Source organism: Pseudomonas sp. AF32 (genome assembly GCF_022342325.2).
GTDB classification, from domain to species: Bacteria; Pseudomonadota; Gammaproteobacteria; order Pseudomonadales; family Pseudomonadaceae; genus Aquipseudomonas; species Aquipseudomonas uvaldensis.
In genome coordinates this window covers 115,343-208,757 of the sequence record NZ_RQJK02000009.1, presented here as the reverse complement: position 1 = coordinate 208,757, position 93,415 = coordinate 115,343, and the positions used below count along the sequence as shown (strand labels likewise).

Sequence of the window (93,415 nt, the reverse complement as noted above, 5' to 3'; positions counted from 1 at the left end):
CGCACCGCGACATTAGTCATTACCTGATGCATCGGTACAACTGGATCAGACCGCACCAATTCAACAATGGACTGGCCCCAGCTCAGGCCGAGAAAAAACTTAACATCGTGTTCGGGATTAGTTGACCACTACAAACCGGCGCGGATGCCGGCCGGAGCGTGAACCTGACAAAACCTGACACCACGCTTGCCTGCAGAACCTTAAAGCAGTATTGCTGGAGGCATGTCCTTGTCGATTGCAGGGTGTTCTCTTTGCCTGAACCGAAGTCAAGGTATGCGCGTTGGTAAAACTGCACAGCGCTGCCCTATGCGGTCTTACTGATAGCCAGAATTTCATTGGTATTACATGTCGTTGCCACTGGTGAGTCTATAACCCGGCCAGCATCGCGCCATGATTGCAGCCTAGCTGCTTGCTCGCTAATCTTCAGCAGTCGCTGCGAATTCAGCGGCCGGGCGTAGGAACCCGAAGTAATCAAGGCGCAGCAGATGCGCCCCGCTTATTATTGCAGGCGCTTTTTTTGTGTTTGCGATAATGCTTTATGGCGGCTGTGCGCGGGACACCTTCGGGTGTGCCGGGTACCTTGATTCCCGGTTTTCCTACCCCGTGCATGGCCGCCACCCAATCCCGTAGGAAAGGACGGTTGCGGCTCTCACAGTCAAGGAGCCAGACAATGCCAAATCCGCAAGACTTCAAAACCATAGGCCTAACCCCCTTCTCCTACCATTCCGACCGTCCACTCTTTCGCGTCAACGCCGGTGTGCCCATTGGCGAAGCCCTATCCCACGCTTCCGATCTACTGCACGTCGCCAAGCTTTTGGCCGAAGACGCCGCGATGATCCGCGGCACGGATCGCTATGCCTGGGCGTCGTGCTATTTGCAGGATATGAGCAAGGCCGTTATCGATGATGTGGTGAAGGTGCTGGAGGCGCCGGGGAGTTATTCCGCCTAGGTGCGAGGTAGCACGACGCTGCTCGATTGGATGGGCAGCGTTGTGTCTGGAAGTTGAGCTTTGGCGTGGGGAGGCCAATTGCTGGTCGGATACGGCCTCATCGGTGCTGAAGGGCAGCCAACACATTTTTGGGGTCGTTGTGGATAGCCCGCAATAGTGCACGCGCTGGTCCTTCTGGCTCACGTCGACCTTGCTCCCAGTTTTGGAGGGTTCCCAGGGCGACATCTATCGCTTTCGCGAAGCGGGCTTGGGAAAGGCCGGTGGCTTGTCGAATCACTTTGACTTGCAAGGCGTCGACGTGGAACTCACGAGACGGTGGGCGCTCGCCACGCTCGATTTCGTCCATCTGGGTCATGCTCTCGACCAGACGGTTGAATAGATCTTTTTCCATCATTTCCACCCTTTGTTTAATGCGCTCAATATTTTCTTTTCACCGGGGGATAGATCATCCTTGATGCCTTTGCGATAAATCAGAATCAGGCGGATCTGACAGGCCGCACAAATGTGGTAGTAAATTACCCTGACTCCACCGCTCTTACCTTTACCTTTCGCGGCCCACCGAATCTTCCTTAGCCCATTGGTCCCTTGGATTACGTCACCTGCCGTAGGGTGCTCGGCCAGGTACGCTTGAAATTCGAGGTAGGTCTCATCGTCCAGAAGGTCGTTTAGGTCTTCTGTGAAAATAGGGGACTCAATGAATATCATCCTGAAACATATCCGTCAATGGCGTACAACCACCATAGCCGTCCCCCTTATATCCGTGCAACGCCGCCTCAGCCGTTTTGAGCTCTGATCGCCATCGGCTACATCACCCGCTGAAAAAACTCACAGCTAATCTCCGATGGTCCAGACTCCGAATATTAGGTTGAGTCTGTGAGCGTCAGAGGAGAAGGACTGCTTCGCCCCCCAGCGGGAGCAAGCCCCCTCGCCACAGGGGGTTTCACCGCATTCATTTAATTATCTCCCCCGCCGATACCCCAAATAACAGCACAGCCCAATCACGAGGCCGCGCTGACGCTCAACTACACTTGCCCAAAATCCTCGCCCAAGGAGCATTCGGCGATGAAAATCCGCACCAAGGTCATCGGCTCGGGGTTGGTCAGTCTGTTTTTTGCGCTGTTGCTCGGTGGCATCGGGTTGTGGGGATATCACTCCATGACCGAAGCCCTGGTGCAGAACGAGACCAGTATCTCGGCCATGCGCAAGCACATGGAGGCGGACATGATGCACGACGCCATTCGTGCCGACGTACTGGCGGCGTTGCTGGTGGCGCCGGGTGATGCCCAGGCCGCGAAAGAGGTGCTGGAAGGTTTCGATGAGCACGCCCAACGTATGCGCAGGGTCATTGCCGAGAATGGCGAGGCCCGGTTGCCAGCCGCTGCTGCTCAAGCGATAGCCGAGTTGAAACCTCAAGTCGAAACTTACATCGGCCAAGCAAAGCAGGTGATTGCCAAGGCGCTGAGTGGCGCTCAGGACGGGCATGCATTGCGATCAGAATTCGACCAGGCCTTTTCAGCACTGGAGGAGCGCAACGAGGCGGTCAGTGAGTTGATCGAACATCAGGCTCAATCGTCTCGCGAACATCAGGACGAAAGCATTCAGGCCTCCCGGAATGGGTTGGTCGTGACCTTGCTGGCCACCTGCGTGGCGCTGGTGCTCTTGTCATGGAGTCTGCTCAAGGCTGTGCTTACGCCATTGAACAAGATCATTCTCAACACCCAGGCGATTTCTCAAGGGGATCTACAGCGGTCGATGGGCGCGCATGGCAAGGACGAGCTGGGCCAATTGCAGGGCGTGATCGAGCAGATGCAGACCAATCTGCGCCAGATGATCGCCACGATCCGCAGCCAGAGCGATGAACTGCATGGCACGTCCCGGACCTTGGGCGATACCGCGCGGCAGATTGTATCCAGCGCAGACAACCAGGCCCAGAGTGCCACCAGCATGGCGGCGAGCATGGAACAGATGATGGCAAATATCAGCCAGATCCATGAACACGCCGACAACGCACGAACGATTTCCGCCCAATCCGAACACCTTGCCAGCAGCGGCGGGCAGGTGATTCTCGGGGTCGTGGAGGGTATGAGCCGCATTGCCGAGGTGGTGAACCAGTCCTCCGTCAAGATCACTGCGCTGGATGCTTCGTCCGAAGATATTCATTCCATCATCCAGGTGATCAAGGGCATCGCCGAGCAAACCAACCTGCTGGCATTGAACGCCGCCATTGAGGCCGCCCGCGCAGGCGAAGCCGGTCGCGGTTTCGCGGTGGTGGCCGATGAAGTACGAAATCTGGCGGCGCGCACCACCCAATCCACTCAGGAAATCACCGCGATGATTGAACGCATCCAGGCCAACGCGCGGGATGCGGTAGCGAATATGCAGGCTTGCGTCAGCAGCGTCGATGAAGGCGTGAACCTGGCCCAGCAGGCCGGCGTGTCCATCAGCGAAATACGCACCGGCGCCCGGCATGCCGCTGAAGTGGTGGAAGAAATATCCCTGACCATTGCCGAACAATCGAAAGCCAGTGATGAGATGGCGCAGCGGGTGGAATCGATTGCCGAACAGTCACGGGAAAATACCCGTTCGATTCACAACCTGACGCAAACGGCGGACCAGCTCAACGATGCGGCTGGATCGATGCAAGCCTCGGTGCAGCAGTTCAAGATCTGACACTGCCCGGTTCTGATTCGTGTGGCGCCGGCATTCGCGCCACGCCACCGCGCAGGATCCCGGTGGGCGGTGATTCAGACCTGGTTCACCTCAAACACAAACGAAATCTCGCGCTTCTGGGCACTCCAGACATACCGGATATGTTTACCCTGGACCGGAATCGAAACCGCGGGCGGGCGAAACGCGGCCACGCACTCATGGCCAGGCAGACGAACGCTGTTATAGAGCAAGCCCCAGGACAGGCTTTCACGCAGTTGCCGGGCGAATACCTGGGACGGGCCGTAGGCATCGGGGTCCGAGTTGTGCAGGTGCGGGTAATCATGGCGGATATCGTGGAGCGGCTTGATGACCTGGTTCACGTAGGTACGCATGGTCAATTCCAGGTCCGGTTCGTTGGTCGCCCCCAGAAATCGCGCCTGGTGATAGCAGGTTTCGGCAATGGCGGCTTCCTGGCTGCTGGCGGCGTAATAGACGCCGAAAGTGCCATCACTGAAGCGGCTGCTCTTGCCGATGTGGGTAAACGCCGCCATGACCGGCGAGGAGCCCGGTCCGGAAACGCGATCTTCGGGACGTACACGGGACAGCACCCCCGCTTCCTCCATCAACCGGTCATTGGTCAATGCTTCCAAGGCGTAGGCCGTTGGCAAGTCGTCCGGGTCCAGCACGTCTTCGAACAGCGTGATCGGTGGAAAGCAGCTGTTGACGATGCGATAGGCGCGCGTCCATTGCGGGTCCGCCAGTGGAGGCGTCATCAACCGCGCACTCCATCGAGGTATCGCCGCACGTCTGCAATGTCTACCACCCGCCCGGCCAACATATAGGACAGCGCCGACTGGCCATTGAATGGCGCGGCAGTGTTGGGCGTGCTGACCCATTGGTATGCACGGTCCCGGCTGTTGCTGAAGATGATACTCAATGCCTTGTGAATACCCATGAGGTAGGAGATGCGCTCCAGAGTGTCACGCGGCAAGCGTATGTTGGCCGGCAGTTGCTTGTACTTGTAGAAGGTCGTGTTTCCTACCTTGCCCAGCAACGTGCGCTGTTGCTCGACACTACAGCCCCACCGCTCCATGAGATTGAAGAAAAACTTCAAGGCGACCCGACCGGCATCCGCAGACTCCAGCTGTTGCTGTGCGTTGAGAGTGATGGAGGACGTTGCCATGGGATGAGACTCCGTTGTTACCGTGATGCCTCAAGAGTAGTACATATATGGACATAATTTAAGATTTAATTCGCAAACGGATAGCCAAGGCACCAAACCGGCAAAAAAAATGAATTGAGCATAAGCTCCAACCATCGCCTGCCGAGGCTTTTCGCCACAAAATCGCGACAACCGCGGCGAGGTGCATGATGATAGCCACCTGTACAGCCTGTACCCGGGCCAGGTACATAACAACAGCGAGCCCACTTACGCAGAGGGCATTACCTCATGGATAGCAGAACCTTACGCAACCTTATGCGCATCGTGCAGACCGGCTCTTTGTCGGCGGCAGCGGAGCATTCGTGCCTCACGGTGCAAGCATTGGCGGCGCAATTGAACAAGGTAGAGGAACAGTTCGGTTTCCGATTGTTCCGACGTTCGAACAAGGGGTTGACGTTGACGAGCCAAGGCTTGGAACTGACCCCCTTCATGGATCAGGTACTGGTGGCCACACGACAGTTGGAAGAGAAGGTCGCAGCACTCAAGAAGCCTCGGCAACGCACACTTAAAGTGGCGCTGAATACCACGCTCGCGGCGGAATTCAATCGACGACTGATAGATCGGTTGATCGCCGTTTTTCCTCAATTCCAGCTGGAGTTCAGTTACGCCGAGTCAATGGAGAACCTGAGCAAGCTCAAGAACGAAGGTTTTGACCTGGCGATCCTGATCGGGCCGCAGCAGAGTGGCTTCTCCAGCATCACGATGCCGGATGTGCAAGTGCGAGTGGTAGGCGCTCATTGCGGCGGCGAGGACGATTCACTGGGGTCGATTGGCGACAGGTTTCAGGTACGTCCGGCCCAGGAATGTCCGTACTCCCACAGCTTCCTCCGTTTCCTCGATGCCGGCCTGGGCGACTATGGCTCGAGCCAGCGAATGGTGTATTCCTGCAGTGAAACGCTGACCTTGTCCTTGATTACGCAGCTCGATGGGCTGGGACTGGTCTCCAGAGAGGCGGCGTTGCATAACGGCTTGGCAATTTTCCCGGACTTCGAGGACTTTCTCGAGGTCCGCCTGGCAGTGAACAATCCGGAGCTGTCCAGCCAGGCGCTACACGACGTTGTGGACCTGAAGCTACAGGAACGAACCGAGCGCGATATACGCCGCCGTGCCCACCGCCACACTGAGAAACAAGTTGCGGCTGAAATACGCACATAACAGCGTCGGAATCGCGGCATAGAACTCCGGGCGGTCCAGCTGTATCTGCTGATCCTTGATCAGCAGCGGGGTGATGCTGATGGCAGCGACGATCGCCACCGGCAGGTACTCCAGCGCACGGGCGACGAAGGGCGGCCAGTGTTCCGTATTGACCTGCAACGGCAAGGCACGGGGCAGGAAGGTCACGGCCATCATCAGGGCCACCACCAGGATCAGGAACGTTTGGTCAGGCATACGCCCACCCCGCAGCCAACGAAAGTGGCAATAAAGACGTTGAACGGTGAACTGCCCAACAGGCTCAACACGCCCATGCACACGACGGCTGCCAGGGCCGCGATCAGTTTGTTGCGGGTGTCACACAACGAAACCAGCACATAGAGCATCATCGCCGTCAGCGCATAGTCGAGCTGATACTTGATCAGATGGGCGGCGTACTGTGCACAAACGGCGCCCAACAGGCCCCCGAGCACCCATGAGGTGTGGCAGAAGAGGTTGAAGCCGATGAGGTATCGCACACTCACGGGTGCCCCGCTACCGAGCTTGACGCTGTGGAAGGCAAACGATTCGTCCGTGAGACCGGACGCATAGCACCAGCGCTCGAAACGACTCAGGCCCAGCGCACGCAGGGCCTTGGCCATGTAGACCGACATCAGCATGTGCCGCGCATTGATCAGGAATGTAGTGAGCACGATGGTGGTCAGCGACGCCCCGCTGGAAATCAACGCCAGCGCGGCGAACTGCGAAGCCCCCGCATAGACGAAGAGGCACATCGCGACTGGCAGCCACAAAGGCAACCCGGCGTTGACCGCCATCAGACCGAACACGAACGACACCGTAAAATAACCCGCTACCACCGGACTGGCTTCAGCGAAGGTGCGCGAGGCTTGTGGTTCGACCGCCAGCGGCTGGCTGGAAGTCTTGCTCATAAATCCCTCTCGAAAGTAATTTCACCCCGGGGCTCGTAGAACCCCTGGGCCGCCCAGAAACGCTTGCCGGCCAGGTTAGCATCATCGACGAACAGGAACATGCGTAGCACGCCCACCCGTTTCATGTCGGCCGATGCCGCCTCCACCAGGCGCTGACCCAGGCCTCGGGTGCGATAGCCTGGACTGACCGCCAGGTGGTTGATGGTGCCGCGGGTACCCAGCCTGCCGCCAATCACCGCGCCAACCACTTCACCGCGGGCATCGATGGCCAGGTAGGCCGAGGTGGTCTCCTGGAGAAGTACTCCACGCAAGAATCGGGCATCCTGCCATTCGCAGAACGACACTTCGTCGAAACCGCGAAAGAACTGCTCCATTCGTTCGGCGTCCCTGACCATCGCCCGGCGCAGCAGGACCTGCTGCACCGGATCGTCCATGGTTTCCAGCTGTTCAGCGAACAATGTCGAAAGCGGTCCCGGGCCGCGAGAAGGAGATCGCCAGAATCTGCCTGAACGCCATTTCATGGCTGTGGACGTTGCGAGCCGGGGTGACATAGTGGCGCATGTCGCGATCCAGGAAGAACGTCGTGTCGAGAATATCTTCGTAGGTAATCGCGGCCAGTTGCTCTTCCTGGGCGGTATACAACCGGCTCTCTGCGCCCGCCACGTTATGACGACCCCAGAAGTGCACGCCACTGAACGGGTAGCCGTCGCAGTGGATCCCTTCGGGAGTAATCTCCAATTGCTTGCCCGGTTTGATCTCGATGCGGATCTGATGGATCTGGCACTGCCAGATTTCATCATGCAGTTCCTGCGGCAGGACGTTCTTGTAGACCTCGAAGTCCGTGTCGATCAGGCTGCGCATCACCGGCGAGTTGATGACCTCGTCGGAAAAGTCCTGGAAGTGCCGCTCCAACCCACCGACATAACTGTTGTTGGCCTTGGACTGGATGTAGGCCCGGTGTTCGAGTTGCTTGAGCTCACGGGTCTTCGGGTTGTATTCGAAGTCGCTGTAACGACGAAAACGCATGCCTGATTCGGCCTGGCCGTAATAGCTGTCAGGCTCCATGTTTTCCCAGCTTTTGGTCAGCCGGACAAAATCGCCGAAATGACCGTAGAGATTGAAGTCTCCACCGCGGACGTTAACGTATTTGTCACGTCGAAGCGCTTCGCCCACTTCCCTGTTCAGAACGATCATTTTTTATCAGGTCTCCACTGCATTGAGCGGCCTAATCTAGTAGGTGCAGGATTTACGTCCATGAGAAAGAATTTGAGGCATTTCAAGCCTTGCTTGAAACGTTGGTTGAAGACCCGTGGAAACGAATTTTTATCGGGAAAATGGTCGTTTTCAGTAATGTTTCTGGCGCCAAAAGACAAAAGACCCCCGAATCAGCTTCGGGGGTCTTTTCAATCCAACTGAAGCGACCTGCTATCAGAAGACGTTGATCGGATAATCCACAAACACTCGCAGCTCGTTACCACTGACGTTGTATTCACTGGATTTCTGCGAAACACGCAGCACCGAACTGCGCAACCTGACGCTCAGATCCTTGGCCGGGCCGTTCTGGACCACATACTTGAACTGGTTGAAGATTTCGCGCTCAGTCCCGCCTTCGCTGGTGGACGTGGTGATGTTGTCGCCGCGTACGTAGGCAACGTTGTAGGTCAGGCCCGGTATGCCGAAGGTGGTGAAATCCAGTCCATAGCCCAACTGCCAACTACGCTCGTCCTCGGCATTGAAGTCCGACCAGTAGGAGTTGGCCAGGTAGATGGTATTGCCGCCATCGCCTACACGGTTCTGTCCACGCTGATAGCCGCCATAGGCGTAGCCCAGGTTACTGTCGCCCGTACTGCGCTGATGGGCGAGGGTGAAACTGTGTGGCCCCGTGGCGAATGTCGCAGCCAGACTCCAGATTTTGTTGTCATCGCCGGTGACGTTGTTTTCGCGAACGTAGCTGTTATCCAACTGGGTGCGATAGGCGTTGAAGTCCAGAGTCAGGGACTGATCCTTGGCCAGCGGGAACACGTAGTTGGCGTTCACGTACTGTTTTTTCAACACGTCTTCGACGTCCGACGCATACAGCGACGCCTTGAACTGCTCGGTGAACTGATAGCTGCCGCCCAACACGTTGATCGACTTCAGCCCACCGCTGTCACGGCCTTCGGCGCTCTTGCGCGATTCGGCGGTGAAACGTCCGGCATTCAGCTCCAGGCCCTTGATCTCCTTGGAAGTGATCAGCGTACCGGTATAGCTTTCCGGCAGCAGGCGTGAGTTGTCGTAGCTCAACACCGGGAGGGCCGGCATCTGGTCGCCATAGGCCAGCACCGTATTGGAGACGCGGAATTTCACCGCAGCACCGAACTTGGACAGGTCATCCGCCGCGTTGCCGCTGTCACCCTGTTTGAAGAAATCGATGCCTTGCGCACCGCTGCGACCTTTGCCGCCGTCCAGGCGCAGCGCATAAAGGCCGAAGGCATCCACGCCCACCCCCACGGTGCCTTGGGTGAAACCAGACGAGAATGTACCGATTACACCCTGCCCCCATTCGGCCTTGTCCCGGTTGCCGTCCTTGTAGTCGCGATTGATGTAGGCGTTGCGCAACAGCACTTTCAGACTGCTGTCCTCAACGAAACCCTTGGACTCTGCCTGGTCGTTGGCCATGGCGTGAGTGGCGCTCAAAATCCCCAGTGCGATCAAACTGATGCGCTTCTTCAACATATTTATTTTCCTTGTGCGGGTTGATGCGCACTGCAACCGACAACCGAAACGGCGCTTGTTGCGCTCTTTTTTCGGACTCTTGCTCCTGGAAAATAATGAAAAGGCCCGCCCACGAGTGACCGTGTCGGGCCTTTTTATTATTTAAGAGTCATGGCTGTTAGCCACAGGCGTGGGCGAATCCTATTCGCGCGCCCAACAGTGTGTCAATTTCGTTAATCGTCTTTAATCAGGCGAAAAAAGTATAAAAATCCGTTAAAAGGAGTAGCCGAACTCGGTGGATCAGACACAAAAAAAGCGCTGCCATGCCGGCCAGCGCTTCTTATCAATCCGTCGAATTCTTATCCTTGCATCACATCCCACAACGCCTCCAGCTCCGCCTCGCTGAACAGGCCAGCGGGGTAGCGCTCCATGATCATCCGACGCGGATCAGGCTCTCTGATCTGACGCGTTCCATTGGACTTCAACCACTGCGCCAAGGCTTGAAGCGACTCACCATTAACGGCCAAGGGATGGCATGCGCTCTCGCCTATCATATTCATTCCAGCGCCCTCTCCTGGTTGATGAGCGGCTAATCTATCCAAGGTTTATGACAAAACAACTCAGCTCCGCTCCCCAGAACTGCCGGTGTGCAGATACAAGAGCTATGCCAATCTATCGGCGCCCGCGACACCAGGACACAAAAAAGCCCGCGCCCCCAATCGGGACGCGGGCTCGCTGGAATGGATCCAAAAACCTCGGCGCAGCGCCACCGAGGTGAATATCACCAAGCTGTTACATCGCCACTCATTTTGTGCGCGGCGCGGGTTGCTGTTGAGTAAGGCAATGGATATTCCCCCCCCCCAGTAACAACTCCCGACCCGGAACCATGACCACTTCGTGCTCTGTAAACAGATTCTGCAAGATCTCTTTTGCCGTAGCGTCCATCGGGTCGTCAAAGCTCGGCGCGATGATGCCGCCGTTGGCGATCAGGAAGTTCACGTAGGAACCGGCCAGTCGCACCGTCGGATTGCGTTCCTGTGAGCCTTCTGCCGCATCCACGCCGGCGCACTCTTCTTCGGTGGCATAGAGCGGCCCCGGAATCGGCATCTTGTGCACTATGAACGGGCGCCCCTTGGCATCGGTGCTGCTTTCGAGCACCTTCATGGCGGCATGGCAACGGGCATGGTTCGGATCCTGCTCGTCATCGGTCCAGGCGAGCAAGACTTCACCCGGGCGCACGTAGCAACAGAAGTTATCCACATGACCGTCGGTTTCGTCGTTGAACAGGCCGTCGGGCAACCAGATGATCTTATCCACTGCCAGTTGCGCACTGAGTACCGCCTCGATTTCCTCGCGGCTCAAGTGCGGGTTGCGATTGCGATTGAGCAGGCACTCTTCGGTGGTGATCAGGGTGCCTTCGCCATCAACATGGATCGAACCGCCTTCCAGCACGAAACCCTCGGTGCGATAACGCGGGCTGCGCTCGATCTCCAGGATCTTGCTGGCCACTTGCGAGTCCCGGTTCCACGGCGAATACAGACCACCGTCGAAACCACCCCAAGCGTTGAAGTCCCAGTCGACGCCACGTACTTCGCCGTTGTCATTGATGACGAACGTCGGGCCGGTGTCCCGGACCCAGGCGTCGTCGCTGGACATTTCCACCACACGGATATTCGGCACGTCGAGGCGCGCCCGGGCATTTTCGTACTGAGCCGCAGACACCGCCACGGTGACCGGTTCGAAACGAGCGATAGCCTTGGCGACCGCGACGTGAGCGGCCTGCGCAGGCTTGCCACCCAGGCGCCAATTGTCCGGACGTTCGGGCCAGATCATCCAGACTTGTGTCTGGGTCGCCCATTCGGCGGGCATATGGAAACCATCCGCGCGGGGCGTGCTGTGCAAAGTTGTCATCAATCAGGACTCCAGTGAGCCGTCGAGGGTTTTGATCGGACCGTACAGGTTCGGCCGGCGATCCCGGAAAGTGCCCCAGGCACTGCGAATGTGTTCCAGCTCGTCGAGGTCAAAGCTGTGCACCCGCACGCCCTCCTCGGTTTCGCTCAGTTCCTGAACCTTTTCACCGAACTGATTGGCGATGAATGACGAGCCGTAAAAGGTGATGTCATAGCCATCCTGCTCTTCGTTGCCGATACGGTTGCTGGCCACCAGCGGCATCAGGTTGGCACCGGCATGGCCTTGTTGCACCCGCTGCCAATGGTCGCGGGACGAGATGGTCGCATCGTGGGGCTCACTGCCGATGGCCGTCGGATAAAACAGGATTTGCGCACCCAGCAGCGCCATGCTGCGGGCGCACTCGGGGAACCATTGGTCCCAGCAGATCCCCACGCCGATCCTGGCGTAACGGGTGTTCCACACTTTGAAGCCGGTATCGCCTGGGTTGAAATAATACTTCTCATGATACCCAGGGCCGTCCGGGATGTGGCTCTTGCGGTAGATACCCAGGTTCCGGCCGTCAGCATCGATGATCGCGATGCTGTTGAAGCGTGCCCGTCCGGCCAGCTCGAAAAAGCTGATGGGCAGTACGACCTGCAACTCCTTCGCGACCTTCTGGAAATGCCTGATGGCGACGTTCTCTTCCACCGTGGTCGCCAGTTGCAAATAGTCCGGGTTCGGCTTCTGGCAAAAATATGGGGTCTCGAACAGTTCCTGGATCAGAATGATCTGGGCACCTTTGGTCGCAGCTTCACGAACCAGCCTCTCGGCGTTTTCGATATTGGCTTCGAGGTCCCAGGAACAGGCCATCTGCGTGGCGGCAACGGTAACGATACGACTCATGAATCATCTCCTGGTGGCAGGCAGGGCCGAGTCTGGCTTCGATCGATGACAGAGGGTAACAGCGAGCGCGAACAGATCGCGTCGTAATGGCGGTGACTTTATAACCGATAAAAATCGGTTTTAGAAGCCAAAAATTCAGGAATAAAAGGGCCTAATCGCAATTAGGCCGATAAATATCCAGATTAACCAGAAGCGTTATTTGTGAGCGCGGGCTTGCTCGCGAAGACGGTTCCCCAGTCGACATGGATGGCGACTGACATAGCGTCTTCGCGAGCAAGCCCGCGCCCACAGCGGAAAAGCTCAGCCTTGCAGATCAATCAAAGCCCTTCGTCCAACACCTTCGACAGCATGTCGACGAAGAAATCCACGCTCTGGCGCGTCGTAACCATGGGCGGCTTGATCTTGAGGATGTTCAGGTAGTCGCCGGTCGGCTGCATGAAAATGCCCAGCTCTCGAAGGCGATTGCACAGGGTCGCGGTTTCTTCGGTTGCCGGCTCCAGGGTCTCTCGGTTGCGGATCAGCTCCACACCCAGGTAGAACCCCGAGCCATGCACAGCGCCCACCAACGGATGCCGGTCGATCAAGGCTTGCAGCCGTGCCTTGAAATGGCGGCCCACCATCCGGGCGTTTTCCCAGAGCTTTTCTTCCTCCATGACGTCCAGCACGGCGATGCCTATCTGGCAACTCACCGGGCTGCCACCGGCCGACGAGAAGAAATAGCCCTCGGCTTCCAGCGCCTCGGCGATTTCCCGGCGGGTGATGACGGCTCCCAGTGGCTGGCCGTTGCCCATGCCCTTGGCCATGGTGATGATGTCCGGCACTACGCCTTGCTCTTCGAAGCCCCAGAAAAACTCACCCATGCGCCCGTAACCGACCTGCACCTCGTCGGCGATGCACACGCCACCCCGTTCGCGTACCAGGGCGTAGACCTGTTTCAGATAGCCGGGGGGCAGCGCGATGCCGCCGGCATTGCCATACACCGGCTCGCAGATGAACCCCGCCAATTGACGCTTCTGCTCGGCGATCCGGGCCAGGTTGTGCTCGACGCTGCGCACGTAGTCCGGTGCGCTGTCGGGGCCGCGGAACTCACCGCGATAGGTGTTGGGCGCGGTGACCGGGTGCACCCAGTCCGGACGGCTGCTCAGCGCCTTGGGGTTGTCGGCGATGGATGTCGACACCGCATCGGCCGCCACCGACCAGCCATGGTAGGCCTCCAACACACTGAGCATGTCCCGACCACCGCTGTAGGCCCAGGCCAGGCGGATCGCCAGGTCATTGGCCTCGGTGCCGCTGTTGACCAGGAACACCCGGTCCATGCCGGACGGCGCCAACGCCAGCAGGCGCTCGGAAAATTCCGTTACCGCCGCATAGTGGAAGCGCGAGTTGGTGTTGAGCAGCGACCATTGCCGGGCCGCTACCGCTGCCATGCGCGGGTGGCCGTGCCCCAGCACCGCGACATTGTTGAGCATGTCGAGATAGGAACGCCCCTGCATGTCGATCAGGTGGTTACGCCAACCACGCTCGATGCGCGGCGGATCGACGTAGTAATGCTTCTGGGTGCGGGCGAAGCTCGCATCACGACGGGCCAACAGCGTCCTGGCGTCCACTTCTTCCTCGGCATCGCACGCCAGCCCCAGCAACACCGAAGGCGACGGGCACAATGCCTGCCAGGCCGAGGCCCGGAATGGCGTGCAAAAAAGCGGCGGATTGAGTTGCGCCCCTCGGCACAGCTGGACCAGCAACGGACCGGTCGCTTCACCCAGCACCTGCCCCTTGACCAGGGCGGCGCCCGAATGCAACGGCGACGACACGCCCCAGAGCCGCACGCTCAATTGGGCACTGTCCAGTTGCAACATGCCGTCGGCGGTCTTGTGAACCACCCCGGCGAACGGCGATTCCAGCGGCGTGCCCTGGGGTATATGCAGTTCCACATGCAATGCAAAGGTATCCGGCTCCACGGCACTGTCCGGCCGAGTGCGGGACAACCGGTATTGTCCGTAACGGCTGGCGGCCAGCCCATGGACTGCGGCGGCCTCGCTCAGCAGGCGTCGGTCGATACCTGGAGCCTCCCAGTTCCCGGCCTCGAAGTGCGGGCTCAGTACACCCAGGTCGATCAAGGCAAACTCGCGGCCCACCAGGGTTGGCAACAGCGGCGCGAAGCCCTCGCTGGCAACCGGAGGCAGACTGTGGCCAACGGCAGCCAGGATCGCCGCCTCCATCAGCTCGAACGGCACCGAATGAGCGACCCGGAATATCTCCCATTCATGTTCCAGGTTATCGCGACTGTAGACATTATCCGGATCGATGGAGGCCTGTTGCTCTCCACTGAGCACCAATACAGCCGCACGCGCCACGATCAAAGGCCAAAGTGCCAACAGCTCCTCATGCTGCAGGGGATTGGCCGCGTGATAGGCCTGGACCGCCGGCAGAATGAAGAACGGATCGCCGTCAGCGTGATGCAGCAACGCCGCGCAAGTCACGGACAAGTCAGTGATGCGCCAGGTACGGACCAGATCGCCGAAATCGATGACCCCCTGAACCTGCCATTGGCGCTGGGCATCACGTTGCCAGACCACGTTGTCATCGGTGAGGTCCATGTGTATCGCCTGTACCGGCAGGCGGGCCTTGAGCGGATGCAAGCGGCGCTCGGCCTGTTGCGCGGCGTCGGCGACGAGACTGCGCCGTTGTTCATCCGGGATGACGGGTAACAAGTGCTCAATCAAGGCGCTGGCATGGCGAGGGTCCCATTGCAGGGTACGCTCCAGGCCGGGATGGTCGAACGAGGCCAGGGCCAGGTCGATTTGCGCGCACAAGCGCCCCAGGCCGCTCACCAACTCAGGTCCAAGATGTTTGAGCCGGGTCAGCGGTTGACCGTCAATGTATTCCAGCAACCGGACATGCACGGCCTGCCCGTCCACATCGAGCGTCAACAGATCCTGACCATTGCTGGCGGCAATGACCTGCGGCACCTTCACGGCACCGTGTCCGGCCAGTTGCTTGAGGGCAGCATGCTGGGCCTGCAACTCCTCAATGGCATAGTCGCCATGACAAATCTTCAGTACAAATCGCCCGCGTTCGCTGTCGACGCGGAAATTGAGGTCCTGCTGGCTGCCAAGGGGTCGCAGGTCACCGCTGAGTCCGTAATTCGAGCGCAGCAGCACCACCGCCTGATCGGCGCTGAGCTGTGGGCTTGGCAAACTGGCACGGTGAACCAACGTGGCGAGTGGCATAGAACGACCCCTGGGGTGGTTTGTTGAATGCCTATCTCGCCATTGAGTCAGGGGATAAGCAACCCCTGTGCGCAAACAACATACCCGCACCGGCTGGCTCCAGAGAATTCCTCTGCTCAAGGAAACCACTCAAATCATCCGGTTGGCATCGCCTACGTCACCTCGACAAGCTATGCTCCATGCTTTGTCGCCTCATGGAAAAGGCTTAACCGGATGCGCATTCTCATCACTGGCGGTGCCGGCTTCATCGGCTCGGCCCTCATACGGCATTTGATCCACGATACGGGACACCACGTCCTGAACCTCGACAAGCTGACGTACGCTGGCAACCTCGAATCGCTGAGCAGTATCGATCATGACAGTCGCTATGAATTCGTACAGGCCGATATCGTCGACCAGCCGACAGTCAGCGCAGTGCTTGAGCGGTTCAAGCCTGACGCAATCATGCACCTGGCGGCCGAATCCCACGTGGATCGCTCCATCGATGGCCCGGCGGACTTCATCCAGACCAACATCGTAGGCACCTACAGCCTGCTGGAAGCGACCCGCGCCTATTGGCAGGCCCTCCCCGAACCCCGCAAGCGCACGTTTCGGTTCCATCATGTTTCTACTGACGAAGTCTATGGCGACCTGCATGGCGTGGACGACCTGTTCACCGAAACCACTGCCTATGCCCCCAGCTCGCCCTATTCGGCCAGCAAAGCGGCGTCCGACCATTTGGTCCGGGCGTGGCAGCGCACCTACGGTTTGCCTGTGCTGCTGACCAATTGCTCGAACAACTATGGCCCGTTTCACTTCCCCGAAAAGCTGATCCCGCTGGTGATCCTCAACGCGCTGTCGGGCAAACCCCTGCCGGTGTATGGCGATGGACAACAGGTACGGGACTGGTTGTACGTCGAAGACCATGCCAGGGCGCTGCTGAAGGTCGTGACCGAAGGAAGCGTCGGTGAGACCTACAACATCGGCGGCCACAACGAGCAGAAGAACATCGATGTGGTACGCAACATCTGCGCGCTGCTGGAAGAACTCGCGCCGCACAAGCCCGAAGGCGTCGAGCGCTATGCCGATCTCATCACCTTCGTCAAGGATCGCCCCGGTCACGACCTGCGCTACGCAATCGATGCCGGCAAGATCGAACGGGAACTGGGCTGGACACCACAGGAAACCTTCGCCACCGGCCTGCGTAAAACCGTGCAGTGGTACCTTGAAAACCTTATGTGGTGCCGACGTGTCCAGGACGGCAGCTACCAGGGCGAGCGCCTGGGCTCGCTCGACGGCAAGGAGTCGATTGCATGATGAAGGGCATTATTTTGGCAGGCGGCTCCGGCACACGACTGCACCCCATCACCCTGGGCGTTTCCAAGCAGCTCTTGCCGATCTATGACAAACCGATGATCTACTATCCGATCTCGGTGCTGATGCTGGCCGGCATAAAAGAGATCCTGGTGATTTCCACTCCGCAGGACCTGCCGCAATACCGAAACCTGCTCGGCGACGGCAGCCAGTTCGGCGTGCAGTTCAGTTACGCCGAGCAACCTTCGCCGGACGGGCTGGCCCAGGCGTTCCTGATCGGTGAACAATTCATCGGCAGCGACCCGGTGTGCCTGATCCTGGGCGACAACATCTTTCACGGCCAGCGTTTCAGCGAACAGTTGCAAACCGCCGTCAACCGACCACGTGGCGCGACCGTATTCGGCTATTGGGTCAAGGACCCCGAGCGCTTTGGCGTGATCGACTTCGACACCGAAGGCCATGCCATTTCCATCGAAGAAAAACCGACCACGCCTAAATCCAGCTACGCGGTGACCGGCCTGTATTTCTACGACAACGACGTCATCCGGATCGCCAAGGGCATCAAACCCTCCAAACGAGGCGAGCTTGAAATCACCGACGTCAACAACGCCTATCTGCAACGTGGTGACCTGCACGTCGAGCGTTTCGGCCGGGGTTTCGCCTGGCTGGATACCGGCACCCACGACAGCTTGTTGGAAGCCTCGCAGTACGTACAGACCATCGAGCACCGTCAGGGCCTGAAGGTAGCGTGTCTGGAAGAGATTGCCTATCAACAGGGCTGGATCAGCCGTGAGCATATCCTTGAGCGCGCCGAATATTTCGGCAAGACCGGCTATGGCCAATATCTGTTCAAGATCGCCGGAGAGTCACGTTGAACGTCATCGCCACGCGATTATCGCAAGTGCTGATCATCGAGCCGAAAGTCTTCGGTGACGACCGCGGCTTCTTTTACGAGAGCTTCAATGCCCGCGCGTTTGCCGATGCCACAGGCTGCACCCTGCAGTTCGTCCAGGATAACCATTCGCGATCAAGCCGGGGCGTGTTGCGCGGCCTGCATTACCAAATCGAACAGCCCCAGGGAAAACTCGTGCGGGTCACCGCAGGTGAGGTGCTGGACGTCGCGGTGGACATCCGGCGCCATTCGCCCACTTTCGGCCAATGGGCCAGTGTACGTCTGTCAGCGCTGAACCAACGGCAGTTGTGGATTCCGCCGGGGTTTGCCCACGGTTTCGTCGTACTGAGCGAATCGGCGGATTTCCTCTACAAGACCACTGACTACTACGCCCCTTCGGCCGAACGCTGTATTCGCTGGGACGACCCGCAACTGGCCATCGACTGGGAACTGCAGAGCCCCCCGATCCTGTCGCCCAAGGACCAGAACGGCAAATGCCTGAACGAGGCCGATCTGTTCCCATGAAAGCCTCCCTGCGCATCTTGATCATTGGCCAGAACGGCCAGCTGGCCCAGGCGCTTCAATCGCGCCTGGCGGGCACCGCAGAGCTGATCGTGCGCGGCAGTGGCCAGCTCGACCTCACGCGCCCGGATGGCCTGCGCTCAGCCATCCTCTCCCTGGGACCGGACCTGATCATCAATGCCGCGGCCCATACGGCCGTCGACCAGGCCGAGCGCGAGCCGGAGCTGGCGTTTGCCATCAACGCCATCGCCCCTGGGATCCTGGCTGAAACAGCGATCACCCTGGGCGTCCCGTTGATCCATTACTCCACCGATTATGTCTTCGATGGTCACAAGTGCGAGCCATACACCGAGGAGGACACCCCCAATCCCTTGAGTGTCTATGGACGCAGCAAGCTGGCCGGTGAAGAAGCCATCCGTCGAGCAGGAGGCCAGCACCTGATACTGCGTACCAGCTGGGTGTATTCCACCCACGGCCGCAACTTTCTGTTGACCATGCAACGCTTGCTTCAGGAAAAACCAAATCTGCGGGTGGTGGCCGACCAGGTCGGCGCACCGACCTGGGCCGCCACCATCGCCGAAAGCACTGCAAAGCTCATCGAACGCTGGCGGGCCGGGCAGCCTGGGGCCTGGGGCACCTATCACCTGACGGCCAGGGGCGAAACCTCCTGGTACGGCTTCGCCCAAGCCATCGGCGAACATCTGGTCGAGCAGCAAAAGCCTTGTGCCGTGATCGAACCCATCCCCTCCAGTGCCTATCCGACGCCGGCCCATCGTCCGCTGCACTCACGGCTCGATTGCACGCGCCTGCTCCAGGAGTGGAAAGTGAGTCAACCGGACTGGCGAATCGCATTGCAACAGTGCCTCGCCGGACAAACCTAGGCTCTGTACGTCGCTATGCGGGTATTTTTCGTACAAGCACGGGCATAATGCGCCTGTTCCTACAGGCGCACGCTTATGAATTCCACTCTTCCCCGCAGACCCCGTTGGCGCAGCCTGGCCCTGTTGGCGCTGTGCCTGGCACCCTTGCTATGGCCATTGGAACATCTGGCCGAACGGTATTACCGCAGCGAACTGGCCGGGCAGAACCGCCAGACCCTGGATCTCTATGTGGCCAACCTGCTGGGTACCCTGCATCGCTATGAAGTGCTGCCGCAGATTCTCGGTGATCTACCCGCCCTGCGCGCGGCGTTATCGACTCCCGACGATAGCGTGACCCAAAGCAACGCCAATCGGTTGCTCAAGAACATCACTGGCCAGAGCGGCGCAGAAGTGATGTATCTGATGGACCCTACCGGCAAGACCCTGGCGGCATCGAACTGGGACAAGCACGACAGCTTCGTCGGACGCAATTTCTCTTTCCGGCCGTATTTCATCGAAGCCATGGCCGGCCGCCTGGGGCGCTTCTTCGGCCTGGGCACCACGTCGGGCAAGCGTGGTTACTTTTTTGCCGCCGCGGTGCGCGACCATGAAAAAGTCATCGGCGTACTGGTGGTCAAAGTCGATCTGGACCACACCGAAAGCCTGTGGGGCAAGACGCCGGAGCAACTGTTGGTCACCGACCACAACGGCGTGGTCATCCTGACTTCGCGACAGGAATGGCGATTCCGCTCGACCCGCCCCTTGAGCGATCAGGAGCGCGTAGCTATCAGCGCCGTGCAGCCTTACCCGACCCGAGATCCCCAGCCACTGAACCTGGATGCCAACGCCTGGCTGACACAAACCCAGTCTATCGAGGAGACAGGCTGGAGCGTGAGCATTCTGGCGCCGCGCACACTGATCGACCGCCCGGTGCGCACCGTGGTCGCCACCGGCGGCGCAGCGCTTTTGGTGCTGATGTCGTTGCTCGGGTTGATGATGCAGCGCAGGCGTCATTACCTGGATCGGATCGCGTTCGAAGCCAAGGCACGTCATGAGCTGGAAGGCCGCGTGGCCGAACGCACCAGCGACCTGGAAGGACTGAACCGGCGGCTGAGACAGGAAGTGCTGGAGCGCGAGCACGCCCAGCAGGAACTGGTCCGTGCCCAGGACGACCTGGTACAGGCCGGCAAACTTTCTGCCCTGGGCACCATGTCGGCCAGCATCAGCCATGAACTCAACCAACCGCTGGCAGCGATTCGAAGCTATGCCGAAAACGCTGAGATCCTCCTAGACCACCAGCGTACCGAGGATGCCCGCGGCAATCTCAAGCAGATCAGCGAGCTGACCGGGCGCATGGCCTCGATCATCGCCCACCTGCGTGCCTTTGCCCGCCGCGACCGCCATGCCCCGGAAAGCGTCGCCCTGCAACCGGCGCTCGACGACGCCCTGGCGCTGCTTGCCAAACGCCGGCGCAGCATGGAGGTAGAGCTGATCCGCGACCTTCCGGCCGCTACGCTGTGGGTGGAAGCCGGTGAAACCCGCTTACGCCAGGTACTGGGCAACCTGCTGGCCAACGCGCTCGACGCCCTGACCGAAAAAGGTCCGCCGCGTAAGCTCTGGCTCAGTGCCCAGGCCACCGAAACCGGCGTCACCCTGTACATCCGCGATAACGGTCCCGGTTTTTGTATGGAAGCCCTGGGCCGCGCCAGCGAACCCTTCTACACCACCAAGACCCGTACCCAGGGGCTTGGCCTGGGTCTGGCAATCTGCGAAACCTTGATGCGCGCCTTCGGCGGCGAACTGTCGTTCGCCAACCATAAGGAGGGCGGCGCCCTGATTACCCTCAAGCTGCGCGCCGGCGCGCCCGGAGTGAGCCTGCAACCGTCCGAGGACCGTAGCGTATGACCATCGATAACCGGATTGAGGTGGTGCTGATCGATGACGATCCCCATCTGCGCCAGGCGCTGAGCCAGACTCTCGACCTGGCCGGCCTGAAAGTCCTGCCTCTGGCCGAGGCCAAGAATCTTGCGCAACAGCTGCCACGTGACTGGCCGGGCGTGGTGGTCAGCGACATCCGCATGCCGGGCATCGACGGCCTCGAACTGCTGAGCCAGCTCCACGCCCAGGATTCGGAGCTGCCGGTACTGTTGATTACCGGCCACGGCGATGTGCCGCTAGCGGTCCAGGCCATGCGCGCCGGTGCCTACGATTTTCTGGAAAAACCCTTCGCCAGCGATCACCTGCTCGACAGCGTGCGCCGGGCCCTGGCCCTGCGTCGGCTGGTACTGGACAACCGCAGCCTGCGCCTGGCCCTCAGCGACCGTCAGGAGCTCAGCGCCCGGCTGGTCGGCCAGTCGGTGCCGATGCTGCGCCTTCGCGAGCAGATCGGCGCGCTGGCGGCGACCCGCGCCGACGTTTTGATCCTGGGTGAAACCGGGGCCGGCAAGGAAGTGGTCGCCCGTGCGCTGCATGACCTCTCGAGTCGACGCAATGGCCCGTTCGTGGCGATCAACGCCGGGGCCCTGGCCGAATCGGTGGTGGAAAGCGAGCTGTTCGGCCACGAACCGGGCGCTTTCACCGGTGCGCAAAAACGCCGCATCGGCAAGTTCGAGTTCGCCAATGGCGGCACGCTGTTTCTCGATGAAATCGAAAGCATGAGCCTGGATGTACAGGTCAAGCTGCTGCGCCTGTTGCAGGAACGGGTGGTGGAACGATTGGGAGGCAATCAACAGATCCCGCTGGATATACGCGTCATTGCCGCCACCAAGGAAGACCTGCGTCAGTCCGCCGATCAAGGCCGCTTTCGTGCTGACCTGTATTACCGCCTGAATGTCGCGCCGCTGCGCATACCGCCGTTGCGCGAGCGAGGCGAGGATGCATTGATGCTGTTCCAGCACTTCGCCGACGAAGCCAGTGCCCGCCACGGCCTGTCACCTCATGAACTGCAACCGGCGCAACGGGCACTGCTGCTGCGCCACAGTTGGCCGGGCAACGTTCGGGAATTGCAGAACGCCGCCGAGCGCTTTGCCCTGGGCCTGGAACTGGCTCTGGACGACAACGCGCCGGACGGCGCCCCGGGCGCGCCCGTGGCGATCGTCAACGGCGGCCTGAGCGAGCAGGTGGAAAACTTCGAGAAAACCCTGATCGCCGCCGAACTGGCTCGTCCCCACGGCTCGGTGCGCAGCCTCGCCGAAGCCTTGGGCATTCCGCGCAAGACCCTGCACGACAAGTTGCGCAAACATGGCCTGACCTTCGGCGACAGCAGTCAGGGCGCGGCCGATGAGTCCGATTGAGTCATCGTCCCCCTTCTTTCACGCAAGAGGCCTGCAATGAACCGCGACAGCCGTTACCTGGAATCGATTCTGCACCACGACATCCCACTGACCCGGGAGATGGGTCTCAAGGTGCTCGATTGGCACGCCCGGCAACTTCGCCTGTTTCTGCCACTCGCGGCCAACGTCAACCACAAGAGCACCATGTTCGGCGGCAGCCTGTATTGCGGCGCGGTACTGGGCGGCTGGGGCTGGTTGCACCTGGCCCTGCGCGAAGACGGCATCGAGGACGGACATATCGTGATTCAGGAAGGACAGATCAGCTATCCGCTGCCGGTCACCGGCGACGCGACCGTCGTCTGCGACGCGCCTGATGAGAAGGTCTGGAAACGCTTCCTGGCGACTTACCGGCGTTACGGACGGGCGCGGCTGAGTTTGCAGACACAGGTGTTGAATGACACAAGCGACGAAGCGGCTGTGCGGTTCGAGGGGCAGTACGTGCTGCACCGCTAAAACCACCGCAGCCCCCTGTGGCGAGGGGATTTATCCCCGTTGGGCTGCGCAGCAGCCCCAAACAGCAGGGCCGCTACGCGCCCCAACGGGGATAAAATCCCCTCGCCACAAAGAAACGGGCACGCATCAAGAACGCGCCAATTCCAACAGCTTCCCACGCCATGCGGCCTGCGTCGGCAACGCCAGGAACGATTCATTCAACAGCGATTCACGGGCTGGATAACAGAACGGCTCACCACTCAGATCCAGCACCTCGCCACCGGCGCCCTCAAGCACACCTTGGGCGGCGGCCGTATCCCACTGGGAAGTGGGCGCCAATCGTGGATAACAATCCGCCGCGCCCTCTGCCACCAGGCAGAATTTCAACGAACTGCCGATATTGGTCAGTTGCAATTGCCCCAGGCTCTCGCTCAAGCCGTTCAACAGACGCTCCTGTTCCGCACTGGTGTGTCGACGGCTGGCGACCACAGTGAACGTCTCGCCTGGCGCCAGCGCAGTACGCACATTTATCGGCAACGGCTCGCCTCCCTTGTCGCCACGCCATGCTCCAAGTCCGGCGCCGCCAACATAGAAACGGCCAGTGGTGGGCATGGACACCACGCCAAACACCACGCGCCCCTGATCGATCAGGGCAATATTGACGGTGAATTCCTCGCTGCCGGAAATGAACTCCTTGGTTCCGTCCAACGGGTCCACCAGCCACCAGCGTTGCCAACCGGCGCGAAGGCCCTGGGCAATATCGGCATCCTCTTCGGAGAGGATCGGGACGTCAGGAGCCAACGCCTTCAGCCCGGCTACGATGACATCGTGAGCGGCCATGTCCGCCGCGGTCACCGGCGATTCGTCGGCCTTGTGATCGACCTGCACGTTGGCTCGCCAGAACGGCAGGATCGCCTCGCCGGCCTTGAGCGCCAGTCGGACTACAGGGGCCATCAGAGGGTGGGGGTAATTCATGCCAGGAATGCTCCACGCTGGGTCAGCAGGTCACGGGCCAGGTACAGTGCCGCCAGGGCGCGGCCCTCCGTGAATTGCGGATTTTGCGCCAGGGCCGACAGTTCGCGCAGATTGACTTTGTCTACGCGCATCGGCTCGGGCTCGTCGCCCTCCAGCCGCTCTTCGTACAGATCGGTGGCGAGCACGACCTGGATTTTCTGACTCATGTAGCCGGGCGAGAGGGACAGCTCGGTCAGGTGCTCCAATTGTCGTGCACCGAACCCGGCCTCCTCCTTGAGCTCCCGCTCGGCTGCCGCCAGCACGTCTTCGCCGGGTTCGATAAGCCCTTTTGGCAGGGACAATTCATAGGCATCGGTACCGCCGCAATATTCTTCCACCAACACCGCATGCTCGGCATCGAGCATCGCCACGATCATTACCGCCCCATATCCCGTGCCCTTGCCCGCCAAACGCTCATAGGTGCGTTCCACACCATTGGAAAAACGCAGTTTCAATTCTTCCACGCAAAACAGGCGGCTGGTGGCGACGATCCGTCGATCGAGTATGGTGGGCTTCTGGCGCATAAACGGCTCCCTGGGCGATAGCGAGCTACTATACCCGGCCTATTCTGATTGTTTGTGTCGGATATCCGATTACCGCTGGAGAAGTTTTATGGCCTTGTTGCCCTGGCACGAGATCGATACGGTGCTGCTGGACATGGACGGCACCCTGCTGGACCTGCATTACGACAATCATTTCTGGATGGAACACCTGCCTCAGCGCTACGCCGAGCTGCACGGTGTGAGCCGGGCCATGGCCGAAATGGAGTTGCAACCCCTGTTCGAGCGCAACGCCGGGCAACTGCAATGGTACTGCCTGGATTTCTGGAGCACCGAGCTGAAGCTGCCGGTGCGCGAGCTGAAACTGGAAACCGCGCACCTGATCGCCTTGCGCCCGGATGCCGATACATTTCTGGCGGCGATCCAGCGAGCCGGTAAACGTGTGGTGATGATTACCAATGCCCACCGCGATTCGCTGTCCCTGAAGCTGGAACGCATCGAACTGGCGCCTTATTTCGAGCGTTTGATCAGTCCCCACGATTACGGTTTCCCCAAGGAGAATCCGCAGTTCTGGGACGCGTTGCAAGCCGATCTGAACTTCGACCCGACCCGCTGTCTGTTTATCGACGACACCTTGCCGGTGCTGCGCAGCGCCAGGGATTTCGGTGTGGCGCATTTGCTGGCGGTCAGTGAACCGGACAGTCGCAAGGGGCCGAAAGATACGGGGGAATTCGAGGCGCTGGGGAACTACCGGGATTTGATCGCAGGGCTTTAGAACGATGTCGCTCCTATCGCGAGCAGGCTCGCTCCCACATGGACTCCTGAAACCCTGTGGGAGTGAGCCTGCTCGCGATGAAGGCCAAGCGGTCCTGCCTGCTGGATGTCATTCAGGAATACGCAGCACCTGCCCCGGGTAGATCCTGTCCGGGTGCTTGAGCATCGGTTTGTTGGCCTCGAAGATTTTCTGGTACTTGTTCGCGTCGCCGTATTCGGCCTTGGAGATGGCGCTGAGTGTGTCGCCCTTCTTCACGGTGACGAAACGTGCCGCTTTTGCCACCGGACCGGTCACCGTGATCTGATCGTCAACACTGCCGACACCTGCGATGTTACCCACAGCCAACAGGATCTTTTCCTTCTCTTCCTGGCTGCCTACTTCACCGGTAACCGTGACTTTGTCGCCCTCGATGGTCGCATGAACATTCGGATTACCCAGCCCGACCCTATTGATGTGTTCTTTCAACTGCTCGCTGGCATTGGCGTTGCCAGGGGTCAGCAGGTCGATCAATTTTTCGCCTGCTTCCTTCACAAAGTTAAAAAGACTCATGGTGCACGCTCCTTGGGTTCAGGTGTCCAAACACAAAAGACTAGACCAACCCGAACGAACCCGGCCCCCAGCCGACCAATGACCTCGTGCCCCGCAAGCGCTAGAATCCGAACCTTCCTGCGCCCTGGAGCGAAGATGGACATCAAGCAGCTGAAATTTCTCATCGCACTGGACGAAACCCGCCACTTCGGCCAAGCCGCCGCCCGCTGCCACATCACCCAACCCACCCTGTCGATGCGTCTGCGAAGCCTTGAGGAAGAGCTGGGTCTGCCGCTGGTCAATCGAGGCCAGCGCTTCGAAGGTTTTACTGCTCCCGGGGAACGAGTGCTGGCCTGGGCGCGCACGGTGCTTGCGGCCTATGACGGCCTTCAGGCCGAAGCGGCGGCCTGTCGCGGCAACCTGGTGGGCACGCTGCGCCTGGGCGTCGTACCGTTGTCGGACTTCAGCCCGTTGACGATGATGCAGCGCTTGCACGCCGAACACCCAAATCTGCGCTTTGAACTGTCATCCTTGAGCTCCGAGCAGATCCTCGAACAACTGGCGAATAACCGCATCGACCTGGGCATTTCCTACCTCGAGCGTTTGGATAACGAGCGTTTCGAGGCGCTGGCTTTCAGCCACACCCGCATGGGACTGATTTATGACCAACGTTATTTCTTTTTCGGGGACCAGCCGCTGAGCTGGCAGGCGCTGATGGAGTTGCCCTTGGGAATGCTCACCAGCGGCATGCACTTTCGTCAGTCCATCGACTACAACTTCCACAGCCGAGGCCTGACACCTCAACCATTGCTGCAAACCGACGCCGTGCATCAATTGCTGCAGGCGGTTCACGGTGGACTGTGCTGCGCGGTGATGCCTTTGGACAGCGGCCTGAACGTGCTGACCGAAGATCTGCGCATCCAGCCCATCGAAAGCGCGCAAACGCTGGTCCCGCTGGGGCTCATCATGCGTCGCGGCGCGCCACGCTCGGCGCTGGCGGAAGCTTGTTTTGCCCTCTACCAGAAATCAATGACAACAACTTGATCGACGTCATCTATTGAAAGATCAGTAATAGCGATTAGACGTGGCAGATTGCCGCATTTAGTCTTGGCACTATTCCTACTCTCAGTGATGCCCATGAACGACAAGCCTCCTGTCTGCCCGGCACCCTCGGTCGATGCACCCGGACCAGCCGCCAGCCAGAGCTATCGCTACTGCAACCTGGACCACTCCCAATCGGACAGCACCGCGCTGGCTGAAGAAGTGGCGTTGGCGATTGCCTACAACGGCATCAGCCAGGCCGTCATGCTGGTGACACCTACCGACCTGGAAGACTTCATCGTCGGCTTCAGCCTGGGCAGCGGCATCATCGAAGACGCGTCGGACATCTATGACCTGCAACTGACAGGTGCGGGGTCGGCGCATCACGCCCAAGTGACCATCGCCAACCGTGCGTTCTGGAACCTCAAGCAACAACGCCGCCAACTGGCCGGCACCAGCGGCTGCGGCTTGTGCGGCGTAGAAGCGGTGGAACAGGCGCTGCCCAACCTCAAGGCATTGCCCGGCGCCCCGCTGCCACCGGCGCAATGGCTCGATGGCTTGCGTCAACGTATTGGCCAGTTCCAACCCCTGGGCCAGCATTGTGGCGCAGTCCACGCGGCGTTGTTCATGGACGCTGGGGGACAATTGCTGCTCGGGCGTGAAGACATCGGCCGGCATAACGCCCTCGACAAGCTGATCGGTGCGCTGGTCCGGCAACGGATTCCGGTTGCCGGTGGCCTGGCAATCGTCACCAGTCGTTGCAGTCTCGAACTGATCCAGAAGGTGCTACGCGCCGGCGTCCAGACCCTGGTCAGCCTGTCCTCGCCCACGGGCCTTGCCGTGCAGTGGGCTCGCCAACACAACCTCAACCTCATCCACCTGCCGCAAAAAAGTGCGCCGCGGGTCTACAGCCCTGCGATGGAGAAACAAGCGTGAGCAATCATCAACAAGCCGACCAGAAACCCGTACCACGCTACAAGCCCTACAAGGGACCGGCCGGTGGTTGGGGCGCGCTGATCAGCGTCGCTCAGGCCTGGCTGACCAGCGACAATGCGCTGAAAAACATCCGCATGATGCTCAAGACCAATCAGAACGGCGGCTTCGACTGCCCGGGCTGCGCCTGGGGCGACTCGCCGGAAAGTGGCGTGGTCAAGTTTTGCGAAAACGGCGCCAAGGCCGTGAACTGGGAAGCGACCAAACGCCGTGTCGACGGCGCATTCTTTGCCCGGCACAGCGTGAGTTCGCTGCTGGAGCAGAGCGATTACTGGCTCGAATACCAGGGACGACTGACCGAACCGATGAGCTACGACGCCGAAACCGATCGCTATAAACCCATTAGTTGGGATGCAGCGTTTGCCCTGATCGGCAAACACCTGCAAGGGCTGTCCAGTCCGAACGAGGCCGAGTTCTACACCTCGGGCCGGGCCAGCAACGAAGCGGCCTACCTGTATCAACTGTTCGTGCGCGCCTATGGCACCAACAACTTTCCCGACTGCTCGAACATGTGCCACGAGGCCAGCGGTGTGGCGCTGTCCCAGAGTGTCGGCGTGGGCAAGGGCACGGTGACGTTCGACGATTTCGAACACGCCGACGCGATTTTCGTCTGGGGCCAGAACCCCGGCACCAACCACCCACGGATGCTTGAACCGCTGCGCGAAGCCGTAAAGCGCGGGGCACAGGTGGTATGCATCAACCCGCTGAAAGAACGGGGCCTGGAACGCTTCCAGCATCCGCAACACCCGCTGGAAATGCTGACCAACGGCGACAAACCGACCAACACCGCCTTTTTCCGCCCGGCACTCGGTGGCGACATGGCGATATTGCGCGGCATGGCAAAATTCCTACTGCAATGGGAGCGTGAAGCGCAGAACACTGGCGCTCCCGCGGTGTTCGACCACGTTTTCCTCAATGAGCACAGCACCAACGCGCTGGATTACCTGGCCGTGGTCGACGACACCCCATGGGAGCAGATCGTCGAGCAATCGGGCCTGACCCTGGCCGAGATCGAGCAAGCGGCCCGCATGTACGCCAGGAGCAAGAGCGTAATCATGTGCTGGGCCATGGGGATCACCCAGCACCGTCATTCGGTGGCCACCATTCAGGAAATCGCCAACCTGATGATGCTGCGCGGCAACATTGGCCGGCCGGGTGCGGGCCTGTGCCCGGTTCGTGGCCACAGCAACGTTCAGGGCGACCGGACCATGGGCATCAACGAACGCCCACCGGTAGCGCTCCTGGATTCGCTTGAACGTCGCTTCCAGTTCAAGGTACCGCGCGAGAACGGCCACAACGTGGTCGAGGCGATCCACGCCATGGCCGCCGGTCGGGCGAAGGTATTCATCGGCCTGGGGGGCAACTTCGCCCAGGCTACGCCGGACAGTCACCGCACCTTCCAGGCCTTGAGCAATTGCGACCTGACGGTACAGATCAGTACCAAGCTCAACCGCAGTCATCTGGCCCATGGCAAAGAGGCATTGATACTGCCGTGCCTGGGCCGTACCGACATCGACCGGCAGGCCGAAGGTGCGCAGGCGGTGACCGTGGAAGACTCTTTCAGCATGGTCCATGCGTCCATGGGCCAATTGGAACCGCTGTCGAACCAGATGCGCTCCGAGCCCTGGATCATCGCCGGTATCGCCGCCGCCACGCTGGGCAATCGCCCCGTGGATTGGAGCTGGCTGGTGGCCGACTACAGCCGCATCCGCGACCTGATCGCCGACACCATCCCTGGTTTCAAGGATTTCAACGAGAAGGTACGCAACCCCGGTGGTTTCTATCTGGGCAACAGCGCCGGTGCGCGTCGCTGGAATACCGCTTCGGGCCGCGCCAATTTCAAGCCCAACAAACTACCGGTAGACCTGGTGCATGAGCGCACCCGCTCCACCGGACAGCTACCGGACCTGATCCTGCAATCCATGCGCTCCCACGACCAGTACAACACCACTATCTACGGCCTGAACGACCGCTATCGTGGCGTGAAAGGCCAACGTGACGTGTTGTTCGTCAATGAAGCCGATATCGTTCGCCTGGGCTTCAAGCCCGGCCAGAAAGTTGACATCGTTTCACTCTGGGATGACGGCCACGAGCGTAGGGTCAAGGGCTTTACCCTGCTGGCGTTCGATATTCCCGCCGGACAGGCTGCTGCCTACTACCCTGAGGTGAATCCGCTGGTGCCACTGGAGAGCACCGGCGATGGCAGCCACACACCAACGTCGAAATTCGTCGCGATCCGCCTGGAAGCGGCGAGCGAAGATGGAGTGATCCTGGCCAGGTCGGCCTGAGCACAAAAAAGGGCCGCTTTACCTGTAAAGCGGCCCTTCCGAAGTAGCTAAAGACCGACTAAAAACGCTTAAGTTCCACCTAAAAAACAATAAGTTAGAGAATTGTGCACAAGTCGTGTTACTCGTCGGATTTCGATTGTAACCAAGCGAAGCCAGCCTCAGGATCGCGCCGTCATCCCTTTGAGGCTCCTCTATGAAGTTCTCCTCCATTCTCTTGTTGTCCCTTGGCCTGGTCAGTGGCATCGCCTCCGCTGGCGGTACTGCCGAAGCAGGCGTGGGCGGCGCATTGGGCGGGGTATTGGGTTCGGTTGTCGGCCAATCCCTGGGCGGCAGCACCGGCTCGACCATTGGCGCGGCCATTGGCGGCGCGGGTGGCAGCGCGGTGGGTGCGGACAGACACAGCCGCGGCGAAGCAGCCATCGGCGGTGCGCTGGGCGCAGCCGGCGGTAACGTGGTCGGTCGCAATCTGGGCGGCACCACCGGCAGCCTGATCGGCGCCGCTGCGGGCGGCGGTGCCGGCGGCGCGCTGGGCAACTACATGGGCAAGGACGATGATGACGACCGTCGTTATGATGGTCGACGCGGTGATCGCCGCTACTACCGTGACGGCCACCCAGGTCGTGGCCATGCCTACGGGCATCGCAAGCACCACCATCGTTACTACCGCGACTGACGGCGGATCAAGACCAGCCGTTGAAGATCGCGGCCTCCAGCAGCGCCTGGCGCTGCCGGAGGCCGCGATCTTTCGTTTCAGGCAACCAATCGCTCCAAAGCAGCACGCAACCGTTCCGGTATCGCCACCGGCCTGTTCGACGTCCGTTCCACGAACACATGCACGAAGCGCCCCGCTGCACAGGCTTCCTCTTCACCCTCCTTGAAAACAGCCAGTTCATATTGCACGGAACTGCTGCCCAGCTTTCCTACTCGCAAACCGACTTCAATCCGCTCGGGAAACGCGACAGACGCAAAGTAATCGCAGGCTGAACTCACCACGAACCCCACCACCTCGCCATCATGGATGTCCAGGCCACCCACCTCGATCAGATAGGTGTTCACCGCCGTATCGAAAAAGCTGTAGTAAGTGACGTTGTTGACGTGGCCATACACATCGTTGTCATGCCAGCGCGTCGTGATGGGTTGAAAATGCGGGTACTCGGTGCGCTGGGGCATCAGGTGTCCTTAACGGTTGTTCAATGGTGTTTATGTTGCGCCGGACAGCAGTTTACCGCTGCGTGAATCCCTTGCCCTGGGCCGCCAGTTCCCCGATCAGGCGCGCAGGCTTCCACTGGTCGCCCTGCTTCGTCTCGAGTTCCAGCAATCGTGCGTGAATGGCCCCCAGTCCCTGCTGGTCTGCCCAGGCCATCGGGCCGCCCTTGTCCGCCGGGAAACCGTAGCCGTTGAGGTACACCAGATCCACGTCGTGGGCCGACCCGGCAATCCCTTCCTGCAGGATCTTCGCGCCTTCGTTGACCAGCGCCAGCAGACAACGCTCGAGAATTTCCTCCGTACTGATTTCGCGTCGCTGGAAACCCAGCTCTTCGCTCACTCGCTGCACCAGCGCATCCACCTCCACATCATGCTCGGCCTGTCGGCTGCCCGGTTCGTAGTGATAGTACCCGTTGCCGCTTTTCTGCCCGAACCTCCCCAGTTCACACAGGCGGTTATCCACCTGGACCTCGGGCGCATCCTGGCCCTTGCCCGCCAGTTCGCGAGCACGCCATTCCAGATCGATTCCGACCACGTCGTACATGCGGAACGGCCCCATGGCAAAGCCGAAGCCCTGGAGCGCCGCATCGACCTGATGAGGAAACGCGCCTTCCAGCAGCATCTTGCGCGCTTCCAGCACGTAAGGATGAAGCATGCGGTTGCCGATGAACCCATGGCAATTGCCGGCTATGACGCTGACTTTGCCCATGCGATTGCCCAGCGCAACGGCGGCGTCCAGTACCGCTTTGGACGTCTTCGCGCCGCGGACGATCTCCAGGAGCTTCATAATGTGTGCCGGACTGAAGAAGTGGAGACCCAGGACCTGATCAGGCCGTCGAGTAGCGGCAGCGATCGCGTCGATGTCCAGCGCCGATGTGTTGCTCGCCAGAATGGCCTCGGGCTTCAGCAAGCGGTCCAGCTCGCGAAAGATCGCTTGCTTGAGTTCGAGATTCTCATAAACCGCCTCGATCACCAGATCCACATCGCGGATCGCCGCATAGCCATCGGCCTGCGTCACGCGGGCGATCCGGGCATCGGCTTCGCCCTGGTCGATGCGGCCTTGGCGAACGCCATGGGCATAGGTGTCGGCCACCGCAGCCAGCGCTTGCTCAAGCATCTGCGGGTTATTGTCGACCCACTGTACCGCCACGCCAGCATTGGCCAGGCACATCGCGATGCCCCGCCCCATGGTGCCTGCCCCAACCACGGCGGCGCGCTGAATATCGAAGGGTGTCTGGCTCATGTCAGCTCTCTTGTTGGCGACCAAAGACAGCCTTCACCTTAGTCAGCCACTGTCGCTTTTTGAAATTTATTCGTGTGATGGCGAGCATTCAGCGGATGGATGCAGCGCGAGAGGCCTGCCCTTGGGTTGCCATGAAGAGATACAAACCCGGGCATTTTGATGTCTCGTCCCCGCCCGGCTCGCGCGCTAAGGTGCGCCTTCAATTTCACGCATCGCGTCATGGCAGGAAGTCAGTGGATCTGGAGGCTGCCTCGCGACGCACTCCAGCATCGATAGCTGACCGACCATTCCAGTGAGGAACAACCATGCCGCGCTCTCTAATCCAATCTCTTGCTGTGGTCGTATGCCTGTTACCAGGCGGATGCATGAAGCTTCCCGAAGAACCGCCATTGCTCGCTACGCTCTATACCCCGACTGCGGCTTTCCAGGCTTCTTCATCCTCTGGTTAGCCATGTGTTTCAACGCGCTTTTTCCTGAAGGCCCTCTGCCTATTACAAATTCGTCGGAAGCGGCCTACCGACTCTGAAGCCATCCCTACAGAAGCCACGTAGGACCTGGCTGATTGTCGGGCAGAGGAAAGGGACAACTAATAGAAACCGAAAGAAAGGTGCTTTTTCGTCCGTAGGACGCCGGTAAACGCCCTACACAATCCGTCCCCCCAAGCCATCTTGCGATGTTCGGACAGAGCTCTCTATAGTCCTCGGCGCGATTCGAAATCGTACTGAAGAGGTCCTCATGCACACATCCATTCCGTCTTGCGAGCGATACCAGTCGCTACGAAGCACACCTGCCCTGGCTATCGACACCGAGGCCGACGTCCACCACCTTTGCGACGCCGCCGCCCAACGAATCCGAGCATCCAGCGATCTGCTCGAAACCCTGCATTGCCTATGCTTCAAACACGCTGATGTGAAGGATATTCCCAGCATCGTGCATGCGCTGTATCTGCTGGTTCAGGACGGAAGCGAGCTGCTGGAGGTGATGCGCCAGCGGCTACGTTGAGACACGCCCATGAAAAAGCCGCCCCGGGAGGCGGCTTTTTCATTCGCAAACCAAGCCTTACAACTGTGGCCCTGCAGCCTTGATCGCGTCGCTCACTTCAAACTTCTTGAAGTTTTCGATGAACAGGCCGGCCAGCGCCTTGGCGGCTTCGTCGTACGCAGCCTTGTCGGCCCAAGTGTTGCGTGGGTTCAACAGGCCGGTTTCGACGCCTGGGACAGCCAGCGGCACGTCCAGGTTGATGATGTCCAGGTGCTCGGTTTCAGCACCGACCAACGCGCCGCTCTGGATCGCAGCGATAACTGCGCGGGTGGTCGGGATGTTGAAGCGCTTGCCGACGCCGTAGCCGCCACCGGTCCAGCCAGTATTGACCAGATAGACCTTGGAACCGAAGCCACGGATACGCTTGATCAACAACTCAGCGTATTCGCCAGCCGGACGCGGGAAGAACGGTGCGCCGAAGCAGGTGGAAAAGGTCGACTTGATGCCGCTGCCCGACCCCATTTCGGTCGAGCCTATCAACGCGGTGTAGCCGGACAGGAAGTGGTAGGCAGCTTGCTCTTCGCTGAGGATCGAGACAGGCGGCAGTACGCCAGTCAGGTCGCAAGTCAGGAAGATCACCGCGTTTGGCTCGCCACCGAGGTTTTTCGCCGAACGCTTTTCGACGTGCTCCAGCGGGTAGGCGGCGCGGCTGTTCTGGGTCAGGCTGCCGTCGGCGTAGTCCGCTTTCTTGGCGCTATCCAGCACGACGTTTTCCAGCACGGCGCCGTGCTTGATGGCTTTCCAGATAACCGGTTCGTTCTTCTCCGACAGGTCGATGCACTTGGCATAGCAACCGCCTTCGATATTGAACACCACGCCCTCGCCCCAACCGTGCTCGTCGTCACCGATCAGGTAACGGCTTTCGTCGGCGGACAGGGTGGTCTTGCCGGTGCCGGACAAGCCGAAGAACAGGGTCACGTCGCCCTCTTCGCCAATGTTGGCGGCGCAGTGCATCGGCAGCACGTCAGCGGCCGGCAGCAGGAAGTTCTGCACCGAGAACATGGCCTTTTTCATTTCGCCGGCGTAGCGCATGCCTGCGATCAATACTTTTTTCTGAGCGAAGTTGAGGATCACGCAACCGTCGGAGTTGGTACCGTCGCGCTCAGGAACGCATTCGAAGTTGGCGACGTTGAGGATCTGCCATTCCTGGCGACCAGCGGGATTGTACTGGGCCGGATTGATGAACAGGCAACGACCGAACAGGTTTTGCCAGGCAGTTTGGGTGGTCATCTTCACGGCCAGGTAGTGGTCGTCGGACGCACCTACATGGACGTGGGAGACAAAATGCTCTTGAGCGTTGTTGAACGCTTCGACGCGAGCCCACAGGGCATCGAATTTGTCGGCCGGGAACTTGCGGTTGATCGGGCCCCAGGCAATGGCGTCCTGGGTGCTCGGCTCTTCCACGATGAAACGGTCGGCTGGCGAGCGGCCGGTACGATGACCGGTACGGACAACCAGCGCGCCAGTATCGGCAAGCTCGCCTTCACCGCGATTCAAGGCTTCTTTGACCAGATCATCGACACTCAGATCGGTGTACACGGTGTTATTGGCTTGCGTCATGAGATTCCCCATCGGCCCGTGGCCGAGTGCTCCAAACGTTTTGTAGTAGGAAGTCGCGCACTACTACCCGAAAAAAGTGCGCCGGATTATGCCAGAAAAGCCCAAAAAAAGTAGGGCCCTCCCGTCAGTACGGCGTAAAACCGGCGTTTGCCAGGAGATTTACCTGAGCTGAACCGGTTCAGTGACGAGTATCTGACGGTGATTCAACGCCCGCTCCGGCGAACAATTGCGCAACGTCAGCCGCATCGAACAGATAACGTTCATTGCAGAACTGGCAATCGATCTCGACGGCGCCGCCATGCTCGACCACCAGTTGCTGCGCATCTTGCAGACCCAGACTGACCAGCGCATTGCCGGATCGTTCACGAGAGCAACTGCATCGGAAGCGCAACGGTAGACTGTCGAACAGCCGTACGGCTTCCTCGTGGTAGAGGCGATGCAGGACCGTTTCGTTGTCCAGCCCCAGAAGCTCATCGGCGTTCAGGGTGCTGGCCAGCGTAGTAAGGTGCTGCCAGTTGGCGTCACGTTCTTCCGGATCGCGAATGCGGTCGGCGGGCAGTTGTTGCAGCAGCAGGCCCCGCGCGCGCCGCCCGTCGGCGTACAGCCAGAAGCGTGTATTGGTCTGCTGGGACATGACGAAGTAGTTGGTGAAGCATTCGGCCAGGGAGGCACCGTCGAGGTCGACAATGCCCTGGTAACGTTTGCCGTGGGTCGGGTCGACCGTCAGCGCCAGGACGCCGTTGGGCATCAGGTCGACCAGGGTCGCGTCGGGTGCGATCTGCTCGGCATGATAGCGGGCCAGGCCACGGATCTCGCGCTCGCTGGAACACTCGATCATCAGCATCGGCACCGGGCCTTCGGAACGGGCCTGGAGAATCAACAAGCCATCGAACTTCAGGGTGCCAACCAACAGCGCCGCTGCCGCCATCAGTTCGCCGAGCAGTTGCGCGACCGGCTCCGGATAGGGGTGCTTGGCAAGCACTTCGGCGTAGCTGCGCTCCAGCGCCACCATCTCGCCCCGGACATCGCTGTCGTCGAAAATGAAACGTTGGGTGCAGTCGTTATCCGGAAAATCAGTCATAAGGTGCGTATCTGGATGATGGTAAAGAATGCCGGGCATTTTATGGGCATTCGAGGGTGGTTCCAAGCAAGGTGAGGAGTTGCCTGACGGGATGGGACTTAAACATCACGCGTTCAACTGAGCCGGACAGGCTTTGTGACGAGGGGATTTATCCCCGTTGGGGCGCGTAGCGTCCGGTTTTGTAGGGGCCGCTACGCAGCCCAACGGGGATAAATCCCCTCGCCACAGTCTGCATTCCACTTCGAAAGCACTTTTATTCGCTGGTGCTGCCGCGAAACTTGAACAGATCCCGGCGCTGTTTTTTGCTCGGTTTGCCATCAGTGCTGACGCCCAGTGCGCCGGCTTTGCGCTGGGCCGCAGCGGCTTCGCGCCTGGCGATACTGGCTTCGGTTTCGCGATAGAGCGTCTGCGCCTCAGGCGCCCCGCGCCGGACAATCGACAATGCCTCGACCACCACGGTTTTCTCATCGAAGCCGGCGCGTATGACGTACTCGTCACCGATGCGCGGCTCCTTGCCCGGCTTGCAGCGCTCGCCTCGGTGATGGACTTTGCCACTTTCGATAGCGGCCTTGGCAAGCGCACGGGTTTTGTAGAATCGCGCCGCCCACAACCATTTATCGAGACGGACTTTGTCGTCCTCTTCCTGTTTTTGTATCACTGCAATTCCTCTCTCTACCAATAGTCAGAACTGTACTACCGTTTTTGTCGAGCGCACGAATCCGGTCTGACAGATAGAATGCGCGCCACGCCGGTTTTGCCGGCGAAAGTTACAAGCGCAAACAGGTGCGTAGATATCTGTCGCCATTTTGTGATTATCCTGTGCGATACCGCGACTCGCGGACTCCCACGATCCGACGTACTGATCAGGTTGTTTTTATTGAAGACATTTGACCATTTGACCGTTGTCGGTCTTCGCGAGTGGGTGGCGCTTCCGGACCTGGGAGTGGCGGGCCTGCGGGCAAAAATCGACACCGGTGCCAGCACTTCCAGCCTGCACGCCACCGATATCGAGCCGTTCGAGCGTGACGGTGAAAAATGGGTGCGTTTCACCGCGCACCTGGGCACGGTGGTGCAACTGCGTCATCGCCGTTGCGAAGCCCCACTGGTAGCGCGCAAGACGATAAAAAGTTCCAACGGTCACGCCCAGGTGCGCTACGTGATCAGCACCACGCTGGCGCTGGGTGATCGGATCTGGCGGGTCGAATTCACCCTTGCCTGCCGCAAATCCATGCGATATCGCCTGTTGCTGGGCTCCAAGGCCTTGGTCGACGGCCAGTTGGTCGTCAATCCAGGCATCAAATACGTTCAAGACAAGCCGGTATTCCCGGTGTCCACTACCTCTGCCACAGGTGTTGCATGAAGATCGCTGTGCTGTCGCGTAACCCGCGTCTGTATTCCACTCGCCGCCTGGTCGAAGCCGGGATCGAACGTGGCCATGAAATGGTGGTGATCGACACCTTGCGCGCCTACATGAACATTGCCAGCCACAAGCCGCAAATCCATTACCGGGGCCAGCCCCTGGAAGGGTTCGACGCAGTGATCCCGCGAATTGGCGCATCGGTCACATTCTATGGCTGCGCGGTATTGCGGCAATTCGAAATGATGGGCGTGTTTCCCCTCAACGAATCCGTAGCGATCGCCCGCGCCCGAGACAAGCTGCGCTCCCTGCAATTGCTGTCGCGACGTGGTATCGGCTTGCCGGTAACCGGCTTTGCCCACTCCCCCGACGATATTCCCGACCTGATCGCGATGGTCAACGGCGCGCCGCTGGTCATCAAAGTGCTGGAAGGTACCCAGGGTATCGGAGTGGTATTGTGCGAAACCGCGACAGCGGCAGAGTCAGTGATCGAGGCGTTCATGGGCCTGAAACAGAACATCATGGTCCAGGAATACATCAAGGAAGCCGGCGGCGCGGACATTCGTTGCTTTGTGGTGGGAGACAAAGTCATCGCTTCGATGAAGCGTCAGGCCCGCCCCGGGGAGTTTCGCTCCAACCTGCACCGTGGCGGCAGCGCCAGCCTGATCAAGATCACCCCGGAAGAACGCATGACCGCCTTGCGCGCGGCGAAAGTCATGGGCTTGTCCGTCGCCGGCGTGGACATCCTGCGCTCCAATCATGGCCCCCTGGTCATGGAGGTCAACTCCTCACCCGGCCTGGAAGGCATCGAGACCACCACCGGCAAAAACGTGGCCGGGATCATCATCGAGCACCTGGAAAAGAACGGCGGGCCGAACATGACCCGGACCAAAGGGAAAGGCTAATGCAGCTGCAAGCTGCAAGCTGCAAGCTGCAAGCTGCAAGCAAGTCATTTTCCACACTTGTAGCTTGTAGCTTGTAGCTTGTAGCTTGTAGCTTGTAGCTTGTAGCTGCCTCTAAACCGCATCCCGCGGTAGCATCAACCCCAACGGTAACCGCACCCGCGCTTCAAGCCCACCACCCACGCGGTTGCGCAACTCTACATTGCCACCGTGCATCGAGGCGATGCGCTTGACGATTGCCAGGCCCAGCCCCGTACCCTTCCCACCACGGGCACGGTCACCGCGAGTGAAGGGGTTGAAAATGGCTTCCAGCTCGGACGGATCGATGCCGCCCCCCCGGTCCATGACGCTCAGCACCACATAAGGCGCGCTGGTGTCACCGGACACATAGGCCGCCACCTCGACGCCCGAGCCTGCGTGGTTCAAGGCATTACCGATCAGGTTGTTCAGTAATCGCTTCATGGACACCCGACGGAGCGGGAACGGCTGGATCGGCTCCAGCCGCAGGTGCACTTTTTCGTCGTTCTGGTTATAGGGCGCGACCACCTCCCGGACCAGCTCGCTGAGGTCCACTTCCTCCACCGACTCGTCACGCCCATCGCGAATGAACGCCAGGAACTGATCGAGGATCGCGTCCATGTCCTCGATGTCACGGATCATTTCATTGGTGAGGTCGGTGTGTTCGCCCATCAGCTCCAACGACAGGCGAAGCCGGGTCAGTGGCGTGCGCAGATCATGGGAAACGCCGGCGAGCATCAATTCACGTTCGCGTCCGGCCTGCTCGACGTCTTCGGCCATCTGGTTGAAGGCACGGTAGACCTCGGTCATTTCACTCGGGGTGTCACTGATGGGCAGCCGCACGCTGCGCCCCTGGCCCAGTTGGCGAGCTGCGTAGACCAGGCGCTTCAATGGTTGGTTGAGCTGGCTGACGAAGATCCACGCCGATGCTGTCGACAAAAGCCCAATGGCGAGGAACCAGCCGAGTACGTTCCAGATTTTCTGGCCCCGCAGAGGATGCGGGTACAGCGGAACCTTCAGCCAACCATCCCCCAGGCTCGGCGCACGCACCCACAGCGCGGGAGGCGAATGCATGCGCAATCGGACCTCGGTGTCGGCACCCAGCTCGGCCTGCATCTGTCGTTGGTAGATCTCGCTGTAGGGCCAGTGTTGCTCCCCTTCCGGCACACCGGCACCGACTACCCGGATCAGCGTCGCCGCCTCGGCGATCTTCGCCCGGTTGTTTTCATCGGCAGCCCAATAGGCCCGCAGGGTCAGGGCGACACCGTGGCTGTATTGGCGATCCACCAGCACGTCTTCGTTCATCAGCAGGTAGACCAGCGTCAGCGCCTTGGAAAAGAGCACGACGATCAGCACCAGCCAGAGGGTGCGGGAGAAGAAACTCTGGGGGAACCAAACAGGGGTTTTCATGGATAACCGCTACACACTTGCAGGAGCGAGCGATGCTCGCACACTGACGGACTGCGAGTCGCCTGGAAGAACCCTTCAACCAGCCAACCCGCTCCTACAAATCGCCATTACTTACTGGCAGCACCATCCGGCACGAAGACATACCCCACACCCCAGACGGTCTGGATATAACGCGGCTTGGAAGGATCGGGCTCGATCATCCGGCGCAGGCGGGATATCTGAACGTCGATGGAGCGCTCCAGCGCATCCCACTCACGGCCACGGGCCAGGTTCATCAGCTTGTCACGGGTCAACGGCTGACGGGCATTCATCACCAGGGCCTTGAGCACGGCGAACTCGCCGGTGGTGAGCATGTGGACTTCATCGCCGCGCTTGAGCTCGCGGGTGGCCAGGGACAGTTCATAGTCACCGAAGGTCACGCTTTCATCTTCGCTGCCCGGCGCGCCAGGAACCGGGGCCGACTGGCGACGCAGGACCGCCTTGACCCGTGCCATCAGTTCGTCCGGGTTGAACGGCTTGGCCAGGTAATCGTCGGCCCCCAGCTCCAGCCCCTTGATACGGCTCAGCTCGTCACCCTTGGCGGTGAGCATGATGATCGGGATCTGGTTGTTGGCGCCACGCAGGCGGCGGCAGGCGGTCAGGCCGTCTTCACCGGGCAGCATCAGGTCGAGGACCACAAGGTTGAAAACCTCGCGGGCCAGCAACCGATCCATCTGTTCGGTGTTCGGTACGGTGCGGGCGCGGTAGCCCTTGCTGACGAAAAAACGCTCCAGCAGGCTGCTCAGCCCAGGATCGTCGTCAACGATCAGAATTTTTTCGCCTTCAGCAGTTTGTGCAGTGCTGCTCATAGGAAGCTCCTTTGATCTCGGCGCGCATTATGGCCTAGCTGACGTTATACGCACCGTGTGCATTGTTAGCAGATTTTTCCTCTATCTCCACTGATACGGGTATCGAGCCTACAGACCACGGCGCCCCCGAAAGATGGAACGCCGGTTATAATGCGCGGCCTTTTGTGCCAGGAAATGTCGAATCGTATTTGCGGCGTGCTTTTCCCAGGCCAGGCAGCACTTTTTGAATTTCGCGGGTCAACTGACAGCCTTTTGACCCAGGCAGCGGCGCATGCCAGGCCGCTCAACCAGTCTCGCCAAGCCCCGTTCAAGTGGTGGCGAGCCTGATTTCACATTTTGTCAGGTGGTTTTATGGACAGCATCAACAGCCGCATCGCCGAGGAGCTCGGTGTACGCCCACAACAGGTCGAAGCGGCCGTCGCGCTACTCGATGAAGGCTCCACGGTGCCTTTCATCGCCCGTTACCGGAAAGAAGTGACCGGCAGCCTCGATGACACCCAATTGCGTCATCTGGAGGAGCGCCTGCGCTACCTGCGCGAACTCGACGAACGGCGCATCAGCATCCTGGCCAGCATCCAGGAACAGGGCAAGCTGACCCCGGCACTGGAACACGACATCAAGCTGGCGGACACCAAGACCCGTCTCGAAGATCTGTATCTGCCCTACAAGCAAAAGCGCCGCACCAAGGGCCAGATCGCGCTTGAAGCCGGTCTCGGCGAATTGGCCGACGGGCTGTTCAACGACCCGACCCTGACACCGGAAATCGAAGCCGCTCGCTTCGTGGACGCCGAAAAAGGCGTGGCCGACGTGAAGGCCGCCCTGGAAGGGGCCAAGTACATCCTGATGGAGCGTTTCGCCGAAGACGCCAATCTGTTGGAGAAGCTGCGCAATTTCCTTAAACAGGAAGCCATCCTCAGCGCCCGCGTGATTGCCGGCAAAGAAGAGGAAGGCGCGAAGTTCCGTGACTATTTCGAACACGACGAACCCCTCAAGAGCGTGCCGTCCCACCGGGCCCTGGCCATTTTCCGTGGCCGCAACGAAGGTATCCTCAGTTCTGCGCTGAAGGTCGGTGATGAATTGCCGGGCACCATGCACCCTTGCGAAGGCATGATCGGCCAACAGTTCGGCATTCAGAACCAGAACCGTCCCGCCGACAAATGGTTGGCCGAGGTGGTGCGCTGGACCTGGAAGGTCAAGCTCTACACACACCTGGAAACCGATCTTTTGGGCGAACTGCGGGACAATGCCGAGACCGAAGCGATCAACGTCTTCGCCCACAACCTGCACGATCTGCTGCTGGCCGCCCCGGCCGGCCCGCGTGCCACCCTGGGCCTGGACCCGGGCCTGCGTACCGGTTGCAAGGTGGCGGTGGTGGACTCCACCGGCAAGTTGCTGGACCACACCACGGTCTACCCCCACGTGCCGCATAACAAGTGGGACCAGACCCTCGCGGTGCTCGCCGCCTTGTGCGCCAAGCATTCGGTGGACCTGATCGCCATCGGCAACGGCACTGCCAGCCGGGAAACCGACAAACTGGCCGCCGAGCTGATCAAGAAATACCCGGCCATGAAACTGACCAAGGTCATGGTTTCCGAGGCCGGCGCTTCCGTTTACTCGGCCTCGGAGCTGGCCGCCAAGGAATTCCCGGACCTGGACGTGTCGATCCGTGGCGCGGTATCCATTGCCCGTCGCTTGCAGGATCCGTTGGCGGAACTGGTGAAGATCGATCCGAAATCCATCGGTGTGGGTCAATACCAGCACGACGTGTCCCAGTTGAAACTGGCCCGTGGCCTGGACGCCGTAGTGGAGGATTGCGTAAACGCCGTGGGCGTGGACGTGAACACGGCATCGGTGGCGCTGCTGGCACGGATTTCCGGCCTGAACACCACACTGGCGCAGAACATCGTGACCCACCGCGATGAGCATGGCGCCTTCAAAACCCGCGCTGCGTTGAAGAAGGTCCCGCGCCTGGGTGAAAAAACCTTCGAACAGGCCGCCGGGTTCCTGCGCGTCATGAACGGCGATAACCCGCTGGACTCCTCTGCCGTCCACCCCGAGGCCTACCCGCTGGTGCAACGCATCGCTGCCCAGACCGACCGCGACATCCGCTCGCTGATCGGCGATGCGGCGTTTCTCAAGCGCCTGGATCCGAAGAAATTCACCGATGAAACCTTCGGCCTGCCCACCGTGACCGACATTCTCCAGGAACTGGAAAAACCGGGCCGCGACCCGCGTCCCGAGTTCAAAACCGCCGAGTTCCAGGAAGGCGTCGAGGATCTCAAGGACCTGCAGCCCGGCATGATCCTCGAGGGAGTGGTGACCAACGTCACCAATTTCGGTGCGTTCGTCGACATCGGCGTGCATCAGGATGGCCTGGTGCATATCTCGGCGCTGTCGGAGAAGTTCATCAAGGATCCACGCGAAGCCGTGAAGGCCGGCGATGTGGTGAAAGTGAAGGTCATGGAAGTCGATATCCCGCGCAAACGCGTCGGCCTGTCGATGCGCATGAGCGACACGCCAGGCGAAAAAGTCGACGGCGCCCGTGGTGCCCGTCCGGGCTCGACGCCACGTCCGCAGAACACCGCACCACGCAAGGAAACCGCCACGGCGGCCCCGACGAACAATGCCATGGCCTCGCTGTTCGCCAACGCCAAGCAGTTGAAGAAACGCTGATGGACGTGCCGGCCGGGTTGGTGGAGAGCGCGTTTTTCAAGCTGCTCGGCTGCCGTCTGCACAGCCTTGAGGAAGGGGTGGCACAAGTCGCCCTGGGCCTTGAGGCGCCGCTGCGCAATCGGGGCGGCAAGCTGCATGGCGGCGCGCTGTTCAGCCTGGTGGACATCGCCATGGGCCTGGCCTGCTCCAGCGTCCATGGCTTTGACCAGCAGAGCGCGACCATCGAATGCAAGATCAACTACATTCGCGCCGTGTCCGACGGCGAAGTGTTGTGCACGGCCCGGGTGATTCATCCAGGCCGGCGCACGCTGGTGGTCGAGGCCGAGGTGATGCAAGGCGACAAGCTGGTCGCAAAAGCGCAAGGCACGTTCGCTGCCCTATAGCTCCCTGTCGTCGATTTGGGGTAATTTCGGCGCTGCGTATGCGGTGTCGAAACTCGCCATGACTCTCTGTGGGAGCGAGCCTGCTCGCGATGGCGGCGTGCCAGTTGACATCACTGTTGCTGAACCACCGCTATCGCGAGCAGGCTCGCTCCCACAGAAAGGCCAGCGGCGACTGATTCCCGGGCCGCACAAAACCAGGCGAAAACGCCAGTTTTAACTTCACCCTTGTAGAGCGCCTTGCCCACCCCCATATTGGGGCGACTGACGCGTGAAGGAATTCAACTTGAGCGACCTCTTAAACCGCCGCCTGGCCCTGCTCGGCGAGCGCGCCAACCTCTCCCTGCTCGAGCAGTGCCTGCACGGTATCGAACGCGAATGCCTGCGTGTCACGGACACCGGGCGACTGGCGTTGACCCCGCATCCCGAGGCCCTGGGCTCGGCGCTGACCAACGAACAGATCACCACCGACTATTCCGAGTCGCTGCTGGAGTTCATCACACCCGCCCTGTCGGACCCTGCCGACACCCTGGCCAGCCTCGACAGCATCCATCGGTTCGTCTACAGCAAGCTCGGTGACGAATACCTGTGGAGTCCATCGATGCCGTGCCCGCTGCCGGCGGAAGAAGAGATTCCGATCGCGTATTACGGCACCTCGAACATCGGTCGGCTCAAGTACGTCTACCGTCAGGGCCTGGCGCTGCGCTACGGCAAGACCATGCAATGCATCGCAGGGATCCACTACAACTTCTCCCTGCCCGAAAAACTCTGGCCGCTGCTTCGGCAAGCGGAAGCCGCCGAAATGAGCGACCGTGACTTCCAGTCGTCGGCCTACATCGCACTGATCCGCAATTTCCGTCGCTACAGCTGGCTGCTGATGTATCTGTTCGGCGCCTCCCCTGCCCTGGACGCTGGCTTCCTGCGCGGTCGCCCCCACCAGTTGGAGCAACTGGACCCGGACACGCTGTACCTGCCCTACGCCACCAGCCTGCGCATGAGCGACCTGGGTTACCAGAGCAACGCTCAGGCCGGCCTGACACCGTGCTACAACGACTTGGCAAGTTATACCGACAGTCTGCGCAAAGCGGTGGCAACGCCCTATGCGCCCTATGTTGAAATCGGCACTCATCGCGACGGCGAATGGATCCAGCTCAACACCAACATCCTGCAGATCGAAAACGAGTACTACTCCAACATCCGCCCCAAACGCGTGACTTATACCGGCGAGCGCCCGATCCAGGCCTTGATGGCCCGGGGCATCCAGTATGTCGAAGTGCGCTGCCTGGACATCAACCCGTTCCTGCCAATGGGTATCGACGTCACTGAATCGCGTTTCCTCGATGCATTTCTGTTGTATTGCGGCCTCAACGACAGCCCGCAACTGGAAAACAACGAATGCGGCAACGCCACCAGCAACTTCCTGACGGTGGTCAAGGAAGGCCGCAAGCCAGGCCTGCAACTGCAGCGTCAGGGCCAATCGGTGGACATGCAGTCCTGGGCCATCGAACTGCTGGAAAAGATCGCGCCGCTGGCGGCGTTGCTGGACCAGAGTCAGGGTGGCGATGCCCACCGCCAGGCACTGGAGGCGCAACTGGCGAAGGTGATGGACCCGTCACTGACCCCGTCCGCGCAGGTCCTGGCGGCCATGGCCGAACATCGGGAAAGTTTCGCCCAGTTTTCCCTGCGCCAGAGCAAAGCCCACGCCGAATTCTTCCGCGCCGAGCCCCTGGCTGCCTCGGAGCAGGCGGCATTCGAAGAGGCCGCACGCCAATCACTGGACCAGCAGAGCGAGCTGGAGCAGAACGAGGTCGGGGATTTCGATGTGTTCGTGGGTTCTTACCAGGCGAGCATTCTGGCGATCAGTAACTGACCAAATATTCCCACCGCTCCCACGTGGGAATGCGCTTTGTGGCGAGGGGATATATCCCCTCGCCACAAAGCTGATGCTCGAATAGATTTTTTTCGCAAATAAGCTCATTCTAAAAAGTTATTTATTTTCGGATTCTTAGATCATTTAGTCTCCTCCAACGCCGAATATCCGGCGGCCTGTTGAGGAGCATCTCTATGACCTTGCGTTTCCCCCGTCGCCTTCTCGCGGCCGCCTCCCTGGCCGCCACGAGTCTCTTTGCCCAAGCAGCCGACCTGACCGTCGCCTACCAGACCACCGTCGATCCGGCTAAAGTCGCCCAGGCCGATGGCGCCTATGAAAAAGCCACCCAAGCCAGGATTGACTGGCGCAAATTCGACAATGGCGCCGATGTCATCACTGCTATCGCCTCGGGCGACGTGCAGATCGGCTACCTCGGTTCAAGCCCGCTGACCGCTGCAATCACACGCAAGGTCCCGGTGGAAACCTTCCTCATCGCCACGCAGATCGGCGCCGCTGAAGCTCTGGTGGTCCGTGACGGCGCCGGGATCAAGGCTCCGCAGGACCTGATCGGCAAGAAGATCGCCGTGCCGTTCGTATCCACTGGCCACTACAGCCTGCTGGCCGCGTTGAAGCACTGGAACATCGACCCGTCGAAAGTCACCGTACTGAACCTCGCGCCACCGGCCATCATCGCGGCCTGGAAGCGCGGCGATATCGATGCGACCTACGTTTGGGACCCGGCCCTTGGCGTGGCCAAGGAAAACGGCAAGGTGCTGATCACCTCCGCCGAACTGGCCCAGTTCGGCGCGCCAACCTTTGACGCCTGGATCGTGCGCAAGGACTTCGCTCAGAAGCATCCGGAAATCGTGACCGCCTTCGCCAAAGTGACCCTGGATGCCTACGCCCAGTACCGCAAGGATCCACAAGCCTGGCTGGCCGATGCGTCCAACATCGACAAACTGGTGAAACTCTCCGGTGCCAAGGCCACTGACATCCCGCTGTTGCTGCAAGGCAACGTCTATCCCCTGGCAGCCGACCAGGTGGTGAGCCTGGGTGCACCGACCACCCAGGCCATCACCAACACCGCGGCGTTCCTCAAGGAGCAAGGCAAAGTCGAAGCCGTACTGCCGGACTACGCGCCGTACGTCAGCGCCAAATACATCACTCGCTGATCACATTCGGGAGACATTGCGATGGCCTTGCTACAGCTGGAGCGCATCAGCGCACAGTACCCCGGTGCAGCGGCACCTGTGCTGGCGGATATTTCACTCACCCTGGGGCCCCGGCAATTGCTGGTTGCCCTTGGCCCGTCCGGCAGTGGCAAGACCTCGCTGTTGAACCTGATCGCCGGATTCGTCAAGCCCAGCTCCGGACAGATCACCCTGGACGGCGTCCCCGTATCGGGGCCGGGTGCCGAGCGTGGCGTGGTGTTCCAGGACGACGCGCTGCTGCCTTGGCAAGACGTGCTGGCTAACGTTGGGTTCGGCCTGGAGCTGGCCGGCGTCGCCAAGGCACAACGTGAAGCCCGCGCTCGCGAAATGCTCGCCCTGGTGGATCTGGCCGGTTTCGAACAACGCCGCATCTGGCAGCTTTCCGGCGGCCAGAAACAACGTGTCGGCCTCGCTCGAGCGTTGGCGGCCGAGCCACGACTGCTGTTGATGGACGAGCCTTTCGGCGCCCTGGACGCTTTCACCCGTGAGCAAATGCAGGAACTGTTGCTGCAAGTCTGGCAACGCACTGCCAAACCGGTGTTCCTCATCACCCATGACATCGAGGAGGCGGTCTTCCTCGCCACCGACCTGATTCTGCTGGCACCCGATCCGGGGCACATCGTCGAGCGCTTGAGCCTGGACTTCAGTCGTCGTTATGGGGACGGGGAGTCGGCGCGGTCGATCAAGTCCGATCCACGCTTTATCGAAACCCGCGAGCATGTACTCGCCAAAGTATTTTCCCAACGCAGCGCCATTCGGCAACAGGAGCGCGCATGAGCAGCTATGAAGTGCCTGCCCTGGTCAGTGAACCGACGACCAGGCACCCAGCCATCGGTTCAGGGTTCAAGCTGAGTATCCGTTGGATCAGCGGCCTGACGTTGATCGCCTTGCTGTCGGCCTGGTGGGCCGTCACCGCCAGCGGGTTGATCGAACCACTGTTCCTGCCTTCGCCCTCCGCGGTGCTGCAAAAAGGCTGGCTGCTGGCGACCAGCGGCTATATGGACGCCACACTCTGGCAACACTTGGGCGCGAGCCTTCAGCGAATCGGCCTGGGCCTGTTGTTCGCCATTTTGACGGCGGTACCGGTGGGCATCGCCATCGGCGCCAACCGCATCGCCAGGGGAGTGCTCGATCCCTTGATCGAGTTTTACCGGCCGATCCCGCCCTTGGCCTATCTGCCATTGATCGTGATCTGGTGCGGCATTGGTGAGCCGTCGAAGGTGCTGCTGATTTATCTGGCGATCTTCGCCCCGATTGCCATCGCTACCGCGACCGGCGTGCGCACCGTCGACCCGGCCAAACTGCGGGCAGCGCAATCGCTGGGGGCCACGCGTATCCAGTTGATTCGCCATGTGATCGTACCCAGCGCCCTGCCGGACATTCTGACCGGGATTCGCATCGGACTGGGCGTAGGCTGGTCGACGCTGGTGGCCGCCGAACTGATCGCCGCCACCAGCGGCCTGGGCTTCATGGTGCAGTCAGCTGCGCAGTTCCTGGTCACCGATGTGGTGGTGTTGGGAATCCTGGTGATCGCATTGATCGCCTTCGCCATGGAGATGGGCTTGCGCGCCCTGCAACGCAGATTGGTGCCATGGCACGGCCAGGCCCATTGATACCCAATGACCACGCCGACGATTCGGCGCCAAACGAGACATTGCGATGAACCGTGCAACCATTACCCCGCTGAGCAGCGCCCTCGGCGCGCAGATCAGCGGGATCGATATCAGCCAGCCCTTGAGCCCACAGGATCGCGACACCATCGAGCAGGCATTGCTTGAACATCAGGTACTGTTCTTTCGGAACCAGCCGATCGATCCGCCGCAACAGGCACGTTTCGCCGCCTGCTTCGGTGACCTGCATATTCATCCGATCTACCCCAACGTGCCAGAGCAGCCCGAAGTCCTGGTGCTCGACACCGCCGTCACCGATGTTCGCGACAATGCCATCTGGCACACCGACGTGACCTTCCTGCCCACCCCCGCCCTGGGCGCGGTGCTCAGCGCCAAACTGCTACCGGCGTTCGGCGGCGACACCTTGTGGGCCAGCGGGATCGCAGCCTATGAAGCCTTGTCATCGCCGTTGAAACGTATGCTGGAAGGCCTGACGGCAACCCACGACTTTATCCGTTCGTTTCCGCTGGAACGGTTTGGCACGACCGCCGAAGATCGGCTGCGCTGGGAAGAAGCGCGCCGCAAAAACCCACCTTTGTCCCATCCGGTCATTCGCACGCACCCGGTCAGCGGGCGTCGTTCACTGTTCGTCAATGAGGGCTTCACCACCCGCATCAACGAGCTATCGGAAAGCGAAAGCGAGGTCATCCTGAAGCTGTTGTTCGCCCATGCCACCCGCCCTGAATTCACAATCCGTTGGCGATGGCAGGCCAATGACGTGGCGTTCTGGGATAACCGCGTCACCCAACACTTCGCGGTGGATGACTATCGCCCGGCGCGGCGGGTCATGCACCGGGCGACGATATTGGGGGATGCGCCGTTTTTCCGCTGAACAGCTATGGAATCACCCCTGTGGCGAGGGGATTTATCCCCTCGCCACAGGGGAAGTATTCGCCGTACTGGTGCGTCACTCCGCCAACGAAGGCTTCTCCCAAAGATTGATCCCACCCTCCTGGGCGAACCGGTCGATCTGCGCCAGTTCCTCTGCACTGAAACTCAGGTTTTTCAGCGCACCGACGTTCTCGATGATCTGCTCCGGACGGCTCGCACCGATCAGTGCCGAGGTGATCCGAGGATCGCGAAGCGTCCAGGCCAAAGCCATTTGGGCCAGGCTCTGCCCGCGCTGTTGGGCGATCTCATTGAGGGCGCGCACATGGGTGATGTTGCTTTGCGACAGGTGCGAAGCCTGCAACGAGCCACCTCCCGGACGGTTGACCCGCGCATCATCCGGAATGCCCTTGAGATATTTGTCAGTGAGCAAGCCTTGGGCCAAGGGAGTAAAAGCGATCACGCCGGTGCCCAGCTCTTCGGTGGCGTCCAGCAGGTCTTTTTCCACCCAGCGATTGAGCAGGTTGTAAGCCGGCTGGTGAATCAGCAGCGGGACTTTCCACTCCTTCAGCAGCGCGGCCATTTCCCGCGTCTTCACGCCTGAATACGAAGAAATGCCGACATACAACGCCTTGCCCTGCTGCACGGCCGTCGCCAATGCACTGGCGGTTTCTTCCAGCGGCGTGTCGGGATCGAAGCGGTGGGAATAGAAGATATCCACGTAGTCCAGCCCCAGGCGCTGCAAGCTCTGGTCGAGACTGGCGAGCACATACTTGCGCGAACCGCCGCCCTGCCCATAAGGCCCCGGCCACATGTCCCAACCGGCCTTGCTGGAGATGATCAGCTCATCGCGGTACTGCCTGAAATCTTCGCGCAGCAACCGACCGAAATTGATCTCGGCGCTGCCGTAGGGCGGACCATAGTTGTTCGCCAAGTCAAAGTGGTTGATCCCCAGGTCGAATGCCGTGCGCAGTAAGGCGCGCTGCGTATCGATCGGCGTGCTGTCGCCGAAGTTGTGCCACAACCCCAGCGACAGTGCTGGCAGCACCAGGCCGCTGCGACCGACGCGGCGATAGGGCATGGACTCGTAGCGGTTTTCGGCGGCGGTGTAAGTCATCGAAAGACCCTCCGTTCGGGTGGATGCGAAAGGGCTAACGGTAGCACTTCATCACAGCACCCTGGGGAAATAAGCCCGGCTCCCACACAGGAACATCGAAGGCCACACTAACGAGCAGCGGCAAACACCTCCGCCAGCCAGTCCACAAATACCCGCACCCTTGGCGACATATGGCGGTTATGGGGATACAGCACCGATATCGGCATGGGTGGGGGTGGGGTGGCGGCGAGTACTTCCTGCACCAGGCCCTGCTCAAGCTGGGTTTGCATCCGATAGCGCGGGCATTGGATCAGGCCCAGGCCGGCGATGGCCGAGGCCGCATAGATTTCGGCACCGAATACCGAGAGTGCTCCGTCGATGGCCACTTCCCTGAGTTCGCCTTCCACCATGAACTGGAACGGATACAGCTTGCCGGTGGTGCGCGACAGATAATTCACCGCCCGGTGCCGGTTCAGGTCGTCGAGGCTTTTCGGCTCGCCGTACTGGCGCAGGTACGCGGGGCTGGCACAAGTGATCTGTTGCAGGCTGGCAACGCGGCGACCGATCAATGACGAATCGCTCAACGTGCCGGCCCGCAACACGCAATCGACCCCCTCGGCGATCAGGTCTACGAAACGATCGGCCTCACTGATGGATAGCTCGATGTCCGGATAGCGGGCCATGAACTGTGGCAATGCCGGAATCACGAAACTCCGCGCCAGGGTTCCATGCAGGTCCACCCGCAACCTGCCCTTGGGCGCCACGCTGCGAAAGGCCAGTTCTGCCTCTTCCAACTCCGCCAGTAATTGCACACAGCGTGGGTAATAGGCTTCGCCGTCGAGGGTCGGTCGAACTTTGCGAGTGCTGCGCTCCATCAGGCGCACGCCCAGCCAGGCTTCGAATTGATTGAGGGTGTGGGTCAGCGTCGCGCGGGGCAGGTTCAGGTCCTCGGCGGCTTGGGTAAAGCTGCTGCGCTCATAAATGCGCACGAACACTTTCATCGCCTTGACTTGATCCATTCGCCCCTTCGCCATGATTGTTGGTGATTATTGAACAGTCACGGCAACTCTCGTGCATTTATCGCACCGAGTAAACATGTGACCCTTCGCTCACCTCAGTTCAACCAGGAATACCGCCATGACCGATCAAAAGTCCAAAGTTGCCATTGTGACCGGCGCCTCCCGCGGCATCGGTGCTGAAATCGCCAAGCGACTGGCGAGCGAAGGCTTCGCCGTCGCCATCAACTACGCCAACAGCGCTACCGAAGCCTCGAAGCTGGTGGTGCAGCTGCGCCAGGCCGGTCAGCAGGCCATCGCGATCAAGGCCGATGTGTCCTCTGCCGCTGATGTCCGGCGGATGTTCGATGAAACCGAAACGCACCTGGGCAAGGTCGACCTGCTGGTCAACAACGCCGGTATCCTGCAGGTCATGCCGCTGGCGCAGCACAGCGATGAGTTGTTCGACCAGACATTCGCCATCAACACTCGAGGCACCTTCAACACCCTGCGCGAAGCCGCGACCCGCCTGAACGATGGCGGCCGGATCGTGAATTTCTCCAGCAGCACCGTTGGCCTCAACCTGCCCGGTTACTCCGTGTACATCGCCAGCAAGGCCGCTGTCGAATCCCTGACCCAGGTATTTGCCAAGGAACTGCGTGGCCGGCAGATCACCGTCAATGCCGTCGCCCCCGGTCCGGTCGCCACCGAGTTGTTCATGCATGGCAAAAGCGAAGAGCAAGTCCAGCAGTACGCCAAGATGCCGCCCCTGGAACGCCTCGGCCAGCCGGAAGATATCGCCAGTATCGTTTCTTTCCTGGCGAGCCCGGCCGCCGGCTGGGTCAACGGGCAGATCTTGCGGGCTAACGGCGGCCTGGTCTGAGGTTCATCGATCAACGAACCAGATGCAGAAACTGCATGTGTCGTTCGTATTGATCGAGGATGTCGTTGATCACCTGCTCCTTGGAGTAGCCCACCAGATCGTAGTCCTGGCTGCCCTCGCTCAGGTGCACTTCGGCGCGGTAGTAGCGGCGGTTGTTGAGTTCCTTGGAGCCCATGCCGCCCCGGGCGAAGGAGGGCGTGAAGTAGCCGCGCATCTGCACTTGGTAGATGAACGGATGCTGCTCGCCATGGCCGATCTCCAGGCTGACGCTGTCGCTGGCCGGATCCGGGTGGGTCATCACTGCCAGCCCTTTTTCGGCAAATACCGCTTTGACTTCCTCGATGGCCGGGCGAACCGTGCTGTCGAGGAAACGGTACACCTCGTCCCGGGACGGGAAGTGCACGGCCTGACTCAAGCGCTGTCGCCAACCACCCTTGCCCCGGCGTGAGCCCGATACAGGTGCCAGGGAATGCATTTGCGCGATTTTTTTCTGCGACTCGAGGAAGAACGCCTTGTGCAGTCCCCACATCATCAGCAGCAGAATCAGCGAGAACGGTAACGATGTCAGCACCACCGCCGACTTCAAGGCATCGATGCTGCCGGAAAACAACAGTGCACTGGTCACCAGGGCAGTCATGGCGCCCCAGAACACCCGCAGCCATTTCGGTCCGTCTTCATCGGGGCTGCCGCCCTTGGCCGAGAGTGTCGAAAGCACTACGGTGCCGGAGTCGGCGGAAGTGACGAAAAATACAAAGCTGATGAACACCGTGACCGCGATGACCGTCTTGCTCCACGGGTAGGTTTCCAACAGCAGGTACAGGCTCATCGAAGGGTTGTCCAAGGCTGACATGCCCAGGGCACTCATGCCTTGGTTAAGTACCTGGTCAATAGCGCTGTTGCCGAAAATCGACATCCACGCCAGGGTGAAGCCCAAGGGAATCAGCAGCACGCCAAACACGAATTCGCGAATGGTGCGCCCCCGGGATATCCGCGCGATGAACAACCCCACGAACGGTGACCACGCGATCCACCATGCCCAGTAGAACACCGTCCAGCCACCCAGCCAGTCGCTGGGTTCGTTGTAGGCGTATAAATCGAAGCTCTTCATCGGCAGCGCGCCGAGGTAATCGCCCACATTCTGGATCAAGGTATTGAGCAGGTGCTGGGTGGGCCCGGCGAACAGCACGAACAGCAGCAAGGCACAGGCCAGCAGCATGTTGATGTCGGACATGACCCGCACGCCCTTGTCGACGCCGGCTACCGCCACGATGATCGCCGCACCCATCATCAGCACGATCAGGCCAACCTGGATCCATTGGGTATGAGCGATGCCAAACAGGTAATCGAGCCCGGAGTTGAGGTGCAAGACGCCAAACCCCATGTCTGCCCCCAGCCCGAACACGGTGGCGATGATGCCAAAGCCGTCCACCGCATAACCGATGGGCCCATTGATGCGTTTGCCGATCAACGGGTACAACGCCGAACGTAACGCCAGCGGAAGATTGTGCCGATAAGCGAAATACGCCAGGGCCATGCCGACAAACGCAAACACACCCCAACCGTGCAGCCCCCAGTGCAGAAAGAGAATCTGCATGGCCTGGCGCGCCGCCTGCGCCGTACCGGCCTCCCCTTGAGGCGGCTGCGCCAGATGAGTCAACGGCTCGGAAACACAAAAGAAAAACAGCGTGATGCTGATCCCGGCGGCGAACAGCATGCCGGCCCAGGACAAATAACTGAATTCGGGTTCGTCGTGGTCGGCACCGAGCTTGATCTTGCCGTAGCCGGACAAGGCGGTGACCACCACGAAGATCAGGTACAGGGTCATCGCCAGCAGGTAATACCAACCGACCGTGTTGGCCGCCCAGTTCTGCGCCGCCAGCAACCAGGCGCCGGCCTGTTCGGGCACGGCGATCACCACCAGACCGAACAGCAGGATAAATGTCGCCGCGAAATAAAAAACCGGCGGATTCATGCGGACCAGACCGCTGGATGGAAGAGACGAGGTATTCATGAGCGAAGCACCCCGGCCAGGGAATTCGCGACAGTCGAAAACGGACTCGGCAAAGGCAAGCCTCCTGTTGTGAGCGGGCAGCAAACCGGCGGTTTAACTTGAATGAACGTTCAAGTTAAACATACTTAGGTAGCTAAGGACTAATCGCAGGGCTCGACGGCAAGTCCACGGCAAGGTATGACGCCGCCTGGTGTGCATTCGTTCAGTAGCGGCAGGCCATCCCCCGCCCCCACAGGTCAAGCGTTGCCCGATCATCCGAAGTCATCAGCCGTTTTACTCCCGGCCAAACGATTGCCAGTTGCCCACCCATACCCACCCTGCCTATAGTCCGGACATCTCCTGCAATCAGTACGGACCCATGATCAAACAACAGCTGGCGCGCTTTAACCGCCTGGACCTGCTCGGCCATCCGACCCCGCTGGAAAAACTCGAACGTCTCTCTACCTGGCTGGGTCGGGACATCTACATCAAGCGCGACGACCTGACCCCCCTGGCGCTGGGTGGCAACAAGCTGCGCAAACTCGAATACCTCGCTGCCGATGCACTGGCCCAGGGTGCCGACACCCTCATTACCGCCGGCGCGATCCAGTCCAACCATGTACGCCAAACCGCCGCGCTGGCGGCCAGGCTGGGCCTGGGTTGTGTGGCCTTGCTGGAAAACCCTATCGGCACCGACGACCGCAACTACCTGGGCAACGGCAATCGACTATTGCTGGAATTGTTCGATGCCAAGGTCGAACTCGTGGACAACCTGGACAACGCCGACGAGCAACTGCAGGCCCTGGCTACGCGGCTGCGCAGCAACGGCAAAAAACCCTACCTCGTGCCCATTGGCGGATCAAACGCCTTGGGCGCGCTGGGGTATGTGCGCGCCGGCCTGGAGTTGGCCGAGCAGATCAAGGACACCGGCCTGGAATTCGCCGCCGTGGTGCTGGCCTCGGGCAGTGCCGGCACCCACAGCGGACTGGCCCTGGCCTTGAGTGAATCACTGCCACAACTCCCGGTGATTGGCGTAACGGTTTCACGCAGCGAAGAAGACCAGTTTCCCAAGGTCCAAGGGCTCGCAGAGCGCGTCGCCCAATTGCTCGATGTCGCGCTTTCGCCAGCCTTCAAGGTAAACCTGTGGGACGAATATTTTGCTCCACGCTATGGCGAGCCCAACGCCGGTACACTGGCGGCGGTCAAGCTGCTGGCCAGCCAGGAAGGACTGCTGCTGGATCCGGTCTACACCGGCAAGGCCATGGCCGGACTGCTCGATGGCATCGGCCGTCACCGCTTCGACGAGGGCCCGATCATTTTCTTGCATACCGGCGGGGCTCCGGCGTTGTTTGCCTATGACGCCGCGTTCTGACGCCTGAAGAAACACAAGAATTCATAATTCCATATCGGAATATAAGTTCTATCTAATATTATTTTCCAATCTATAAAACCCATCTTATAGTTTGGCCGAAGGCATATTTGCCGCGAGACGCCCGGGCTGCTTTAAGGCAGGATGTGGCAGTCTTTTTGGATCGCGGCTATGCCTTCCTCATCCAACATAACGTCTTCATAAGAAAACACAGGGGCTTGTCATGAACTTTTCCGCATTACGTCGCAACCTGTTGGTAGGTTCGTTGGGCCTGGCATTGAGCGCCGGCCTGTTGGGGCAAGCGGTTGCCGGGGAGCAACTGCAAACGATCAAGGACAAGGGCGTGATCAACGTCGGCCTTGAAGGCACTTACCCGCCGTTCAGCTTCGTTGACGCCGACGGCAAGCTGGCCGGTTTCGAAGTTGAATTTTCCGAAGCCCTCGCCAAAGAGCTGGGCGTGAAGGTGAAGCTGCAACCGACCAAATGGGATGGCATCCTGGCAGCACTGGAATCCAAGCGTCTGGACGCAGTGATCAACCAAGTGACCATCTCCGAAGAACGCAAGAAAAAATACGACTTCTCCCAGCCGTATACCGTTTCCGGGATCCAGGCACTGACCCTGACCAAGAACAAAGACACCATCAAGACTGCGGCCGACCTGTCGGGCAAGAAAGTCGGTGTGGGTCTGGGCACCAACTACGAACAGTGGGTCAAGGCCAACGTGCCGGGCGCTGACGTGCGCACCTACGAAGACGACCCGACCAAGTTCCAGGACCTGCGTGTCGGCCGCATCGACGCCATTCTGATCGACCGCCTCGCCGCCCTGGAATACGCCAAGAAGGCCAAGGACACTGCCGCCGCCGGTGAAGCGTTCTCTCGCCAGGAGGCCGGGATTGCCCTGCGTAAAGGCGAACCTGAACTGCTGGACGCGGTGAACAAGGCCATCGACAAGCTGCGCGCCGACGGCACGCTGAAAAAGCTTTCGGAAAAATACTTCAGCGCTGACGTCACTCAATAATGGAAGAGGCTTTTCAACTCGCGCTGGACTCCGCGCCCTTTTTGCTCAAGGGCGCGTATTACACCGTCATCCTCAGCCTCGGCGGCATGTTCTTCGGCTTGCTGCTAGGGTTCGGCCTGGCGTTGATGCGCCTGTCCCGCTTCAGGCTGGTGAGCTGGGTTGCCCGGGTCTACGTGTCGTTCTTTCGCGGCACGCCGCTGCTGGTGCAATTGTTCGTGATTTATTACGGGCTTCCGCAACTGGGCGTCGAGCTGGATCCGTTGCCGGCGGCACTGATCGGCTTTTCGCTGAACATGGCCGCCTATGCATGCGAAATCCTGCGAGCCGCCATCAGCTCCATCGAGCGGGGCCAGTGGGAGGCGGCAGCCAGCATCGGCATGACACGAGCGCAGACCCTGCGTCGTGCCATCCTGCCACAGGCGGCGCGCACGGCCTTGCCACCCCTGGGCAACAGTTTCATTTCCCTGGTCAAGGACACCGCGCTGGCGGCAACCATCCAGGTGCCTGAACTGTTCCGCCAGGCGCAGCTGATTACCGCCCGCACTTTCGAAATCTTCACCATGTATCTTGCCGCCGCGCTGATTTACTGGGTCCTGGCGAGTGTGCTGTCGCACTTGCAGAACGTCCTGGAAGCACGGGTCAATCGGCACGACCAGGAGTCCTGACCCATGATTGTCGTGGAAAAACTGACAAAGCAGTTCAAGGGTCAGGTGGTGCTCAACGGCATCGACCTGAAGATCGAAGAAGGCGAGGTCGTTGCAATCATCGGCCCCAGCGGTTCGGGCAAGACGACCTTCCTGCGCTGCCTGAACTTCCTGGAAGAACCCAGCAGCGGTCGGATCAAGGTCGGCGATATTGAGATCGATGGCAGCCGTCCATTGAATCAGCAACAGGGGTTGGTGCGGCGCCTGCGCCAGCAGGTGGGTTTCGTGTTTCAGAACTTCAACCTGTTCCCCCATCGCACCGCACTGGAAAACGTCACCGAGGGTCCGATCGTGGTGAAAAAAACACCACGCGCCGAGGCTGAAACCCTGGGCCGCAAGCTCTTGGCCAAGGTTGGCCTGGCCGGCAAGGAAAGTGCCTACCCACGGCGCCTTTCCGGCGGCCAGCAGCAACGCGTGGCGATTGCCAGGGCATTGGCGATGGAGCCGCAGGTCATTCTGTTCGATGAACCGACCTCGGCTCTCGACCCGGAATTGGTAGGGGAAGTGCTGGCGACCATTCGTGGCCTGGCCGAGGAAAAACGCACCATGGTCATTGTGACCCACGAAATGGGCTTTGCCCGGGACGTGGCGAACCGCGTGGTGTTTTTCGACAAGGGCGTGATCGTGGAGCAAGACGAAGCCAAGGCCTTGTTTGCCGCTCCCAAGGAAGAACGCACTCGCCAGTTCCTCAGCAAGTTTCTTGCGGACGGACGCACGCCCCAATAATTCATCGACACTTTCGTTACTTCCAGGGATGGAAGTTCGATCACAACAAACAACAACTGACCCTTCTCTCTTAACGCAGTAAACTCAAACTTCGCCTGAGCACATCCGCTATTTTCATGCGCGGTATATACCTGCCTCTCGCCGAACATCTCTGTGCCTCACGCCCCTTTCAACATGGCCTCCCCCTATGACCGGATAAGGCCGTCCCGAGGAAAAGGCAACACAGCGCAGTGTATTGTCGCCGCCACAACGTAGGAAATTTCTGAAGCCTCGCATAATTAATTATTAGATAAACACCTCTATTGACATCACAACTACCGGGCCTTTATCTAGAGCCCTACAGGCGCTGGACGTTATTTAATTCTTCGCGGCAGTGAAACCGAAGGGACCGGTTATGGCCGTAATTAGAAAATTATGTCGCGATCAGAAACGCCTTTGATTTTTCCGAAACGGACTTCGTTTTTCAGGTATCAAGGAGAACACCATGACATGTACGTCGAATATTCCCGAACTGGCCGCGCCCACCCTGGTCAACGCCCACCGGACCGGCATCAACCTCACCAGTGCCGCCCGCCTGGAAGTGACCATCGCCCCTTACCCCGGCATGGACGCCGGCGACCTGATCGAATTGTTCTGGGACAACTGCTACGTTGGCTCCCGCCTGCTGACCGAAGCTGATGTACAGGCCAGCATCACGCTGCGTATTCCGGAGAGCTTCATCATCAACGGTACCTCGCGCATCCACTATCGCGTGATGCAGGTCGGTCGCGGACCGGCGCTGTCGGCAACGCAACGGGTGCAGGTCAAGCTCGACTGCCCCGGCGGCCAACCGTCAGTCCTCAGCGGTGATGAAAACCAGGGGTTGGCCCCCGTACGCATTCCAGTCGCCATCCGACGCCACGGCGTGAACCCGAGCCAGATCAAACGCGGCGTCCCACTGACCATCGAGCCCTACCTGAACATGGCGGCCGACGATGCGATTACCGTACGCTGGGGTGACGTACGCATGGACCTGCCCCGGATCAAACCATGCGAGGTAGGCCAGCCGGTCAACGTCTGGGTCCCCGCGCAAGTCATCCTAGAAGCGGGGGAAGACCTGCGCCTGGAAGTGACGTACTGCATCCTCGACCGTGTGGGCAACAACTCCCATTGGGCACCTCCCCGCACATTGAAAATCGGGTGCGCTGCCTCTTACCTGAAAAAATCGCCGAAAGGCCCCCTGTTGGCAGCCGAACCACGAACCCAATCCTGATCGCCCCGGTGGTGAGGGGATAAACACCTCGCCACGTCCGTTCGCAAAAAGCTCTCTATTCATATCCCTAAAAGTTATTTCAAAAATAATTTATACACGCTTAGGGTATATGCACCGGACCACCGGACATTCCTGAGCCGCATTTTATCGCGGCGTTTTCTTGAGATGTGAGGTGGGTATGGAACGGAACACAATCACCCCGGCGCAGTACGCCAAAGCTCTGCCAGCAGCCACGGAGCGGCTGTGATGTCTGATCTGGCCCAAGCAAAAGTCCAGAGCGACCTGGATGTCGCGCCGCTGCTGCTGCCCGCCCAGGTGCTGCGCAGCGACGCTGAAGCCATCAAGGCGGCCCACGCGCTGGCAGAGGTTGCCCGTCAACAGGCTGCGCGACGCGATCAACAGCGCAAACTGCCCTGGGCAGAGATTGAACAGTTCACGCGCAGCGGGCTGGGCAGCATTGCAATTCCTCGTGAGTACGGCGGCCCACAAGTCTCGTTCGTCACCCTTGCCGATGTATTCGCGATCATCTCCGCCGCCGACCCGGCCCTCGGGCAGATTCCGCAGAACCAGTTCGGCGTGCTTCAGTTGATCCTCGGCACCGGCACCGAACGACAGAAAGAAATCCTGTTGCAAAGCGTGCTCGCGGGATGGCGCATCGGCAATGCCGGGCCCGAACGTGGCGTGCGCAATACCCTTGAACTCAAGGCACGCATCACCGCTGACGGTGACGGCTATGTCATCAACGGGCAGAAATTTTATTCGACCGGCGCGCTGTTCGCCCATTGGGTGGCGGTCAAGGCGCTGAATGACGAAGGCCGCCAAGTGTTGGCGTTCGTGCGGCGCGGCACGCCGGGCCTGCGGATCGTCGACGACTGGTCGGGCTTCGGCCAACGCACCACGGCCAGCGGTACCGTGTTGCTGAACAACGTGCGGGTCGATGCCGAGCTGGTGCTGGACAACTGGCGCATCAACGAAACCCCCAACGTACAAGGCGCCATTTCACAACTGATCCAGGCCGCCATTGATGTGGGCATCGCCCGTGGCGCCATCGATGATGCCATCGCTTTCGTGCGCGAGCGGTCTCGTCCGTGGATCGACGCCAAGGTCGAGCGGGCCAGCGACGATCCGTATGTGATCGCAGACATCGGCAAACTGAAAATCGACCTGCACGCCGCCGAAGCGTTGTTGCGCAAAGCCGGCCAGGTGCTGGACCAGGTCAGCGCAGCCCCCATCACTGCGCAATCCGCCGCCCGTGCCTCGATCGCCGTGGCTGAAGCCAAGGTGCTCAGCACCGAAATCGCCCTGCAGGCCAGCGAAAAGCTGTTCGAGCTGGCCGGCAGCCGCGCCACCCTCGCCGAATTCAACCTCGATCGTCACTGGCGCAACGCACGGGTCCATACCCTGCACGACCCGGTGCGCTGGAAGTACCACGCAATCGGTGCCTACCACCTGAACGGCACCTTGCCGGCCCGGCATTCCTGGATCTGACGACCCGACCTCTGGAGCAGCATATGACGCTTTCCCAACACGTCGCGGTGATCACCAGCGATGAACAAGCCCTGATCGTCGCCAGCGACCTGGCCGAGGACTTCAAACGCGACAGCGCACTGCGCGATCGCGAACGCCGCCTGCCTTACCCGGAGCTGGAGGCGTTTTCCCGCTCCGGCCTGTGGGGCATCAGCGTGCCCAAGCCTTATGGCGGCGCGGGCGTTTCCAACGTCACACTGGCCAAGGTCGTTGCACTGATCGCCCAGGCCGACGGTTCCCTCGGGCAGATTCCACAGAATCATTTCTATGCATTGGAAGTCCTGCGGGTAAACGGCAGCGACGCACAGAAACAACGCCTGTACGCCGAAGTGCTGGTCGGGCAGCGGTTTGGCAATGCCCTGGCGGAACTCGGTACCCGGACCGCCCACGAGCGCACCACCCAACTGCGCCGTGACGGCGATGACTATCGCATCAACGGCCGCAAGTTCTACGCCACGGGAGCGATTTACGCCCAGCGCATCCCTACGTCGGTGGTGGATGAAAACGGCGTGCAACAACTCGCGTTCGTCCCGCGCGGCAGCAAAGGCCTGACAGTCATCGACGATTGGAGCGGTTTCGGCCAGCGCACCACCGGTAGCGGTTCGGTGGTGTTCGAGGATGTCCAGGTCGCTGCCGAGGACATCGTGCCGTTCCAGAGCGCCTTCGAACGCCCCACACCGGTAGGCCCGCTGGCACAGATTCTCCATGCGGCAATCGACACCGGTATCGCCCGCGCCGCTTACGAGGATGCCCTACACTTTGTCCGCACCCGGACGCGGCCCTGGATCGACGCCACCAGCGACATCGCCACCGAGGACCCGCTCACGCTCAAGAGCTTCGGCCGCTTGAGCAGTCACCTGCACGCCGCCGAGGCCTTGCTCGAACGCGCCGGCGAGTTTCTCGACCGGGCCCAGGCCGACACGAACGCCGAAACAGTCGCAGCGGCCTCGATTGCCGTGGCCGAAGCACGGGCCATCAGCACGCAGGTGTCGCTGGCCACCAGTTCTACCCTGTTCGAACTGGCCGGCAGCCAGGCGACCCTGGCCGAACACGGCCTCGATCGCCACTGGCGCAACGCTCGGGTGCACACCTTGCATGACCCGGTGCGCTGGAAATATCACGCCGTGGGTAACTTCTATCTCAACGATGAGAAGCCGCCGCTACGGGGGACCATCTGATGGCCCAGGGCAAGAAAAAAATCCTGCTCAACGCCTTCAACATGAATTGCATCGGGCATATCAATCACGGCTTGTGGACTCATCCCCAGGATACGTCGACCCAGTACAACACCCTCGAATACTGGACCGGATTGGCGCAACTGCTGGAGCGCGGGCTGTTCGATGGCTTGTTCATCGCCGATGTGGTCGGGGTTTACGACGTGTACCAGCAATCGGTGGACGTCACGCTGAAAGAGTCGATCCAATTGCCGGTCAACGATCCGTTGCTGCTGGTCTCGGCGATGGCAGCCGTCACCCGCAACCTCGGTTTCGGCCTCACGGCCAACCTGACCTATGAGCCACCGTACCTGTTTGCCCGGCGCATGAGCACCCTCGATCACCTGAGTCGCGGTCGGGTCGGCTGGAACATCGTCACGGGCTACCTGGACAGCGCGGCCAAGGCCATGGGCCTGACGGCTCAGGTCGAACATGACCGCCGCTACGACCAGGCCGACGAGTATCTGCAAGTGCTCTACAAACTCTGGGAGGGCAGTTGGGAAAACGACGCGGTGCTCAACGACCGCCAGCGACGGATCTATGCGCAGCCAGAGAAAGTGCACAAAGTCCATCACCAGGGCGAGTTCTATCAGGTCGAGGGCTACCACCTCTGCGAGCCCTCGCCCCAGCGCACGCCGGTGTTGTTCCAGGCTGGCAGTTCGGAGCGCGGTCTGGTGTTTGCAGGGCGTCATGCCGAGTGCGTGTTCATCAGCGGCCAGAACAAGGCGGCTACCCGAAGCCAGGTGGACAAGGTCCGCGCCAGCGCCGTCCAGGCCGGGCGCGATCCGGCGGACATCAAAGTATTCATGGGGCTGAACGTGATCGTCGGCGAGACCGAAGCGCACGCCTGGGCCAAGCATGCCGAGTACCTCGGCTATGCCAGCGCCGAAGCCGGGGTGGCGCATTTCTCCGCGTCAACCGGCATCGATTTTTCACAATACGAACTGGACGAACCGATCCAGTACGTGAAGAGCAACGCCATCCAGTCCGCTACCCGGATCCTGCAAAACAACGACTGGACCCGACGCCGGCTGCTGGAACAACACGCGTTGGGCGGTCGCTACATCACGGTGGTCGGCTCGCCAGCCCAAGTGGCCGATGAGCTGGAATCCTGGATCGCCGAAACCGGTCTCGACGGTTTCAACCTGACCCGCATCGTGACACCCCAGAGCTATGTGGACTTCATCGATCTGGTGGTCCCTGAACTGCAGCGACGCGGCTCGTACAAGACCGAATACGCCAGCGGCACTCTGCGGGAAAAGCTGTTTCACGCCGAGGCGCATCTGCCGGCGCGACACACTGGCGCGAACTATCGCCACAAAGGCCTATGAACCCATTTAATCATCGACTGGAAAAAACCATGACCCAGCACTCCCTCTCTTTGCCAGTCAGAGCATTGGCCCTGGCCTTCGGCCTGTTCAGCTCGGCCCTGTTTGCCGCCGATGCGCCATTGAAAATCGGCACCACCGCCGCATTCGCCATCCCCCTGGAAGCCGCCGTGGCAGAGGCCGACAAGCAAGGCCTGAAGGTCGAGTTGGTGGAGTTCAGCGACTGGATCGCGCCCAACGTCAGCCTGGCTTCAGGCGATATCGACGTGAACTACTTCCAGCACATCCCGTTCCTGGAAAACGCCAAGGCCGCCGCCGGGTTCGATCTGGTGCCATTCGCGCCTGGGATCATCAACAACGTCGGCCTCTATTCGAAAAAGTACAAAAGCTTCGCAGAGCTGCCCGAAGGTGCGAGCGTCGCCATTGCCAACGACCCGATCAACAGCGGGCGAGGCCTGCAACTGCTGGCCAAGGCCGGGTTGATCACGCTCAAGCCGGGCGTGGGCTACAAGGCCACCGAAGATGACATCGTAGCCAACCCGAAGAAGCTGAGGATCCTGCAGGTCGAAGCCGTGCAACTGGTGCGCGCTTATGAAGACGCCGACCTGGTGCAGGGCTACCCCGCCTACATCCGCCTGGCGAATACCTTCGATGCCACCTCCGCCCTGCTGTTCGACGGTCTCGACCATAAGGAATACGTCATCCAGTTCGTGATCCAGCCCAAGAGCAAGAACGACCCGCGGCTGATCAAGTTCGTCGATATCTATCAACACTCCCCAGCGGTGCGCGCCGCCTTGGATAAGGCCCATGGCAAGCTCTATCAGGCCGGTTGGGAAGGCTGACCATGAACGCCGTCAACGCTCGACTCCGACCTGAAGTACCTGCGCTGCAGAGCGCCGAACGTACCGAGCTGCATCCGCACTTGAATCGCGCTCACATCCGCTTCATCGGCCTGGGCAAGACCTACAACGGCAGCCAGGGCCCGGTGGCGGCACTACAAGGTATCGACCTGGCGATCCAACGCGGCGAGGTCTTCGGCATCATCGGTCGCAGCGGAGCCGGTAAATCGTCGCTGATCCGCACCATCAACCGCCTCGAACAACCCACCAGCGGGCGGGTGCTGATCGATCAAGTGGACATCGGCGGGTTCGATGAAAACCGGCTGGTGGAGCTGCGCCGGCGTATCGGCATGATCTTCCAGCACTTCAACCTGATGTCGGCCAAAACCGTGTGGCAGAACGTCGAACTGCCGTTGAAGGTGGCCGGTGTGCCGAAGGAGCAGCGTCAGCGCAAAGTCCGTGAGTTGCTTGAATTGGTCGGCCTGCAAGGCAAGCACGAGGCTTACCCGGCGCAGCTCTCGGGCGGCCAGAAACAGCGCGTCGGCATCGCCAGGGCGCTGGTGCATGACCCGCAAATCCTGCTGTGCGACGAAGCCACCTCGGCCCTGGATCCGGAAACCACTCAATCGATCCTCGGCCTGCTACGCGAAATCAACCAGCGGCTGGGCCTGACCATTGTGTTGATCACCCATGAGATGGCAGTGATTCGCGAAGTGTGCGACCGGGTGGTGGTGCTCGAGCAAGGGCGGATCGTCGAACAAGGGCCGGTTTGGCAAGTGTTTGGCAATCCGCAACACGAGGTCAGCCAGACACTGCTGGCACCGCTGCAGCATGCACTGCCTGAAGAATTGCAGAGCCGCCTGCAAGCGCAGCCGGCATCGGCGGACGCCGCGACCGTGTTGCGTTTGCAATTCACCGGCACGGCACAGGATGAGCCGGATCTCGCGGCCTTGTTCAGCGCCCTCGGCGGAAGGGTGCGGTTGCTGCAGGGTGGCATCGAACGGATCCAGGGCCATGGGCTGGGGCAATTATTGTTGGCAGTCAGCGGCTCGTCATCGGGTGCGGAAGAACTGCGCGAACGGGCCGGGCATTGGGCGCAACGGGTGGAGGTGCTGGGTTATGTGGTTTGATCGCCTGCTGCAGGGCTTTATCGACACATTCCTGATGGTGGGTGTGTCGTCGCTGATCGCTTTGCTGGCCGGGATTCCGCTGGCGGTGATCCTGGTCACCAGCGGCAAGGGCGGGATCTACGAGGCGCCAGCCCTGAATCGCGCCCTGGGTGCGTTCGTGAACCTGTTCCGCTCGATACCGTTCCTGATCCTGATGGTGGCGCTGATTCCGTTCACACGCTTGGTCGTCGGCACCACCTACGGGGTGTGGGCCGCCGTGGTGCCATTGACCATCGCCGCCACGCCGTTCTTCGCCCGTATTGCCGAAGTCAGCCTGCGGGAAGTCGATCATGGCCTGATCGAGGCCGCTCAGGCCATGGGCTGCCGGCGCTGGCATATCGTCTGGCATGTGCTGCTGCCCGAAGCGCTGCCAGGCATCGTCGGCGGGTTTACCATCACCCTGGTGACCATGATCAACTCCTCGGCCATGGCCGGCGCCATTGGGGCCGGTGGCCTGGGAGACATCGCTTACCGCTATGGCTATCAGCGCTTCGACAGCCAGATCATGCTCACGGTCATCGTGCTGCTGGTGGCTCTGGTGGCGGTGATCCAGCTGGGCGGAGACCGGTTGGCGCGGGGGTTGAACAAGCGCTGAGGCGGGCGATAGCGCCAGGGTCAACGCTCCATTGGCCGATCTACCGTAATCGCGAGCAGGCTCGCTCCCACAAGGGTTCTGCGAAAGACGCAGGCCCCTCGTGGGAGCGAGCCTGCTCGCGATAGGCGGCTGCGGTATAGTCAGTCCAACCTTCCCCACCCAAGCCAATCCCCATGAAACACACCCCCGAAGACCTGCAAGCCATTACCAGCACGACCCTGGACAACTACAACGCGGTCGCCGAAAGCTTTCGAGAGGGTACCCGTGACCACGATGTCAGCCAGAACATCGATGCGTTGCTGCGACATATCCAAGGCCAGGGCCCGTTTCGAATCCTCGACTTCGGCTGCGGGCCCGGACGGGACCTGCGAACGTTCACGCAACTGGGCCATGTCGCGGTCGGTCTCGACGGCTCGCAAGCGTTTGTCCGCATGGCACGGCAGGACAGCGGGTGCGAGGTCTGGCAGCAGGACTTCCTGAAACTCGACCTGCCAAACGAACGTTTCGACGGGATCTTCGCCAACGCCGTGCTGTTCCATGTTCCCGTCCAGGAACTGCCCAGGGTACTCAAGCAATTACACGCTACGCTCAAGCCCGGCGGTGTGCTCTTCAGCTCCAACCCCCGGGGCGAAAACCAGGAGGGCTGGAACGGCCAGCGTTTTGGTGCCTACCACGACCTCACGGCCTGGCGTGCGTTACTGGGTGAAGCCGGTTTCGTGGAACTGGAGCACTACTACCGGCCGACTGGGCTGCCGCGGGAGCAACAGCCTTGGCTGGCAAGTGTCTGGCGTAAAAGCCGAGGCCAGGCGTGACAGGCCAGGCCCTCTGCGCTGTCATTCCTGCTTGCCCAACCATTTCTGCGACAACTGCTCCAGCCGACCGTCATCCTTGATGCGCGTCAGGGCATTGTCCAGGCTGGCCTTGAACGCCGGGTTGCCCTTCTGGAACGGAATCACCAGGCTTGGTGCCGGTCCATGCTTTTCCTGCGCCTGGAAAGACTGCGTCAGCACCATGGGACGTTGCGCGTCATCCTGGCTAGCGAACATTTGAGCATCCGGCTGGATATACGTGGCGCTGGTGTCGAAACGTTCCGCCAGTTCCGGGGTCATTGCTATGTGGTTGATGGCGACGTCGTATTTGCCGCTTTCCACACCGGTCAACATGTCCGCGGCATCGGTGACCACGAAGTCGGCGCGCACATCCAGCTCACCGGCCAGCATCTGACCCAGTTCCACTTCAAAGCCGGTGAGTTTGCCGTCCTCCTTGAAGTTGAATGGAGCGGTATTGGCCTCGAGGGCAATGCGCAGTTCGCCACGGTCGTTGACGTCATCGATCAGTTCGGCATGGGCCAACGGGCTCAGAAGGGGTAGCAGGCAAATCAGGCCAGGCAACAAACGCATGGTCACTCCTTGGTATTTGTACAAGCGACGCTCGTTTCAGGCTCGCTTTGCTATGGTTGTCGCAGGCTTCGACAACGAATGGTCATGAAGTTGTCACGACCCTGCGGATTTCATGGAAAAAACAGGAGAAAAAAATGAAAAGCTTTATGTCACGTGCCGTGTTGGCCGGCCTGTTGTTAGGGACATCGATGCTGGCGACGGCAACCCCTGCCCCCAAAGGCGCAGAAGTGTTCATCGTTTCCCCGGAAGACGGGGCCACCGTCCCGCAGGAATTCAAGGTCAGGTTCGGCGTCAAGGAGATCGCCCTGGCCCCGGCGGGCGATATGACCATGAATACCGGGCATCACCACTTGCTGATCGATGTCGACAAACTTCCCCCCGCGGGCGCACCGATTCCAACCGATGCCAACCATATGCACTTCGGCAAAGCGCAAACCGAGGCCACCATCAAGCTGACACCGGGCAAGCACACCTTGCAGTTGGAGCTGGGCGATTTCGGGCATATGCCGTTCGATCCACCCATTGTTTCCAAGAAGATCACGGTAAACGTGAAATAACCCAGCTCTTACGCACAAGTCCCCTGTGGGAGCGGGCTTGCTCGCGAATGCGGTGCATAAGCCAACCTATTCGTTGAATGTAGCGGCCTATTCGCGAGCAAGCCCGCTCCCACGAGCTCCATGTGTGCCAGTAAAAAAAAACGGGAGCCCCTACGGGCTCCCGTTTTTTACTGCAATCCACACATCAGCGCTGTTTGTCAGAACAGCACTCGGCAACGAATCGTGCCATTGACGTGCTGCAACTTCTCTTGCGCCAGGTCCGAGTATTCGGCATCGACGTCGATCACCACGTAACCGACTTTCTCGTTGGTCTGCAGGAACTGACCGGAGATGTTGATGCCGTTCTCCGCGAAGACCTTGTTGATCTCGCTCATCACGCCTGGAATGTTCTCGTGGATGTGCAGCAGACGATGCTTGCCAGGGTGCGCCGGCAGGGCCACTTCCGGGAAGTTCACCGACGATACCGACGTACCGTTGTCGCTGTACTTGACCAGTTTTTCCGCCACTTCCAGGCCGATGTTGGCCTGGGCTTCAGCGGTGGAGCCGCCGATGTGAGGGGTCAGGATCACGTTGTCCAGGCCACGCAGCGGGCTTTCGAAGATATCGTCGTTGGAACGCGGTTCCACCGGGAACACGTCGATGGCGGCGCCGATCAGGTGCTTGTCCTTGATCGCTTCGGCCAGGGCCTCGAGCTTGACCACCGTGCCCCGCGCGGCGTTGATCAGGATCCCGCCCTTCTTGATGGCGCGGATTTCTTTCTCGCCGATCATCCACTGGGTCGCCGGGGTTTCCGGAACGTGCAAGGTCACGATATCGGACATGCCCAGCAGCTCATGCAGGTCATTGACCTGGGTGGCGTTGCCCAATGGCAGCTTGGTCACGGTGTCGTAGAAGAACACCTGCATGCCCAGGCCTTCGGCCAGGACCGACAGTTGGGTACCGATCGAACCGTAGCCGACGATGCCCAGCTTCTTGCCACGGATCTCGAAGGAGTTGGCCGCGCTCTTGATCCAGCCACCACGGTGGCAGGAAGCGTTTTTCTCGGGAATGCCGCGCAGCAGCAGGATCGCTTCGGCCAGCACCAGTTCGGCAACGGAACGGGTGTTGGAGTACGGCGCGTTGAACACCGCGATGCCGCGCTCACGGGCCGCGTCGAGGTCAACCTGGTTGGTACCGATGCAGAAGCAGCCAACCGCCACCAGTTTCTTGGCGTGGTCGAAGATCTCTTCGGTCAATTGGGTACGGGAGCGAATGCCGATGAAGTGAGCATCGGCGATCTTTTCCTTGAGCTGGGCTTCCGGCAGAGAACTGGTGATGTACTCGATACTGGTGTAGCCCGCCGACTTGAGGACGTCGACAGCCGATTGGTGGACGCCTTCGAGGAGAAGGAACCTGATCTTGCTCTTATCGAGAGAAGTCTTGCTCATCTGCGTAAACCTGTGTCCCGGAAAAAATGGCAGGGAATCGGACAGCTCGATGCTGGCCCGACCGGCGTGACCGCCGTCGCCGCAGAACGCCCTTCGGCACTGTTCCACGGGGGCGGTATGCTAGCATATGCGACCTGTAAACACTCATTCTGCGACATGAGGCGTTCTCAGGGTGACCATGAATTGTTCGAGAGTTCTGTCGATGACCCATCCTGTCCTGATAGAAGAGCTGAAGACCCTGGTCGAACCCGGCAAGGTCCTGACCGATGCCAACGCCCTGGAAACCTATGGCAAGGATTGGACCAAGCACTTTGCTCCGGCGCCGGCGGCCATCGTTTTCCCCAAAACCATTGAACAGGTCCAGGCCATCGTGCGCTGGGCCAACCAACACCGGATCGCTCTGGTGCCATCGGGCGGACGCACCGGTCTTTCCGCCGCGGCAGTGGCGGCCAACGGTGAGGTGGTGGTGTCGTTCGACTACATGAACCAGATTCTCGACGTCAACCTCACCGATCGCACCGCCGTCTGCCAGCCCGGGGTGATCACCGAACAGCTGCAGAACACGGCCGAGGAACACGGGCTGTATTACCCGGTAGACTTCGCCTCAGCCGGTTCGAGCCAGATTGGCGGTAATATCGGCACCAATGCCGGCGGGATCAAGGTCATTCGCTACGGCATGACCCGTAACTGGGTCGCCGGGATAAAGGTCGTGACCGGCAAGGGCGACCTGCTGGAACTGAACAAGGACCTGATCAAGAACGCCACCGGTTATGACCTGCGGCAGTTGTTCATCGGTGCCGAAGGCACCCTCGGTTTCGTGGTCGAAGCCACCCTGCGCCTGGACCGGGCGCCGAGAAATCTGACGGCCATGGTGCTCGGCACGCCGGATTTCGACTCGATCATGCCGGTGCTCCATGCCTTTCAGGGCAAACTCGACCTGACCGCGTTCGAATTCTTTTCCGACAAGGCCCTGGCCAAAATCCTTGGCCGTGGCGACGTGCCGGCGCCGTTCGAAACCCAATGCCCCTTCTACGCCTTGCTGGAATTCGAAGCCACCACCGAAGCAGTCGCCAACCAGGCCCTGGAAACCTTCGAGCACTGCGTGGAACAGGGCTGGGTACTGGACGGCGTGATGAGCCAGAGCGAAACCCAGCTGCAGAACCTGTGGAAATTGCGCGAGTACATTTCGGAAACCATTTCCCACTGGACCCCGTACAAGAACGACATCTCGGTGACGGTTTCAAAAGTCCCGGCGTTTCTGCGGGAAATAGACGGGATCGTCAGCCAGCACTATCCGGATTTCGAAGTCGTCTGGTACGGTCACATCGGCGACGGTAACCTGCACCTGAACATCCTCAAGCCGGACAACCTGAGCAAGAACGAGTTTTTCGCCAGGTGCGCAACGGTGAACAAATGGGTTTTTGAAATCGTCGAGAAGTACAACGGCTCGATTTCCGCCGAACACGGCGTGGGGATGACCAAGCGCGATTACCTGACCTACAGTCGCTCGCCAGCGGAGATTGAATACATGAAAGCCATCAAGGCTGTATTCGATCCGAACGGCATCATGAATCCAGGCAAGATTTTCGCGATTTGATGTGTATGAACACCTGATGAATTCCAGGAAAAAGGAGTCGGTAATGAGTTATCAGCACCAGTACGTCGACGGTACCCGCATCCATTTTCCAGTCGGGAAAGTCGTTTGCATCGGCCGCAACTACGCCGAGCACGCCAAGGAACTGGATAACCCGGTGCCCACCGAACCCTTGCTGTTCATCAAGCCAGGCAGCTGCGTGGTGCCGCTGGAGGGCGGTTTCAGCATTCCTGTAGAGCGCGGCTCGGTGCATTACGAAGCTGAAATCGCCGTACTGATCGGCAAGCCATTGTCGACCCGGCCCAGTGTCGAAGAAGTGCTGGACGCCATCTCCGGCTTCGCCCCGGCGCTGGACCTGACCCTTCGGGACAAACAGGCCGAACTCAAGGCCAAGGGCCTGCCGTGGGAAGTCGCCAAGTCCTTCGACGGCGCGGCGGTGATCGCCCCCTTCGTATCGAACGCAACCTTCGCTGACCTGACCGACATTCCCGTGCGCCTGACCATCAACGGTGAAGTGCGCCAGGACGGCAACAGCAGCCTGATGCTCAACCCCATCGTGCCGATGATCCAGTACATGGCCGGCTGCTTCTCGCTACAGGCCGGCGACGTGATCCTCACCGGCACCCCGGCGGGCGTCGGCCCGTTGAATGTGGGGGATGAACTGGTGCTGGAATTGCCAGGCGCGAGCCGCTTCGAAAGCAGCGTCCGCTGAAGCTCCGCGGTCGCCTGTGGGAGCGGGCTTGCTCGCGAAGACGGCATAACGATCAACATGAGTGTTGAGTCTACCGCCGTCTTCGCGAGCAAGCCCGCTCCCACAACAGAAGTTTCCAAACCGAGTTTTACCGTTTTTTTCACATGCCATCCGGATAATTCCGGGGAATGCGGCATCTGAGCCAACCATTCCCAGCCCGAATCATCCGGAACGCATCCCCCGATGGCCAAGACCCAAGCCCTGCCCCGCGTCAAACCTGTCCGCCGCTCTCGTTTTGCACTGCCCTGGTATGCCTGGTCACTGCTGGCAATGGCCGCGGCTTATGGCCTGGCGTTTACGATGCATTGGGATGATCGGGGTTTGCTTTGGCTTTCGGAACATTTCCAAAGCCCCGCCCAACGCCAGAAAAGCGTCTGGCTGCCCGACTACCGCGCCGTGATCGATGCCAAGCCGCTACCGGGGATGGAGGAAGATGAAGCCTCCGATGTGACCTACGACCCGCAAACCAAGACCCTGTTTGCCGTCATGGGCAAGCATGCATTCCTGGCGGAACTGTCGTTGCAGGGGGACGTACTGCGCAAGATGCCATTGGTGGGTTGGGATAACCCCGAAGGCGTGACATCCATGGGCAACGGGCTGCTGGCCATTACCGACGAGCGCTCGCATACCCTGTCGATCATTCGGGTCGACACCGATACCCGCGAGCTGAACATTGCCGATTTCCCTCGGTACGACCTCGGGCCTTCAAAAAACCAGAACAAGGGATTCGAAGCGGTGGCCTGGGATCCAGGCAACCAGCAACTGGTATTGGGCGAAGAGCGTCCGCCGGCGTTGTTCACCTGGAAGAGCGATGGCAGCCAGCTGCTCAAAGGCGACAAACAAATCCATGTCAGCAGTGAACTGGACCTGCGCAACCTTTCGGCGCTGGCGATCGATCCCCGGACGGGCCATATGCTGGTACTTTCGTCCGACTCCCATCTGTTGCTGGAGTTGGATGAAAAAGGCGAGCAGGTCAGTTTCATGACCTTGCTGGGTGGCTTCAATGGATTGAAAGACACCATTCCCCGCGCCGAAGGTGTCACGGTGGATGAGGCGGGCAACGTGTACATGGTCAGCGAGCCCAACCTGTTCTATCGTTTCGAAAAACAACGCTGATCAGCTGACTCTGTAAGGCGATTCTTCCTTCGTTGTAGGGTGTGGCATACGGCCATTAAGCTTCAGTTCAGGCAGTCGTGGTATTTCCAGCCACCTGTTCTTATCCGAGCCCACCCCCATGCGCCGACTTGTCCGCCCCAAACCCCTGATCCTGATCCTGATCCTGCTGGCGACCGCTCTGATCCTCTTGATTGCGGCTGGCCAGTATCTGCGCCTGTTCGAGCGCGCCTGGTTCAATCTCAATACCCTCTGGCAGCCCGCCAATGAACAAGCCATCGCCCTGGACCAATACCGGGTGACCGTGGAAGCACAGGTCATCGAGGGGCTGAACGACGATGTCTCGGCGCTGACGTTCGATCCGGTCCGCAAAAGCCTGTTCACGGTCACCAACAAGAATGCCGAGCTGGTTGAGCTGTCACTGGATGGCAGGATCCTGCGGCGTGTGGCGCTGATCGGCTTTGGTGATCCGGAGGCGGTGGAATTCATCAGTGAAAACACGTACGTCATCAGCGACGAACGCCAACAGCGCCTGATCAAGATCCATTTGGACGAAGACACCCGGTTCCTCGATGCGGCCGACGCCGAACAGATGACCCTTGGCGTGCACATGAGTGGCAACAAGGGCTTCGAAGGACTGGCCTACGATTCCGTGGGCAAGCGGCTGTTCGTGGCCAAGGAACGCGACCCGATGCTGATTTATGAAGTGCAGGGATTTCCTCACCATAAACCGGAAAAGTCCTATGCGGTTCACGTCATCAATAACCCCAAGCGTGATGCCGGGCTGTTTGTACGCGATCTATCGAGCCTGCAATACGATGAACGCAGCGGCCATCTGCTGGCGCTGTCCGATGAATCCCGATTGATTATCGAGCTGGATATCGACGGGCGACCGTTGAGCACGTTGTCGTTGAGCAAGGGCGGTCAGGGCTTGCAGAAAACCGTGCCCCAGGCCGAAGGGCTCGCCATGGACGATGACGGCACCCTGTATGTGGTGAGCGAGCCGAATCTGTTCTATGTGTTCAAGAAACCACAGCCTTGAACTACCAGAACCCATGTGGGAGCGGGCTTGCTCGCGAATGCGGTGGGTCATTCAACGGGTAAATGACTGATCTGACGCATTCGCGAGCAAGCCCGCTCCCACAGGAAAAGGTATCAACCAACTGTCACCGATTCATTCAGCTCGCAGGGTCTTCACCCCTTCCGCCGTCCCCAGCAGCAACACATCCGCCGGGCGCGCGGCGAACAGGCCGTTGGTGACCACGCCGACGATGGCGTTGATCTGGCTCTCCAGCTCCACCGGGTTGGTGATCTGCAGGTTATGCACGTCCAGGATGATGTTGCCGTTATCGGTCAGCACCCCCTCGCGATACACCGGGTCGCCGCCCAGCTTCACCAGTTGACGGGCCACATGGCTGCGGGCCATCGGGATGACTTCCACCGGCAACGGGAATGTGCCCAGCACTGGCACCAGCTTGCTGGCGTCGGCGATGCAGATGAAGGTCTTGGCCACGGCTGCGACGATCTTCTCGCGCGTCAGGGCTGCGCCGCCGCCCTTGATCAGGTTCAGGTGCGCATCGCTTTCATCGGCGCCATCGATATAGAACTCCAGGTCGCTCACGGTGTTGAGCTCGTAAACCGGGATGCCGTGGCCCTTCAAGCGTGCGGCGGTGGCTTCGGAGCTGGCGACCGCGCCATCGAACGCCCCATTGTGCTGCGCCAGCGCGTCGATGAAGCAGTTGGCCGTCGAGCCGGTGCCGACCCCGACGATGCTCTTGTCATCCAACTTGGGAAGGATGAGGTCGACGGCGGCCTGGGCCACGGCCTGTTTGAGTTGATCCTGGGTCATGCGGGCTCCGGAAACGGGCTGGGAGTAGAGAGGGCGCGAGTATAACCCAACAAAACCTCGGGATTCGTGTGGTCGCCCGGCCAAAAGCCGGGTTAGACTCCTTGGCCCTGCCCAACCCGCCCAGTGATGCTTTCCGATGCTCGAACAGTACGTCAAAAAGATCCTCACCTCGCGCGTCTACGACGTGGCCGTGGAAACCCCGCTCCAGACCGCCCGCCAGCTTTCCGAGCGACTGGGTAACAGCGTCTGGCTCAAACGCGAAGACCTTCAACCCGTGTTCTCTTTCAAAATTCGCGGAGCCTACAACAAGCTGACCCAGCTCAGCGATGAAGAGCGTGCACGCGGCGTGGTCACGGCGTCGGCGGGCAACCATGCCCAGGGACTGGCCCTGGCGGCCAAGGTCCTGGGCGTGAAAGCGACCATCGTGATGCCCAAGACCACGCCGGAAATCAAGGTCGAAGGGGTGCGCTCCCGCGGCGGCAAGGTAGTTTTGCATGGCGACTCGTTTCCCGAGGCCCTGGCCTATTCTTTGAAGCTGGTCGACGAAAAAGGCTACGTCTACATTCACCCCTACGACGATCCTCACACCATTGCCGGGCAGGGCACGGTGGCGATGGAAATCCTGCGCCAGCACCCCGGGCGCCTGGATGCGATTTTCGTCCCGGTGGGCGGCGGCGGACTGATCGCCGGCATTGCGGCCTACGTGAAATACCTGCGACCGGAGATCAGGATCATCGGCGTCGAGCCGGATGACTCCAATTGCCTGCAAGCGGCCTTGGCAGCGGGTGAACGCGTGGTATTGCCGACCGTGGGGCTGTTTGCCGACGGCGTCGCCGTGGCGCAGATCGGCCAGCATACGTTCGATATCTGCAAGCACCATGTAGACGAAGTCATCACCGTCAGCACTGACGAGATCTGCGCGGCGATAAAGGATATCTACGACGATACCCGCTCGATCACCGAACCTGCTGGCGCGTTGGGCGTCGCCGGCATCAAGAAGTACGTCGAATCGCGCGGCATCAGCGGCCAGACGCTGGTCGCCATCGACTCCGGTGCCAACGTGAATTTCGACCGCCTGCGCCACGTAGCCGAACGCGCCGAACTGGGCGAGGGCCGCGAAGCGATCATCGCCGTGACCATCCCCGAGCAACCGGGCAGTTTCAAGGCATTCTGCGAAGCCATCGGCAAGCGCCAGATCACCGAATTCAACTATCGCTACAACACCGGCAGCGAAGCGCACATTTTCGTCGGCGTGCAGACGCACCCGGAAAACGACCCGCGCAGCGCACTGATTGCCAGTCTGAGCGAGCAAGGTTTTCCGGTGCTGGACCTGACCGATAACGAACTGGCCAAATTGCACATCCGCCACATGGTGGGCGGGCACGCGGCGCATGTCATCGACGAAGTGGTGCTGCGCTTCGAATTCCCCGAGCGCCCGGGAGCGCTGTTCAACTTCCTCAACAAGCTTGGCGGGCGCTGGAACATCTCGATGTTCCACTACCGCAACCATGGCGCGGCGGATGGCCGGGTGGTGGCCGGTTTGCAAGTGCCCCACGATGAGCGCCACCTGGTGCCGGCGGCCCTTGAGGAGATCGGCTATCCATACTGGGATGAAAGCGATAACCCGGCGTACCAGCTGTTTCTCGGCTGAGGGACTACGCTCAAGGGCAAGCCATAAGGAAGCGAACGATGGAAACCTTAACCGCTCTCAAAGTCGCCCACATCGTGGCGACCGCGCTGCTGTTGTTCGGCGCGGCGGGACTGGCCGTCTGGGTCTGGCGCGCCCGGCGCCGTGGGGACGCGACGGCTCATACCCGAACCTTGCAACGCCCCCGGGTGTTCGTCTGGCTATTGATGGGCCTGGCGCTGTTGAGCATGCCGTTCACTGGCTGGTGGATGGTGCATCTGGTGGGCTGGCCGTTGGGACAAACCTGGTTGCTGGCGTCCAGCGTGCTCTACACGGTGGCGGCGCTGGCGGGGTTCTGGTTGTTGGTGCGCTTGAATAAGCTGCGCACGCTGCCAGCGGCGGGCAGCGGCAGGTTTACCTTGGCCTTGGCGCTGTTCGGCTTCGTTTGCCTGATCGCTATTACGGGATTGATGGGGGCCAAGCCGGTTTAGGCCTGGAACCGAGTCGACTTCATCGCGAGCAGGCTCGCTCCCACAGGGGAAGGCATTCCAATGTGGGAGCGAGCCTGCTCGCGATGACGGTTTCAGTCACGCAGACTGATCACCGGCCAGCCGCGCTTCTGCGCCTCAGCCCGCAGGTTCGGGTCCGGATCCACTGCCACCGGATGGGTCACGATCTCCAGCAGCGGCAAGTCGTTCATCGAATCGCTATAGAAATAGCTGCCTTCCAGGGAATGTCCGGTTTCCTCCAGCCAGCGGTTCAAACGGGTCACCTTGCCCTCGCGAAAGCAAGGGATGTCGGTGCTGCGTCCGCTGTAGCGGCCGTCGATCATTTCGCATTCGGTGGCAATCAGGGTCTCGACACCCAGGCGCTCGGCAATCGGCGCGGTGACGAAACGGTTGGTGGCGGTGATGATTACCAGCTTGTCGCCGGCGTCGCGGTGTTTTTTCAGCAATTCGATGGCCTGGGGCAACACGATCGGCTCGATGCAGTCGCGCATGTAATCCAGATGCCATTGGGCCAGCACTTGCATCTCGGTGCGCCCGAGAATCTCCAGGCAAAAATTCAGGTACTCGGCGTTGTCGAGCTTGCCGGCCAGGTAATCCTGGTAGAACTCATCGTTGCGCGCCTTGTAGGTGACGGCATCCAGGAAGCCCCGCTCACACAGGTAATCGCCCCAGGCGTGGTCGCTGTCGCCGCCCAACAATGTGTTGTCCAAGTCGAATAAAGCCAGCCGCATTGCAGTTACTCGCTGAAAATTCTAAAGAAAGGTGCCCAGAATACGGACTTTTCACACGAGTGCACATAAGCTAGTGGCCAGTGTGGTCAGGCTCGTTGCTGCTTTCACAACCTTTGTGGAACAATGCGGCGACATGCGTTTGCGAGGTTGTTGCCGTGATCGATCCCGATGGTTTCCGACCCAATGTGGGGATCATTCTTACGAATGATGCAGGGCAGGTGCTATGGGCTCGCCGTATCAATCAAGACGCCTGGCAGTTTCCCCAGGGAGGAATCAACCCCCAGGAGACGCCGGAAGAGGCTTTGTACCGCGAGTTGAACGAAGAAGTAGGGCTGGAGCGCGAAGATGTCGAAATTCTCGCCTGCACCCGTGGCTGGTTGCGCTATCGTTTGCCGCAACGCCTGGTCAGGACGCACAGCCAGCCGCTGTGCATCGGCCAGAAGCAGAAATGGTTTCTCCTGCGCCTGCTCTCCAACGAGCAGCGGGTGCGGATGGATTTGACCGGTAAACCGGAATTCGATGGCTGGCGCTGGGTCAGTTATTGGTATCCGTTGGGCCAGGTGGTGACATTCAAGCGCGAGGTGTACCGACGCGCCCTCAAAGAGCTTGCCCCGCGCCTGCTGACGCGCGACTGACGACGGAGTTCGACCCCGAGCCATGCTCAATACGCTGCGCAAGATCGTCCAGGAAGTTAACGCCGCCAAGGATCTCAAGGCGGCGTTGGGGATTATTGTATTGCGCGTCAAAGAGGCCATGGGCAGCCAGGTCTGCTCGGTCTACCTGCTGGACCCCGAGACCAACCGTTTCGTACTGATGGCCACCGAGGGCTTGAACAAGCGCTCCATCGGCAAGGTCAGCATGGCGCCCAATGAGGGTCTGGTCGGTCTGGTCGGCACGCGCGAAGAGCCTCTCAACCTCGAAAATGCCGCGGATCACCCGCGTTACCGCTACTTCGCCGAAACCGGCGAGGAACGCTACGCCTCGTTCCTCGGCGCACCGATCATCCACCACCGCCGTGTCGTCGGCGTGTTGGTCATCCAGCAAAAAGAGCGCCGCCAGTTCGACGAAGGTGAAGAAGCCTTCCTCGTGACCATGAGCGCACAACTGGCCGGGGTTATCGCCCACGCCGAGGCCACCGGCTCGATCAGCGGCCTGGGGCGCCAGGGCAAGGGCATCCAGGAAGCCAAATTCGTCGGTGTGCCGGGCTCGCCGGGCGCAGCGGTGGGTACGGCAGTGGTCATGCTGCCACCTGCCGACCTGGACGTGGTGCCGGACAAGGCCATCAGCGATATCGATGCCGAACTGGCGCTGTTCAAGACCGCCATCGAAGGCGTGCGGGCCGACATGCGCGCCCTCTCGGCAAAACTCGCTACACAGTTGCGCCCTGAAGAACGTGCGCTGTTCGACGTTTACCTGATGATGCTCGACGATGCCTCCCTGGGCAGCGAGGTGACCACGGTCATCAAGACCGGCCAGTGGGCCCAGGGCGCGTTGCGTCAGGTGGTGACCGACCACGTCAACCGCTTCGAACTGATGGACGACGCCTACCTGCGCGAGCGTGCCTCCGACGTCAAGGACCTCGGCCGCCGGCTGCTGGCCTACCTGCAGCAGGAGCGCCAGCAGACCCTGGTCTACCCGGACAACACCATCCTGGTCAGCGAGGAACTGACCCCGGCGATGCTCGGCGAAGTGCCCGAAGGCAAGCTGGCGGGCCTGGTCTCGGTGCTGGGTTCGGGCAACTCCCACGTCGCGATCCTGGCGCGAGCCATGGGCATCCCGACGGTGATGGGCCTGGTGGACCTGCCGTACTCCAAGGTCGACGGCATCCAGATGATCGTCGACGGCTACCACGGCGAGGTCTACACCAACCCCAGCGACGTGTTGCGCAAGCAGTTCGCCGATGTGGTGGAGGAAGAAAAGCAACTGTCCCTGGGCCTGGATGCGCTGCGGGACCTGCCTTGCGTCACGCCCGACGGCCACCGCATGCCATTGTGGGTCAACACCGGCCTACTCGCCGACGTCGCCCGGGCGCAGAAGCGCGGGGCCGAGGGCGTGGGCCTGTACCGCACCGAAGTGCCCTTCATGATCAACCAGCGCTTCCCCAGCGAGAAGGAACAACTGGCGATCTATCGTGAGCAACTGGCCGCGTTCCATCCGCAACCGGTGACCATGCGCAGCCTGGACATCGGCGGCGACAAGGCCCTGTCCTACTTCCCGATCAAGGAAGAGAACCCGTTCCTCGGCTGGCGCGGCATTCGCGTGACGCTCGACCACCCGGAAATCTTCCTGGTCCAGGCCCGCGCCATGCTCAAGGCCAGCGAAGGCCTGAACAACCTGCGCATCCTGCTGCCGATGATCTCCGGCATCCACGAACTGGAAGAAGCCCTGCACCTGATTCATCGGGCCTGGGGCGAAGTGCGCGACGAAGGCACCGACGTGCCGATGCCGCCCGTGGGCGTGATGATCGAGATTCCGGCGGCGGTGTACCAGACCAGGGAGCTTGCGCGGCAGGTGGATTTCCTGTCGGTGGGTTCCAACGACCTGACCCAATATCTGCTGGCCGTGGACCGCAACAACCCGCGGGTGGCCGACCTGTACGACTACCTGCACCCGGCGGTGCTGCAAGCCCTGCAGACCGTGGTCCGCGACGCCCATGCCGAAGGCAAGCCGGTCAGCATCTGCGGCGAAATGGCCGGCGACCCGGCGGCGGCGGTGCTGCTCATGGCGATGGGTTTCGACAGCCTGTCGATGAACGCCACCAACTTGCCGAAGGTGAAGTGGATGCTGCGCCAGATCAACCTGAGCAAGGCCCAGGAACTGCTGGCGGAAGTGATGAGCATCGATAATCCGCAGGTCATCCACAGTTCCTTGCAGCTGGCGCTGAAGAACCTTGGACTGGCGCGGATGATCAATCCGGCTTCGAACAAGACGCTCTAGCCGGAGGCCTCATCGCAAAACTAAACCCTGACCTCAACCTCCCCCAAATGCCCCCCATGCGGCCCGAAGCTGCGCTCGACCATGTGCCGCGCCCCATCGGCATGGACAATCAACGCCGTACTCGCCCGCGTCCCATAAGCCGGGCTGGCAATGAACACGCTCGACAGCAACGTCTCGGTCGCCAGCCCCACGCCAGTGTCCGGCAAGTCCGCCACCGGAGCCGGGTGTGGGTCGTTGAGCAGCGCCAGCAAGGCCTGTGGCTGCGGATCGTCCAGCACCTCGCCTAGCGCCGCACGTGCCTTGAGCAGTTTTGGCCACGGCGTGTTCAACCCGGCGTTCGATAAACCGTAGAGGCCTTCGGTCAGGCGTTGGGGCCGCGCATCGCGGGCGTGGTAGTGCCACAGCTCGGTGCCGTCGCCGAGCAACAGATTGAAACCGCCGTACTCCGCAGCGCGGGGCACCACTTCACTCAGGTAGTCAGCAATCGGCAGATGCCCCGTGAGAAACCGCGCCACCAGTTCGCCGCGCGACTTGAGCGCCGGAAGCTGACCTGGATCGCGGATGTTGGTCAGGGCCGCAAAGCGACCGCCGGCACTCATGCCAAGCCAGGTGCCGCCAGCCTCAAGGTCGCGGCCGGCATAGACATCAGGCGCATCTTCCCACTGCGCCAGGGGCAGGGTCGGTCTTGCGTAGAACTCGTCGCGGTTGGCCGCCACGATCAGCGGCCGGTCATGGCCGGGGCGCCAGGCAAATACGATCAGGCACATCAGGTAGTCCCCGTTAAACAAGACCCAGCACAGTTCCTGTGGCGAGGGGATTTATCCCCGCTGGGCTGCGCAGCAGCCCCAAAGCGATCTATCTGGCACACCGAGGTGCCCGGTTTCAGGGCCGCTTCGCGCCCCGACGGGGATAAATCCCCTCGCCACAGGGTTTTGTATCGGATTGACGTTCCACTCTAACCGACACATCGCCCGCGCATCCATCGCCTTCAGTGGAGCCCGAGGCCATGGATCCGTTACCATGCCGCTCTTGTTTCGGGGATGGGCGGGGAGACGTTGGTGGAATTTGTGCTCTATCTGCTGCTCGGCGCCTGCGCCGGTGTGCTGGCCGGGCTGTTCGGCGTGGGGGGCGGGATCATCATTGTCCCGGTGCTGGTGTTCAGTTTCACCTTGCAGGGCTTCGACCCGCAGGTGTTGACGCATCTGGCCGTCGGCACGTCCCTGGCGTCGATCATCTTTACCTCGGTCAATGCCGTGCGCGAGCATCAGCGCAAAGGCGCGGTGCGCTGGCCGATTTTCACCTGGATGACCTTGGGAATCCTGATCGGCGCCGGATTCGGTGCCATCACCGCCGAAGCGATTGCCGGCCCGCACTTGCAGAAGATCATCGGCGTGTTCGCCCTGATCGTTGCCGCGCAGCTGGGCCTGGATCTCAAGCCCAAGGCCAGCCGCACGGTACCGGGCAAGGCCGGGCTGACCCTGGCCGGCTCGGTGATCGGCTGGGCCTCGGCGATCTTCGGCATCGGCGGCGGCTCGCTGACCGTGCCGTTCCTGACCTGGCGCAGTGTGCCGATGCAACAGGCGGTGGCGACCTCTTCGGCCTGTGGCTTGCCGATTGCCTTGGTCAGTGCCGCAAGTTTCATGATTCTGGGGTGGCGTGACCCGCTGTTGCCGGCCCATAGTCTCGGTTTTGTGTATTTGCCGGCGCTGCTGGGCATCGCCCTGACCAGCATGGTCTTCGCCCGCTTCGGCGCGCGGCTGGCCCATCGCTTGTCGCCGCGCTTGCTCAAGCGGTTGTTCGCCGCTTTGCTGTTCTGCGTTGGCGTAAGTTTCCTGTTCTGACGCAATCCTGGCTTAATCCCGAGGTGGCAGGGTCGCCCGGGTATTTTTGACGTTTACGAGGAATGTCCATGCTGCCTTACCCGCAGATCGATCCGGTGGCCCTGGCCATCGGCCCGCTGAAAATCCACTGGTACGGTCTGATGTACCTGGTCGGCATCGGCGGCGCCTGGCTGCTGGCGTCGCGCCGGCTCAACCGTTTCGACCCGACCTGGAACAAGGAGAAGCTGTCCGATCTGGTGTTCTGGCTGTCCATGGGCGTGATCGTCGGCGGACGCCTGGGCTATGTGCTGTTTTACGACCTGAGCGCCTACCTGGCCAACCCGACGCTGATCTTCGAGGTCTGGAAGGGCGGCATGTCGTTCCACGGCGGTTTCATCGGCGTGATGCTGGCGGCGGTCTGGTTCGGCAAGCGCAACAACAAGTCGTTCTTCGAGCTGATGGACTTCGTCGCCCCCATGGTGCCGATCGGCCTGGGCGCCGGGCGCATCGGTAACTTCATCAACGCCGAATTGTGGGGCAAGCCGACCGACGTGCCGTGGGCGATGGTCTTCCCGCCGTTCAGCGATCCGGCGCAGTTGCCACGCCATCCGTCGCAGCTTTATCAGTTCGCCCTCGAAGGCGTGGCATTGTTCCTGATTCTCTGGCTGTTCTCGCGCAAACCACGGCCGACCATGGCGGTGTCGGGCATGTTCGCGCTGTTCTACGGGATCTTCCGGTTCATCGTTGAATTCGTTCGCGTGCCGGACGCACAGCTCGGCTATCTGGCCTGGAACTGGCTGACCATGGGCCAGGTACTGTGCCTGCCGATGATCATCGGTGGACTGGTACTGATCTGGCTGGCTTATCACCGCGCGCCGGCAGCAGCGGCCAAGGCTTAATTCGAACCCCGGGGCGCCGCTCCGGGTTCAAGGACACAGGTAACCCATGAAGCAATATCTTGATCTGGTGGCCCACGTCATCAAGAACGGCACCAAGCAAGCCAACCGTACGGGCGTGAACACCATCAGTTTCCCGGGCGCCATGCTGCGCTATGACTTGAAGGACGGTTTCCCGGCCATCACCACCCGCAAGCTGGCCTTCAAATCGGCGATCGGCGAGATGTGCGGTTTCCTGCGTGGGGTTAACAACGCCGCCGAATTCCGCGCCCTGGGCTGCAAGGTCTGGGATCAGAACGCCAACGAGAACGCCCAGTGGCTGGCCAACCCGTTCCGCCAGGGCGAAGACGACCTGGGCGAGATCTACGGCGTACAGTGGCGCAAGTGGCCGGCCTACAAGCAGATCCCCCTGAACAATCCGGCGGCCATCGAACAGACCCTGGCCCAGGGCTACCGGCAGATCGCCGAAGGCGAAGAAAACGGCCAGGCCTACGTGGTGCTGTACAAGGCCATCGACCAGGTGCGCCAGTGCGTCGACACCATCATCAAGGACCCGGGCAGCCGGCGCATCCTGTTCCACGGCTGGAACTGCGCCCAACTCGACGAAATGGCCCTGCCACCGTGCCATCTGCTCTATCAGTTCCACCCGAATGTCGAGACAAAGGAAATTTCCCTGACCCTCTACATCCGCTCCAACGACCTGGGCCTGGGCACGCCGTTCAACCTCACCGAAGGCGCCGCCTTGCTGAGCCTGATCGGTCGCCTGACCGGCTACACACCGCGCTGGTTCACCTATTTCATCGGCGACGCCCACGTCTACGAAAACCACCTGGACATGCTCAATGAACAGCTCAAGCGCGAGCCGTTCCCGATGCCCAAACTGGTGATTTCCGAGCGCGTGCCGGAGTTTGCCAAGACCGGCGTTTACCAGCCGGAGTGGCTGGAACTGGTGGAGCCGAGCGACTTCTCCCTCGAAGGCTACCAGCACCATGCGCCGATGACCGCGCCGATGGCGGTCTGAGCCCCGACGCCTCTCTACTGTGGGAGCAAGCCCGCTCCCACATTGGATTTCCTTAGGGTTCAAGGCCCTCAATGCCCATGACTCCTGCCCACATGTGAGTGCTCCACCTCCGGCGCCACCGCCCCGCTCACTTCCAGGCGCTGCAAGATCCCGCATTGATCCGGGTCTGGTCCCTCGCCGCAGCGATGGCGCAGGTCGATCAGTTGTGCCTGCAAGGCCAGCAGGCCGTCGATGCGGGCCTTGACGTGGAGGATGTGCTCGTCAATCAGTGCATTGACGCTTTCGCACTGGTCCTGAGGGCTGTCGCGCAGGGCCAGGAGGCTGCGGATTTCCTCCAGGGTCATGTCCAGGGTGCGGCAGTTGCGGATGAACGTCAGCCGCTCGGCATGGGCCTGGGTATAGACACGGTAGTTGCCGTCGCTGCGGGCCGGCTCCGGCAGCAGGCCTTCGCGTTCGTAGTAGCGGATCGTTTCGACCTGGCAGTCGGTGAGCCTGGCCAGTTCTCCGATTTTCATGATGCTGTCTCCAGAACAAGTGCTTGACCCTATAGTGGCTACAGGGTCTTTACTGCGCAACAGGTACTTTTCATGGATGTCACTGATGAGCGATTCCCTCCATACCCACAAACCCGGCCACGGCCATGACCATGGGCACGCCTGCTGCGCCTCGAAGGCGCCCCCGGCGGTCATCGATCTTGGCAAAGTGCCGACGAAAGGTTCGCGCCAGAGCAGTTTTCGCATCGAAGCCATGGACTGCCCCACCGAACAGACGCTGATCCAGAACAAGCTCGGCAAGCTTGAAGGCGTGCAGCGGCTGGAATTCAACCTGATCAACCGCGTACTCGGCGTGACCCACGCGCTGCCTGACGACACGCCGATCATCGAGGCGATCAAGTCCCTGGGCATGCAAGCCGAGCCACTGACGCCGGGCCAGGAGAAAGAAACCGCCAGTCTGCCCGCCCCGACCAAACCCTGGTGGCCGCTGGCGCTGTCCGGTGTCACCGCGTTGGGCGCCGAAGTGATCCATTTCACGGGTGCAGCACCGAATTGGGTGGTCGCCATCATCGCCTTGGTTTCGATCCTCAGCGGCGGCCTCGGTACGTACAAGAAAGGCTGGATCGCCCTCAAGAACCTCAATTTGAACATCAACGCCCTGATGAGCATCGCCGTGACCGGCGCGGTGTTGATCGGTCAATGGCCGGAAGCTGCGATGGTGATGTTCCTGTTCACCGTGGCCGAACTGATCGAAGCCAAATCCCTTGACCGAGCGCGCAATGCCATCAGCGGCTTGATGCAGATGGCGCCGGAACAGGCCACCGTGCAACAGGCCGATGGCGCCTGGCAAGTGCAGGAGGTCAAGACCATCGCTCCAGGGGCGCGGGTGCGGGTTCGCCCCGGTGAGCGCGTTGGTCTGGATGGTGATGTGGTGGCCGGTCGATCCACTATCGACCAGGCGCCCATCACCGGCGAAAGCCTGCCGGTGGAGAAAACCGTGGGCGACAAGGTGTTCGCCGGCACGATCAACCAGGCCGGTGAGCTGGAATACACCGTGACGGCGAAGGCCGAGCATTCCACCCTGGCCCGGATCATCCACGCCGTGGAACAAGCCCAGGGTTCACGGGCACCGACCCAGCGCTTCGTCGATCAATTCTCAAAAATCTACACTCCGGCAGTGTTCGCCCTGGCACTGGCGGTGGCCGTCATCCCGCCGCTGTTCATGGCAGCAGCGTGGTTCGACTGGATTTACCGGGCGCTGGTGTTGCTGGTGGTGGCCTGTCCTTGCGCGCTGGTGATTTCCACCCCGGTGAGCATCGTCAGCGGCCTCGCCGCAGCGGCGCGCAAGGGCATCCTGGTCAAGGGCGGCGTGTATCTGGAGGGCGGTTACAAACTGGATTACCTGGCACTGGACAAGACTGGCACGATCACCCACGGCAAACCGGTGCAAACCGATTACCTGCCGCTGGACCCGACGATGGAAACCACCGCGCCGGCCCTGGCCGCCAGCCTCGCCGCCCGCTCCGACCATCCAGTGTCAAAAGCGATAGCGGCTGTGGATAAACCACTGACACCGCAGGTTGTGGATAACTTCGAGGCATTACCAGGACGCGGTGTGCGTGGCGATATCGACGGCACGACTTATCACTTGGGCAATCATCGCCTGGTGGAAGACCTGGGCCTGTGCTCGCCAGAACTGGAAGAGCGACTCTTCGCCCTGGAAAAACAGGGCAAGTCTGTGGTGCTGCTGCTCGACCGCTCGGGCCCACTGGCCTTGTTCGCCGTGGCCGACACGGTGAAGGACTCCAGCCGCGAAGCCATCCGGCAATTGCACGACCTGGGCATCAAGACCCTGATGCTTACCGGCGACAACGCCCATACCGCCGAGGCGATTGCCGGGGAGGTGGGCATGGATCAGGCCCGGGGTGACTTGTTGCCGGAAGACAAACTGCGGGCCATCGAGGACTTGTACGCCAAAGGGCATCGCGTCGGCATGGTCGGCGACGGTATCAACGACGCCCCTGCCCTGGCCCGTGCGGAGATCGGCTTCGCCATGGCGGCCGCCGGCACCGATACCGCCATCGAAACGGCCGACGTCGCCCTGATGGACGACGACCTGCGCAAGATCCCCGCCTTCATTCGGCTGTCCCGACAAACCTCGGCCATCCTCAAGCAGAACATCGCCCTGGCCCTGGTGGTGAAGGCGATCTTTCTCGGCGTGACCTTCACCGGATTCGCCACCCTGTGGATGGCGGTGTTTGCCGACATGGGGGTGAGCTTGCTGGTGGTGTTCAATGGGTTGCGGTTGTTGCGTAAGTAAAAAACCAGGCTGACAGGGCTGGCCTCATCGCGAGCAGGCTCCCACATTGGATCTCGGTTGTTCACGAAAATGTTGATCACCGCAATCCCTGTGGGAGCGAGCCTGCTCGCGATGGGCTGCATGGCAGCCCCCCTCAATCGCGCTGCGGCTCGCGAATCCTGTACCAGGCCACATACAGCGCTGGCAGGAACAACAAGGTCAGCAGGGTCGCAATGATGATCCCGCCAATCATTGCGTAGGCCATGGGCCCCCAGAACACCTCCCGCGCAATGGGGATCATCCCCAGGCTCGCCGCGGCCGCCGTCAACAGGATCGGCCGGCGTCGGTGCTCGGTGGCTTCCACCACGGCGTCCCAAGGCGTGTAGCCGGCACGCTCATACTCATCGATCTGGGTCACCAGGATCACCGAGTTACGGATGATGATGCCGATCAACGCGAGGATCCCGAGGATCGCCACAAAGCCCATGGGCGTGCCCGTCGGCACCAGCGCCAGCACCACGCCGATCAAGCCGAGGGGCGCGACACTCGCCACCAGGAACAGCTTCTGCACGCTGTGCAGTTGGATCATCAGGAACGTCGCCATCAAAAACAGCATCAGCGGCACGACGCTGGCAATCGGGCCCTGGGCCTTGCTGCTCTCTTCCACGGTACCGCCGGTGGCGACCTTGTAGCCCACCGGCAGGCCGGCGGCGAATTTATCGATGTCCGGTTGCAGTTGCTTCACCAGGTCGGTGGGTTGGATTTCATCGCGCACGGCGGCCTTGATGGTGATGGTCGGCTTACGGTCACGCCGCCACACCAAGGGTTGCTCCAGTTCATAGCGCACGGTGGCGAATGCCAGCAGCGGAATCGAGGTCCCGCTTGGGGTGACGATCTGCAGGTTCTGCAGGGTTTCCGGCGACCCACGTTCAGCATCCTCGGCACGCCCGACGACGTTGATCAGGTAGATATCATCGTCAACCTGAGTCACCGGCGACCCACTGACGATGCTGTTCATCAACCGGGCGACGTCCTCGGAAGACAAGCCCAGTTGCCGAGCCTTGTCCTGGGCGATGTCGACGCGCAGTACCTTGCCCGGCTCGTTCCAGTCGTAAATGATTTCGCCGATGTGCGAGTTCTTGTCCAACTCAGTGGCCAGTTCGATGGCGTGCTTGCGCACCTGATCGATGTCCTTGCCACTGACCCGATACTGAATCGGCCGTCCCACCGGTGGCCCCATTTCCAGCGACTGCACGTAGCTGCCAATTCCGACGAAGTCTTCGCGCAGACGCTTTTGCAGACGCTCGGTGAGTGCCGTACGCGACTCCAGGCCCTTGCTGACGATCACCAACTGCGCGTAGTACGGGTTCTGCAGTTGCTGGTCCAGCGGCAGGTAGAAACGAATCGCGCCCTCACCGATGTAGGTGCTCCAGCGCGCGATGTCCGGATCGTCCTTGAGGGTCGCTTCCAGGCGGTCGACGGCCTTGCGGGTTTCATCCATCGAAGCGTTTTGCGGCAGGTTGAGGTCCACCAGGATCTCCGGCCGGTCCGAAGAGGGAAAGAACTGGTTCTGCACGAAACGCATACAGAACACCGACAGCACGAACAGCAGCACGGTGATGCCGATGGCCCACCAGCGGTTGCGCATCGCCCACAGCAGACCACCGTTGAACGCCCGACCGATCCGCCCTGGCTCCTTGTCGTGGGGTTTTACGTTGGTGCTGAGGATATGCACGCCGATCACCGGGGCAAACAGCACCGCGACGACCCACGACACCAGCATCGCCACGGCGATCACCGCGAACAGGGTAAAGGTGTATTCGCCGGCGGAGCTGGCGTTCAGGCCGATGGGCACGAAACCCGCCACGGTCACCAGGGTCCCGGTGAGCATCGGGAATGCAGTCGAGGTATAGGCGAACGTGGCGGCCTGTTCCTTGGTTTCGCCTTTTTCAAGGCGCGTGACCATCATCTCCACGGTGATCATCGCGTCGTCCACCAGCAGGCCGAGGGCGATGATCAACGCACCGAGGGAGATCCGCTGCATGGTGATGCCGCTGTACTCCATGAACAGGAAGACCATCGCCAGCACCAGCGGAATCGAGCAGGCCACCACCAGCCCGGCGCGGATGCCCAGGCTGATGAAACTGACCACCAGTACGATCACCACCGCCTCGAACAAGGCACTGGTGAAGCCGCCCACCGCCTCCTTCACCACTTCGGCCTGATCCGACACCGTGTGCACGCCGACGCCCACCGGCAGGTCGGCGGTCAGTTCGTTCATGCGCGCGTGCAGGGCCTTGCCGAATTCCTGGATGTTGCCGCCCTTCTTCATGGCGATGGCCAGGCCAATCGCCGGTGTGCCATTGAAACGAAACATCGGCGTGGCGGGGTCGACGTAACCGCGGCTGATCTCGGCGATGTCGGCCAGTCGATAGAAGCGGTCATTGAGCCGCAAGTTGACGTTGGCCAGGTCTTTCTCCGACTGGAACTGCCCCGAGGTGCGCACGGAAATACGCTCGGGGCCGGCATCGATCACCCCGGCGGGGGTCACTGCGTTCTGCGATTGCAGGCTCTGCACCACCTGGCGCTGGTCGATGCCCAGGGCGGCGAGCTTGCGCGTGGAGAAGTTCAGGTACAGCACCTCGTTCTGCTCGCCGATCATTTCCACCTTGCCCAGACCGGGCACATCGCGGATCTCGGCACGCACTTGCTCCACGTAGTCACGCAACTGGCGCATCGACAGGCCATCGCCGGTAAAGGCATACACCGAACCATAGACGTCGCCGAACTCATCGTTGAACCCAGGTCCTTGCAAGCCCTCGGGAAAGTCACCGCGAATGTCGTTGATCTTCTTGCGCACCTGGTACCAGATCTCGGGAATGTCCTTGGCGCTGGTGGTATCGCGCAGATACACGAACACCGTCGACTCCCCGGGCCGGGTGTAGCTTTTCACATAATCGAGGGAATCGAGCTCCTCGAGTTTCTTCTCGATGCGGTCGGTGACCTGCTTGAGGGTTTCCTCCTGGGTTGCGCCGGGCCAGCGCGTCTGGATGATCATGGTCTTGATGGTGAACGACGGGTCTTCCTCGCGCCCCAGGTTCATGTAGGAAAACACGCCCATCAGCAGCGCAACGAACATCAGGTACCAGACGAATGACTGATGCCGCAGGGCCCATTCGGAGAGGTTAAAGGGCCCTTTCATCGTGCGTCCTCGTCAAGTTTCACTTTCTGCCCCGGCTGGAGGCTGTTCACGCCGGCGCTGACCACGCGGTCGCCGGGCTTGATGCCGTTGGCCACCAGTACCGTGTCGGCCGATCGCTCAAGGATGCGCACATCACGGGGCGAGACGGTCTGGCTCTGCGGGTCGACGAGCCAGATCCGAGCCTTGCCATCGACCTCTTGCAAGGCACTGAGCGGCAGTTCGATCCGTGGTTCGATGGCCGAGCTCAGGGTCACGCTGATGGCCGTGCCCAGACGCAGGCCCGGCGGGGTATCGGTGAGGGTCAGGCGCGCCCGGCGGGTGCGGGTAGCGCTCTGGGCCTGGGGCTCGATCTCACGCACGATGGCGGTGGTGCGGGTGGCCGGGTCCAGTTGCGCGCTGACCTCGAACACCACGTCCTCGGGCAGACGCTCGGCCAGCCCGGCCGGCAGGTCGATCACCGCCTCCTTGACGTCCGGTCGCGCCAGGGTCACCACTTGCTGGCCGGCTGTCACCACTTGCCCGGCCTCGGCGTTCCAGGCGGTAACGATGGCGTCATGGTCGGTCCGCAGTTCGCTGTAGTTGAGTTGGTCGCGGGCCTGCTCCACGGCGGCCCGGGCCTGTTCCAGGGAGGCCCCGGTGGTTTTCAGCTCGGTCTGGGCCATATCCAACTGCGCCTGGGCACCGACGCCCCGGTCGAACAGTTGCTGTTGCCGACGGGCATTGGCCTGGGCATTGATGTACTGCGCCTCGATCCGCGCCAGGTCGCCCTGGGCGGCGCGCAGCTGGTTCTGCTGATCGGTGGGATCGAGGGTGGCGAGCAGGTCGCCCTTCTTCACTTCGGCACCGACATCGACGTTGCGGCTGGCGATCCGTCCCGGCACACGGAAACCGACGTTGCTTTCATAACGTGCCTGGATATTGCCGGCGAACCGTCCCAGCGCCTGTTGATCCAAGGCCCGGACCTCAACTGACAATACCGGGCGCACCGGCTCCGGCGGCGCTTCTTCTTTCGAACAGGCCACGAGCAACAACCCGGCCGAGATCATCCACAAGCGCTTCATGGCTGGGCTCCTGTCGGGGGTTTTTCATAGGTATTTTCGGCAATCTCGACCCGTACGCCGGGGTGCAGCAATTGCCCGCCGGCGGTGACCACTTTTTCGCCGCCCTTGAGGCCGTCGCTGATGATGACCTTGCCGGTCAGGTAGCGCCCGACGGTGACGGTTCGCAATTGTGCCCTGCCCTCGCCGTCCACCAGCCACACGGCCGGCTCCCGGAGGTCCTTGGTCAAGGCTGACCATGGCAGCTCCACCGCAGTCTTGCCGGCGGACTTGGCGGTGGCACTGACCACCGACCCCAGGCGCATGCCTTCGGGCAGATCGTCGAGGGTGACCTTGACCTGCACGGTGCCGGTCTCGGCGGACACCGCCGGGGTGATTTCGCGCACCTTGCCGGTGGTCTGGATCGCGGGGTTGTCCAACAGGCTGATGACAATCGCCGGATCCGAGGGCGGCTCGCTCAGCAAGGATTCGTAGATGTTGAACACCGCATCACGCTCGCCATCGCGGGCCAGGCTGAAAATCGGCTCAGTGGCCTGTACCACCTGACCGACCTCCGCCTGCCGCGCCGTGATGATACCCGGGGCGTCGGCAATCAATGCGGTGTAGCTCAATTGCTCCCGCGCATTGGCCAGTTGAGCCTGGGCAGCCGTCAATGCACTTTGGCTGCTGCGCAGTTGCGCCTGGGCCGCGTCGTATTCGCTCTGGCTGGTGTAGCCCTTGGGCAAGAGCTTCTGCTGGCGCACGAACGCCGCCGCACTCTGCTTGACCCGCGCCTGTTCGGCGGCCACCTGGGCCTCGGCGGAGTCGACATTGGTCTGCAAGTCCCGCGGGTCGAGCCGGGCCAGTACCTGCCGGGCCGAGACACGGTCGCCCACGTCGACCTTGCGTTCGATGATCTTGCCGCCCACGCGGAACGACAGGTCTGTTTTCACCCGAGCCTGGACGTCGCCGGTCAGGGTCACCGAGGCCGCATACTCGGTGGGCATGGCCTGCTGTACGAACACCCGCGGCAACGCTTTTTCCCCGGGCTTTTCGTCACCGCATCCCGCCAACAACACGCAAAAACCCAAGCCAACAACCAGTTTGATTCGGGGACCAGCCATGCAGACTCCTTTGCGTTGTACGGACGTGCCAGTGACGGATACGACTGTGAGCTTAGAACAGGGTTCAACGCACGCACAGTTCCACTGTAGGCGTATCGAGCGAAGCGTGGCGCAGCGATCGACGGTATTTGCAGCGGCTCCGCAAGCAGGCTATTTTTCCTGATGCTGCGGGACAGGTTCCATGAACCTCTCCAAGGAACCGCAGCTTATGGCCAGACTCCCTGAGCCCCCCACAAGGAAGATAAGAATGGCTGACGTTAAAGCCCCGCAGACCCTCGACCCACAAGACATCGTCAAACTGCTGGTAGCGCTGCGCCGGGCGTTGAAGAGACACCCCGTGTAGCCAAAGCGCTTGCATAAAAAAACGCCGACGCTGGTAAAGCCGTCGGCGTTTTTTAATACGTTGTCCGATCAGAACGCCGGCAGTACCGCGCCGCTGTATTTCTTCTCGATGAAGGCTTTCACTTCAGGACTGGTCAGGGCCTTGGCCAGTTTCTGGATGGCCGGGTTGTCCTTGTTGTCAGGACGGGCCACCAGGAAGTTGACGTAGGGCGAATCCGAACCTTCGATCACCAGGGCATCCTTGGCTGGGTTAAGACCCGCTTCCAGAGCATAGTTGGTGTTGATCAGATCCAGGTCAACCTGGTCCAGAACCCGCGGCAGCATGGCCGATTCCAGTTCCTTGAACTTGAAGTTGTGCGGGTTCTTGGCGACGTCTTTCGGCGTGGCCAGGGCGTTTTTCGGATCCTTGAGCTCGATCAGGCCAGCCTTCTGCAGCAGAAGCAGAGCACGCCCGCTGTTGCTGCCTTCGTTAGGCAGCGCGATGGTCGCGCCGTTTGGCAGATCGGCCAGGTTTTTATACTTCTTTGAATAGCCACCGAACGGTTCGACGTGAACGCCTATCACAGTCACCAGATTCGTGCCTTTGCCTTCGTT

At 60.7% G+C, this 93,415-nt stretch carries 87 protein-coding genes and 1 pseudogene (1 of these 88 only partly in view); 52 read left to right on the top strand and 36 right to left on the bottom strand.

The features are described 5' to 3' along the window. Both EGM97_RS11310 and EGM97_RS11305 read left to right on the top strand, forming a co-directional pair. Positions 1-125: pseudogene (locus EGM97_RS11310) on the top strand (IS3 family transposase); the annotation flags it as partial. Between the two features lie 545 nt (positions 126-670). Next, complete coding sequence (locus tag EGM97_RS11305) at positions 671-949, top strand: DUF3077 domain-containing protein (protein ID WP_238962528.1); 279 nt, start codon at positions 671-673, stop codon at positions 947-949. A gap of 97 nt (positions 950-1,046) precedes the next feature. Here EGM97_RS11305 and EGM97_RS11300 read toward each other — a convergent pair whose 3' ends face one another. Together EGM97_RS11300 and EGM97_RS11295 are read right to left on the bottom strand one after the other, a co-directional pair. Continuing rightward, positions 1,047-1,340, bottom strand: coding sequence for a helix-turn-helix domain-containing protein (locus tag EGM97_RS11300; RefSeq protein ID WP_215008801.1), 294 nt, complete (start codon positions 1,338-1,340; stop codon positions 1,047-1,049). Further along, positions 1,340-1,654: a hypothetical protein gene (locus tag EGM97_RS11295; RefSeq protein ID WP_238962527.1), complete on the bottom strand. Its 315-nt coding sequence runs from the start codon at positions 1,652-1,654 to the stop codon at positions 1,340-1,342. The genes EGM97_RS11300 and EGM97_RS11295 overlap by 1 nt, the downstream gene beginning before the upstream one ends. A gap of 357 nt (positions 1,655-2,011) precedes the next feature. Here EGM97_RS11295 and EGM97_RS11290 point away from each other — a divergent pair, with 357 nt between their 5' ends. After that, positions 2,012-3,619, top strand: coding sequence for a methyl-accepting chemotaxis protein (locus EGM97_RS11290; protein ID WP_238962526.1), 1,608 nt, complete (start codon positions 2,012-2,014; stop codon positions 3,617-3,619). Positions 3,620-3,693: 74 nt separating this feature from the next. Here the strand turns inward: EGM97_RS11290 and EGM97_RS11285 are convergent, their stop codons facing one another. Then, positions 3,694-4,371 (bottom strand): RES family NAD+ phosphorylase, encoded by a 678-nt coding sequence (locus EGM97_RS11285; protein ID WP_238962525.1) that lies wholly within the window; start codon positions 4,369-4,371, stop codon positions 3,694-3,696. Further along, positions 4,371-4,781 (bottom strand): MbcA/ParS/Xre antitoxin family protein, encoded by a 411-nt coding sequence (locus EGM97_RS11280; RefSeq protein WP_238962524.1) that lies wholly within the window; start codon positions 4,779-4,781, stop codon positions 4,371-4,373. The genes EGM97_RS11285 and EGM97_RS11280 overlap by 1 nt, the downstream gene beginning before the upstream one ends. A 267-nt stretch (positions 4,782-5,048) precedes the next feature. Between EGM97_RS11280 and EGM97_RS11275 the strand changes: the two genes are divergently transcribed. Continuing rightward, the gene (locus EGM97_RS11275; protein WP_238962523.1) at positions 5,049-5,975 is read left to right on the top strand and encodes a LysR family transcriptional regulator; all 927 of its coding nucleotides are present in this window, start codon (positions 5,049-5,051) and stop codon (positions 5,973-5,975) included. On the opposite strand, the gene EGM97_RS11270 is transcribed toward EGM97_RS11275, so the two are convergent. The 9 genes from EGM97_RS11270 to EGM97_RS11230 all read right to left on the bottom strand — a co-directional run bounded on the left by EGM97_RS11270 (position 5,892) and on the right by EGM97_RS11230 (position 15,618). Further along, positions 5,892-6,209, bottom strand: coding sequence for an AzlD domain-containing protein (locus EGM97_RS11270; protein ID WP_238962522.1), 318 nt, complete (start codon positions 6,207-6,209; stop codon positions 5,892-5,894). The genes EGM97_RS11275 and EGM97_RS11270 overlap by 84 nt on opposite strands. After that, on the bottom strand, positions 6,188-6,901 hold the full coding sequence (locus tag EGM97_RS11265; protein ID WP_238962521.1) for an AzlC family ABC transporter permease: 714 nt from the start codon (positions 6,899-6,901) through the stop codon (positions 6,188-6,190). Before EGM97_RS11265 ends, EGM97_RS11270 begins: the two co-directional genes overlap by 22 nt. Then, the gene (locus EGM97_RS11260) at positions 6,898-7,335 is read right to left on the bottom strand and encodes a GNAT family N-acetyltransferase (protein WP_238962531.1); all 438 of its coding nucleotides are present in this window, start codon (positions 7,333-7,335) and stop codon (positions 6,898-6,900) included. The genes EGM97_RS11265 and EGM97_RS11260 overlap by 4 nt, the downstream gene beginning before the upstream one ends. Before the next feature lie 13 nt (positions 7,336-7,348). After that, positions 7,349-8,095 carry a 2OG-Fe dioxygenase family protein gene (locus EGM97_RS11255; protein WP_238962520.1) on the bottom strand — a complete coding sequence of 249 codons (747 nt, stop codon included), beginning with the start codon at positions 8,093-8,095 and terminating at the stop codon, positions 7,349-7,351. A 234-nt stretch (positions 8,096-8,329) separates the two neighbouring features. Continuing rightward, on the bottom strand, positions 8,330-9,616 hold the full coding sequence (locus EGM97_RS11250; protein WP_238962519.1) for an OprD family porin: 1,287 nt from the start codon (positions 9,614-9,616) through the stop codon (positions 8,330-8,332). Positions 9,617-9,954: 338 nt separating this feature from the next. After that, positions 9,955-10,155 (bottom strand): hypothetical protein, encoded by a 201-nt coding sequence (locus tag EGM97_RS11245; RefSeq protein WP_238962518.1) that lies wholly within the window; start codon positions 10,153-10,155, stop codon positions 9,955-9,957. Positions 10,156-10,399: 244 nt separating this feature from the next. Beyond that, positions 10,400-11,506 carry an agmatine deiminase gene (gene aguA / locus EGM97_RS11240; RefSeq protein WP_238962517.1) on the bottom strand — a complete coding sequence of 369 codons (1,107 nt, stop codon included), beginning with the start codon at positions 11,504-11,506 and terminating at the stop codon, positions 10,400-10,402. A gap of 3 nt (positions 11,507-11,509) precedes the next feature. Continuing rightward, positions 11,510-12,388 (bottom strand): N-carbamoylputrescine amidase, encoded by an 879-nt coding sequence (gene aguB / locus EGM97_RS11235; protein WP_238962516.1) that lies wholly within the window; start codon positions 12,386-12,388, stop codon positions 11,510-11,512. 317 nt (positions 12,389-12,705) lie between these two features. Further along, positions 12,706-15,618, bottom strand: a complete 2,913-nt coding sequence (locus EGM97_RS11230) for an aminotransferase (RefSeq protein ID WP_238962515.1) — start codon at positions 15,616-15,618, stop codon at positions 12,706-12,708. Between the two features lie 213 nt (positions 15,619-15,831). On the opposite strand from EGM97_RS11230, the gene rfbB reads away from it, so the two are divergent. The 7 genes from rfbB to EGM97_RS11195 all read left to right on the top strand — a co-directional run bounded on the left by rfbB (position 15,832) and on the right by EGM97_RS11195 (position 22,970). Further along, positions 15,832-16,914: a dTDP-glucose 4,6-dehydratase gene (gene rfbB / locus EGM97_RS11225; RefSeq protein ID WP_238962514.1), complete on the top strand. Its 1,083-nt coding sequence runs from the start codon at positions 15,832-15,834 to the stop codon at positions 16,912-16,914. Beyond that, positions 16,911-17,786 (top strand): glucose-1-phosphate thymidylyltransferase RfbA, encoded by an 876-nt coding sequence (rfbA, locus tag EGM97_RS11220; RefSeq protein ID WP_238962513.1) that lies wholly within the window; start codon positions 16,911-16,913, stop codon positions 17,784-17,786. The genes rfbB and rfbA overlap by 4 nt, the downstream gene beginning before the upstream one ends. Further along, a complete protein-coding gene (rfbC, locus tag EGM97_RS11215) occupies positions 17,783-18,328 on the top strand; it encodes a dTDP-4-dehydrorhamnose 3,5-epimerase (protein WP_238962512.1) in 546 nt (181 codons plus the stop codon). Before rfbA ends, rfbC begins: the two co-directional genes overlap by 4 nt. Then, complete coding sequence (gene rfbD / locus EGM97_RS11210; RefSeq protein ID WP_238962511.1) at positions 18,325-19,206, top strand: dTDP-4-dehydrorhamnose reductase; 882 nt, start codon at positions 18,325-18,327, stop codon at positions 19,204-19,206. Before rfbC ends, rfbD begins: the two co-directional genes overlap by 4 nt. A 75-nt stretch (positions 19,207-19,281) precedes the next feature. Further along, entirely contained in the window at positions 19,282-21,090 is a 1,809-nt protein-coding gene (locus tag EGM97_RS11205) for a sensor histidine kinase (RefSeq protein ID WP_238962510.1), read from the top strand. Beyond that, positions 21,087-22,478 carry a sigma-54-dependent transcriptional regulator gene (locus tag EGM97_RS11200; protein WP_238962509.1) on the top strand — a complete coding sequence of 464 codons (1,392 nt, stop codon included), beginning with the start codon at positions 21,087-21,089 and terminating at the stop codon, positions 22,476-22,478. The genes EGM97_RS11205 and EGM97_RS11200 overlap by 4 nt, the downstream gene beginning before the upstream one ends. 36 nt (positions 22,479-22,514) lie before the next feature. Next, the gene (locus tag EGM97_RS11195; protein WP_238962508.1) at positions 22,515-22,970 is read left to right on the top strand and encodes a YiiD C-terminal domain-containing protein; all 456 of its coding nucleotides are present in this window, start codon (positions 22,515-22,517) and stop codon (positions 22,968-22,970) included. Positions 22,971-23,096: 126 nt separating this feature from the next. Here the strand turns inward: EGM97_RS11195 and cysQ are convergent, their stop codons facing one another. Together cysQ and nudE are read right to left on the bottom strand one after the other, a co-directional pair. Continuing rightward, a complete protein-coding gene (gene cysQ, locus EGM97_RS11190; protein ID WP_238962507.1) occupies positions 23,097-23,924 on the bottom strand; it encodes a 3'(2'),5'-bisphosphate nucleotidase CysQ in 828 nt (275 codons plus the stop codon). After that, positions 23,921-24,487, bottom strand: a complete 567-nt coding sequence (gene nudE, locus EGM97_RS11185) for an ADP compounds hydrolase NudE (protein WP_238962506.1) — start codon at positions 24,485-24,487, stop codon at positions 23,921-23,923. The genes cysQ and nudE overlap by 4 nt, the downstream gene beginning before the upstream one ends. A gap of 88 nt (positions 24,488-24,575) precedes the next feature. On the opposite strand from nudE, the gene yrfG reads away from it, so the two are divergent. Then, positions 24,576-25,238 carry a GMP/IMP nucleotidase gene (yrfG, locus tag EGM97_RS11180; protein WP_238962505.1) on the top strand — a complete coding sequence of 221 codons (663 nt, stop codon included), beginning with the start codon at positions 24,576-24,578 and terminating at the stop codon, positions 25,236-25,238. 108 nt (positions 25,239-25,346) lie between these two features. On the opposite strand, the gene lysM is transcribed toward yrfG, so the two are convergent. Further along, entirely contained in the window at positions 25,347-25,787 is a 441-nt protein-coding gene (gene lysM / locus EGM97_RS11175; RefSeq protein ID WP_238962504.1) for a peptidoglycan-binding protein LysM, read from the bottom strand. A 135-nt stretch (positions 25,788-25,922) separates the two neighbouring features. On the opposite strand from lysM, the gene EGM97_RS11170 reads away from it, so the two are divergent. From EGM97_RS11170 to EGM97_RS11155, 4 genes are all read left to right on the top strand, one after another. Next, positions 25,923-26,810, top strand: a complete 888-nt coding sequence (locus EGM97_RS11170; RefSeq protein ID WP_238962503.1) for a LysR family transcriptional regulator — start codon at positions 25,923-25,925, stop codon at positions 26,808-26,810. A gap of 93 nt (positions 26,811-26,903) precedes the next feature. Continuing rightward, complete coding sequence (gene fdhD, locus EGM97_RS11165) at positions 26,904-27,743, top strand: formate dehydrogenase accessory sulfurtransferase FdhD (RefSeq protein ID WP_238962502.1); 840 nt, start codon at positions 26,904-26,906, stop codon at positions 27,741-27,743. Next, positions 27,740-30,088: an FdhF/YdeP family oxidoreductase gene (locus tag EGM97_RS11160; RefSeq protein WP_238962501.1), complete on the top strand. Its 2,349-nt coding sequence runs from the start codon at positions 27,740-27,742 to the stop codon at positions 30,086-30,088. Before fdhD ends, EGM97_RS11160 begins: the two co-directional genes overlap by 4 nt. Before the next feature lie 193 nt (positions 30,089-30,281). Beyond that, on the top strand, positions 30,282-30,761 hold the full coding sequence (locus EGM97_RS11155) for a glycine zipper domain-containing protein (protein ID WP_238962500.1): 480 nt from the start codon (positions 30,282-30,284) through the stop codon (positions 30,759-30,761). Between the two features lie 77 nt (positions 30,762-30,838). Here EGM97_RS11155 and EGM97_RS11150 read toward each other — a convergent pair whose 3' ends face one another. Next, entirely contained in the window at positions 30,839-31,258 is a 420-nt protein-coding gene (locus tag EGM97_RS11150) for an acyl-CoA thioesterase (protein ID WP_238962499.1), read from the bottom strand. 52 nt (positions 31,259-31,310) lie between these two features. Further along, complete coding sequence (locus tag EGM97_RS11145) at positions 31,311-32,537, bottom strand: 3-hydroxyacyl-CoA dehydrogenase (protein WP_238962498.1); 1,227 nt, start codon at positions 32,535-32,537, stop codon at positions 31,311-31,313. 735 nt (positions 32,538-33,272) lie between these two features. Here EGM97_RS11145 and EGM97_RS11140 point away from each other — a divergent pair. Beyond that, complete coding sequence (locus EGM97_RS11140; RefSeq protein ID WP_238962497.1) at positions 33,273-33,539, top strand: hypothetical protein; 267 nt, start codon at positions 33,273-33,275, stop codon at positions 33,537-33,539. Between the two features lie 57 nt (positions 33,540-33,596). Here the strand turns inward: EGM97_RS11140 and EGM97_RS11135 are convergent, their stop codons facing one another. The 3 genes from EGM97_RS11135 to EGM97_RS11125 all read right to left on the bottom strand — a co-directional run bounded on the left by EGM97_RS11135 (position 33,597) and on the right by EGM97_RS11125 (position 36,877). Continuing rightward, positions 33,597-35,138 (bottom strand): phosphoenolpyruvate carboxykinase, encoded by a 1,542-nt coding sequence (locus tag EGM97_RS11135; protein WP_238962496.1) that lies wholly within the window; start codon positions 35,136-35,138, stop codon positions 33,597-33,599. Between the two features lie 178 nt (positions 35,139-35,316). After that, positions 35,317-36,219: an Hsp33 family molecular chaperone HslO gene (gene hslO, locus EGM97_RS11130; RefSeq protein ID WP_238962495.1), complete on the bottom strand. Its 903-nt coding sequence runs from the start codon at positions 36,217-36,219 to the stop codon at positions 35,317-35,319. 253 nt (positions 36,220-36,472) lie between these two features. Further along, positions 36,473-36,877, bottom strand: coding sequence for an RNA-binding S4 domain-containing protein (locus EGM97_RS11125; protein ID WP_238962494.1), 405 nt, complete (start codon positions 36,875-36,877; stop codon positions 36,473-36,475). A gap of 219 nt (positions 36,878-37,096) precedes the next feature. Here EGM97_RS11125 and rimB point away from each other — a divergent pair, with 219 nt between their 5' ends. Both rimB and rimK read left to right on the top strand, forming a co-directional pair. Further along, positions 37,097-37,579, top strand: coding sequence for a retropepsin-like aspartic endopeptidase RimB (gene rimB / locus EGM97_RS11120; RefSeq protein WP_072397730.1), 483 nt, complete (start codon positions 37,097-37,099; stop codon positions 37,577-37,579). Next, positions 37,576-38,481: a 30S ribosomal protein S6--L-glutamate ligase gene (gene rimK, locus EGM97_RS11115; protein WP_238962493.1), complete on the top strand. Its 906-nt coding sequence runs from the start codon at positions 37,576-37,578 to the stop codon at positions 38,479-38,481. Before rimB ends, rimK begins: the two co-directional genes overlap by 4 nt. Before the next feature lie 111 nt (positions 38,482-38,592). Here rimK and EGM97_RS11110 read toward each other — a convergent pair whose 3' ends face one another. After that, positions 38,593-39,906: an ATP-binding protein gene (locus EGM97_RS11110; RefSeq protein WP_238962492.1), complete on the bottom strand. Its 1,314-nt coding sequence runs from the start codon at positions 39,904-39,906 to the stop codon at positions 38,593-38,595. Positions 39,907-40,013: 107 nt separating this feature from the next. Then, the gene (gene ompR, locus EGM97_RS11105; RefSeq protein ID WP_003196691.1) at positions 40,014-40,754 is read right to left on the bottom strand and encodes an osmolarity response regulator transcription factor OmpR; all 741 of its coding nucleotides are present in this window, start codon (positions 40,752-40,754) and stop codon (positions 40,014-40,016) included. 351 nt (positions 40,755-41,105) lie between these two features. Between ompR and EGM97_RS11100 the strand changes: the two genes are divergently transcribed. The 7 genes from EGM97_RS11100 to tauD all read left to right on the top strand — a co-directional run bounded on the left by EGM97_RS11100 (position 41,106) and on the right by tauD (position 49,390). Continuing rightward, a complete protein-coding gene (locus EGM97_RS11100; protein ID WP_238962491.1) occupies positions 41,106-43,427 on the top strand; it encodes a Tex family protein in 2,322 nt (773 codons plus the stop codon). Next, positions 43,427-43,810, top strand: a complete 384-nt coding sequence (locus EGM97_RS11095; RefSeq protein WP_238962490.1) for a PaaI family thioesterase — start codon at positions 43,427-43,429, stop codon at positions 43,808-43,810. The genes EGM97_RS11100 and EGM97_RS11095 overlap by 1 nt, the downstream gene beginning before the upstream one ends. A 283-nt stretch (positions 43,811-44,093) precedes the next feature. Then, positions 44,094-45,677: a glutamate--cysteine ligase gene (gshA, locus tag EGM97_RS11090; RefSeq protein WP_238962489.1), complete on the top strand. Its 1,584-nt coding sequence runs from the start codon at positions 44,094-44,096 to the stop codon at positions 45,675-45,677. Positions 45,678-45,871: 194 nt separating this feature from the next. Next, positions 45,872-46,849 carry a taurine ABC transporter substrate-binding protein gene (gene tauA / locus EGM97_RS11085; RefSeq protein WP_238962488.1) on the top strand — a complete coding sequence of 326 codons (978 nt, stop codon included), beginning with the start codon at positions 45,872-45,874 and terminating at the stop codon, positions 46,847-46,849. A gap of 21 nt (positions 46,850-46,870) precedes the next feature. Further along, entirely contained in the window at positions 46,871-47,665 is a 795-nt protein-coding gene (gene tauB, locus EGM97_RS11080) for a taurine ABC transporter ATP-binding subunit (protein WP_238962487.1), read from the top strand. Continuing rightward, a complete protein-coding gene (gene tauC, locus EGM97_RS11075; protein WP_238962486.1) occupies positions 47,662-48,501 on the top strand; it encodes a taurine ABC transporter permease TauC in 840 nt (279 codons plus the stop codon). Before tauB ends, tauC begins: the two co-directional genes overlap by 4 nt. A 46-nt stretch (positions 48,502-48,547) precedes the next feature. Continuing rightward, entirely contained in the window at positions 48,548-49,390 is an 843-nt protein-coding gene (tauD, locus tag EGM97_RS11070; protein WP_238962485.1) for a taurine dioxygenase, read from the top strand. 75 nt (positions 49,391-49,465) lie between these two features. Here the strand turns inward: tauD and mgrA are convergent, their stop codons facing one another. Together mgrA and EGM97_RS11060 are read right to left on the bottom strand one after the other, a co-directional pair. Beyond that, complete coding sequence (gene mgrA, locus EGM97_RS11065) at positions 49,466-50,503, bottom strand: L-glyceraldehyde 3-phosphate reductase (protein ID WP_238962484.1); 1,038 nt, start codon at positions 50,501-50,503, stop codon at positions 49,466-49,468. 107 nt (positions 50,504-50,610) lie between these two features. Continuing rightward, on the bottom strand, positions 50,611-51,501 hold the full coding sequence (locus EGM97_RS11060) for a LysR family transcriptional regulator (protein WP_238962483.1): 891 nt from the start codon (positions 51,499-51,501) through the stop codon (positions 50,611-50,613). Between the two features lie 118 nt (positions 51,502-51,619). Here EGM97_RS11060 and EGM97_RS11055 point away from each other — a divergent pair, with 118 nt between their 5' ends. Further along, positions 51,620-52,360, top strand: a complete 741-nt coding sequence (locus EGM97_RS11055) for an SDR family oxidoreductase (protein ID WP_053148019.1) — start codon at positions 51,620-51,622, stop codon at positions 52,358-52,360. 10 nt (positions 52,361-52,370) lie between these two features. Here the strand turns inward: EGM97_RS11055 and betT are convergent, their stop codons facing one another. Further along, positions 52,371-54,332, bottom strand: coding sequence for a choline transporter BetT (betT, locus tag EGM97_RS11050; protein ID WP_238962530.1), 1,962 nt, complete (start codon positions 54,330-54,332; stop codon positions 52,371-52,373). 397 nt (positions 54,333-54,729) lie between these two features. Here betT and EGM97_RS11045 point away from each other — a divergent pair, with 397 nt between their 5' ends. The 12 genes from EGM97_RS11045 to EGM97_RS10990 all read left to right on the top strand — a co-directional run bounded on the left by EGM97_RS11045 (position 54,730) and on the right by EGM97_RS10990 (position 66,903). Then, positions 54,730-55,722, top strand: a complete 993-nt coding sequence (locus EGM97_RS11045; RefSeq protein WP_238962482.1) for a D-cysteine desulfhydrase — start codon at positions 54,730-54,732, stop codon at positions 55,720-55,722. 220 nt (positions 55,723-55,942) lie between these two features. Next, positions 55,943-56,737 (top strand): cystine ABC transporter substrate-binding protein, encoded by a 795-nt coding sequence (gene tcyJ, locus EGM97_RS11040; RefSeq protein WP_238962481.1) that lies wholly within the window; start codon positions 55,943-55,945, stop codon positions 56,735-56,737. Then, complete coding sequence (gene tcyL, locus EGM97_RS11035) at positions 56,737-57,402, top strand: cystine ABC transporter permease (RefSeq protein WP_053148026.1); 666 nt, start codon at positions 56,737-56,739, stop codon at positions 57,400-57,402. Before tcyJ ends, tcyL begins: the two co-directional genes overlap by 1 nt. A 3-nt stretch (positions 57,403-57,405) precedes the next feature. After that, positions 57,406-58,167, top strand: coding sequence for an L-cystine ABC transporter ATP-binding protein TcyN (gene tcyN, locus EGM97_RS11030; RefSeq protein WP_238962480.1), 762 nt, complete (start codon positions 57,406-57,408; stop codon positions 58,165-58,167). A gap of 484 nt (positions 58,168-58,651) precedes the next feature. Next, entirely contained in the window at positions 58,652-59,419 is a 768-nt protein-coding gene (locus EGM97_RS11025; protein WP_238962479.1) for a hypothetical protein, read from the top strand. A gap of 246 nt (positions 59,420-59,665) precedes the next feature. After that, positions 59,666-60,907 carry an SfnB family sulfur acquisition oxidoreductase gene (locus EGM97_RS11020; RefSeq protein WP_238962478.1) on the top strand — a complete coding sequence of 414 codons (1,242 nt, stop codon included), beginning with the start codon at positions 59,666-59,668 and terminating at the stop codon, positions 60,905-60,907. A 23-nt stretch (positions 60,908-60,930) separates the two neighbouring features. Then, positions 60,931-62,124: an SfnB family sulfur acquisition oxidoreductase gene (locus EGM97_RS11015; protein ID WP_238962477.1), complete on the top strand. Its 1,194-nt coding sequence runs from the start codon at positions 60,931-60,933 to the stop codon at positions 62,122-62,124. Beyond that, positions 62,124-63,491 carry an LLM class flavin-dependent oxidoreductase gene (locus EGM97_RS11010; RefSeq protein ID WP_238962476.1) on the top strand — a complete coding sequence of 456 codons (1,368 nt, stop codon included), beginning with the start codon at positions 62,124-62,126 and terminating at the stop codon, positions 63,489-63,491. Before EGM97_RS11015 ends, EGM97_RS11010 begins: the two co-directional genes overlap by 1 nt. Positions 63,492-63,520: 29 nt before the next feature. Continuing rightward, positions 63,521-64,330 carry a MetQ/NlpA family ABC transporter substrate-binding protein gene (locus EGM97_RS11005; RefSeq protein WP_238962475.1) on the top strand — a complete coding sequence of 270 codons (810 nt, stop codon included), beginning with the start codon at positions 63,521-63,523 and terminating at the stop codon, positions 64,328-64,330. Positions 64,331-64,332: 2 nt separating this feature from the next. Next, a complete protein-coding gene (locus EGM97_RS11000; RefSeq protein WP_238962474.1) occupies positions 64,333-65,457 on the top strand; it encodes a methionine ABC transporter ATP-binding protein in 1,125 nt (374 codons plus the stop codon). Next, positions 65,447-66,091 carry a methionine ABC transporter permease gene (locus tag EGM97_RS10995; RefSeq protein WP_238962473.1) on the top strand — a complete coding sequence of 215 codons (645 nt, stop codon included), beginning with the start codon at positions 65,447-65,449 and terminating at the stop codon, positions 66,089-66,091. Before EGM97_RS11000 ends, EGM97_RS10995 begins: the two co-directional genes overlap by 11 nt. A 173-nt stretch (positions 66,092-66,264) precedes the next feature. Beyond that, on the top strand, positions 66,265-66,903 hold the full coding sequence (locus tag EGM97_RS10990; protein ID WP_238962472.1) for a class I SAM-dependent methyltransferase: 639 nt from the start codon (positions 66,265-66,267) through the stop codon (positions 66,901-66,903). Positions 66,904-66,924: 21 nt separating this feature from the next. On the opposite strand, the gene EGM97_RS10985 is transcribed toward EGM97_RS10990, so the two are convergent. Beyond that, entirely contained in the window at positions 66,925-67,491 is a 567-nt protein-coding gene (locus EGM97_RS10985) for a transporter substrate-binding domain-containing protein (RefSeq protein WP_238962471.1), read from the bottom strand. Between the two features lie 134 nt (positions 67,492-67,625). Between EGM97_RS10985 and EGM97_RS10980 the strand changes: the two genes are divergently transcribed. Then, positions 67,626-68,048: a DUF4399 domain-containing protein gene (locus EGM97_RS10980; protein ID WP_238962529.1), complete on the top strand. Its 423-nt coding sequence runs from the start codon at positions 67,626-67,628 to the stop codon at positions 68,046-68,048. Between the two features lie 197 nt (positions 68,049-68,245). On the opposite strand, the gene serA is transcribed toward EGM97_RS10980, so the two are convergent. Beyond that, a complete protein-coding gene (gene serA, locus EGM97_RS10975; protein WP_053148047.1) occupies positions 68,246-69,475 on the bottom strand; it encodes a phosphoglycerate dehydrogenase in 1,230 nt (409 codons plus the stop codon). Between the two features lie 202 nt (positions 69,476-69,677). Between serA and EGM97_RS10970 the strand changes: the two genes are divergently transcribed. From EGM97_RS10970 to EGM97_RS10955, 4 genes are all read left to right on the top strand, one after another. Next, positions 69,678-71,072 (top strand): FAD-binding oxidoreductase, encoded by a 1,395-nt coding sequence (locus EGM97_RS10970; protein ID WP_238962470.1) that lies wholly within the window; start codon positions 69,678-69,680, stop codon positions 71,070-71,072. 43 nt (positions 71,073-71,115) lie between these two features. Beyond that, the gene (locus tag EGM97_RS10965; RefSeq protein WP_238962469.1) at positions 71,116-71,781 is read left to right on the top strand and encodes a fumarylacetoacetate hydrolase family protein; all 666 of its coding nucleotides are present in this window, start codon (positions 71,116-71,118) and stop codon (positions 71,779-71,781) included. Between the two features lie 222 nt (positions 71,782-72,003). Further along, entirely contained in the window at positions 72,004-72,936 is a 933-nt protein-coding gene (locus tag EGM97_RS10960; protein WP_238962468.1) for an SdiA-regulated domain-containing protein, read from the top strand. A gap of 118 nt (positions 72,937-73,054) precedes the next feature. Then, positions 73,055-73,975 (top strand): SdiA-regulated domain-containing protein, encoded by a 921-nt coding sequence (locus tag EGM97_RS10955; RefSeq protein ID WP_238962467.1) that lies wholly within the window; start codon positions 73,055-73,057, stop codon positions 73,973-73,975. 132 nt (positions 73,976-74,107) lie between these two features. On the opposite strand, the gene rpiA is transcribed toward EGM97_RS10955, so the two are convergent. Beyond that, the gene (rpiA, locus tag EGM97_RS10950) at positions 74,108-74,782 is read right to left on the bottom strand and encodes a ribose-5-phosphate isomerase RpiA (protein ID WP_238962466.1); all 675 of its coding nucleotides are present in this window, start codon (positions 74,780-74,782) and stop codon (positions 74,108-74,110) included. A 136-nt stretch (positions 74,783-74,918) separates the two neighbouring features. On the opposite strand from rpiA, the gene ilvA reads away from it, so the two are divergent. Both ilvA and EGM97_RS10940 read left to right on the top strand, forming a co-directional pair. Beyond that, positions 74,919-76,433, top strand: a complete 1,515-nt coding sequence (ilvA, locus tag EGM97_RS10945; protein ID WP_238962465.1) for a threonine ammonia-lyase, biosynthetic — start codon at positions 74,919-74,921, stop codon at positions 76,431-76,433. Positions 76,434-76,471: 38 nt separating this feature from the next. Continuing rightward, a complete protein-coding gene (locus tag EGM97_RS10940) occupies positions 76,472-76,900 on the top strand; it encodes a DUF2269 domain-containing protein (RefSeq protein ID WP_238962464.1) in 429 nt (142 codons plus the stop codon). Between the two features lie 92 nt (positions 76,901-76,992). Here the strand turns inward: EGM97_RS10940 and EGM97_RS10935 are convergent, their stop codons facing one another. After that, entirely contained in the window at positions 76,993-77,649 is a 657-nt protein-coding gene (locus EGM97_RS10935) for a histidinol-phosphatase (protein WP_238962463.1), read from the bottom strand. Between the two features lie 155 nt (positions 77,650-77,804). Between EGM97_RS10935 and EGM97_RS10930 the strand changes: the two genes are divergently transcribed. After that, positions 77,805-78,284: an RNA pyrophosphohydrolase gene (locus EGM97_RS10930; protein ID WP_053148065.1), complete on the top strand. Its 480-nt coding sequence runs from the start codon at positions 77,805-77,807 to the stop codon at positions 78,282-78,284. Positions 78,285-78,306: 22 nt separating this feature from the next. Next, positions 78,307-80,586 (top strand): phosphoenolpyruvate--protein phosphotransferase, encoded by a 2,280-nt coding sequence (ptsP, locus tag EGM97_RS10925; protein ID WP_238962462.1) that lies wholly within the window; start codon positions 78,307-78,309, stop codon positions 80,584-80,586. A 20-nt stretch (positions 80,587-80,606) separates the two neighbouring features. On the opposite strand, the gene EGM97_RS10920 is transcribed toward ptsP, so the two are convergent. Then, positions 80,607-81,353: an NRDE family protein gene (locus tag EGM97_RS10920; RefSeq protein ID WP_238962461.1), complete on the bottom strand. Its 747-nt coding sequence runs from the start codon at positions 81,351-81,353 to the stop codon at positions 80,607-80,609. 291 nt (positions 81,354-81,644) lie between these two features. On the opposite strand from EGM97_RS10920, the gene EGM97_RS10915 reads away from it, so the two are divergent. The 3 genes from EGM97_RS10915 to EGM97_RS10905 all read left to right on the top strand — a co-directional run bounded on the left by EGM97_RS10915 (position 81,645) and on the right by EGM97_RS10905 (position 84,323). Beyond that, complete coding sequence (locus EGM97_RS10915) at positions 81,645-82,427, top strand: sulfite exporter TauE/SafE family protein (RefSeq protein WP_238962460.1); 783 nt, start codon at positions 81,645-81,647, stop codon at positions 82,425-82,427. Positions 82,428-82,495: 68 nt separating this feature from the next. Next, positions 82,496-83,305 carry a prolipoprotein diacylglyceryl transferase gene (gene lgt, locus EGM97_RS10910; protein ID WP_238962459.1) on the top strand — a complete coding sequence of 270 codons (810 nt, stop codon included), beginning with the start codon at positions 82,496-82,498 and terminating at the stop codon, positions 83,303-83,305. Positions 83,306-83,351: 46 nt separating this feature from the next. Then, positions 83,352-84,323: a thymidylate synthase gene (locus EGM97_RS10905; protein ID WP_238962458.1), complete on the top strand. Its 972-nt coding sequence runs from the start codon at positions 83,352-83,354 to the stop codon at positions 84,321-84,323. Between the two features lie 68 nt (positions 84,324-84,391). Here EGM97_RS10905 and cadR read toward each other — a convergent pair whose 3' ends face one another. Further along, positions 84,392-84,838, bottom strand: coding sequence for a Cd(II)/Pb(II)-responsive transcriptional regulator (cadR, locus tag EGM97_RS10900; protein WP_238962457.1), 447 nt, complete (start codon positions 84,836-84,838; stop codon positions 84,392-84,394). An 85-nt stretch (positions 84,839-84,923) separates the two neighbouring features. Between cadR and EGM97_RS10895 the strand changes: the two genes are divergently transcribed. Then, entirely contained in the window at positions 84,924-87,137 is a 2,214-nt protein-coding gene (locus tag EGM97_RS10895) for a heavy metal translocating P-type ATPase (protein ID WP_238962456.1), read from the top strand. A gap of 133 nt (positions 87,138-87,270) precedes the next feature. On the opposite strand, the gene EGM97_RS10890 is transcribed toward EGM97_RS10895, so the two are convergent. The 4 genes from EGM97_RS10890 to EGM97_RS10875 form a co-directional block, all read right to left on the bottom strand. Further along, a complete protein-coding gene (locus EGM97_RS10890) occupies positions 87,271-90,318 on the bottom strand; it encodes an efflux RND transporter permease subunit (RefSeq protein ID WP_238962455.1) in 3,048 nt (1,015 codons plus the stop codon). Continuing rightward, complete coding sequence (locus tag EGM97_RS10885; protein ID WP_238962454.1) at positions 90,315-91,379, bottom strand: efflux RND transporter periplasmic adaptor subunit; 1,065 nt, start codon at positions 91,377-91,379, stop codon at positions 90,315-90,317. Before EGM97_RS10885 ends, EGM97_RS10890 begins: the two co-directional genes overlap by 4 nt. Then, positions 91,376-92,479, bottom strand: a complete 1,104-nt coding sequence (locus EGM97_RS10880) for an efflux RND transporter periplasmic adaptor subunit (protein WP_238962453.1) — start codon at positions 92,477-92,479, stop codon at positions 91,376-91,378. Before EGM97_RS10880 ends, EGM97_RS10885 begins: the two co-directional genes overlap by 4 nt. Positions 92,480-92,890: 411 nt before the next feature. Continuing rightward, positions 92,891-93,415, bottom strand: the 3' portion of a protein-coding gene (locus tag EGM97_RS10875; RefSeq protein ID WP_238962452.1) for a MetQ/NlpA family ABC transporter substrate-binding protein. 258 nt of this gene lie beyond the right edge of the window; the window shows 525 of its 783 coding nt (coding positions 259-783); its start codon lies off the right edge, out of view; the stop codon is at positions 92,891-92,893.

Coding starts and splice junctions, on each gene's coding strand:
- EGM97_RS11255 (WP_238962520.1), bottom strand. CDS start 8,095: ATGATCGTTCTGAACAGGGAAGTGGGCGAAGCGCTTCGACGTGACAAA.
- EGM97_RS11205 (WP_238962510.1), top strand. CDS start 19,282: ATGAATTCCACTCTTCCCCGCAGACCCCGTTGGCGCAGCCTGGCCCTG.
- EGM97_RS11140 (WP_238962497.1), top strand. CDS start 33,273: ATGCACACATCCATTCCGTCTTGCGAGCGATACCAGTCGCTACGAAGC.
- EGM97_RS11095 (WP_238962490.1), top strand. CDS start 43,427: ATGGACGTGCCGGCCGGGTTGGTGGAGAGCGCGTTTTTCAAGCTGCTC.
- EGM97_RS11150 (WP_238962499.1), bottom strand. CDS start 31,258: ATGCCCCAGCGCACCGAGTACCCGCATTTTCAACCCATCACGACGCGC.
- rimK (WP_238962493.1), top strand. CDS start 37,576: ATGAAGATCGCTGTGCTGTCGCGTAACCCGCGTCTGTATTCCACTCGC.
- EGM97_RS11260 (WP_238962531.1), bottom strand. CDS start 7,335: ATGGACGATCCGGTGCAGCAGGTCCTGCTGCGCCGGGCGATGGTCAGG.
- EGM97_RS11015 (WP_238962477.1), top strand. CDS start 60,931: ATGACGCTTTCCCAACACGTCGCGGTGATCACCAGCGATGAACAAGCC.
- betT (WP_238962530.1), bottom strand. CDS start 54,332: ATGAATCCGCCGGTTTTTTATTTCGCGGCGACATTTATCCTGCTGTTC.
- rfbD (WP_238962511.1), top strand. CDS start 18,325: ATGAAAGCCTCCCTGCGCATCTTGATCATTGGCCAGAACGGCCAGCTG.
- EGM97_RS11000 (WP_238962474.1), top strand. CDS start 64,333: ATGAACGCCGTCAACGCTCGACTCCGACCTGAAGTACCTGCGCTGCAG.
- EGM97_RS11270 (WP_238962522.1), bottom strand. CDS start 6,209: ATGCCTGACCAAACGTTCCTGATCCTGGTGGTGGCCCTGATGATGGCC.
- EGM97_RS11285 (WP_238962525.1), bottom strand. CDS start 4,371: ATGACGCCTCCACTGGCGGACCCGCAATGGACGCGCGCCTATCGCATC.
- EGM97_RS11055 (WP_053148019.1), top strand. CDS start 51,620: ATGACCGATCAAAAGTCCAAAGTTGCCATTGTGACCGGCGCCTCCCGC.
- EGM97_RS11295 (WP_238962527.1), bottom strand. CDS start 1,654: ATGATATTCATTGAGTCCCCTATTTTCACAGAAGACCTAAACGACCTT.
- EGM97_RS11170 (WP_238962503.1), top strand. CDS start 25,923: ATGGACATCAAGCAGCTGAAATTTCTCATCGCACTGGACGAAACCCGC.
- EGM97_RS10940 (WP_238962464.1), top strand. CDS start 76,472: ATGGAAACCTTAACCGCTCTCAAAGTCGCCCACATCGTGGCGACCGCG.
- serA (WP_053148047.1), bottom strand. CDS start 69,475: ATGAGCAAGACTTCTCTCGATAAGAGCAAGATCAGGTTCCTTCTCCTC.
- lysM (WP_238962504.1), bottom strand. CDS start 25,787: ATGAGTCTTTTTAACTTTGTGAAGGAAGCAGGCGAAAAATTGATCGAC.
- EGM97_RS11020 (WP_238962478.1), top strand. CDS start 59,666: ATGTCTGATCTGGCCCAAGCAAAAGTCCAGAGCGACCTGGATGTCGCG.
- EGM97_RS11290 (WP_238962526.1), top strand. CDS start 2,012: ATGAAAATCCGCACCAAGGTCATCGGCTCGGGGTTGGTCAGTCTGTTT.
- rfbB (WP_238962514.1), top strand. CDS start 15,832: ATGCGCATTCTCATCACTGGCGGTGCCGGCTTCATCGGCTCGGCCCTC.
- EGM97_RS11100 (WP_238962491.1), top strand. CDS start 41,106: ATGGACAGCATCAACAGCCGCATCGCCGAGGAGCTCGGTGTACGCCCA.
- nudE (WP_238962506.1), bottom strand. CDS start 24,487: ATGCGCCAGAAGCCCACCATACTCGATCGACGGATCGTCGCCACCAGC.
- cysQ (WP_238962507.1), bottom strand. CDS start 23,924: ATGAATTACCCCCACCCTCTGATGGCCCCTGTAGTCCGACTGGCGCTC.
- EGM97_RS11265 (WP_238962521.1), bottom strand. CDS start 6,901: ATGAGCAAGACTTCCAGCCAGCCGCTGGCGGTCGAACCACAAGCCTCG.
- EGM97_RS11110 (WP_238962492.1), bottom strand. CDS start 39,906: ATGAAAACCCCTGTTTGGTTCCCCCAGAGTTTCTTCTCCCGCACCCTC.
- EGM97_RS10970 (WP_238962470.1), top strand. CDS start 69,678: ATGACCCATCCTGTCCTGATAGAAGAGCTGAAGACCCTGGTCGAACCC.
- aguA (WP_238962517.1), bottom strand. CDS start 11,506: ATGACAACTTTGCACAGCACGCCCCGCGCGGATGGTTTCCATATGCCC.
- EGM97_RS10895 (WP_238962456.1), top strand. CDS start 84,924: ATGAGCGATTCCCTCCATACCCACAAACCCGGCCACGGCCATGACCAT.
- rpiA (WP_238962466.1), bottom strand. CDS start 74,782: ATGACCCAGGATCAACTCAAACAGGCCGTGGCCCAGGCCGCCGTCGAC.
- EGM97_RS11305 (WP_238962528.1), top strand. CDS start 671: ATGCCAAATCCGCAAGACTTCAAAACCATAGGCCTAACCCCCTTCTCC.
- EGM97_RS11145 (WP_238962498.1), bottom strand. CDS start 32,537: ATGAGCCAGACACCCTTCGATATTCAGCGCGCCGCCGTGGTTGGGGCA.
- EGM97_RS11245 (WP_238962518.1), bottom strand. CDS start 10,155: ATGAATATGATAGGCGAGAGCGCATGCCATCCCTTGGCCGTTAATGGT.
- EGM97_RS11280 (WP_238962524.1), bottom strand. CDS start 4,781: ATGGCAACGTCCTCCATCACTCTCAACGCACAGCAACAGCTGGAGTCT.
- EGM97_RS11060 (WP_238962483.1), bottom strand. CDS start 51,501: ATGGATCAAGTCAAGGCGATGAAAGTGTTCGTGCGCATTTATGAGCGC.
- yrfG (WP_238962505.1), top strand. CDS start 24,576: ATGGCCTTGTTGCCCTGGCACGAGATCGATACGGTGCTGCTGGACATG.
- EGM97_RS11010 (WP_238962476.1), top strand. CDS start 62,124: ATGGCCCAGGGCAAGAAAAAAATCCTGCTCAACGCCTTCAACATGAAT.
- ilvA (WP_238962465.1), top strand. CDS start 74,919: ATGCTCGAACAGTACGTCAAAAAGATCCTCACCTCGCGCGTCTACGAC.
- tcyJ (WP_238962481.1), top strand. CDS start 55,943: ATGAACTTTTCCGCATTACGTCGCAACCTGTTGGTAGGTTCGTTGGGC.
- EGM97_RS10985 (WP_238962471.1), bottom strand. CDS start 67,491: ATGCGTTTGTTGCCTGGCCTGATTTGCCTGCTACCCCTTCTGAGCCCG.
- EGM97_RS10890 (WP_238962455.1), bottom strand. CDS start 90,318: ATGAAAGGGCCCTTTAACCTCTCCGAATGGGCCCTGCGGCATCAGTCA.
- EGM97_RS11200 (WP_238962509.1), top strand. CDS start 21,087: ATGACCATCGATAACCGGATTGAGGTGGTGCTGATCGATGACGATCCC.
- tauB (WP_238962487.1), top strand. CDS start 46,871: ATGGCCTTGCTACAGCTGGAGCGCATCAGCGCACAGTACCCCGGTGCA.
- EGM97_RS11005 (WP_238962475.1), top strand. CDS start 63,521: ATGACCCAGCACTCCCTCTCTTTGCCAGTCAGAGCATTGGCCCTGGCC.
- EGM97_RS11250 (WP_238962519.1), bottom strand. CDS start 9,616: ATGTTGAAGAAGCGCATCAGTTTGATCGCACTGGGGATTTTGAGCGCC.
- rfbA (WP_238962513.1), top strand. CDS start 16,911: ATGATGAAGGGCATTATTTTGGCAGGCGGCTCCGGCACACGACTGCAC.
- fdhD (WP_238962502.1), top strand. CDS start 26,904: ATGAACGACAAGCCTCCTGTCTGCCCGGCACCCTCGGTCGATGCACCC.
- tauD (WP_238962485.1), top strand. CDS start 48,548: ATGAACCGTGCAACCATTACCCCGCTGAGCAGCGCCCTCGGCGCGCAG.
- EGM97_RS11025 (WP_238962479.1), top strand. CDS start 58,652: ATGACATGTACGTCGAATATTCCCGAACTGGCCGCGCCCACCCTGGTC.
- tcyL (WP_053148026.1), top strand. CDS start 56,737: ATGGAAGAGGCTTTTCAACTCGCGCTGGACTCCGCGCCCTTTTTGCTC.
- EGM97_RS11300 (WP_215008801.1), bottom strand. CDS start 1,340: ATGGAAAAAGATCTATTCAACCGTCTGGTCGAGAGCATGACCCAGATG.
- tauA (WP_238962488.1), top strand. CDS start 45,872: ATGACCTTGCGTTTCCCCCGTCGCCTTCTCGCGGCCGCCTCCCTGGCC.
- lgt (WP_238962459.1), top strand. CDS start 82,496: ATGCTGCCTTACCCGCAGATCGATCCGGTGGCCCTGGCCATCGGCCCG.
- EGM97_RS11135 (WP_238962496.1), bottom strand. CDS start 35,138: ATGACGCAAGCCAATAACACCGTGTACACCGATCTGAGTGTCGATGAT.
- tcyN (WP_238962480.1), top strand. CDS start 57,406: ATGATTGTCGTGGAAAAACTGACAAAGCAGTTCAAGGGTCAGGTGGTG.
- ompR (WP_003196691.1), bottom strand. CDS start 40,754: ATGAGCAGCACTGCACAAACTGCTGAAGGCGAAAAAATTCTGATCGTT.
- EGM97_RS11045 (WP_238962482.1), top strand. CDS start 54,730: ATGATCAAACAACAGCTGGCGCGCTTTAACCGCCTGGACCTGCTCGGC.
- cadR (WP_238962457.1), bottom strand. CDS start 84,838: ATGAAAATCGGAGAACTGGCCAGGCTCACCGACTGCCAGGTCGAAACG.
- EGM97_RS10955 (WP_238962467.1), top strand. CDS start 73,055: ATGCGCCGACTTGTCCGCCCCAAACCCCTGATCCTGATCCTGATCCTG.
- EGM97_RS10960 (WP_238962468.1), top strand. CDS start 72,004: ATGGCCAAGACCCAAGCCCTGCCCCGCGTCAAACCTGTCCGCCGCTCT.
- EGM97_RS11230 (WP_238962515.1), bottom strand. CDS start 15,618: ATGCCACTCGCCACGTTGGTTCACCGTGCCAGTTTGCCAAGCCCACAG.
- tauC (WP_238962486.1), top strand. CDS start 47,662: ATGAGCAGCTATGAAGTGCCTGCCCTGGTCAGTGAACCGACGACCAGG.
- EGM97_RS10880 (WP_238962453.1), bottom strand. CDS start 92,479: ATGGCTGGTCCCCGAATCAAACTGGTTGTTGGCTTGGGTTTTTGCGTG.
- aguB (WP_238962516.1), bottom strand. CDS start 12,388: ATGAGTCGTATCGTTACCGTTGCCGCCACGCAGATGGCCTGTTCCTGG.
- EGM97_RS11275 (WP_238962523.1), top strand. CDS start 5,049: ATGGATAGCAGAACCTTACGCAACCTTATGCGCATCGTGCAGACCGGC.
- EGM97_RS11155 (WP_238962500.1), top strand. CDS start 30,282: ATGAAGTTCTCCTCCATTCTCTTGTTGTCCCTTGGCCTGGTCAGTGGC.
- EGM97_RS10995 (WP_238962473.1), top strand. CDS start 65,447: ATGTGGTTTGATCGCCTGCTGCAGGGCTTTATCGACACATTCCTGATG.
- EGM97_RS10885 (WP_238962454.1), bottom strand. CDS start 91,379: ATGAAGCGCTTGTGGATGATCTCGGCCGGGTTGTTGCTCGTGGCCTGT.
- EGM97_RS10990 (WP_238962472.1), top strand. CDS start 66,265: ATGAAACACACCCCCGAAGACCTGCAAGCCATTACCAGCACGACCCTG.
- EGM97_RS10980 (WP_238962529.1), top strand. CDS start 67,626: ATGAAAAGCTTTATGTCACGTGCCGTGTTGGCCGGCCTGTTGTTAGGG.
- EGM97_RS11195 (WP_238962508.1), top strand. CDS start 22,515: ATGAACCGCGACAGCCGTTACCTGGAATCGATTCTGCACCACGACATC.
- mgrA (WP_238962484.1), bottom strand. CDS start 50,503: ATGACTTACACCGCCGCCGAAAACCGCTACGAGTCCATGCCCTATCGC.
- EGM97_RS10920 (WP_238962461.1), bottom strand. CDS start 81,353: ATGTGCCTGATCGTATTTGCCTGGCGCCCCGGCCATGACCGGCCGCTG.
- EGM97_RS10935 (WP_238962463.1), bottom strand. CDS start 77,649: ATGCGGCTGGCTTTATTCGACTTGGACAACACATTGTTGGGCGGCGAC.
- EGM97_RS10965 (WP_238962469.1), top strand. CDS start 71,116: ATGAGTTATCAGCACCAGTACGTCGACGGTACCCGCATCCATTTTCCA.
- hslO (WP_238962495.1), bottom strand. CDS start 36,219: ATGACTGATTTTCCGGATAACGACTGCACCCAACGTTTCATTTTCGAC.
- EGM97_RS10905 (WP_238962458.1), top strand. CDS start 83,352: ATGAAGCAATATCTTGATCTGGTGGCCCACGTCATCAAGAACGGCACC.
- ptsP (WP_238962462.1), top strand. CDS start 78,307: ATGCTCAATACGCTGCGCAAGATCGTCCAGGAAGTTAACGCCGCCAAG.